This window comes from Streptomyces griseofuscus, from assembly GCF_014673495.1.
Lineage (GTDB): Bacteria > Actinomycetota > Actinomycetes > Streptomycetales > Streptomycetaceae > Streptomyces > Streptomyces murinus.
Window position 1 is genome coordinate 3,141,685 of sequence record NZ_CP051006.1, and the last position, 113,078, is coordinate 3,254,762.

Below are 113,078 nucleotides of genomic sequence, written 5' to 3' on the forward strand. Positions count from 1 at the left end.
GGCTTCGGACAGGCGTAGTGGCGCGCGTGCAGCCTGCGGCGCAGCCGGGCATGGTGGCGCGGGTCGGCCGCCAGCAGTTCGGCACTGGCGCGGGCCACCGCTCGGGCCCGTGCGCCGAACGCCTCGCGCACACGGCGCAGGGTGCGGCGCGGATTGGTGCGCAGCACGGTCAACGACAGCAGCAGCACCCAGTCCGTCGCGACACCGACCGCCGACAGCAGGGCGGGCAGCATGTACGGCTTCGCGCCGAGGAACGCGGCGAAGAAGTAGCCCAGCCGTAGAAGAAGAAGGCCATGCCGAAGCGGCGCACGAAGACCGCCATGAACATCACGGCGACGAAGCCGCACAGCATCAGATCCGTACGGCCGGCCACCGCGACGCCCGCGAGCATCCCGATGCCGACGGCCGGCGGGAAGAAGACGGCGGTGCGCACCTTCGTCCAGACACCGGTGCCGGACAGGGCCATGCGCAGCCGGTTCAGCCCGGGGTCCGAACCGACCACCCTGTCCCGCTATTCCGCGCAGCGCGGCCACTTCTCGGTCCACCCGTGTCCACTCCCCCCAGTGATCCATGCGCAACTTCGAGCTGCTGCACCGGCGTACCGTTGTCCACGACCGTCTCGACCGGGCGCAGTATCTGCTGCTGCGCCCCTTCAGCGACGGCGGCCCGATGACCATCACCACCCTTGCCTGCACCCTCGGCCTCGACCCCGCCACCGCGGGCCGGCAGGTCTCCGCGCTCACCGCCGCCAGCCTGGTCGAGAGCACCGCCGACCTCGCCGACCGGCGCCGCCGGGTGGTCACGCCGCCCGCGGACGGGCTGCGCGAGATGCGGGTCGTACGGGACCGGCGCACCGAGAGCCACGCCGAACTGCTGGGCGACTGGGGCCCGGAGGAGCTGCGGGCGCTGGGCACCATGCTGGACCGGTACAACCGGGCGGTCACCTCGCGCTACCTCCTCACGCCCCCGCAGAGGCAGCCACAAATGCCTCCACAGGGACGGCGACCCGCGCAAGAACGGCGGATCCCACCGAGACCCCGGCCGCCCCGAGTCACCGACGGCGTCCCTCACCGCAGCCCTCACGGCGGCTCCCTCACGGCCGGAGCCCCGTCACGATCCGGTTGATCACCGCCGCCGTCTCCAGTTCCTCCAGCGAGAACTCCCCCAGCGCCTCGCCGAGCCACCGCTTCCCCGTGGCCTCGGCGCGTGCGACCGCCTCCCGGCCCTCCCCGGTGGCCCGCGCCCGGCGCGCCCGCTGGTCCCCCGGCTCCCGGGTGGTGGCGACCAGGCCGCCGTCCTCCAGCCGGCGCACCTCGCGGGTGACATGCGGGGCGTTCACCATCAGGGCCTCGGCGAGCTCGCCCACCCGCAGGGGTTCCGGCGACGCCGCAAGCACCCTCAGCACCGCGAGGGACGCCCGGTCCACCGAGACCCCGGCCTCCCGGCGCAGCCTGCTGTGCGCGCGGTTGCCGGTCATGGTGTACGCGAGCGCCGAGAGCGCGGTGTAGAGGCCGTCCAGGGCCGCCCGCCCCTCGGGCTCCATGGGGTCCACCCGTCGGTCCATCCACCGATCATGTCGTACGGTCCCAGCCCCCGGCGGAGGCCGCGGCCGGCAGCTCGTAGGCGTGTGGGGGCTGTCCTGCCAGAGCCGGATGGCCACCTCCGGCTTCACGGTGAGCACGCCGAGCACCTTCTCCTCGGCCGTACCCGCCTCCGCACCGGAGGGAATTCTGTGAATTCCGCTGATTCCGCTCAGTGCAGCCGGGGCACGATCAGGTAGATGCCGTAGCCCACCACCACGGCGCAGGCCAGGAAGCACAGTCCCGCCTGGGCGCGGGCCAGGGTGGTGGCGGGGCCCGTGCGGCGGTCGGCGGCGCGGGAGAGGCCGAGTACACCGAGGGTGAAGACGACGACCACGGCGACGGTGACGCCGAGGCTGACCGCGGCGACCCGGGCGAGGGCGGACCAGTCGATGTGCATGGCGGACTCCCGGGATTCAGACGGCCGAGCCGATGCCGGTGGGGGTCTGGGAGCGGAGGGTGACCTCGTGGTCGTCGTTGACGTTGTCGGCGTGCACCGGGTTGCGGCGGGAGATGACGACGACCCCTAGGGCGAGCGCCAGCGCCACCAGGGCGACGACGACCGTGCCGATGTTGCCGCCGTGCTTGACCACGCTCGCCGCGAGGCCGCCGACCAGCGCGGCGAACGGCAGGGTGATCAGCCAGGCCAGCGCCATCCGCCCGGCCACACCCCAGCGGACCTCCGCGAGCCGGCGGCCGAGGCCCGCGCCGAGGATGCTGCCGGAGGCGACCTGGGTCGTGGACAGGGCGAAGCCGAGGTGGGCGGAGGTGAGGATCACCGCGGTGGAGGCCGTCTCGGCGGCGAAGCCCTGCGGCGACTGGATCTCCGTCAGGCCCTTGCCCATGGTGCGGATGATCCGCCAGCCGCCCAGGTAGGTGCCGAGGCCGATCGCGAGACCGGCGGAGCCGATCACCCAGACCGGCGGTCCGGCGTCATGGCCGAGCGCGCCCGCGGAGATGAGGGTCAGCGTGATCACGCCCATGGTCTTCTGCGCGTCGTTGGTGCCGTGCGCGAGGGAGACCAGGGAGGCGGAGGCGATCTGGCCGATCCGGAAGCCCTTGGTCACCCGGTCCTCGCGGGCGCGCGCGGAGAGCAGATAGGCGAGGTAGGTGGCGGCGCAGGCGGCCACCCCGGCCACCACCGGGGAGACGACGGCGGGCAGCAGCACCTTGCCGACCACCTGCTCGAAGTGCACGCCCTTGGACCCCGCGCCGACCCAGACCGCGCCTATCAGCCCGCCGAACAGGGCGTGCGAGGAACTGGAGGGCAGCCCGGCGAGCCAGGTCGCCAGGTTCCACAGGATCGCCCCGACCAGCCCGGCGAAGATCATCGCGGGGGTGACCAGGGCGTCGTCCACGATGCCCCCGGAGATCGTCCGGGCCACCTCGGTGGACAGGAACGCGCCCGCGATATTGAGAACACCGCTGATCAGGACCGCGATTCTGGGCCGGAGCGCGCCGGTGGCGATGGAGGTGGCCATCGCGTTCGCGGTGTCATGGAACCCGTTCGTGAAGTCGAAGGCCAGCGCCGTCACGATGACGACCGCCACGAGCAACGTGATGTGGTCCATGACTCCAGCCAACCAAGACCCGGCCAATTCCGCGCGAACTGGGAGCGAAAGCCCAGGAATGCCCGGGAGGAGACGGGGTGGGCAAGGCGGCCCGTGATGATCCCGGGTCCGGTGTCGGTGGGCTGTGCCAAGCTGGTGGGCGTGAGTCTGGAGGATCTGCGGCGGCTGCGGCGGGTACGGGACCGGATGGACCGGGAGTACGCCGAGCCGCTCGACATGAGCGAGCTGGCGCGCGATGCCCTGATGTCCCCGGGCCATTTCCAGCGCAGCTTCCGCAAGGCGTTCGGGGAGACGCCGTACAGCTATCTCATGACCCGCCGTATCGAGCGGGCCAAGGCGCTGCTGCGCCAGGGCGACCTCACGGTCACCGAGGTGTGCCTGGCCGTGGGGTGTACGTCACTGGGGTCCTTCAGCTCCCGTTTCACCGAGCTGGTCGGCCGGACCCCGAGCGCCTATCGTGCCGCCTCGCACGAGCCGGCCGCGGTGATCCCCTCCTGCGTGGCCCGCACCTTCACCCGGCCCCGCCGCCGCCCCTACTGATCTTCCGGGGCCGTTCCCGCAGCCGCGCGCGCCGGCCTCCCGAGCGGCTTAGCGTGAACGCATGAACGTACGACTCGCACAGTGCTTCATCGCCGTGGACGACCATGACAAGGCCCTCGCCTTCTACCGCGACATCCTCGGGCTGGAGGTCCGCAACGACGTGGGCTTCGAGGGGATGCGATGGGTGACCGTCGGCTCGCCGCACCAGCCGGACGTGGAGATCGTGCTGGAGCCGCCGGGCGCCAATCCGGACGCCTCCCCCGCAGACCGGCAGGCGATGGCCGAGCTGCTCGCCAAGGGCATGCTGCGCGGGGTCATCCTGGCCACCGACGACTGCGACGCGCTGTGGGAGCGGCTGCGCGAGTCCGGCGCCGACGTCCTCCAGGAGCCGACCGACCAGCCGTGGGGCGTCCGCGACTGCGCCTTCCGCGACCCGGCGGGCAATCTGCTGCGCTGCTTCCAGCGCCCGGCGGCCTGAACTCCCCTGCCGCACGCGGTACTTCACCCCCAGGGCTCCACGTCCACCACGGCGCTCACCGGCAACGGGCCGTAGAGGTGCGGGAATTCCTCACCCCCAGGCTTCACCGGCTCGTACCTCAGCGGCGCGTCGAGCAACGCCGGATCCACCACCAGGACCACCAGTTCGTCCGGGCCGCCGTACCCGCCGTACAGGAACGCGGCGACGGACGGGAGCTGCTCGCGGGTGGAGAAGTGGATGAAGCCCACCTGATCGAGGGTGCGGCCCCGGGTCGACACCTCGTAGGTGCCGCGCTCGCGGGCCGCCTCCCACAGGGAGCGCTCGGTGATGTGGACGATGCGGGACGGTTTCGGCATGGCTTCACGGTAGACGGCGGGCCCCGTGGACTGTGGGGATCCACGGGACCCGGCCGACCGGAGCCCCCGGGGCACCGTGCGGGGTCAGGAGCCGCACGGGCCCGGGGACTCCGGGTCCTTGGGGCCGCCGGACGGACCGGCGGCGCGGACCGCGGCGCTCAGCTGCTGCGCCGGGTCACGAACTCGGCGAGGGCGAGCAGCCCGCCCGCCGCCTCGGGGTCCTGGATCGCCCGGGCCAGTTCCTGCATCGCGCGGGCCATCCGGTCGGCCGCCTCCGTCTGCGCCCAGTCCCGGCCGCCGGCCCGCTCCACGGCCAGCGCGGTCCGCGCTATGCCCTCGCTGTCCCCGGTGATGTACGGCTTTCCGTACAGCGCGGCGAGTTCGGCCGCCGCCGGGGTGCCGGAGACGAGTGCCGCCACCACCGGCAGGGACTTCTTGCGGGCCGCGAGATCGGCACCGGCCGGCTTGCCGGTCCGCAGCGGCTCACCCCATATGCCGATGACGTCGTCGATCAGCTGGAAGGCGAGCCCCGCCTGACGGCCGAAGCCGTCCAGCGCGGCCACTTCCTCGGGCCCCGCGCCCGCGTACAGCGCGCCGAGGGCGCAGGCGCAGCCCAGCAGCGCCCCGGTCTTCGCCTCGGCCATGACGAGCACCTCGTCCAGCGTGACCTCCTCCGGGGCGCGGTGCTCCAGGTCGGTGTCCGTGTGCTGGCCGGCGCACAGCTCCATCACGCAGTCCGCGAGCCGGGCGGCCGCCGGGGCCGCGGCCGGGTGCGGATCCTCGGCCAGCAGACGCAGCGCGAGCGCCTGGAGCGCGTCCCCGGCGAGGATCGCGTCGGCGTCCCCGAACACCGTCCAGGCCGTGGGCCGGTGCCTGCGGGTGGGGTCCCGGTCCATCACATCGTCGTGCAGCAGGGTGAAGTTGTGGACCAGCTCCACCGCCGCCGCGGCCGGTACGGCGGCCGCCCGGGCCGCCGGGCCGCCGAGCGCGGCGGCCGCGGCGAGCACCAGGGCCGGACGGATCGCCTTGCCGGCGTGGCCCGCGGCCGGGCTGCCGTCCACATGCTCCCAGCCGAAGTGGTAGCGGGCGATCCGGCGCATGGAAGCGGGCAGCGACTCGACGGCGGCGCGCATCGCCGGGTCGACCAGGGCCCGGCTCCGCTCCAGCAGCTCCGGCGCCTCCTGCCCGTCGTGCGGGGCGGGGCCCGGGTCGCCGGTCCCCCGCCGCCCCTCCGGTGTGCCGGGGTACGGCACACCGGAGGGGCGTTGTTCGGTCTCCGTCATGGACTCGGCCATGTCTCCCCCTCGCCAGGTCCGCGGGCATCGGCGGATCCTGCCCGGCCGGACGCGTACCCCGAGGGTGTACCCGTCCGGGCGTTCGGGGACACGGCCGCGACGTGCGGAAACGTCACCTCCACCGGCCGATTTCGACGTTCTCCAGCACACCGAGCGCGTCGGGCACCAGGACGGCGGCCGAGTAGTAGGCCGTGACCAGGTACTTGATGATCGCCTGCTCGTTGATCCCCATGAAGCGGACGGACAGGCTCGGCTCGATCTCGTCCGGGAGACCGGACTGCCGCAGACCGATGACGCCCTGTTCGTCCTCGCCGGTGCGCATCGCGATGATCGAGGTGGTGCGCGCCTCGCTGATCGGGATCTTGCCGCAGGGGAAGAGGGGCACCCCGCGCCAGGTGGGGATGCGGTTGCCGCCCATGTCGATGGTCTCCGGCACCAGACCCCGCTTGTTCAGCTCGCGGCCGAACGCGGCGATCGCGCGCGGGTGGGCGAGGAACAGCTTGGTCCCGCGGCGGCGGCTGAGCAGTTCGTCCATGTCGTCCGGGCTCGGGGCGCCGTCGTGCGGCTGGATCCGCTGGTCGTACTCGCAGTTGCTGAGCAGACCGAACTCCGGGTTGTTGATCAGCTCGTGCTCCTGGCGCTCCTTCAGCGCCTCGACCGTGAGCCGCAGCTGCTGCTCGGTCTGGTTCATCGGCTGGTTGTAGAGGTCGGCCACCCGGGAGTGGACGCGCAGCACGGTCTGGGCGATGCTCAGTTCGTACTCGCGGGGCCGGGCCTCGTAGTCGACGAAGGTGTGCGGGATGTCGGCCTCGCCGGAGTGGCCCGCGGCCAGGTCGACGGCCTTCTCGCCGTACTTGTTGGTGCGCTGCTCCGGGATCGAGCGCAGCTGGGCCAGATGGTCGCGCAGGGACTGGGAGCGCTCGGCGATCTGCTCGAAGTCCTGGCGGCTGAGGATCAGCACGGTGCTGGCGGTGTCCGCGCGGACCGTGTACTCCCAGATGGCGTCCGGGTCGACCAGCGCCTGGTCGCCGAAGTAGGAGCCGTCGGCGAGGACGCCGAGGACCGAGTCGTCGCCGTAGGGGCCGGTGCCGATCTTCTCGACGCGGCCGTGGGCGAGCAGATGCACCCCGTCATTGCGGTTGCCGAAGTCGGCGATCACCTCGCCGGGGGCGAAGTCACGCTGGCGGCAGCGCCGGGCCAGCTCGGCCAGCACCTCTTCGTCCTCGTACGACCGCAGGGCCGGGAGTTCGCCGAGTTCGGCCGGGATGACCTCGACCTGGCCTCCGGTCTTGACGAAGGTGATCCGGCCGTCGCCGACGGCGTACGTCAGCCGGCGGTTCACCCGGTATGTGCCGCCCTGGACATCCACCCAGGGGAGCATGCGCAGCAGCCAGCGGGAGCTGATCTCCTGCATCTGCGGAACGGACTTGGTGGTGGTGGCCAGGTTCCGCGCTGCCGCGGTCCCGAGGGACTGCTGCGGCTTGCCCTGATCCGTGCGGAGCTCTTCGCCTACCGACATGTGGAAATGCCCTCCCATGTAATCCACCGGTCGCAACGGGCCGGTCTCGCATCGAGCGTCCCATCACGCACGGTTGCCACGCCATTACCCGAAAGAGGGGGAATGGATCATCGGACTAGTGGGCAGAAAGGGGGACCGTGAAAAAGGGGCCGCGCTCGGGGTGCGGATCCACGAGGTCGGCGAGGTCGGCGACAATGACACCGTGACCAGCAGCGATCCCCTCGCCCCCCGCCTTCCCTCGCCCCTTCGGGAGGTTCGGGACGAGCGGTTCGACCGGCGCGGGATCCGGCTGGTGCTCAAGCGGGACGACCTGATCCATCCGGAGCTGATCGGCAACAAGTGGCGCAAGCTCGTGCCGAACATCGCCGCGGCGGACGGGCGGCCGCTGGTCACCTTCGGCGGGGCCTACTCCAACCATCTGCGCGCCACCGCGGCCGCCGGACGGCTGCTCGGGCTCGCCACCACCGGTGTGGTGCGCGGTCAGGAGCTGGCCGACCGGCCGCTCAACCCCTCCCTCGCCCGGTGCGCGGCGGACGGGATGCGGCTGCGGTTCGTCGACAGGTCGACCTATCGGCGCAAGGCCGAGCCGGAGACGCTGGCGGCGATCCTGCGCGCGGCCGGCGCCGAGGGGGCGTACGTCGTGCCGGAGGGCGGCAGCAACGCGGCGGCGGTGCGCGGCTGTACGGCGCTCGGGGCGGAACTGCGCGGGCACGCCGATGCCGTCGCGGTGGCCTGCGGCACCGGCGGCACGCTCGCGGGGCTCGCGGCCGGACTGGCGAAGGGACAGCGCGCGCTCGGCGTGCCGGTCCTCAGGGGCGGGTTCCTGACGGCCGACGTCGAGGCGTTGCAGGAACGTGCCTTCGGTGGCCGTACCGGCGACTGGTCGCTGGACGACCGCTTCCACTTCGGCGGCTACGCGCGGACCACCCCCGAACTCGACGCGTTCGCGGAGGACTTCGAGCAGCGGCACGGGCTGCCCGTGGAGCGTCTCTATGTCGCCAAGTTGCTCTACGGGCTCGTCGTCCTCGCCGAGGAGGGCGCCTTCCCGCGCGGCACGACACTAGCGGCCGTCGTCACCGGCCGGCCGTTCCCCGAGCCTTAGCGGCCCCGAGCACCGGCGAACCACAGCCCTGGCAGGTCCGAGCCCCGGCGGCCCCGGGGGCTACGCCGCCTCCCGGTACGCGGCCGCCTCCTCCAGGTCCAGGTGCCGCAGCAGGGCGCGCAGCATCTCGTCGTCGATGTAGCGGTGGTCGCGCAGCCGTACGAAGACCTCACGCTCGGCGCTGATCATGGCGCGGGACAGCCGGCGGTAGGTGTCGTCCACGGACTCGCCGGTGACGGGGTTCGCCTGGCCGAGGCGCTCCCAGACGGCGTTGCGGCGGCGCTCCAGGACGTCGCGGAGGCGGTCGGCGAGCGGCGGCGGCAGCGCGTTGCGCTCGTCGGCGAGGAGTTCCTCCAGGCGGCGTTCGGCGGCCAGGGACGCCTGCGCCTGGGCGTTGGCCTCGGCCAGGGTCTCGGCCTGGCGGTCGCGGCCGGGGAACTTCATCAGGCGGATCAGCGGGGCGAGGGTGAGGCCCTGCACGACCAGGGTGCCGATGACCGTGGTGAAGGTCAGAAAGAGGATCAGGTTGCGCTGCGGGAAGGGTGCGCCGCCGCGGATCGTCTCCGGGATGGAGAAGGCGATGGCCAGGGAGACCACGCCGCGCATCGCCGCCCAGGAGACCACGACCGGTGCCCGCCAGGTGGGGTCCTCCTCGCGCTCCCGGACGCGCCGGGACAGCACGCGCGGCAGGAAGGTCGCCGGGAACGTCCAGACGAACCGGGCGGCCACGACGACCAGGAAGACGGCGATCGCGTACCAGGCCGCGTCGGCCCCGTGATAGGCCGCCAGGCCCTTGAGGATGGGCGGCATCTGGAGGCCGATCAGCGCGAACACGGCCGACTCCAGCACGAAGGCGACCATCTTCCACACGGCCTCCTCCTGGAGCCGGGTGGCGAAGTCGACCTCCCAGGCGCGGTGCCCGAGGTAGACGGCGACCACGACCACCGCGAGCACCCCGGAGGCGTGCAGCTGCTCGGCGACCCCGTAGGCGACGAACGGGATCAGCAGCGAGAGGGTGTTCTGGAGCAGCGCCTCGGTCAGACGGGTGCGCAGCCAGTGGATCGGCACCATGAGCACCAGGCCGACGAGCACGCCGCCGACCGCCGCGCGCAGGAACTCCTCGATGCCGCCCGCCCAGGTGGAGCCCGCGCCGACGGCGGCGGCGAGGGCCACCTTGTAGGCGGTGATCGCGGTGGCGTCGTTCAGCAGCGACTCGCCCTGGAGGATCGTGGTGATCCGGGACGGCAGCCCGACCCGGCGGGCGATCGCGGCGGCCGCGACCGCGTCCGTCGGCGCCACGACCGCGCCGAGCACCAGCGCGGCGGGCAGCGGCAGCCCCGGTACGACGAGATAGGCGGCCCAGCCGACGACGAAGGTCGCGAAGAGCACGTACCCGACGGACAGCAGCCCCACGGGGCGCATCTGGGCGCGCAGGTCCAGGTAGGAGCTCTCGGTGCCCTCCTTGTAGAGCAGCGGGGGCAGCACCAGGGGCAGCACGACATCGGGTTCGAGCGTGTAGTCGGGGATGCCGGGCACGTACGACACCACCAGGCCCGCCGCGACCAGCAGCAGCGGTGCGGGCACCGGGGTGCGCCGGGCGATCCCGGCGACCGCGGCACTGCCCGCGACCAGCAACAGCAGGGGCATCACGTCCATGCTTCTCGCCCACCCTCATTTTCCGCGCGGCCACCCGCACACCCGTCGTAATCTGGCAATCATGAAACAGTGCACGCACGCCGACGCGCTGCCGCATCCGGAACCCGCGCCGCGCTCCGCGACCTGTCCGGAGTGCCTGGCAGCCGGGACGCACCCGGTGCAGCTGCGGCTCTGCCTGACCTGTGGCCATGTCGGCTGCTGCGACTCCTCACCGGGCCGGCACGCCACCGGGCATCATGAGCAGACCGGGCATCCGGTGATGCGGACGTTCGAACCGGGCGAGGACTGGCGATGGTGCTTCGTGGACCACGTACTCGTCTGAGCGGTACCCGGGTCGGATCGTTGATCATCTTCTCGTTCGGGCACTGTGTCGTGTGACACTGCATGCGGCGGCGCACGCACGACGGTTCGGGCGTCTGACGTCTGGGTACGTCAACCCGGCGCGCGCTCTTCCGATTTGGGGCCGCACACCCCCTAGACACGGAGCGTATCCACAGCTTTACTGTGAGTGACGCCAGGGGGTCGGGGTCCCGGGGACGGAAACATTCGGCGCGCGATAGCGTCACCGCTTGAACCACCTACGCGTTAGCCCCGGGGGGCGACCCTCGGCCCCTGTAAAGCTTGTACCACCATGGAGGTGAGGGTGTCCCAGATCGCAGGCGAACCCGCGGCGAACCAGGATTTCGTGGAGGTCCGGCTGCCGGCCGCGGGTGCCTACCTGTCGGTGCTGCGGACGGCCACGGCCGGTCTGGCGGCCCGCTTGGACTTCACCCTGGACGAGATCGAGGATCTGCGCATCGCCGTGGACGAGGCCTGCGCGATCCTGTTGCAGCAGGCCGTGCCGGGCTCGGTGCTCAGCTGTGTCTTCCGGCTGGTCGACGACTCGCTGGAAGTCACCGTGTCGGCCCCGACCACGGACGGCCATGCCCCCTCGCGGGACACCTTCGCCTGGACCGTGCTGTCGGCCCTCGCGGGGAAGGTCTCGTCCGCCGTCGACGAGGACAAGACGGTGTCCATCAGCCTCTACAAACAGCGCGGCGCGGGTCCCGGGCCGGCGTGAGGGAGAACGGGGACGGTCCGGTGCGGGACGAAGAGCGCGGCACGCGTGAGCTGCCGACCGGGGACGGGGGTGCCCCCTGGTCGAGTGCGGCGGAGACCTCCGGGGAGAACCCCCGCGACGGTTCCCGGCGCATGGCGGACGGCATCGACGGCATCCCCGAGCAGGCCAGGCCACACCCGGAGGACCACTCCGCAGGGCCCGGCGGTGCGGGCGCAGGCCCCGACACCTCGCCCGAGGCGCGCGGCGGGGCCGCTCCCGCCGGCCGCGCGGGGGCGAGGGCTCGGGGAAGGGCTACGGGCGGGACGATGAGCGAGCACGAGCGATACGCGGACGACGGCGCGCTGAGCGCGGAGGCCGCACCGCACGACCCGCACGACCGCAGCGGGGCCCGTGCGATGTTCGTCGAACTGCGCGGGCTCGACACGGGCAGCACGGAGTACGCGGAGCTGCGCAATCAGCTGGTCCGCATGCATCTGCCGCTGGTGGAGCACCTGGCGCGCCGGTTCCGCAACCGCGGCGAGCCGCTGGACGACCTCACCCAGGTCGCCACGATCGGTCTGATCAAGTCCGTGGACCGGTTCGACCCGGAGCGGGGCGTGGAGTTCTCCACGTACGCCACGCCGACCGTGGTCGGCGAGATCAAGCGGCACTTCCGGGACAAGGGCTGGGCGGTCCGGGTGCCGCGCCGCCTCCAGGAGCTGCGGCTCGCGCTGACCACGGCGACGGCGGAGCTGTCCCAGCTGCACGGCCGCTCGCCGACGGTGCACGAACTGGCGGAGAAGCTCGCGATCTCCGAGGAGGAGGTCCTGGAGGGCCTGGAGTCGGCGAACGCGTACTCCACGCTGTCCCTGGACGTCCCCGACACCGACGACGAGTCCCCCGCGGTCGCCGACACGCTCGGCGCGGAGGACGAGGCGCTGGAGGGGGTGGAGTACCGGGAGTCGCTCAAGCCGCTGCTGGAGGATCTGCCGCCGCGGGAGAAGCGGATCCTGCTGCTGCGTTTCTTCGGGAACATGACGCAGTCCCAGATCGCGCAGGAGGTCGGGATCTCCCAGATGCACGTCTCCCGGCTGCTGGCGCGCACACTGGCGCAGCTGCGGGAGAAGCTGCTGGTGGAGGAGTAGAGCGCCCGCCCTACTCGGCGCGGCCCGGGCCCTTGATGTTCAGGGCCTGGGTCGTCTCGCGGTTGATGAGCAGTACGAGAGCCGTGACGGCCACGACGGCGAGGACGATCCCGACCGGGACGGCGAGGCCGCCGGACTTGAGCATGTTCAGCCCCACCGGCAGGGCCATCAGCTGGGTGATCACGGCGGGACCCCGGCTCCAGCCGCGGCGCAGCAGAAGGCCGCGGGCGGCCAGGAGCGGAAGCAGGGCGAGCACGGCGAGGGTGATACCCAGCGTCACGGCCTGCTGCCGGTCGTCGGGAGCGCCGGCGATGCCGAGCACGAGAACCCAGAGGCCGCCGACGAACAACGCGACGCCTTCCAGGCCGGCCAGCGTGGCGGCGTACGTCAGCCGACGGGGGCGGGTGCCGTCGGCTGCGGCCGTGTCCGGTACGGAGGTCTGCTCACTGCTCACCTCAGCAGGGTAGCCGTCGGCGGAAGCGGGCCGGGGGTGGACCCGGTCACCGGCCCCGCCCACGTGTGCGGGCTCACCCCCTCCCCTCTTACCCGATCCCTACCTCGGCCTGGGCCCGGTACCGCCGGGTAGGTACGCTGACGTGCATGCGTGCTCTCCTCGTGGTCAATCCGGCGGCAACCACCACCAGCGCACGCAGGCGTGATGTGCTGACCCACGCGCTCGCCAGCGAGATGAAGCTGGAGGCGGTCACCACCGAGTACCGCGGACACGCCCGGGACCTGGGCCGGCAGGCCGCGGAGAGCGACGACATCGACATGGTCGTGGCCCTCGGCGGCGACGGCACCGTCAACGAGGTGGTCAACGGGCTGCTGCACGCGGGCCCCGATCTGGACCGGCTGCCCGGCCTCGCCGTCGTGCCCGGCGGCTCCACCAACGTCTTCGCCCGCGCCCTCGGTCTGCCCAACGACCCCGTCGAGGCCACCGGCGCCCTGCTGGACGCGCTGCGCGAGAAGCGGGAGCGCGTGGTGGGCCTCGGTCTCGCCTCCGGCACCCCCGGTACCGAGGACGAGGGGGTACCGGCCCGCTGGTTCACCTTCAACGCGGGACTGGGCTTCGACGCGGGCGTCGTCGGCCGGGTCGAGCAGCAGCGCGAGATGGGCAAGAAGTCGACGCACGCGCTCTACGTACGGCAGGTGATCCGGCAGTTCCTCGGCGAGGCCAATCGCCGGCACGGCCCGATCACTCTGGAGCGGCCCGGCGAGGACCCGATCGAGGATCTTGTTGTCGCCATAGTCTCGAACACGTCCCCTTGGACGTATCTCGGCAATCGCCCCATGTACACATCGCCTAAGGCCTCGTTCGACACGGGCATCGACGTGCTCGGTCTCAGCCGCCTGTCCGCGGCCGCGGTTGCCCGGTATGGCACCCAGTTGCTCACTTCGTCCCCCGAGAGCGGACCCCATGGCAGGCATGCGTTCCCACTCCATGATCTGGACTGCTTCACCTTGCATTCGAAGGCTCCTCTGCCTCTACAGATGGACGGTGACCACCTGGGGCTGCGCAGGAGCGTGACGTTCACAGGCGTACGCCGCGCACTGCGTGTGATTGTGTGAGTGGAAGAGGCGAAAGTCCTTTCACTCGAACGTTTAGGCCAGGATCCACCCCATGGAAGTACGGCTGTGACCCAGTCGACACCGAGGAATCAAAAAAAACTTTCCGGAAGGGGTTGTATCCGCCGCTGAGGTTTGCGAGTCTCTACGTGGCGATCGGGACGGCCCCCAACACCGGCCTCCACTGATCACCGGAACCCCTCTTCATACCAAGGACCCCGCCGGGGAAGACTCGGCGTTCGGCCCTTCACTTGTCGAGGGATTCGTGAAAGCGTTCACATTCACAAGCAACTTGCACGTAATACCAAGGAGAGGTAGCAGCCATGGACTGGCGTCACAACGCCGTTTGCCGCGAGGAAGACCCCGAGCTCTTCTTCCCCATCGGCAACACCGGTCCCGCGCTGCTGCAGATCGAGGAAGCCAAGGCCGTCTGCCGTCGCTGCCCGGTGATCGAGCAGTGTCTGCAGTGGGCGCTTGAGTCCGGCCAGGACTCCGGCGTCTGGGGTGGCCTCAGCGAGGACGAGCGTCGCGCGATGAAGCGCCGTGCCGCCCGCAACCGGGCCCGTCAGGCCTCCGCCTGACACACCCACCCCAGCTGACAGCCTGAGCTTGGCGGCGCGTGCATCGAGCACGCTTCTCCCGCCCCCGAGCAGCAGCGCGCAGTATCCCCCGGTGCCGCCCAGCGAACAGCAGCGCAGCAACGAGCACGAGCCTCGGACCAATGACGGTCCGGGGCTTTTTGCTTTCCCGGAACGCGCCTCGGAGCCTGTCCCGGAGCGCGTCACGCCCGGCGCCGCCATTGGTTCATACCAACGCCCCCTCCCCCGGGGGCCGTTGACTACTTCTGCGCGCGCACCGGGATGTCCAGGATCACCCTGGTCCCCCGCTCCGGCGCCGGGACCATGTCGAACGTGCCGCCCAACTCGCCCTCCACCAGGGTCCGTACGATCTGGAGCCCCAGGTTGCCCGAGCGGTGCGGGTCGAAGCCCTCGGGCAGGCCGACCCCGTCGTCCTGGACGGTGACGAGGAGTCGGGCCTCCTTCGTGCTGCCGCCGCGCACCGCGGAGACCTCCACCGTGCCGGTCTCGCCCTCGCGGAAGCCGTGTTCCAGGGCGTTCTGGAGCACCTCGGTGAGCACCATCGACAGCGGTGTGGCCACCTCTGCGTCGAGTATCCCGAAGCGCCCGCTGCGCCGGCCGGTCACCTTGCCCGGCGAGATCTCGGCGACCATCGCCAGCACCCGGTCGGCGATGTCGTCGAACTCCACCCGCTCGTCCAGGTTCTGGGAGAGCGTCTCGTGCACGATGGCGATGGAGCCGACCCGGCGCACCGCCTCCTCCAGGGCCGCGCGCCCGCGTTCGGAGTCGATGCGCCGGGCCTGGAGCCGCAACAGGGCGGCCACCGTCTGGAGGTTGTTCTTCACCCGGTGATGGATCTCCCGGATGGTCGCGTCCTTGGTGATCAACTCGCGTTCGCGGCGCCGCAGTTCGGTGACGTCCCGGCACAGCACCAGGGCCCCGATCCGGGTGCCCTTGGGCTTGAGCGGGATGGACCGGAACTGGATCACCCCATCGGGCGACTCGATCTCGAACTCGCGCGGCGCCCAGCCGCTGGCCACCTTGGCCAGCGCCTCGTCCACCGGGCCCCGGGTGGGGGCGAGTTCGGCGGTGGTGTGCCCGAGGTGGTGTCCGACCAGGTCGGCGGCGAGGCCGAGGCGGTGGTAGGCGGACAGCGCGTTCGGGGAGGCGTACTGGACGATGCCGTCTGCGTCCAGCCGGATCAGTCCGTCGCCGACGCGCGGTGAGGCGTCCATGTCGACCTGCTGGCCGAGGAAGGGGAAGGACCCGGCCGCGATCATCTGGGCGAGGTCGGAGGCGCTCTGGAGGTAGGTCAGCTCCAGGCGGCTCGGGGTGCGCACGGTGAGGAGGTTGGTGTTGCGGGCGATCACCCCGAGGACCCGGCCCTCCCGCCGTACGGGGATGGACTCGACCCGTACGGGGACCTCTTCGCGCCACTCCGGGTCGCCCTCGCGCACGATCCGGCCCTCGTCGAGCGCCACGTCCAGCATGGGCCGCCGGCCGCGCGGGACGAGGTGGCCGACCATGTCGTCCTGGTAGGAGGTGGGGCCGGTGTTGGGGCGCATCTGGGCGACCGAGACGTACCGGGTGCCGTCCCGGGTGGGTACCCACAGGACCAGGTCGGCGAAGGAGAGGTCGGAGAGCAGCTGCCACTCCGAGACCAGCAGGTGGAGCCACTCGAGATCGGAGTCGTCGAGGCCGGTGTGCTGGCGGACCAGCTCGTTCATGGAGGGCACGCTTGCGAGCGTACCCGCGGGCCTCGGCATGGCCGAAAAACACCCGCGGGCCGCGGCGCCTGGAAGGGACCCTCAACCCTCCCGGCACCGCAGCCCGGAGCATCATCGGCCGTGGGGTGTGCGGTCCCGGTCGGCCGAAGGCCGAGGAGCCGGGGCAGTCAGGGCAGAGAGCGCCGGTTCCTCGATCCGCCTTCCTGTGCGGGGAAGACGGGGCTTGTTCGCTTCGCACTGTTCGCCCGCGGGTCGCTTACCCACCGCTTGTTCGAACAGTCTCTTCGATTGTGGACTAGACCATGGGGCATGTCCATGGCCTTACGGCAGACGCGACCCATGGCACTCGATGCCACGCAGCCTAGCCCGCCCGGGTCGACCATGGGGACAGAAGGCATCGGTAATTTCCGTGGCCCCTCCTGCCGAGGCATCGGCGCGAGAGGCCTGCTCTGTTAGATTGGTCTAAACCACATAGACGCACGAGCCCTCTCCAGAACGGCAGGCCCAGCGTGGAAGTTGTCATCGTTCCGGACGCCGCGGCGGGTGGCGAGCTGATCGCCGAGGCCATGGCGCAGCTGCTGCGACGCAAGCCCGACGCCCTGCTCGGCGTCGCCACCGGCTCCACCCCGCTGCCCGTCTACCAGGCGCTCGCGGCCCAGGTGCGGGCCGGCGCCGTGGAGACGGCACGGGCCCGGATAGCCCAGCTCGACGAATACGTGGGGCTGCCCGCCGAGCACCCCGAGTCCTATCGCTCGGTCCTGCGCCGCGAGGTGCTGGAACCGCTCGGCATCGGCATGGACTCCTTCCTCGGCCCCGACGGCACGGCCGAGGACGTCCAGGCGGCGTGCGCGGCGTACGACCGCGCGCTCGCCGCGGCCGGCGGGGTGGACCTCCAGCTGCTCGGGATCGGCACCGACGGGCACATCGGGTTCAACGAGCCCTGCTCCTCGCTCGCCTCCCGTACCCGGATCAAGACCCTCACCGAGCAGACCCGCGTGGACAACGCGCGCTTCTTCGACGGCGAGATCGAGCAGGTCCCGCACCACGTCATCACCCAGGGCATCGGCACCATCCTGGAGGCCCGGCACCTGGTGCTGCTCGCGACCGGCGAGGGCAAGGCGGACGCGGTCGCGGCGACCGTCGAGGGCCCGGTGGCGGCCGTCTGCCCGGCCTCGGCGCTCCAGCTGCATCCGCACGCCACCGTCGTCGTGGACGAGGCGGCCGCCTCGAAGCTGAAGCTGGCGGACTACTTCCGGCACACGTACGCGAACAAGCCGGAGTGGCAGGGGATCTAGGAGACGCGGACCCGGTGCCCAGGGGACCCTTGTTGGACTAGACCAGCTCGGGTCCCGACGGTATACAGAGGGGATCACGGAGCGTGCGGGTGGAGTCCTGACACAGTAAGCCGTGCCACGATGTGAGCCGTGGCCGATGGGGATGTCGGTCGCTTTCGGCATCCGGAGCCGGGAAGGCGGAGCATGAGCACCGATGTCAGCAGTGCGGAGAACGAGGCCGGCACGACCGTCCGTACCGCGCGCGTGCCGAAGTACTACCGCCTGAAGAAGCATCTGCTCGACATGACGGAGACGCAGGCGCCCGGCACACCGGTCCCGCCGGAGCGCACGCTGGCCGCGGAGTTCGACACCTCCCGCACCACCGTCCGCCAGGCCCTTCAGGAGCTGGTCGTGGAGGGCCGTCTGGAGCGCATCCAGGGCAAGGGCACCTTCGTCGCCAAGCCCAAGGTCTCCCAGGCGCTCCAGCTCACCTCCTACACCGAGGACATGCGCGCCCAGGGCCTGGAGCCGACCTCCCAGCTGCTGGACGTCGGCTACATCACCGCCGACGACCGGCTCGCCGGGCTGCTGGACATCTCCGCCGGGGGGCGGGTGCTGCGCATCGAGCGGCTGCGCATGGCCAACGGCGAGCCCATGGCCATAGAGACCACCCATCTCTCCGCCAAGCGCTTCCCCGCGCTGCGCCGTTCGCTGGTGAAGTACACGTCCCTCTACACGGCGCTCGCCGAGGTGTACGACGTCCATCTCGCCGAGGCCGAGGAGACCATCGAGACCTCGCTGGCCACCCCGCGCGAGGCCGGTCTGCTCGGTACGGACGTCGGGCTGCCGATGCTGATGCTCTCCCGGCACTCGCTGGACCGCGCGGGCCTGCCGGTCGAGTGGGTGCGGTCGGTGTACCGCGGCGACCGGTACAAGTTCGTGGCCCGGCTGAAGCGCCCGATGGACTAGCGCCTGTCCGGAGGCGTTCGTTCCTTCGCCGAATCGATACACACAGCTTGAGACGGGGTCTTCCACTGGCTGGATAGCGTCACCTAGATTGCCTGCGCATTACACAGGTGATCAGCGAGGGGACGGAGCCGCAGCATGCCAGAAACGCCCGAAGTAGGACCACCGGTGGTGACACCGCTGCGCGTGGTCATCGGCATTTGTCTCGTCGCGCCCTTCGTCGCGATGCTGTGGGTCGGCTCCTACGCGAAGACGGACCCGACGTTCATCGGCATCCCGTTCTTCTACTGGTACCAGATGGCCTGGGTGCTGATCTCCACCGCCCTCACCATGATCGCGTACAAGCTCTGGCAGCACGACCAGCGCTCCCGTCGTGACGCGCAGGGGGGTGCCGCGAAGTGAAGACCGGAGTCAACGGCGTCGCACTGGGCGTCTTCATCTTCTTCTTCCTGGCCGTCACGGTCCTCGGCTTCCTCGCCGCGCGCTGGCGCCGGGCCGAGAACGAGCACACGCTGGACGAATGGGGGCTGGGCGGCCGCTCGTTCGGCACCTGGATCACCTGGTTCCTGCTCGGCGGCGACCTGTACACGGCCTACACCTTCGTGGCCGTACCGGCGGCGATCTACGCGGCGGGCGCGTCCGGCTTCTTCGCGGTGCCGTACACGATCCTGGTCTACCCGCTGATCTTCACCTTCCTGCCGCGGCTGTGGTCGGTCTCGCACCGGCACGGCTACGTCACCACCTCCGACTTCGTGCGCGGCCGGTTCGGCTCGAAGGGGCTCTCGCTCGCGGTCGCGGTGACCGGCATCCTGGCGACGATGCCGTACATCGCGCTCCAGCTCGTCGGCATCCAGGCGGTGCTGGACGTGATGGGCGTCGGCGGCGGTGACAACACCAACGGGTTCGTGAAGGACCTGCCGCTGCTGATCGCGTTCGCGGTGCTGGCGGCGTACACGTACTCCTCGGGTCTGCGGGCGCCCGCGCTGATCGCGTTCGTCAAGGACGGCCTGATCTACCTCGTCATCCTGGTGGCGATCATCTACATCCCGATCAAGCTGGGCGGGTTCGACGACATCTTCGCCAAGGCGGCCCACGCGTTCAGCCAGGTCAACCCGGCCACCGGCAAGCCGCGCGGGGCGCTCGCGCCGGCGCCCGCCGGGCAGTGGACGTACGCCACGCTGGCGCTCGGTTCCGCACTCGCGCTGTTCATGTACCCGCACTCGATCACCGCGACGCTCTCCTCCAAGAGCCGTAACGTGATCCGGCGCAACACCACGATCCTGCCGCTGTACTCCCTGATGCTGGGCCTGTTGGCGCTGCTGGGCTTCATGGCGATCGCGGCCGGGGTGAAGGTCACCAACGGGCAGCTGGCGATCCCGCAGCTGTTCGAGGACATGTTCCCGGACTGGTTCACCGGTGTGGCGTTCGCGGCGATCGGCATCGGCGCGCTGGTGCCGGCGGCGATCATGTCGATCGCGGCGGCGAACCTGTTCACGCGCAACATCTACAAGGACTTCATCAAGCCGGACGCCACGCCGAAGCAGGAGGCGCAGGTCTCCAAGTTCGTGTCGCTGCTGGTGAAGGTCGGCGCGCTGATCTTCGTGCTGGGCATGGACAAGACGGTCGCCATCAACTTCCAGCTGCTGGGCGGCATCTGGATCCTCCAGACCTTCCCGGCCCTGGTCGGCGGTCTGTTCACCCGCTGGTTCCACCGCTGGGCGCTGCTCGCGGGCTGGGCGGTCGGCATGGTCTACGGCACCCTCGCCGCCTACGGTGTCGCCTCTCCGACCCAGAAGCACTTCGGCGGCTCCGCCGACGACATCCCGGGCATCGGCCAGATCGGCTACATCGGCATGACGGCCTTCGTCCTCAACGTCCTCGTCACGGTCGTCCTGACCGTCGTCCTGAAGGCCGTGAAGGCCCCCGAGGGCGTCGACGAGACCCGTCCCGAGGACTACACGGCGGACGCCGGCGACCCGGGCGTGGCGGTCGAACTGCCGCCGGCCACGGCGGGCAGCACGCACTAGCGCGGCGCCCGGGGGACCCGGGCGACCAGGGACGGGCCGGCGGCGCCAAGGGCGTCGGCGGCCCGTTTCGCATACCCCCCGTAGACACAACGTGACACAACATCTGGGGGTGGCATGACGGCCCGGCACTAGATGTATGCTCATGGTCGCTGTCGTCGCAGGGGAATCCGGTGCGAATCCGGAACTGTCCCGCAACGGTGTACTTGTGCGTATCCGCGCACAGGAATCAGTCCGAGGACCTGCCGGCAGCGCACCCGACCCACCGGTTCGGGTGCTCTGAGACGTCCGGGCCTCGCGGAGTGGGCCGGTGGACGCGACGCCCTGTGCGCTCGTGACTGCCCCTGCCCTCCGCCAGGCCCCGTGCCGAGCGAGGGAGAGCCCCACGTGACCATCGCGCCAGCCGAACCGGCTTCAGCCCAGGGCCAGGAGAACGACGGTCCCGGTACCGCGCTGCTGCGGACCCTGACCGAGCTGACCGGGGACCTCCCCGACGCCGATCCGGGCCGGGTCGCCGCCGCCGCGCTGCGCGGCCGCTCCGCCCACGCCGACGAGACGGAGCTGCGCGAGCTCGCGACCGAGGCCGCGGCCGGACTGATCTCCGAGGACCCCGCGTACTCCCGGCTCGCCGCCCGGCTGCTGACCATCTCCATCCGCGCCGAGGCCGCCTCGCAGGGCGTGACGTCCTTCACCGAGTCGGTCGCAGTCGGACACCGCGAGGGGCTCATCGCCGACCGGACGGCCGAGTTCGCCCGGATCCACGCCGCCCGGCTCGACAACCTGATCGACCGCGCCGCCGACGACCGCTTCGGCTACTTCGGCCTGCGCACCCTGCACAGCCGCTATCTGCTGCGCCACCCGATCACCCGTCAGGTCATCGAGACGCCCCAGCACTTCATGCTGCGGGTCGCCGCCGGCCTCGCCGAGGACGATTCGGCCCGCTCCGTGGACGAGGTCGCCGCGCTCTACCGCCTGATGAGCCGGCTCGACTACCTGCCCTCCTCCCCCACCCTGTTCAACTCCGGCACCCGGCACCCCCAGATGTCGTCCTGCTACCTCCTCGACTCCCCGCTGGACGAGCTGGACTCCATCTACGACCGCTACCACCAGGTCGCGCGGCTCTCCAAGCACGCCGGCGGCATCGGCCTGTCGTACTCCCGTGTCCGCGCCCGCGGTTCGCTGATCCGGGGCACCAATGGGCACTCCAACGGCATCGTGCCGTTCCTGAAGACGCTGGACGCCTCGGTGGCCGCGGTGAACCAGGGCGGCCGGCGCAAGGGCGCGGCCGCGGTGTACCTGGAGACCTGGCACTCCGACCTGGAGGAGTTCCTGGAGCTGCGGGACAACACCGGTGAGGACGCCCGCCGTACCCACAATCTGAACCTCGCGCACTGGGTGCCGGACGAGTTCATGCGCCGGGTCAACGCCGACGGGCAGTGGTCGCTGTTCTCCCCGGCGGACGTGCCCGAGCTGGTGGACCTGTACGGCGCGGAGTTCGACGCCGCCTACCGCGAGGCGGAGCGCAAGGGCCTCGCGAAGAAGACCATGCCGGCCCGTGAGCTGTACGGCCGCATGATGCGCACCCTCGCGCAGACCGGCCAGGGCTGGATGACGTTCAAGGACGCCGCCAACCGCACCGCCAACCAGACCGCCGAGCCGGGCCAGGTCATCCACTCCTCCAACCTCTGCACGGAGATCCTGGAGGTCACCAACGACGGCGAGACGGCGGTCTGCAACCTGGGCTCCGTCAACCTCGGTGCCTTCGTGGTCGACGGGGACATCGACTGGGCGCGCCTGGACGAGACCGTGCGCACCGCCGTCACCTTCCTCGACCGCGTCGTGGACATCAACTTCTACCCGACCGAGCAGGCGGGCCGTTCCAACGCCAAGTGGCGCCCGGTGGGCCTCGGCGCGATGGGCCTCCAGGACGTCTTCTTCCAGCTGCGGCTGCCCTTCGACTCCCCCGAGGCGAAGGCGCTGTCCACCCGGATCGCCGAGCGGATCATGCTCGCCGCGTACGAGGCCTCGGCCGACCTCGCCGAGCGCAGCGGCCCGTTGCCGGCCTGGGAGCAGACCCGTACCGCGCGCGGGGTGCTGCACCCCGACCACTACGGCGTCGAGGAGACCTGGCCCGAGCGCTGGGCGGCGCTGCGCACCCGGATCGCGGAGGTCGGCCTGCGCAACTCGCTGCTGCTGGCGATCGCGCCGACGGCCACCATCGCCTCCATCGCGGGCGTCTACGAGTGCATCGAGCCGCAGGTGTCCAACCTGTTCAAGCGCGAGACGCTGTCCGGTGAGTTCCTCCAGGTCAACTCGTACCTGGTGCGGGACCTGAAGAACCTGGGCGTGTGGGACGCGCGCACCCGGGAGGCGCTGCGCGAGGCCAATGGCTCGGTGCAGGGCTTCGCGTGGATCCCCGAGGAGGTGCGGGCGCTGTACCGCACGGCGTGGGAGATCCCGCAGCGCGGTCTGATCGACATGGCGGCGGCGCGCACCCCGTTCCTCGACCAGGCGCAGTCCCTGAACCTGTTCATGGAGACGCCGACGATCGGCAAGCTCTCCTCGATGTACGCGTACGCCTGGAAGTCCGGGCTGAAGACGACGTACTACCTGCGCTCGCGCCCGGCGACCCGCATCGCCCGTGCCGCCCAGGCGCAGAAGACCATCCCCGTCCAGCAGGTCGCCGACCCCGACGCCGTCGCCTGCTCCCTGGAAAACCCCGAGTCCTGCGAGGCCTGCCAGTAATTCCCACCCGCCACCCGACCACCACCCCTGGAGGACGGCGCTTCGCGCCGAAAGCAATGATCCGCAACCAGAATCTGCTCGACCCGGGCTTCGAACTGACCCTGCGTCCGATGCGCTACCCGGACTTCTACGAGCGCTACCGGGACGCCATCAAGAACACCTGGACCGTGGAGGAGGTCGACCTCCACTCGGACGTCGCCGACCTCGCGAAGCTCAGCCCGGCCGAGCAGCATCTGATCGGCCGCCTGGTCGCGTTCTTCGCGACGGGTGACTCGATCGTCGCCAACAACCTGGTGCTGACGCTGTACAAGCACATCAACTCCCCCGAGGCGCGGCTCTACCTGAGCCGTCAGCTGTTCGAGGAGGCGGTGCACGTCCAGTTCTATCTGACGCTGCTGGACACCTATCTGCCCGACCCGGAGGACCGCGCGGCGGCCTTCGCGGCCGTCGAGAACATCCCCTCGATCCGCGAGAAGGCCGAGTTCTGCTTCAAGTGGATCGACTCGGTGGACAAGATCGACCGGCTGGAGACGCAGTCGGAGCGCCGCCGCTTCCTGCTGAACCTGATCTGCTTCGCCGCGTGCATCGAGGGCCTGTTCTTCTACGGCGCCTTCGCGTACGTCTACTGGTTCCGCAGCCGCGGTCTGCTGCACGGCCTGGCCACCGGCACCAACTGGGTGTTCCGCGACGAGACGATGCACATGTCCTTCGCCTTCGACGTGGTCGACACCGTCCGCAAGGAGGAGCCGGAGCTGTTCGACGACCAGCTCCAGCAGGAGGTCACCGACATGCTGCGGGAGGCCGTCGAGGCCGAGCTCCAGTTCGCGCGCGACCTGTGCGGTGACGGCCTCCCGGGCATGAACACCGACTCCATGCGGCAGTACCTGGAGTGCGTGGCCGACCAGCGTCTGACCCGGCTGGGCTTCGCGCCGGTCTACGGCTCGGAGAACCCCTTCTCCTTCATGGAGCTCCAGGGTGTTCAGGAGCTGACCAACTTCTTCGAGCGCCGCCCGTCGGCGTACCAGGTGGCGGTGGAGGGCACCGTCGACCTGGACGAGGACTTCTGAGCCTCCTTCTCCCCATGGGCCTCCTGGGCCTTCCTGATCTGCCGGTCGATGCGCCGCTCGCGCAGGATGCCGAGCACGGAGGGAAGGACCAGGAGGACGAGGATCCCGAGGGTCGCGGTCATTCCGATCAGGCCTTGGATCTGGTTTCCAGTCATGCCACTACTGTCCTGCCGGACACTGCTGACCGGGAGTGGCAGGACTGCCGGGCACCCTCGAATTACTGCCAGCCCTGAGGCACACTGGGGCCATGCTCAAGAACGTGGCCGCCGTGCTGCTGAACGGAGTGCACCCCTTCGAGCTGGGCGTGGTCTGCGAGGTGTTCGGCATCGACCGCAGCGACGAGGGACTGCCGGTGTACGACTTCGCCGTGGTCTCGGCCGAGGGGCCGGACCTCGGCACCCACTGTGGGTTCACCGTGTCCACACCGCACGGCCTGGAGCGGCTGGAAGAGGCCGATCTGATCGCCGTACCGGCCGGTGAGAGCTATGCGGACCGGGACTATCCGCCCGAGCTGCTCGCGGCGCTGCGCCGGGCCGTGGAGCGGGGCGCCCGGGTGCTCAGCGTCTGCTCGGGGGTGTTCGTGCTGGCCGCCGCGGGGCTGCTGGACGGGCGCCGGTGCGCGGTGCACTGGCACCATGCCGAGCAGCTGGCCCGGCGCTATCCGCGGCTCGCCGTCGAGCAGGACGTGCTCTATGTGGACGAGGACCCGGTGATCACCTCCGCGGGCACCGCGGCCGGCATCGACGCCTGTCTGCATCTGGTCCGCAAGGAGCAGGGCCCCGAGGTCGCCAACAAGATCGCCCGCCGGATGGTGGTGCCCCCGCACCGGGACGGCGGCCAGGCCCAGTACATCGAACGGCCGCTGCCCAAGGCCCCGTGCGACACCGTCGGCGAGGTGCTGGTGTGGATGGAGGAGCACCTCGATCTGGAGGTGACCGTCGAACAGCTCGCCGCCCGCGCCCATATGGCGCCGCGTACCTTCGCCCGGCGCTTCCAGCAGGAGACGGGGACCACGCCGTACCGCTGGATCCTGCGTCAACGGGTGCTGCGGGCCCAGGAGTTGCTGGAGGGCACCGACGAGACGGTGGACGCGATCGCCGCGCGCACCGGGTTCGGTACGGCGGCCGCGCTGCGCCACCAGTTCGTACGGGCGCTCGGTACCACCCCGAACGCCTACCGGCGCGCGTTCCGGGGCCCGCAGGCCGCCTGAACACGCGCCGGTAGCGGCACGTCCCTCCCGGCGTCACCCGGGATGTCTCACCAGGGCAGCGGCCGCAGCCGCAGATTGTCCGGGCGCAGTGTGATGCCCACGCGGACGGAGTCGTCGCTGTCGTCGGCCGGTTCGAAGCGGTACTTCGCCGTGATCGCCGCGGTGATCAGGCTCAGCTGGGCCATGGAGAAGTGGTCGCTGGGACACTTGCGGTTGCCGACACTGAAGGGGCTCATGGCGTACTTCGGCACCTCCTTGGCCCGCTCCGGAAGCCAGCGGTCCGGGTCGAAGTCGAGGTGGCGGTCGTACGAGCGGGCGTCGCGCTGAATGGCGTACGGGCTGTAGATGATGTCGGCCCCGGCCGGAATGCGATACTCCCCCAGCGCGGTGTCGGTGATCGCCCGGCGCGTCAGAATCCATACGGCGGGGCGCAGCCGGATGGCCTCAAGGATCACATTGTTGGTGTGCCTGAGGGAGCGGACGTGCTCGAATCCGACGGGTCGGCCGCCGGTCACGGATTCCACCTCGGCGCGCACCTTCTCGGCATGCTCAGGGTGTTCCGCCAGCGCCTGGAGCAACCACATGATCGTGGACGCGATCGTTTCGGCGCCGGGGGTGATTATCGCGACGACCTGGTCGTGGATCTCCTGTTCCCCGATGGGCTCCCCATTGTCGTCCTTCGCTTCCAGCAATGCCGTCAGCAAATCGTCCGGCTTTTGACCAGATGCCCTCCGCTCGGCGACGATCTCGTCCACGAGCAGATGCAAATCGGCCAATGCGCGATTGAATTCGCGGTTGGCCGGAAACGGCAGCTTGTACAGGGGCCCCAGCGGCACCACCATCCTGCGGTACATACCGCGGAAGACGGTGGCGAGGTCGGTGCTCAGCCGCTCGGCGCGCTCGTCCATGAAGTCGCCGCGCAGCAGGCAGCGGGCGGCCATCCGCACCGCCACCCGGAAGGACTCCGAGGTGCAGTCGATGGGGGTGCCGGGGCGCCAGCGCTCGGTCAGCGCGTGCGCCTCCTCCTCCATGATCGGGCCGTAGTTGGGTATGGCGTCCATCCGGAACGCGGGCTGCATGGTGCGCCGCTGACGGCGGTGGAGGGGGCCGTTGGCGGTGGCCACGCCCTCCTTGCCGAGCAGGCCCTCCAGCGACTCCCACACCGGGCCGTCGATCTTGAAGTCGGGGCTGAGGGCGAGCGCGCCCGTCAGGTCCGGGGTGGTGACGGCGTACACGGTCTTGGGGCCGAGCCGGAGGCGCACGATGTCGCCGTGGGCGCGCAGCGAGGACATGAAGTCCAGCGGATCGCGCACCAGTTGGAGGCCGTGCCCGAAGACCGGGACGGCGCCGCCGGCCAGGGGTGGTTCACGCAGCTCCACCGGGTCGGCTGAGGTCTCGGGCTGCACGGACTCTACGGTCATTTCGCACCTGCCGCTTCGTTGGTGACGTACGGGGGTGTGGAGCGGTCGGCCCAACTGTCCACCATGTAACGGCCGGACTCGTGGTGGAACCAGTAGACCGAGCTGAACCAGTTGCGCATATTGCCGACGCAGGTACGGACGGCGGTGCTCAATTCCTTTCCGCGGACCGTGCCGTCGGCCAGTGCATCCGCGAACCTGAGTACTTCGCGTTCGGCTGCGATGAATTCGTCGATGCAGGTCTCGACACGCCGCCTGATATTGTCGACCGCCGCTTCGAGCGTCAGCCCCTCATAGGTGATGAGACTGATGCCGAGATTGTGTACCTCATCGCCCGCTATTTCCTTCGGGAGCGAGCAAAGATCGTTGTACCAGGCGGCGAATTCCTGACTGAGCAATGCGGCCCGGCGATAGGAGGGGTTTCGCCTTATGCCATCGGGGAGTTCGCATCCGGCACTGGGTTCGAGCAGGTCCGTCCAGATCCAGTGCGCGAAGGTGAGCCGGCGCAGGGCGAGATACTCGTCGACGCCGGGCACATATCCCTGGGTGCGATTGCGGAATTCACGGTCGTACGCCTCGATGACCGTGTGGAAATGCCGGGCGAAGCGCTGGTTCCAGGTGCTCGGCAGGAAGCCGTAGAGCCGCAGCACGCTGTCGGCGAACCCGGCGACCAACGGGTCCGGGTGGTGCAGATGGTGCCGGGGTGCGTCGAGTGCCGCGTGCAGCCGGTGGCGCAGCCGCCGCCAGTCGCCCGTGCGCGCGTGCACGATGTCGCGGTCGTGCCGGTCGTCCCAGACGAAGAACCAGGCGCTGTAGTCCGCTATGGCCTGGAGCACCTCGTCGCGGGCGTCCGTGTAGTAGCCCGCCATGAGGTCGGTGTAGCGCAGATCGTCGGCGAACTCCCGCACCTTGTCTTCCGGCATCAGCCGCTTTTCCAGCAGCCACAGCCGGGTCTTCTCCTGGAGCCGCGGCCAATACGGATGCAGCCGCCGGGGAAAGCCGGACTCGATCACCGGGAGTGCCAGTGAGGGTGGTACCACGACCGCCGTCGTCGTCTCTGTGGTGCTGCGTGGGAAAGCTTGCACAGAACAAACCCCTCTCAGCCACCGGATACGCACCCGCTCGGGTGGGGCCGGTACGTCTCGTTGCCTATCCCGCACTTCCCATTCAGCACCACAACTGACCGCCGTGGGAACGGATTTGCGCCCCTCACTACCCCATGGTGCCGAGATTCCTCCCCTGCGTGACTGATTAATGATCACCAGCGTCACAGAAACGACCATTTGTGCGTCGCACTGATGCGCGAAGAAGGGCAAGAAGAAGGGCGCCGGGCCGGGAGTGCTCCCGGCCCGGCGCCCAAGGGCCCGACAGGGCCTAGTCGTTGGCGACCACGGGGTAGCGCGGCTCGTTCTCGCCCATCTGCCGCAGCGCGTCCTTGCGGTCACGCTTGGACAGCCGGTCGATGTAGAGGTAGCCGTAGAGGTGGTCGGTCTCGTGCTGCAAACACCGTGCGAAGTATCCGGTGCCGCGGACCTTGATCGGGTTGCCCTGCTCGTCCTGGCCGGTCACCTCGGCGTAGTCGGGACGCGCCAGCTCGGCGTAGGCCCCGGGCACCGACAGGCAGCCCTCGTTGCTGTCGTCGAGCCGACGCCGCTCGGCGGGCAGGTCGACCAGCTTCGGGTTGCACACCACGCCCACGTGCCGCACGCCCTCGTCGTCCTGGCAGTCGTAGACGAAGACCTTCAGATCGACGCCGATCTGGTTGGCGGCCAGGCCCACGCCCTCTGCGGTGCGCTGGCTGGTGAACATGTCGGCGACCAGCTGCCGCAGTTCCTCGCCGAACTCGGTGACGTCCCTGCACTCCTTGTGCAGCACCGGATTGCCGACGACCGTGATCGGCCGCGAGGTGCCGCTCTCCCGCCAGGCCCTCTCGCGCTCCTCGCAGTCCTCCGTGTCCACGACATAGCCCTCGTCGTCGACGGGGAGCACGCCCGCGTGCTGCTGATCGGTGTCCTGCTGCGCCATGACCGACGTACGCCTTCCTGCAAGCCTGGAAAATTCTGCGTGTACAGCCTAAAGGGGCCGGTCACCCGCTGCTCAGCAAACCTCTTCCAGATCCCGCCAGTCCCTCGAATCCGGACTGTCGGCGACCCATCCGTCCAGCAGCCCCCGCACCAGCGAAGGCGGCGCGGCCACCCCGCACTCCCGCTCCGGCACCCACAGCTGCCCGTCCGTGCGGTGGCCCAGGGGGCCCGGGTGGCCCGGTTCGCTGTGGTCGTGGGGGTCCAGATGCTCCCCCTCGCCCTCGTCGGACGGCATCCGGGACTCGCTGCACATCCGGCACAGCAGCCGCACCGAGGACGACCAGTCCTCTGCGGCGAACCCGGCGTCCGCGGCCAGCTGCTCCAGCGCGTCCCGGTCCGCCTCGGTGGCCGCCTCCAGGAGGACCACCCAGGTGGGCACGGGCGAGGGCGCCCACAGCTCGATCTCGTCGAAGACGGGGTAACTGTGCCCGGCGGACGTGGTGCGCTCCCCGTGCGGGACACCGTCGTGCAGCACGACCTCGCCCCAGCGCCGCCCCGAGGAGGGCAGCGGGATGGACAGCACCTCCATCCGCGCGGGGTCCAGCCGGCGGCCCCAGACCACCTCGGCCTCGCCCTCCGGGGAGAGCCGTACGGCCGCGCTGCCCAGCTCCATGCCGAGCGGTTCCCCGGCGGCGGTCGCGCCGCCGGGCACCCTCAGGCCGTACGCCTGCCAGGCGCGGCGGGCCAGCGGCCAGTCCTGGAGAGCGGTCGCGGCGATGCCCACGTTCCACCAGTCGGGGGCGCCGGTCTCGCGGTCGAGGAGGGCGACGGCGCGCAGCCCGGCGGCGCGGGCCTGCTCCCAGTCGTGCCGGAACTTGTGCAGCAGCGCGAGGTTGAACCAGGACTCCGACAGCCAGGGTTCCAGGTCGGCGGCGCGGGTCAGCAGTTCGCCCGCGTCCTCGTACCGGCCGTCGCCGATGAGCGTGAACGCGCGGTCGGTGGCCTGCCGCCAGGAGGCGGAGGGCCGGTGCCGTCCCTTGCCGAAGATCCTCACGATTCCCGCCTGCCAGTTCCAGTTCCGCACAGTGGGCTGGCTTGTGCCCCCAGGCGCCCTCTCCCTCGCATCCAACCACGTGCGGTGGGAACGGCGCTCATTACCCATGGGTTACCCAGGTGCGGGCGGGATCAGACAGTGCCGTACGTCTCGCCCGAGCCGGAGCGAAGCCGGGCGGGCTCGACGGGAGGGTGCGGGCGCGGACGGCGCGCGGCCTCAGTTGTCCTGGGCCGTGGAGGTGATGTCGTGGTCGGGCGCGGGCTGTCCCGAGCGGATCAGGTCCAGTCGTCCCATGACCTTGGCGCGCAGGTCGGCGGGCACGTCGTCATGGCCGCAGCACCGCTTGACCAGCTTCTTCACGGCCTCTTCCAGGCCGTACTTCTCCAGGCACGGCGAGCACTCCTCGAAGTGGTGCCGGAACTTGTCGCGATCGACGTCCGGCATCTCGCTGTCGAGGAACTCGTACAGATGGTCCAGGACCTCACCGCAGTCCGTCTCGTGCGGCTCTCCGCAGCTCATGAGCCCGAGCCTTTCGCTTCGTCCGACTCCCCGGCGCCCGCCGGGACCAGCCCGCGCTCACGGGCGTAGTCCTCCAGCATGCCGCGCAGTTGACGGCGGCCGCGGTGCAGCCGGGACATCACCGTACCGATGGGTGTCCCCATGATGTCCGCGATCTCCTTGTAGGCAAACCCCTCCACATCCGCGAGATACACGGCGATGCGGAACTCCTCGGGGATCGCCTGGAGCGCTTCCTTCACATCCGAGTCGGGCAGATGGTCGAGCGCCTGCGACTCGGCGGAGCGCAGCCCCGTCGACATGTGCGACTCGGCTCGGGCGAGCTGCCAGTCCTCGATCTCCTCCGCGGCGGAACGCTGGGGCTCACGCTGCTTCTTGCGGTACGAGTTGATGAAGGTGTTGGTGAGGATCCGGTACAGCCACGCCTTGAGGTTGGTGCCCTCGCGGAACTGGTGGAAGGAGGCGTAGGCCTTGGCGTACGTCTCCTGCACGAGGTCCTCGGCGTCGGCCGGGTTGCGCGTCATGCGCAGGGCGGCCGAGTACATCTGGTCGAGGAACTCGAGCGCGTCCCGCTCGAAGCGCGCGCTGCGCTCCGCGGTCGACTCGGCGGACGCCTCCGCGCTCGTGCCCCGGCCCTCGGGCTCTTCCGCCTGGCCGTTGTCGGTCCCCGCGTCGGTCCCTGTGACCGGACCCACCTCCTCAAGATCCCGGGCAGGACCGAGAGTGGTCCCACTCGATTCGGAGGATAGAACACGACCCGTACCCGCCGCCCCTCGAATTGAGGCGGCCTTGGGCGCGTGGAACACCGTCCAGGCCAGCTCGGAGCTGTTCTGGGGAGACTCAAAAGGTGCCGCGCCCAGCGCGTCCTCGGAAGGGCGGTGGTGGGCGGCGGGCGGGCATACGGTCGAACCCATGCGGCGGACTTCCCTTCCCACGACGTCGGTGCCGAGGCCTCAGCACTTCTGTGCGTGACAACAGCGCTGCTGCGCGCGGCATTCCCGGGGGTCACACGAGTGACGCGGTCCACTCGACGACCCCGTCGGTGATGACCTCCAGGGCCCGTTCCTGGCCGATCCCGGCGCGTTTGGGGATCGCGAAGCCGTGGTCGCCGTAAGGCACCTCGATGATCCGGAAATCACCCTCGGGGAACTCGGCGGGCCCGCCGAAGGGATCGTTGCCGCCCTGTACGACGAGGGTGGGCACACCGGTGCCGAGCAGTTCGTCCGCGCGGGAATTCTCGGGCCTGCCCGGCGGGTGCAGCGGGAAGCTCAGGGCGAGGACGGCGCGGGCGCCCAGTTCGCGGGCGGTACGGCAGGCGACGCGGGCGCCGGCGCTGCGGCCGCCGGAGATCACCGGCAGCTCCATGCCGGCCAGCGCGGGCCAGATCCCGCGCCATCCGGTGTCCAGCGTCTTCGGGGCGGGCGCCACCTTCTTGCCCGCGACCCGCCAGGGCTGTTCGACGAGGGCCACGCTCACCCCGTGTCCGGGCAGGACCCCGGCGATCGCCTGGAGGTCGCGCGCCTCGATCCCACCGCCCGCGCCATGGCTCAGCGCGAGGACGGCCCGGGGCTCGGTGGCCCGGTGCCAGGTGATGCGGGCGGTTCCGGCGTCGGTCTCGACAATCTCGATCACGCTAGGGCCTTTCTTTCGGATCAGGTCGGCTCCGAGTGACGGTGTCTTGTCGCTGACCCCGCGACCCCGACAAGATCCGAAAGGGAGGCCCTCAGAAGAGTGTGCCCTCTTCGGGGGCTTCCAGCTCCTTCAGCAGCTCCGGGCCGTTGTTGCGGACGTTGCTGACGGCGGTGGCGACCGGGTAGGCGCGCATCAGGCCGGGTGGGGGCGGGGCGAGCAGGTCCCGCAGTTCCTCGGGGTCGGTGCGGGAGGGGTCGAGCCAGGCGTCCCAGCGGTCCGGGGTGAGCATCAGCGGCATCCGGGGGTGGATGTCGGCGAGCGAGCGCGGTCCGTCGGCGGGGGCCACGGCCAGCGGGGTCCGCTCGGCCTCCGTGGTGATCACCGAGCAGGTGACCCACCAGGCCCGGGGGTGGTCCTCGGGCAGCGTGCGGTCGCGCCAGAACTCGTACAGGCCGGCCATCGCGAACACGGAGCCGTCGGCGGGCAGCACGAAGTACGGCTGCTTGCGGGGCCGCTTCTTGCGCCCCTCGACCTCCAGCTCGCGCTCCTGCTGTCCGGTCACCCACTCGTAGTAGCCGTCGGCGGGCACGATGCAGCGGCGGGCGGCGAGGGCACGGCGAAAGGACGGCTTCTCGTGCACGGTCTCCGCGCGGGCGTTGATCATCCGGGCGCCGCCCTCGGGGCTCTTCGACCAGGACGGCACCAGTCCCCACCTGAGCGTGCGCAGCTGGCGAACCGGACGCGGAGAGTCCGCGTCTTTCAAGGGACGGTCGAGCACGACGTGGACCTCTTTGGTGGGGGCCACGTTGTAGTCCGGCTCCAGGGTCTCCTCGGCTTCCCACCTCTCGATCCCGAAGGTTCTGGCGAGGTCCTCGGGCCCACGACTGGCTGCATACCGTCCGCACATACGTGCCACACTGCCAGACTCCGCCCGCCACCAGGGAGCCACTCGGACACATGAACAACCTCGCCGCCCTCGCGCCGTCCGGCCTCTGGGACCGGCTCACCGGTATCCAGCCCGACCCCGATCTGTGGGTGGTGCTCGCCACCCTCGCCGCCGCCCTGGTGGTGGTCGTACCGCATCCGCTGTGGCGGGTGTCGCGCAACGCGATCACGATCGCGCACGAGGGCGGCCACGGACTGATCGCCCTGCTCACCGGCCGGCAGCTCACCGGTATCCGGCTGCACTCCGACACCAGCGGGCTCACGGTGAGCCGGGGCAAGCCGTACGGGCTCGGCATGATCCTCACCGCCGCCGCGGGCTACATCGCGCCCTCGCTGCTCGGTCTCGGCGGCGCGGCCCTGCTCGCCGCGGGCCGCATCACACTGCTGCTGTGGGCGGCCACGGCCCTGCTCGCGGTGATGCTGGTGATGATCCGCAACGCGTACGGCGTGCTCACCGTGGTGCTCACGGGCGGGGCGTTCCTCCTGGTGTCGTGGCTCGCGGGGCCGCAGGTGCAGGCGGCGTTCGCGTACGCGGTGGTGTGGTTCCTGCTGTTCGGGGGCGTACGACCGCCGTTCGAGTTGCAGAGCAAGCGGCGCCGGGGCGAGGCCGGCGACTCGGACGCGGACCAGCTGTCCCGGCTGACGCATGTCCCGGCGGCCCTGTGGCTGTTCCTGTTCCACGCCGTGTCCCTGTGCTCACTGATCGGCGGCGGGCGCTGGCTGCTGGAGGTCTGAGGACACCCGGCCGCCGGGGTCCACGGGCCGTTCGTCCCGGACGCAGGGGCGGTCGCCGGAAGGTTGCGGCCCCGCCCTCCTTATAAAGTGGGCCCATGGCCCCGAACACCGCCTCCTCCGCCCTCTGGCCCGCTCCGCACGCGAGCGCCGCCGTCGACGCCACCGTCCATGTGCCGGGGTCCAAGTCGGTCACCAACCGCGCCCTGGTGCTGGCCGCCCTCGCCTCCGAGCCCGGCTGGCTGCGCCGCCCGCTGCGCTCCCGGGACACCCTGCTGATGGCGGGTGCCCTGCGCGCGATGGGCGTGGAGATCGAGGAGGGTGTGGGCCCCGACGGCACCGGCGAGGCCTGGCGGGTGCTGCCGACCGGCCTGCACGGCCCGGCCACGGTGGACGTCGGCAACGCGGGCACCGTGATGCGCTTCCTGCCGCCGGTGGCCACGCTGGCCGACGGCCCCGTCCGGTTCGACGGCGACCCGCGGTCGTACGAGCGTCCGCTGCACGGTGTGATCGACGCGCTGCGCGGGCTCGGCGCGCGGATCGACGACGACGGCCGGGGCGCGCTGCCGCTGACCGTGCACGGCGGCGGGGCGCTGGACGGCGGCCCGGTGTCGATCGACGCCTCGTCCTCCTCGCAGTTCGTCTCCGCGCTGCTGCTCTCCGGCCCCCGCTTCAACCAGGGCGTCGAGGTCCGGCACACCGGCACCAGCCTGCCCTCCATGCCGCACATCCGGATGACGGTGGACATGCTGCGCGCGGTCGGCGCCCAGGTGGACACCCCGGAGTCGGGCGGCGAGCCGAACGTGTGGCGGGTGACGCCGGGCGCGCTGCTCGGCCGGGACCTGACCATCGAGCCGGATCTGTCCAACGCGCAGCCGTTCCTGGCGGCGGCCCTGGTGACCGGCGGCAAGGTGCTGATCCCGGACTGGCCGGAGCGCACCACCCAGCCGGGTGACCGGCTGCGGGAGATCTTCTCCGAGATGGGCGGCACCTGCGAACTCACCGAGTTCGGGCTGGTGTTCACCGGTTCCGGCGCGATCCACGGCATCGATGTCGACCTGAGCGACGTCGGCGAGCTGACCCCGGGCATCGCGGCCGTCGCCGCGCTCGCCGACTCCCCCTCGACGCTGCGCGGGGTGGCCCATCTGCGGCTGCACGAGACGGACCGGCTGGCCGCGCTCACCAAGGAGATCAACGAGCTCGGTGGTGACGTCACGGAGACGGCCGACGGTCTGCACATCCGCCCGCGCGCTCTGCACGGCGGCACCTTCCACACCTACGAGGACCACCGCATGGCCACCGCCGGCGCGATCATCGGCCTGGCGGTCGAGGGCGTACGCATCGAGAACATCGGGACGACGGCCAAGACCCTGCCGGACTTCCCCGAGCTGTGGACCGGGATGCTCGGGCAGTAGGGACACACGCCATGCGCCGCTACGGCAAGCACACCGACGAGGACGACATCCGCTCCCGCCCCAACCGCAAGGGCAACCGGCCGCGGACGAACATCCGGCCCAAGCACGAGGACGCGGCCGAGGGGCTGGTCCTGACCGTGGACCGGGGGCGGCTGACCTGCCTGGTGGAGGACCGGGTGGTGATGGCGATGAAGGCACGGGAGCTGGGCCGCAAGGCGGCGGTGGTCGGGGACCGGGTGATGCTGGTCGGCGATCTGACCGGCATGAAGGACACGCTCGCGCGGATCGTCCGGATCCAGGAGCGGGCCTCGGTGCTGCGGCGCACGGCGGACGACGACGATCCCTACGAGCGCGTGGTGGTCGCCAACGCCGACCAGCTGGCGATCGTCACGGCCCTCGCCGACCCGGAGCCGCGGCCCCGGCTGATCGACCGCTGTCTGGTCGCGGCGTACGACGCGGGGCTCGAACCCCTGCTGGTGCTGACCAAGTCCGACCTGGCCGCGCCGGACGAACTCCTGGAGCTGTACGGCCATCTGGACATCCCGTATGTGGTCACCAGCCGCGAGGAGCTGGAGAACGGGGACGCGGCGGACCGGGTGCGGGAGCTGCTGGACGGGCGGATCACCGCGTTCGTGGGGCACTCGGGCGTGGGCAAGACGACGCTGGTGAACGCGCTGGTGCCGCAGGAGCGGCGGCGTACGACGGGACACGTCAACGCGGTGACGGGGCGCGGCCGGCACACCACCACCTCGGCGCTGGCGCTGCCACTGGCGGGCGACGACGGCTGGGTGATCGACACTCCGGGCGTACGGTCCTTCGGCCTGGCGCACATCGATCCGTCCCGGGTCATCCACGCCTTCCCGGACCTGGAGCCCGGTACGGCGGACTGCCCGCGCGCGTGCAGCCACGACGAGCCGGACTGCGCGCTGGACGCGTGGGTGGCGGCGGGGCACGCGGATCCGGCGCGGCTGTACTCGCTGCGGCGGCTGCTGGCGACGCGGGAGCGCACGGAGGGCGACTGACCTTCGCGTTGTTTGCCCGGGCCGCGGCGCGGCAAGTGCATAATCGCACCGGACCGGAGATCCGGATCAACGGGAGGACAGCGCATGGCGTGGCTGCTGGTCATCGTGGCCGGAGTGCTGGAGACCGGCTTCGCCGTGTGCCTCAAGCTATCCCACGGCTTCACCCGGCTGTGGCCGACCATCGCCTTCGCCTCCTTCGCGCTCGGCAGCTTCGGCCTGCTGACCCTCTCGCTGCGCAAACTCGACGTCGGCCCCGCGTACGCCGTCTGGACCGGCATCGGCGCGACCGGCACGGCGATCTACGGCATGATCTTCCTGGGCGATCTGGTCTCCACCCTGAAGATCGTCTCGATCAGCTTCGTGATCGTGGGGATCATCGGCTTGCAGCTGTCGGGGTCGAGCCACTAGGGTCTGTTGCGAAAGTGGATCTTGTTCGTTGATGATCACCTTTCGTGGGACGTGGGGATCTGACGAACGGCCAGTGGGCCCGGCTTGAGCCGTTGCTGCCGCAAGGCATCAAGCCGGGTCGTCCGCAGGTGTGGACGCGGCGGCAGCTGATAGACGGCATACGGTGGCGGACCCGGACCGGTGCCCCATGGCGTGACGTGCCCGAACGCTACGGGCCGTGGGACCGGGTTTATGACCTGTTCCGGCGCTGGCAGCGGGACGGCACCTGGGCGAGGATCCTCACCCAGCTCCAGGCCGAGGCCGATGCGGAGGGCCTGGTCACCTGGGACGTGAACGTCGACTCCACCGTCTGCCGGGCTCACCAGCACGCTGCCGGCGCGGTGAAAAGGGGGATCTCCAGAAGGAACCGCCCGGCGGGATCTTCGTCGAGCCGGCCGACCACGGTCTCGGACGATCCCGCGGCGGGCTGACCAGCAAAATCCACCTCGCGGTCGAGCAGGGGCAGAAGCCCTTGTCCGTCGTGATCACGGCTGGACAGCGGGGCGATTCCCCGCAGTTCGAAGCGGTCCTGGAAGCCATCCGGGTTCCGAGGCTGGGACTCGGCAGGCCGCGCAAGAGGCCGGACCGGGTGCGGGCCGACAAGGCGTACGACTCCCGCAGCAACCGCTCCTACCTGCGCAGACGCGGCATCAAAGCCACCATCCCAGTCCCTGCGGACCGCGTCCGCAACCGCCTCAAGCGCGGCTCGCGCGGCGGGCGTCCACCGGCGTTCGACAAGGACGACTACAGGCAGCGGCACGCGGTCGAGTGCGGGATCAACCGGCTCAAACGCCACCGGGCCGTCGCCACTCGGTACGACAAACTCGCCGTCCGCTACGAAGCGACAGTGCTGGTCGCAGCCATCAACGAGTGGCTTTGACCAGCACTTTCACAACACGCCCTAGGCGGCCGACGTGACACAGGGCGGGGCCCCGGCCCGGCATCTCCGCTGATCTGCGGCGGGTGCGGCGCCAGTGCCGAGTGGACGGCTTCGCGCCGGGACGGCGGCTGGTCGCCGCCCGGCTCGGGGGCACGTGGGAGCCGTTCTTCGGGCGGCCGCTCTGGTCGCGGGCCCGCCGCGCGGGGCGCGTCCTGTGGGCCTACGACACGTGGACACTCTGGCCGAACTACATGGGCGCCACCGGGGCGACGCGGGCGATGTTCCCCCGGCGGCCGCGCTGGATGAAGTCCTCGGCACGGCGCGCGGAGGTGCCGGCCGGTCTGCGACGGCTGCGCGCGATGGACGCCCTGTCGGCTCCGGCGGAGCGGTCCGACGCGGCCCATGAGCGGGGTGGCCGGCCGCAGCCCCACGGGGCCCGGTACTTCCGAAGTTCCCCGTGCTGACGGCGGTTGGGGCCGGTCAGAGCGCCGTGCGGGGTGCGGCGATCCGGAACAGGCCGGCGATACCGCCTTCCCCCGGCGGCCGCGCTGGATGAAGTCCTCGGCACGGCGCGCGGAGGTGCCGGCCGGTCCGCGACGGCTGCGCGCGATGGACGCCCTGTCGGCTCCGGCGGACCGGTCCGACGCGGCCCATGAGCGGGGTGGCCGGCCGCGGCCCCACGGGGCCCGGTACCTCCGAAGTTCCCCGCACTGACGGCGGTTGGGGTCGGTCAGAACGCCGTGCGGGGTGCGGCGGTCCGGATCAGGCCGGCGATACCGCTCTCCCCCGGTGGCGCCGTGACGCAGGACAGGGCGAGGCGGACCACCAGTTCGCAGGAGCGGGCCAGTCCGACGGTGGCGGCGGGGGTCGTGCCGGGGCCGGACAGCGCGGCGACGGCGCGGTCGCGGACGATCCGTACGAGTTCGGGCGGCGAGGGGAGCGGCGGTTCCGGGCGGCGCTGCGCCGGTACCGGGGCGGGGGCCCGGGGCGGTGCGGGGAGCCGCTCGCTCCAGCAGCCGGTGAGCAACGCCCGTACCAGCGCGTCCTGCTGGGCCGCGGCCGCCGTCCACTCGGCGACGGCGGTGAGCCGCTCCCAGTCGCCACCGCCGCCCGCGAGGGCGCGCTCCACACCGGCGAGATAGCCGTCGGCCGCCCGCCGCACCAGCGCCCGCGCGAGGCCGTCCTTGCCGCCGAACTCGTTGTACAGGGTCTGCCGGGACACTCCCGCCGCCGCGGCCACCTCCACCATGCGCACCGCGGACCACGGCCGGCGCGCCAGCGCCGCGCCGGCGGCGTCCAGCAAGGATTCCCGGGCACCAGCCATCGTCGTCTCCCTGGAGTCAACGGCGTTCCGCCCAGATTTGACGGACTTTCGGATGATGTCAAGGGGTTGCTCGCCGGGAGCGGAAGGCCCTGTACCGCGCGCGGACGCACGGCGGTCGCTCACGCCTTCACGGGCGCCGCGCACGGCCGGTTCGACACACGTACGCCCCCGGTGGCTCCCGTACCCGCCCAGCCGATAGCGTGACGTGCATGCCGGACTACCTCGACGACCTCCGTCTCGCCCACGTCCTCGCGGACGCGGCCGACGCGGCCACCATGGACCGCTTCAAGGCCCTGGACCTGAAGGTGGAGACGAAGCCGGACATGACGCCGGTGAGCGAAGCGGACAAGGCGGCCGAGGAACTCATCCGCGGCCAGCTCAAGCGCGCCCGCCCCAAAGACGCGGTCCTCGGCGAGGAGTACGGAGTCGAGGGCACCGGCCCCCGGCGCTGGGTGATCGACCCGATCGACGGCACCAAGAACTATGTGCGCGGCGTCCCGGTGTGGGCCACGCTGATCTCGCTGATGGAGGCGGGCGAGGGCGGTTACCACCCCGTAGTGGGCCTCGTCTCCGCCCCGGCGCTCGGCCGCCGCTGGTGGGCCGCGAAGGGCCATGGCGCCTTCACCGGCCGCAATCTGACCGCCGCGGGCCGTATCCACGTCTCCGGGGTCAACACCCTCGCGGACGCCTCCTTCGCCTACTCGTCCCTGTCCGGCTGGGAGGAGCAGGACCGCCTCGACGGCTTCCTGGACCTCAGCCGCCAGGTGTGGCGCACCCGCGCGTACGGCGACTTCTGGCCCTACATGATGGTCGCCGAGGGCTCCGTGGACATCTGCGCGGAGCCGGAGCTGTCCCTGTGGGACATGGCCGCCCCCGCCATCGTCGTCACCGAGGCGGGCGGCGCCTTCACCGGGCTCGACGGCCGCCCGGGACCCCACAGCGGCAACGCGGCGGCGTCCAACGGCCTGCTGCACGACGAGTTGCTGGGGTATCTCAACCGGCGCCAGTGAGACAGGCGGGACGCTTGCGCACGCCCCCGGCGGACCACGCGCGCCCTCTTGTTGACCCGGCCTTGACCTGAGACTCTGAAGTCACCCCCACTTGTGAATTTGTGAATCCGGGGACAAGGTCCCTGGATCCCAGGAGGTGGCCCCACCCATGCTGGTCCGCGACGCCATGAGCACGGTGATCCTCACCCTCGGCCCCGCCCACACCCTCCGAGAAGCAGCAACCCTGATGTCCGCCCGGCGCATCGGTGCCGCCGTGGTCTTCGACCCGGACGCCGGCGGCATCGGCATCCTCACCGAGCGCGACATCCTCAACTCCGTCGGCCTCGGACAGAACCCCGACACCGAGCGCGCCCACGCCCACACCACCACCGACGTCGTCTTCGCGGCGCCCACCTGGACACTGGAGGACGCCGCCCGCGCCATGGCGCACGGCGGCTTCCGGCATCTGATCGTCCTCGATCGGGGCGAGGTCGCCGGGATCGTCTCGGTCCGGGACATCATCCGCTGCTGGTCCTCGGCCCGCGAGCCCGCCCCGCTGGCCCGGGCGGGCTCCTGAGCACGCGTCGGGAGCGCGAGGGGCCCCGGACATGACGAACGGGCCGGACCCCGAGCACCAGGGGTCCGGCCCGCCCGGCGGACGGGTGCCGCCGTCTCAGTCGCGCAGTGCCCGCACCGCCGACTCCAGGCGCTTGCCGAAGTCGGCGTCCGCGGCGGCGAAGTTGCCGATCGCGCGCTCCGCGATCTCCTCCCGCGAGACCTGGGAGATCGCCCCGGCGAGGTTGGCGATCAGCCGCTCCTTCTCCTGCTCCGACATCAGCCGGTACAGATTCCCGGCCTGCACGAAGTCGTCGTCCTCGGCGTGCCGCGGGGTCGGGTGGTCGCCGGTGCCGGCAGCGAATCCGTCGTACGGCTGCCACAGCGCCCGGCCGGTCCCCGCGGGTCCGCCGAAGCTGTTGGGCTCGTAGTTCTTGGCGCCGCCGTGCCGGCCGTCGTAGAGGAAGCCGTCACGGGAGTGCGTGCGGGCCTCGGTGGCGTGCGGGCGGTTGACCGGCAGATGGTCCGCGTTGATGCCGACGCGGTAGCGGTGCGCGTCGCCGTACGCGAAGAGCCGGCCCTGGAGCATCTTGTCCGGCGAGGGACCGATGCCCGGCACGAAGTGCGAGGGGCTGAAGATCGACTGCTCGACCTCGGCGAAGACGTTCTGCGGGTTGCGGTTCAGCTCCAGCCTGCCGATCTCGATGACCGGGTAGTCCGCGTGCGGCCACACCTTGGTCAGGTCGAACGGGTTGAAACGGTACGACGCCGCGTCCGCCGCCGGCATGATCTGCACGCCCACGGTCCAGCTCGGGAACTCGCCCCGCTCGATCGACTCACGCAGATCGCGCTGGTGGGAGTCGGGGTCCGTGCCCGCGAGCACCGCGGCCTCACCTGCGGTGAGGTTCTTGATGCCCTGGTCGGTCTTGAAGTGGTACTTGACCCAGAAGACCTCGCCCGCCTCGTTGTTCCACTGGAAGGTGTGCGAGCCGAAGCCGTCCATGTGCCGGTACGACGCCGGGATGCCGCGGTCGCCGAACAGCCAGGTCACCTGGTGCGTCGACTCCGGCGACAGCCCCCAGAAGTCCCAGACGTTGTCGGCCTCCTGGCTGCCCGTGTAGGGGTCGCGCTTCTGGGTGTGGATGAAGTCGGGGAACTTGATGGCGTCCCGGATGAAGAAGACCGGGGTGTTGTTGCCGACGAGGTCGTAGTTGCCCTCCTCGGTGTAGAACTTCACCGCGAAACCGCGCGGGTCGCGGACCGCGTCCGCCGCGCCCAGGTTCCCGGCCACCGTCGAGAAGCGCTGGAAGACCTCGGTCTCCTTGCCCACCTCGGAGAGGAAGGCGGCCCTGGTGTACGGCGTGACGTCGGCGGTCACCGTGAAGGTGCCGTAGGCGCCGGCGCCGCGAGCGTGCACGACCCGCTCCGGGATGCGCTCGCGGTTGAAGTGGGCCAGCTTCTCCAGCAGCAGCTGGTCCTGGACCAGCACCGGGCCGCCGACGCCCGCCGTCTCGCTGTTCTGGTTGTCGGCGACCGGAGCACCGGCCTCCGTGGTGAGCGGTCCCTGCGTCACGTACGCCTCCTGCGTCTACGCCGGCCAATCCTGTCCCTTGGCCAAAGCCGTTCCTGATCCTACATTGGACTAAGTCCAAGTCAAACAGAGTTCCAATCTCACACCTATTCCCGTCCTGGTCCCCCTTGCTGTTAGGCTGGTAGCCATGAGCGACCTTCTGGAACGGCTGCGTGGACGCGGATGGCGGATGACCGCGCAGCGACGCGTGGTGGCCGAGGTCCTCGACGGCGAGCATGTCCATATGACGGCCGACGAGGTCCACTCACGGGCCGTCGCCAAGCTGCCGGAGATCTCCCGGGCGACCGTCTACAACACGCTGGGCGAGCTGGTCACGCTCGGCGAGGTGCTGGAAGTCTCGACGGACAAGCGCGCCAAGCGGTACGACCCGAACGCGCACCGGCCGCACCACCACCTGGTCTGCGCCCGCTGTGGCGCGATCCGCGATGTGCACCCCACGGGCAACCCGCTGGCGGACCTCCCCGACACCGAGCGCTTCGGCTTCACGGTGTCGGATGTCGAGGTGACGTACCGGGGGCTGTGCCCGGAGTGTGCGGGCGCGTAACCGGAGGGCCGGAAGAGTCAGGGGGCGCGAGCCCCCTTTTCTCTTGCTCCGGCGCTTTCTCTTGCACCGGCAGTCTTCACTCTTGCTCCGGCGCGCTGACCCGGAAACGACTGAGGGCCGGAACCCATTTCTGGATTCCGGCCCTCGGCCTTCAGTAGCGGGGACAGGATTTGAACCTGCGACCTCTGGGTTATGAGCCCAGCGAGCTACCGAGCTGCTCCACCCCGCGTCGGTGAACACGACATTACGCGGGAGAAGCCGACGAAGGCAAATCCATTCGACCCCGAGTGACCAGGGCCACTGCCGGCGGGGCCGGTCACGCGGACAGCTCCTCGCGCAGCGCGTCCCGCAGCCGGCCAGCCCGCTCGGTGACCTCGGCGGGTCCGAGCTCCGCCGCGCGCGTCGCCCAGCGCTGCCCCTCGTCCAAGTCGCCGCGGCGGGCGCAGACCAGGGCGAGGCGAAGGGCCGCCCGCCCGTGGCCGTCGTTCGCCGCGCGCGTCCACCACACCACGGCCTCCGGCTCGCTGCCCTCACGGGCGAGCAGCAGCCCGAGGTTGAACGCGCCGTTGCGCGATCCCGCCTCGGCCGCCGCCCGGTACCAGCGCGCCGCCTCGACCACATCGCCGCGCGCGGAGGCGAGCATGCCGACCCGCACCTGGGCCCGGCGGTGGCCCTGCTGCGCCGCCCGCTCGTACCACTCCTCGCACTCGGCCTTCTCGTGCACGCTCTCCCCCAGCTCGTGCGCGGGCCGGGGCGGGCGGCGGGCGTCCAGCAGGGCAGCCAGCCGGTAGGCCGCCTCCGCGCTGCCGCCGCCCGCGGCGCAGCGCAGATGCCGCTCGGCCGCCCGCTCGTCGCGCTCGCGCAGCCGCGCCATGCCGACCTGGAGCGCGGCCTCGGTGTGCCCGGCCGAGGCCGCCCGCTCGTACCAGCGCAGCGCCATCGCCTCCTCGCCGCGCCCCGCGTACAGGATGCCGAGGTTGAAGGCCGCGTCCACGCTGCCCGCCTCGGCCGCCTTGGAGAACCACGGCTCCGCGCCGGAGGTGTCGCCGACCTGGAGCAGCAGGATGGCCAGCGCGTTCGCGGCCTCCCGGTGCCCGGCGTACGCGGCGCGCCGGTACCACTGCTCGGCCTGCGCGGTGCGCCCCTGCTCGGCGCAGAGCAGCCCGAGGTTGTACGCGCCGTTGTCGTCCCCCGCGTCCAGCGCCGCCCGGTACCAGCGCTCGGCGGTCTGGGTCTCGCCCCGCTCGGCGTGCAGCGCGCCGAGCGCGTTGGCCGCGTTGCCGTCGCCCTCCTGGGCGGCGCGCAGCCACCAGACGGCCGCGCTCTCGGAGTCCCCGGCGTCCCGCAGCAGGAAGCCGAGGGCGCAGGCGGCCCGCGGTTCGCCGTCCTTGGCGGAGGTCAGGTACCAGCGCCCGGCCTCCTTCAGCTCCCCGCGCTGCTCCAGGATCGCCCCGAGGTGCAGCGCGGCCCGCCGGTGCCCGCGCGCGGCGGCCTGCCGGTACCACTGCTCGGCCTCCGCGACAGCGTTGTCACCCCCGTCCTCGCCCCGGTCCTCGGCCCCCCGGTCGAGCGAGCGCGCCATCCGGTAGGCCGCCTCCCGGTGCCCGCGCTCGGCGGCGAGCCGCATCCAGTGCCCGGCCGCCGCGTCCCCGCGGTGCTCCAGCAGATCGGCGAGCGCGTAGGCGCCGAGGACATGGCCCTGCTCGGCGGACTGGCGCAGCCAGTACTCGGCGGCGGGTTCGTCCCCGCGTTCGCGGTGGTAGCGGCCGAGCGCGTGCGCGGCGGCGGCGGAACCGGCGACGGCGGCGATCCGCCACCATCCGGCGGCTTCCTCGCCGTATCCCCGCTGATGCAGCAGGACACCGAGGTTGTTGGCGGCGGCCCGGTCACCGGCCGCGGTGGCGGCCCGCAGATGGGTCTCGGCACCGTCGAGGTCGCCGCGGCGCAGCAGCATGGCACCGAGGACGCTGGCGGCCTCCTCGTCACCGCTGCGCGCGGCGAGCGCGAGGCGTACCTCGTCGTCGGCGTCGGCCATGTCGCCCACCTCGTCGCGGGCCGGCCCCTCACCGAAAGTCTGTACAAATCGCCCTGACTCGAACAGAGTTGCCTTGTCCCCCATAACGTCCATCGTCGCACCACCCGCAACCTGGGTACACCCGGTATACCCCACCCCGTGAGGTCACTTCAGCGTTTTGTCGACATGCCCACAGGACGACAAGTCAAACACACAGCGCCGAACTCCTCACGGCGGCGCGCGGCGGTGGCTCCTTCCCCAACTTGTGTTCGCACACCGTCAGTTCACCGGGATCACCGGATTCACACACCACGAAGGCCCGGATCCTTAGAGGATCCGGGCCTTCGTATTTCAGTAGCGGGGACAGGATTTGAACCTGCGACCTCTGGGTTATGAGCCCAGCGAGCTACCGAGCTGCTCCACCCCGCGCCGTTGTGAGCCAACCGTATCACGGCGCGGGGCGGTCTTGATCAGCCCTTCTGCTTCGGCTGCTTCGACTGGTCCGGCTTCTGCTGCTTCTGCGCGTCCTGGGCCCGCTCAAGGGCCGCCTTGAGATCCTTCTGCGCCTTCGCGTACGCGTCCCAGTCGGGGCCGCCGGACTGCTTCAGTGCCCGCTGCCCCGCGTCGAACGCCTTCTGCGCGTCGGCCAGGTCCTGCTGGACGCCCGGATCGCTCGCCGCGGGCGGGGCCTTGGTGCCGGTGTCCGGCGGGCCCGCCGCGGCGGAGCTGGTGCCGAAGAGCTTGTCCAGCGCCTCGCCGAGGGTGTTCTCGAACGCCGGCGGCCGGTCCCCGTAGGTGACCAGCACCTTGCGCTGCAATGGGTACTTCAGTCCCCCGCCGCGTACATAGACCGGCTCCACGTAGAGCAGTCCGCCGTCCAGCGGCACGGTCAGCAGATTGCCGTACTCGACCGCCGAGTCTCCGCCCTTGAGGTACTTGATCGCGGCGGCGACGTCCTGTTCGGAGTTGAACTGGCTCTGGACCTGCTTGGGGCCGTCGACCGTCGTACTGGTCGGCAGCTTCAGGATCCTGATCTTGCCGTAGTCGCTGCTGTCCGCCTCGGAGTCGACCGACATGAACGCGCTGAGGTTGTCCCGGCCGGTCGGCGTGAACGTCGTCGACAGCGAGAACGCCTGCTTGCTCTGGTCGGGCATCTTCATGCTCAGGTAGTACGGCGGCACCGCGTCACCCGACTTGTTGGTCGGGTCGTCGGGCACCTGCCACACCTCGCTGCCGGTGAGGAAGGTCTGCGGATCCGTCACGTGGTAGCGGGTGAGCAGCTCGCGCTGGACCTTGAACAGGTCCTGGGGATACCGGAGATGGGACAGCAGGGTCGGGGAGATCGCGCTCTTCGGCAGCACCGTGCCGGGAAACGCCTTCATCCAGGTCTTCAGCACCGGGTCCTGGGTGTCCCACTGGTACAGCTTGACCTCGCCGGTGTAGGCGTCGACGGTCGCCTTCACCGAGTTGCGGATGTAGTTGACCTGGTTCTGCGGTGCCACCACGCTGCGGTTGTCGCTGGCGGCGGTCAGCGAGTCGGCCGTGGTGTCGCCGAGGGTCGTACGGGAGGAGTACGGGTAGCCGTTCGACGTCGTGTAGCCGTCGACGATCCACTGGATGTGGCCGTCGACGACGGCCGGGTAGGCGTCGCCGTCGATGGTCAGCCAGGGGGCGACCGCCTCGACGCGCTCCTTGGGCGTGCGGTTGTACAGGATCCGCGAGCCCTTGCCGATCGCGCCGGAGTACAGGATCTGCGGCTCGTTGAACGCCATCGCGTACGCGGCCCGGTTGAGCGGGTTGTCGAGGTTCACCCCGCTCTTGCCCGCATAGCTGGTGGTCACCTCGCCGTTGTCGTCGGTGGGGTGGTCGATCTCCTTCTGGGGACCGCCGACGATCGAGTAGGTGGTGGTCTTCTCGCCGTAGTAGACCCGCTGCTGGTAGGTGCCCAGATCGCCCTTGGAGGGCAGGTCGTACTCGGTGAAGACGGGCTGGCCGTCGTCGGCTTCGGTGCCCTTGGCGGCGACCACGCCGTAGCCGTGCGTGTAACGGAAGTGGTCGTTGATCCAGTTGTGCTTCGGGATGCCCTTCAGATTCAGCTCGCGCAGACCTATGACGGTGTCCTGGAGCTTGCCGTCCTTGGTGGGATAGCGGTCGACGTCCAGGTTGGCCGGGAAGCTGTAGTAGTCCTTCATCTCCTGCGCCTGCTCGAACGTGGGCGAGACGATGTTCGGATCCATGATCCGGATGCTCGCCGCGTCGTTCGCGTCCGCGCGCAGCTTGGCGTCGTCCGAGGCGGTGGACTTGCCGTCGTACTGGGTGACCTTGGTGTCGTCGATGCCGTACGCCTCGCGGGTCGCCGCGAGGTTCTTCTGGACGTACGGGGCTTCCTTGGCCTGCTCATTGGGCTCGACCTGGAACTTCTGCACGATCGCCGGGTAGAGCCCGCCGATCAGGATCGCCGACAGGACCATCAGGCCGAAGCCGATGACGGGCAGCTGCCAGGTGCGCCGCCACAGGGTGGCGAAGAACAGCAGGGCGCAGATGACGGCGATACAGAACAGGATCGTCTTGGCCGGCAGATAGGCGTTGGCGTCGACATAGCGCAGACCGGTCCAGTCGCCGGTCGCCTTGAAGTCGCTGGACTTCACCGCCAGGCCGTACCGGTCGAGCCAGTAGGCGATCGCCTTGAGGGCGACGAACAGGCCGAGCAGCACCGAGAGATGGCTGGTCGCGGCGGCGGTGGCGCGGGCGCCGGGGCTGGTCAGGCGCAGTCCGCCGTACAGGTAGTGCGTGAAGGCGGCGGCGATCAGGCACAGGATGACGGCGGCGAAGCCGAAGGCCAGCAGGAACCGGAACCAGGGCAGGTCGAAGGCGTAGAAGGAGATGTCGAGGTGGAACTGGGGGTCCTTCTGGTGGAAGGAGACGCCGTTCACCCACATCAGCCAGGTGCGCCACTGGCCGGCCGCCGAGGCGCCCGCGATCAGCCCGACCAGGGCGCAGACGCCGACCAGCAGCCAGGTCTTGTACGGCGCGAGACCCATCCGGTAGCGGTCCAGGCTCTGCTGCTCCATGGACATGGCGCTCAGCGGGGGCCGCAGCCGGTGGGCCAGCCAGATGTTGAGGCCGACCATGAACGCCGCCAGCAGACCGAAGACGAAGAACAGCCCGATCTTCGTCCACAGTGTGGTGCTGAACACGGACGAGTAGTGCACCGACCGGTACCACAGCCAGTTCGTCCAGAAGCCGGCGAACATGCTGAATGTCATACCGAGGACGGCGAGCACGCCCAGCGTCAGGAGCAGGACCCTGACCCGCCGGGATGGTCGGCCCGCCCCCGTCCGTGGCCCCACTGGGCCCTGGCCGCGGTCCGGCATCTGGAAAGCCAAGGTGCGCCCCTCGAAATTCGCTCTCGATCCCTCGGGCCCCCGTGCTCCGCGGGCCCCGGTGGCCCCCCGTGATCGCGGGCCGACACATATGCAACTTACTCAGCCCCTGCTCGGTTCCCGATTCCGGTGGGGAACGAGGCAGGATTGTGACCATGTCCAACACTCCCATGGCAGCGAACCCGCTCACCCGGGCCGTACTCGAGATCGACGAGTACGCCTCCGGCCTCGGCTGGGACCAGCCCGCTCGCCTCTTCGCCCTCGTAGACACCGCTCGGCTGCGCAGCCAGGAACCCGCGCTCGCGGCCCAGCTGGGCCTTGAGGTCGAGTCCGAGACCGCCGGTCTCACCCCGATCGAGCAGGACGAGATCGCGTCCGGCAAGCCGCTCGACGAGTTCCTCGCCACCATCGCCTGGCCCGACGCGGTGGCCGGCTGCGCGCTCACGGTGGAGCGCCTGATGCTGCCGCCGTCCGCCGAGGCGCAGGTCCCGAAGAACCTCAGCGAGGCCAAGCTGGCCAGGTGGGTGGCCGAGCACCCCGAGCGCCAGGAGGTCCGGATGACGGTGGCGGTGCTGCGCGACGGCACCCGTGAGTCGGCGCTGCGGCTGCGCGAGAAGGACTCCCCGACCGAGGTCCTGACCGGCCCCGAGCTGGTCCCGGGCCTCGCGGACGCCCTGTCGGCGACGTTCGCCGACTGATCCTCTGGTCTTCTGGTCTTCTGGTCTTCTGGTACGACAACGGGGGCGCCACCGGCCTGGTCGCCGGGACGCCCCCGCTCCTTGTCACATGACCGGGGGCGCCCCTCGTCCGAGTGGGCGCCCCCGGTCATGTCATGTCACGCGGGACTCAGCCCTTGGCGGTGCACTTCGGCAGGGCCGCGGTGTTCCCCTCGCGGATGTCCTTGAGCGCGCCCAGCGCGTCCTTGATCGTCTTCACCTTGACCAGGGTGAGCCCGCTCGGCTTGTCCGCGGCGGCCTCGGCGCAGTTGTCGGCGGGCGTCAGGAAGTACTGGGCACCCTTGCCGCGCGCGCCGACGGTCTTCATGTCGACGCCGCCGATCGGCCCTACCGTGCCGTTGTCGTCGATGGTGCCGGTGCCGGCCACGAACTTGCCGCCGGTCAGGCTGCCCGGGGTGAGCTTGTCGTAGATGCCGAGCGCGAACATCAGACCGGCGCTGGGGCCGCCGACATCGGCGAGCTTGATGTCGATGCTGAACGGAAACGTGTGATCGGTCCCGGCGGAGATCCCGACGATGGCCCGCTTGGGCCCGCTGTCGTCGGACGCGGCCGTGGTGATCGCGACGTCCCGCGTCGTGGTGGCCGTCTTGTGGGCCTTCTCGGCGGCCGCCTGGTCCTTGGCCGGGACGACGGTGAAGACGACCTTCTGGCCCGCCTTGTGCTCGGTGACGAACCTGGCGACGTCCGAGGGCTGCTTGACCGCGTGGCCGTCGACCGCCTTGATCACATCACCGGCGTGCAGCCTGCCCTCGGCCGGGGAGTCCTTGACCACGGTGGAGACGATCACCCAGGACTTCACCGGGACGTCCAGCTGCCTGAGGGCGGCGACCTTGGCGCTCTCCTGGGACTGGCTGAACTCCTCGGCGTTCTGCTGCGAGGACTGCTCCTCCGTGGTGCCCTTCGGGTAGAGCGTGTCGTGCGGCACGACCTTGCTGTCGCGCGACAGCCAGCCGTAGACGGCCTCCACCAGGTTCATCCGGAAGTCCACGCTGGTCACCCGCACGGTGGTCATGTTCAGATGGCCGTCCGTCGGATACGTCTTGCGCCCGGAGATCTGGAGCACCGGCTCGCCCTGGTGGTTCCCGAGCGTGTTCACGGTCGGGCCGGGGGACATCTCCGCGTACGGCACGGGGATGAGCACTCCGGCGCACAGGAGCGCGATCAGCATCAGGGTGGAGGCGAGCATCGTCGCGGTGCGGCGTGGCATGCCTCGACAGTACGTGACGCACCTGTCGGCGCACTGTCAGGTACCCCCGTCAGGCGCCGTCCGCGCCCGTGCCGGACCGCTCCATCGCCTCCCGGAACCGGGCGTATCCGTCCAGCTCGGGCCCGTCGCTGCGCGCCCTGCGCGTCCGGTTGGCCCAACTGCCCCACAGCCCGCCGCCGACCGCACCCATAAGCGGAATCAGCAGCCAGACAAGCGCGCCCATGCCGACCTCCCTACGCCGTGAGCGTCCGCAACTGACTGATCAGCAGATTAACCATCCGCACTGACAACGCTCACGTGCGGGGGGCGGTTACGCAACCGGAGTCGCCGATGGGCCGGGAGTGACCGGTTCGGCGCAGTGATGCGCCCTGTTTTCGGCAGGTCCCGCCCGTTTTCGGCAGGCATCCGGCTGCTTCAGCACGCACCCGGCTGCTTCAGCAGGCCCCCACCCACTCCTCGGTGCCGTCCGAGAACGTCTGGTGCTTCCAGATCGGCACCTCGTGCTTGAGGTCGTCGATCAGCTTCCGGCACGCCTCGAAGGCCTCCGCGCGGTGCGGACAGGCCACGGCGACGACCACCGCGATGTCCCCCACGCTCAGCTCGCCGACCCGGTGCACGGCGGCCAGGGCCCGCACCGGGTGGTCCGCGACGACCTTCTCGGCGACCCGCCGCATCTCGGCCTCGGCACTGGGATGGCAGGAGTAGCCGAGCGCGTCCACGTCGGCGCCCCCGTCGTGGTTGCGCACCGTCCCCACGAACAGCGCGATGCCGCCGGCCGCCGCGTCCCCGACCGCCCGGAACACCTCGTCCACCGAGAGCGCGCTCTCCCTGACGGCGATCAGCTTGACGGGATCCTGCGCGGCCCGCTCCCCGGGGTGCTCGCTCATCTCAGCCATGCCCCCATCGTGCCGCACGCCCGGGACAGCGTGGAATACGAGGTTCACCCGGCACGGGCGCGGGCGCCTTGGATGCTCGTACGGACGCCGAGGCGCCGTGACGCTCGACCCTGCCCTGACGCTCCTACGGAGGCGGCCTACCGGCGGCGCGCCTTGCGGGCCCGGCGTACCACCGCCGCCGCGCCCAGCAGGGCCACCGTCGCACCGGCCGCGCCCGCCGCCGTGGCGTCCTTGCGGCCGAGTCGCCGGCCGACCACCGTATGCCGCCCGGCGGCCTCCTCCAGCAGCTCCGCGAGGACCTCCTCGTTGGTCCACTTCGGCCGCCATCCCGCGTCGTGCAGCCGGCTCCCGCTGACCACCCACGGGTACATCGTGTAGGCCAGGTCGCCGGCCGGGGACGGGGTGAGCCCGATCCGGTGCAGCCGTGCCGCCGCGCCCAGCGCGACCGCCGAGGGCAGCTCCATGCGCCGGATGCCGCTGAGCTCCTCGACCTCCTCCTGCTCCAGCCACCCGTCGCAGCCGACGGCCAGCTCTCCCTCGACCTTCTCCAGGACGGCGTACTCCAGGGCCCCGCACAGATCCTCGACGTGGCAGAACTGCCACGCGGGCCGCGAACCGGCCACCACAAGGAGCCGCGGCGACTCGAAGTACCTGGTCAGCGCGGTGTCCGTGCCGCCGACCAGCACGGCGGGCCGTACGACGGTGACATTCAGGCCGGGGTGTGCGCGGGGCGCGCGGCGCGCGAGGCGCTCGATCTCCAGCAGGTCCCCGACGCCGGTCGCCTCGGCCGTCGCCCGCAACTCGGCGTCCTCCGACAGCGGCAGCTCGTTGTCCGGCAGCGCGCCGTAGACCATCGCCGAGGTGCACAGCACCACCCGGTGCACGCCGGCCGCCGCCGCGGCGGTCAGCACGGTCTGCGTCCCCCGGACGTTGTAAGCGGTGCGCGCGGCCGCTTCGCTGCCGAGATCCAGGTCGAGCGCGAGGTGGACGACCACGTCGGCACCGCGCAATTTGTCCGCGATGGCCGGATCGCGGACGTCCAGGATGTGCCACTGCGCCTCTTCGCACTCCCCGCGCCGCTCGTCGATCGCGACGACCCGCCGGATCTCCTCCGACGCGGCCAGCCGCGCCGTGAGCAGGGCTCCGACGCCGGTCGCCGCGCCGGTGACCGCCACGACGGGCCCGCGCACGGCGGGTTTGCGCCCGGCGGACGTCTCTGAGTGGTTTCGCGCTGCGCGAACCTGCGGATCTGGGGAACTCACCCGGCATCTCCAGCGGTTGTCTTCTGTACGGGCGCGCAAGACGCGCACGTACGAGGTGCATCCATCCTGCCGCAGGCCTTCCGCGGGCGGAGCATCGAGGCCCGATCGGGTCCGGGTGTCTACGCTGGGTGGTGTTGTCGGGCAGCCGCGCCGCCGGAGAAGACCGGTGGCCTTACCAGCCGAGGAATCCCGTGAGTGACACCCCATTCGGTTTCGGCCTTCCGCCGGAGGAGCCGGAGGACGGCGACGAGGGCAAGAAGAAGGACCAGCAGAGCGGTGGTGGTCAGGGACCGGCCAACCCCTTCGGTTTCGGCGGTATGCCCGGAGCCGGTGGCTTTGGCGGCCCCGGCGCCGACAATCCGCTCGCTGCCATGTTCGGTTCGCTGAACCCCACCGATCTCGGTGCCGCGTTCCAGCAGCTGGGCCAGATGCTCTCCTACGAGGGCGGCCCGGTGAACTGGGACATGGCCAAGCAGATCGCGCGCCAGACGGTCGCGCAGGGCACCGCGGACGGCTCCAAGGACGCGAGTGTCGGCCCGTCCGAGCGCAAGGCCGTGGAGGAGGCCGTACGCCTGGCCGATCTGTGGCTGGACGACGCCACCTCCCTGCCGTCGGGCTCCGCCTCCGCGGTGGCCTGGTCGCGCGCGGAGTGGGTCGAGGCGACCCTGCCCGCCTGGCGGGAGCTGGTCGACCCGGTCGCCGAGCGGGTCGGCGCGGCCATGGGCGATGTGCTGCCGGAGGAGATGCAGGCCATGGCGGGCCCGCTGATCGGCATGATGCGCTCGATGGGCGGCGCCATGTTCGGCACGCAGATCGGTCAGGCCGTCGGCGTCCTCGCGGGCGAGGTCGTCGGCTCCACGGACATCGGTCTGCCGCTCGGCCCGGCCCGCAAGGCCGCGCTGCTGCCGGCCAACGTGGAGGCGTTCGGCAAGGACCTGGGCGTGCCGCAGGACGAGGTGCGGCTCTACCTGGCCCTGCGCGAGGCCGCCCACCAGCGTCTGTTCGCGCATGTGCCGTGGCTGCGCTCGCATCTGTTCGGCGCGGTCGACGGCTATGCGCGCGGCATCAAGGTCGACACCGCGAAGCTGGAGGACGTGGTCGGCCAGTTCGACCCGCAGAACCCCGAGCAGCTTCAGGACGCGCTTCAGCAGGGCATGTTCCAGCCCGAGGACACGCCCGAGCAGAAGGCCGCCCTGGCGCGCCTGGAGACCGCTCTGGCGCTCGTGGAGGGCTGGGTCGACGCGGTGGTCCACGCGGCCGCCAAGCCCCGTCTGTCGTCCGCCGACGCCCTGCGCGAGACCCTGCGCCGCCGCCGGGCCACCGGTGGCCCGGCCGAGCAGACGTTCGCCACGCTGATCGGTCTGGAGCTGCGCCCCCGCCGGCTGCGCGACGCCTCCCGGCTGTGGGCCTCGCTCACCGACGCACGCGGTGTCGACGGCCGGGACGCCCTGTGGCACCACCCGGACATGCTGCCGACCGCGACCGACCTGGACGACCCGGACGGCTTTGTGCACCGCGAGCAGATGGACTTCTCCGAGCTGGACAAGATGCTCGGCGAGGCCGCCGGCAAGCCGAACCTGAAGAAGGACGTCCAGAAGGACGCCGAGAAGGACGACAAGGCCGAGGGCGACGACACCGAGTGAGCCTGTACGACGACGCGGTCCTCGTCCTGAAGGGGTACGAGGGCCAGGACGAGCTGCGCCAGTCCTACCTGGACCACCTGGCGGCCCACCCGGACGGCATGTGGAAGGCCTGTCACGCGGGCCATGTCACGGCGAGCGCCCTGGTGATCGATCCCGAGCGCGGCCGGGTGCTGCTCACGCTCCACCGCAAGCTGCGGATGTGGCTCCAGATGGGCGGCCACTGCGAGCCCGGCGACGCCACCGTGGCAGCGGCCGCGCTGCGTGAGGCGACCGAGGAGTCGGGCATGGCCGGGCTCACGCTGCTGCCCGGCGGTCCGGTGCGCCTGGACCGGCATCCGATCCCCGCGCCGTGCCACTGGCACTACGACGTCCAGTACGCGGCGCTGGCCCCCTCCGGCGCCGTGGCGGCGATCAGCGACGAGTCCCTGGACCTGCGCTGGTTCCCCTACGACGAGGTCGCGAGCGTGGCCGACGAGTCGGTCGTACGACTCCTGGACGCGACCCGCGCGAGGCTGTGAAGCGGTGAGGGGCGGCGGCCCCGGAAGCGGTAAGGGGCGATCGCCAGACGGTCGCCCCTTACTTCTGCCCTACGGCTGCACTTCTGCCCTACGGCCGCGTTTTCCCGGCGGTCAGCTCCAGACGTTGCCCTGGTTGCCGCCGCGCGCCCCGTGCTGGCCCATGCCGAACTGGGCGGCGACGCCGTGGCCGATCACCGCGTTCTGCGGCGGCAGCAGCTCGCTGGGCTGGACCAGCGCGAACCCGGAGCCCATGAAGCTCAGCTCCCAGCCCTCACCGGTGCTGCCGCGCCTGCGCCACACCCCGGAGGAATGCGTCTGGGCCTGCATCTGCACGCGCAGCCCGGTCGACCAGGCCACGATCGCGTCGGCGTCGCAGTTGACGTACCGGTCCGGGGTGACCCGCATCAGCAGCGGCGACCCGGAGGTCATCAGGGCGACCCGGCCGCGTCCGGTGATGTTCAGCTGGTACTTCCCGGAGCCGGAGATGCCGTAGAGGCTGTCGACGGCGATGACCTCGTGGTGCAGCGAGGAGTCCATGGCGAGCACGTAGGAGCTGTCGACGGTCAGCCCGTCCTGCTCCACGTCCATGATGTGCACATGCTGGGAGAGGTTGGCCAGATAGACCGTGCCCTGCCCGTGGCAGCGCATCAGGTCCAGGCCCTCGCCGGTGTGGGCACGCGCGCGCCGCTGGTTGTTGCTGTTGTACTCGGCGTCGAACTCGACCAGGCCCTGGTAGGCGACCATGCTGCCCTTGCGGGCGAGGATGTCGTCGTGGCCCTCCATGGTGACGCGCAGCAGCTGCGAGTTCTGGAGGCTCCAGCGTTCCTGTGTCTGGTTGTCGTTGTACGCGAAAATCGGGCTCTGCATGGCGTGTTGACTCCCCCTCAGCCCCGGACCCGCAGGCGGTCGGTGCTGTCCTCGCTGGGCTGGACGACGACGATGCCCTCTCCGGAGAAGGCCATCTGGTAGGCCTCGCCGCTGCCCCGGCCGATCAGCGACTGCGCCTTGAAGCTGCGCTTGCCCTTGACCTTCAGGTTCGGAGACCAGGCGACGAGCGCGTCCGGGTCGACGTACGTCTCGTCCTCGCCGCCGCCGCAGTCCACGACGATCGGCGTGCCCCGGGAGGTCAGCGCGACCCAGCCCTGCCCCGAGATCCGCGTGTTCCACAGGCCCTGCCCGGCGAACTTCGCGAGCCCCTTCACCCGCTCCACGCCCCAGCTCAGGTGCGCGTCGAAGGCGAGGAGGTTGGTGGCGTTGACGGAGATGCCGTCGCCGTTGAGGTTGATCACGACGACGTTCGCGCCGTAGTCGGCGAGATAGAGCAGCCCGTCCCCGGAGCACTTCATCAGCGGGGCGCCCTCGCCGGTGATCCAGTCCCGGGCGATCTGGCGGACCGCCGGCGGGTTGGGCTCGTACTGCACGAAGCCCTCGTAGGCGACCATCGAGCCCACGCGCGCGAAGAGGTCGTTGCCGGTCTGCATGGCGACCTTGAGCATGTGGTGCCCGTGGTTCTCCATGCGGGCGGTGACGGGTGCGGGAGCGAAGCCCGCGAGCGGCTGGTTCATGACGGGCTCCCTCAGACCTCGTACGGCTGGACGACGATGAAGTTGCCGGGCGCGCCCCGGAACTGGAGGTTGACGCTCTCTCCGGTGTCGCCGGGGTAGGCGTTGCGGCGCATGCGGACCTGGCTGGAGACGATCACCTGGGCCGCCGCCGACCAGGCCACCACCGCGTTGCAGTCGGCGAAGGTGGTCGGGGTGACCGGCAGCACCACGGGCGTGCCGTGCGTCTTGACGACGATGGTGCCGGTGCCCTGGAACTGCATCGTGAACAGCGCGCCGCCGGGGATGCCGTGGCCCTCGATGCGGCGGACCTCGTACTGGAGGGTCTCGTCGAAGGCGAGCACGTTCTCGGCGGACACACAGATCGCGTCGCCCTGGAGCTCGATCGGGTGCAGGTAGGTGGCGTTCTCGGCGAGGAACACCTGGCCCTGGCCGGTGCAGCGCATCAGCTGCATCTCCTGGCCGGTGGCGTTGCCGACGATACGACCGGCGAAACCGGCGCCCTTGTAACTGAAATCGACCTTGCCCTGGTAGAGCACCATGCTGCCCTGCTTGGCCAGCACCGGCTGCCCGCCGATGCCGAGGTCGACGCGCATGAGCTTCTTGTTCTGCTGCGTCCAGCGCTGCCCGGTGGGCGTCTCCTTGAACTTCTGGAGCGCTGCGCCCACACCGGCACCGCCCTGCGGGGCGCCCTGAGGCACTCCGTAGGAGGCGGTCTGCTGACCGGGGATCTGGCCGTAGCCCGGCGGCATGGGCGCGCCGGGCTGGGCGCCGTAGCCGGGAGGCATCGGGGCGGCCGGCTGACCGCCGTACGGCGGCTGCGGAGGCTGGCCACCGTACGCGGGCTGCTGCGGCGGCTGGCCGTAGGGCGCGGGGGCCGGGGCGGGCGGCGGAACGGTGCCCGTCGGTCCGGGGGGCGGGGCCAGGGGTGCGATGACCGTCGGCGCGCCGTGCACGTCTGGTGCGGCCGGTGCCGGGGGCGGGGTCTGGCCGGGGGGTGTGAAGCCCTGCGGTGGCGTGCTGCCGGGGGCGGGGAAGCCCTGTGGGGGCGTGTCGGCGGCCGGTGGAGCGTAGCCCTGGGCGGCGGGTGCCGGGGGCGGGGCCGGCACGGGGGCCGGCGGGGCGGCGGTCTCGGTGGGCGGGGCGAACGCGGGCGGGGCGAAGCCGGGAGCGGCGCCGGGCTGCGGCTGCGGCTCCGGGGCGGCGGGCGCCTCCTCCTCCAGCACCTCGCCGCCGAAGTTCTTCAGCAGCGCCTCCAGGCCGCCGTCGAAGCCCTGTCCGACCGCGGCGAACCGCCAGGCGTCCTTGAAGTAGATGTCGCCGAGCATGACGGCCCGCTCGGTGGAGAACTCCGCGCCGGTGAAGGAGTACCGGGCGACCTCCTCGCCGCCCGCGACGATACGCAGGTAGCCGGGGCCGACCTGCGACATCTGCCCGGCGCCGTCGAGGGTTGCCGTGAAGGACAGCTTGCGGATCCCTTCCGGGATCCGGTCGAGCGTGACCCGGAACGACTCCGTGTCGCCCGCCTGGGCCCCGAGCAGCTGGATGGACTCCTCAGGCGACTTCGGCTGGTTGAAGAAGACGAAATACCGGTCGTCCGAGAGCCGTTCCTCGGCGTCCAGGCCAAAACAGCTGATGTCGAAGGTCAGTCCGGAGCCGGCGATCTGCACGCCTACGTACAGATCGGTGCCCGCCGTGAGGTCACTGATCCTGGCCTTGTGCCCGCGTTGGAATTCCCTGGCCATGCGATACGACCGTCCCCCATCCCGAAATGTGTGCGTCGCGCCAGGCTAACGGCTGTGGCCGACAACCACTCCGGTCGGTCCCCGTCGGTACAGACCCGGTACAGAACCGATTCCGGCCACACACACGCGGGCGGCGCGGGACGGGGTCACTCGCCCCGCGTGTCGGGCAGGTGCGGCAGCCGGGCGGCGGCGACCACGCCCTCCAGATAGCCGCGGGCCCGCTCGGTGCGCGGGTACGCCTCCAGCAACCGCCAGAAGTCGGGGCCGTGCCCGGGCACCAGAAGGTGCGCCAGCTCATGGCAGAGCACGTAGTCGATGACGTACTCGGGCATGCCCTGGAGCCGGTGGGAGAGCCGGATGCTGCCCTCGGCCGGGGTGCACGAGCCCCAGCGGGTGTTCTGGTTGGTGACCCAGCGCACGGAGGCCGGGCGGGCGCTGCCGTCGAAGAACTGCGCCGACAGCCGCTCGGCGCGCTCGGCCAGCTCGGCGTCGCCGAGCACCCGCCGACTCTCCTGGGCGGCGAGTTTGTCGAGCATGACGGTCACCCAGCGTTGCTCCTCCGCCTTCGACATCCGGGCGGGGATCAGTACGACAGTGCGATCGCCCTCGCGGTAGGCGGAGACCGTCCGGCGGCGCCGGGCACTCCTGCGGACCTCGATCGCGCTCGTCGCGCTGCGCTCTGTCTTTCCGGCGCGGTGCTGAAGTGGGTCGGCGGACACGCCCCGACGTTACCCGCTGGGCAGGGGCAAAGTCCCGGCTCCCGGACGGTTCGACGCGCCTGCCGGTTCATATGAAGATCACCCATCGCCTGTGGATAACTTTCCACGCCCCGCGGGCCGAGGGGGCATGCTGGCAGACGTCGGCGGAACACGACCATTCCACCGATGTCTTGAGAATCAGTAGATACGCGGATTCGGGGGATCTGTCATGCATCCGGTGATGAAGCCCGCGCTGCGGCGCGGCTGGCGTGATCTGGGCACGGTGCAGTTCGGGATGACTCCCGCGCACGCGCTGACGCTGGGTCCGACGGACACCGCCACGAGCGGCTTCCTTGACCTGCTCAACGGCACCCGGGGACTGCCGCTGCTGCGCGCGGAGGGCCGCCGGCTGAAGCTGCCGGACGGCCGGGTGGACACGCTGGTGGACCGGCTGGCCCGCGCGGGCCTGGTGGACGACGCGCGTGGCGGCGGGCCGGCCGCAGCCGCGCTGCGCGGGCGTCCGGAGGTGTTGCGGCGGCTGCGCCCCGACCTGGCCTCGCTCTCCCTGACCACGCCCGAGCCGGGCGGCGCGCTGGCCCGGCTCGCCGCCCGCCGCGCGCTGCGGGTCCGGGTGCTCGGCGCGGGCCGGGTGGGTGCCGTGGTGGCGGCGGTGCTGTCGGGCGCGGGGGTCGGGGAGGTGGAGGTGCGCGAGGAGGGGCGGGTGCGGCCCTGGGACGTGGCGCCGGGCGGGCTGCCGCCCGAGTCGGTCGGTGAGCGCCGGGACACGGCGGCAGCGGCGGCCGTCCGCCGGGCCGCCCCGGACCGCCCGCCGCGCCATGCTCACTCCCCCGGGTCCGGCGCCGGGGAGCCGGGGCTCTCCCTGGTGATCCTCGCGCCCCGGGACGAGGTGGCCGTGCACGCCCCGGATCCACGCGCCGCGCAGTCGCTGCTGGCCTCGGGCACCCCGCATCTGTACGCGGGTGTGGTGGAGGGCACAGGAGTCGTGGGCCCGCTGGTGCTGCCGGGCGAGACGGCCTGCGCGGGCTGTCTGCACGAGTCGCGCACGGACCGCGATCCGGCCTGGCCCCGGCTGCTCGCGCAATGGCGCTCCGGCGCCGGATCCCGCCCGGTGGGGGCCTGTGACCTGGCCCTTTCCACGACGGTCGCCGGACTGGCCGCGGCCCACGCCCTGGCCCATCTGGACGGCGCGTCGCCATCCACCGCGGGCGCCCGCTGGGAGGTGTCCCTACCCGGTCTGAACTGGCATTCCCGCCCGGTCGTGCCGCACCCGGGCTGCCGCTGCGGCGCGGCCGAAAGGCCAGGTGAGAAACCGGAGGGGGAGCACTCCTCAACCCCGGGGCGGTCACGCGCGACAATGGCGGTGCAACGGCCGTCGACGGAGCGGGCACGCGAAGCGGGCGCGGCACGGCCGACAGGGACTTGGAGGGCGCATGTCTGATCTTCCCCGGAAGGCGGTCACCCGGACCGCCAAGCTCGCCGCGCTCCCGCTCGGCTTCGCCGGCCGGGCGACCTGGGGGCTGGGCAAGCGGATCGTGGGCGAGTCCGCGGAGATCGTCGGCCGGGAGCTGCAACAACGCACGGCGGAGCAGCTCTTCAAGGTCCTGGGCGAGCTGAAGGGCGGGGCCATGAAGTTCGGGCAGGCCCTGTCCGTCTTCGAGTCCGCGCTGCCCGAGGAGGTCGCCGGGCCCTATCGGGTGGCCCTGACCAAGCTCCAGGAGGCGGCACCGCCGATGCCGACCCGTACCGTGCACGCGGTGCTGACGGAGCGGCTCGGGCCGGACTGGCGGGAGCTCTTCGAGGAGTTCGAGGACAAGCCCGCCGCGGCGGCCTCGATCGGCCAGGTGCACCGGGCGGTGTGGCACGACGGCCGCGAGGTGGCGGTCAAGGTGCAGTACCCGGGCGCCGGTGAGGCCCTGCTGTCCGACCTGATCCAACTGGGCCGGTTCGCCCGGCTGTTGGGGCCGCTGATCCCGGGTGTGGACATAAAGCCACTGATCACGGAGCTGCGGGACCGGGTCTCCGAGGAGCTGGACTACGGGCTGGAGGCCGCGGCCCAGACGGCGCACGCGCAGGAGTTCGCGAGTGATCCGGATGTGGTGGTCCCGGCGGTGGTGCACCAGTGCGAACAGGTGCTGGTGACGGAGTGGATCGACGGCATCCCGCTGTCGGAGATCATCGCCGACGGCACACCGGAGCAGCGGGACCGGGCCGGGCAGCTGCTCGCCCGCTTCCTGTTCTCGGGCCCGGCCCGCACCGGGCTGCTGCACGCCGACCCGCACCCGGGCAACTTCCGGCTGCTGCCGGGCGGTCCGCAGGGCGAGGACGACTGGCGGCTCGGGGTCCTGGACTTCGGCACCGTCGACCGGCTCCCCGGCGGACTGCCGACACCGATCGGGATCTCCCTGCGGATGACGCTGGACGGCGACGCGGAGACGGTCTACGAGCTGCTCTGCGAGGAGGGGTTCGTCAAGGAATCCATAGAGCTGGATCCCGACGCGGTCCTCGACTATCTGCTGCCGATCATCGAGCCGGCCCGTGTCGACGCGTTCACCTTCACCCGCTCCTGGATGCGCAGCCAGGCCGCGCGCATCGCCGACCCCCGTTCCCCCGCCTACCAGCTCGGCAAGCAGCTCAACCTCCCCCCTGCCTACCTCCTGATCCACCGCGTCACCCTCAGCACCATCGGCGTCCTGTGCCAGCTGGGCGCCACCGTCCGCCTCCGCGAGGAACTGGAGTCCTGGCTCCCGGGCTTCTTCCTCCCGGACGAGCCGGAGGAGTCGGCGGATCCGGCGGAGACGGACGACGCGGCGGAGGCGGAGGAGCTTCTGGAGGAGGAACTCACCGAGGAGTCCGCCGCGGAGGCATGAGCCGGGGCATCCGGAAAAAGCCCGGGCCTCGGCACCGGGCCGCGTGCTCCAATGGGGAATGACATCGTTCTGGACCGGCGAACGGGTACGGCTGCGCGGCATCGAGCCCGACGACTGGACAGCGTTCATGCGCCTCGCCGCGGACGAGGAGCGCCTGGGCAGCCTGCTCCAGCCGCCGCGTTCGGCCGAGGGCCACCGGGCCTGGGCGAGGGAGCAGGCCGTCCTTCGGGCCGAGGACGACCGCTTCCAGCTGGTGGTCGAGGCGGCCGACAGCGGGCAGGTCGTCGGAGCCGTCGGCTCGTACCGGACCGATCCGCGCGCGGGATGGTTCGAGTACGGCGTCACGATCGGCGCCGATCAGCGGCGCAGGGGGTACGCGGCGGAGGCGACGACGCTGTTGCTGCGCCACATGTTCGAAGAGCGGCGCTACCACAAGTGCCAGGCCCGCGTCTTCGCCCATAACGGGGCCTCGCTCGCGCTACAGCGCCGGCTCGGCTTCGTCGAGGAAGGGCGCCTTCGTGATCATGTGTTCCACGGCGGCCGGCATCACGACATCGTGCTGATGGGGGTGCTGGCCGAGGAGTTCGCCCGGGGCCGGGGACCGGGCGGCGGGTGAGGCGCGGCGGGCCCCCGGCGGATCACCACCAGTTCGAGTCCAGACGACCCTCGATGGCACGGAGGTTGTCACGGGAGCAGGCGGCACAGAAGTAGCGGGCGGCGCCGTCCTCCACGGAGCAGGTCCAGGTGGCGGGGTGGGGGGCGGGGGCGGGGACACCGCAGCGGGCGCACACGAGGGGGACCGGGCGCTCCGCGGAGCCGCCCTGATCGCTTCCTGGGGGAAGACTCGTCACCCGGTGACGATAACTCCGTGCCCGGCGAGCGGCACGCAGAACGCACCGCGGGGGCCGGTCCGTTCGGCCGGACCGGCCCCCGCGGGGAGTCACCACATCGTTCGGGTGCCCCGCACGGGGAAGCACCTTTTCGTCGTATGCGGGATTTACTGCATGACGGCCATGGCGAGCGCACGGCGGGCACGCATCGAAGCGCGTTCGGCGCGGCGCTGCATGCGCTGGGCGACGGCCAGGCGGGTGGCCTGGCGTTGCTGGTGGGCGTCATGGAGGCGGTCGTGCATATGAGCACGAGCCAGGGCTTCTTGCATGAGTTGCATCTCACGGGTCCTGTTCTGGCGGGCTTCGGTCGCGCCGGAGGTGGTGGAGTCTGGGATCGCGGAGCCTGCGGGCTCGCTGGTGGACGGCTTCATCGGGGCCTGCTTCTTGGGGTCGTGCGTGAGGGGACGGTCGATTGTTCCTGCGGTGTTCATGCCGTGACCGGGTTCTTCCGCGGGCGGCCACGCGGCCGCTTCCGGGCGACGACGACACCCTGGACGAACAGCTCGCCACCCCAGACGCCCCAGGGCTCACGCCGCTCCTTCGCCCCGGCGAGGCAGGCCTCCATCAGGGGGCAGGTGCGGCAGAGGGACTTGGCGTACTCCACGTCCGCGGGCGACTCGGCGAAGAAGACCTCCGGGTCGTAGGAGCGGCACGGGACGGGCACGCCGAGGTTCTCGATGGCGTCGTCGAGCGCGGTGAGCGCGGTGAGCGGGATCAAGGTGGAGTCCTCCGTGAGGCCGGGCGGGGGGATCGTTTGCGAAGGCGGTACGGACGGGGCGTGCGCTTCGAGTTGCACGGGTGGTTTTCCTCGTCTGGTCGTCCGGCCGGTTGACCGGGTGTCGGCTGGTACCGGGTTCTTTTCTTGTCCCGAGGCCCCTTCGCGTCGTCCTTCCCGTTCGGGAAAAACTGAAGGGCCGCGGATCCCGGATGGGGTTCCGCGGCCCTGAAGGCGCCGGCCTGATCGAATCAGGCTGGATAACTCCAGGGTTCTGGCCCACGGAAGGCCCACATCTGGTGGTGCTGCGTCGTCTGCTTCCGGAATCCGGCACCAGTCGCCGTAAAGGCATAGGCGTGTGCCTGTGCTTCTACTGCTCCCAGTGCCTTGGTCGGTCGCTCATTGCGCTCATCGCGGACGGGAAGGCCCGCGACGGGCAGGGAGGACGCCGGGTGCGCGGCACGGATGCCGGACAGACCGGTGCCCCGGTCAAAGGCGCCGAGCAGGCACAGGGAGACGGCCGAGCGATCGGTCAGTTTGGCCGTGCTGATGTTGCTGACGTTGATGCTGATCACTGGACTCGCCTCCTCTCGGCGTCTCTGGGACCGGTGAACCGATCCGTTTCGTATGTGCAAGTACATCACGGAGGGCGGGCCTTGGAGAAGGCCGCTGCTTCCGTGCCTAGAACCTATGGGGATTCCCGGCGCGTGCGCAAACTATTTTTGCGACGAGTTCGTATCAGTCCACCGCGATCTCACCATCAAGCTCCTGACCTGCGCAGATGGCCAGGACTTCGGCTCCATAGCTGCGCAGCTTGCGACTGAGGACGCCGGGGATGCGGGAGAGCTCGGCGGGGCTGTCCGGGCGGTTCTCGGCGATGGCCATCAGGGTGCGGTCGGTGAAGACGCAGAAGTCCGGCTGCCCGCTGTTCGCGGCCTGGACGGCGCGCCATGCGCGCAGCCGCTCGTAGAGCCCCTCGTCCATGTCGGAGGGGCAGTCCTCGCAGCGCATCAGCTTCATCTCGCCGGCGTCGGTGAGGGTGCGGCCGCAGACCCGGCAGCGGGCCGGGGTGCGCTGGGCGCGCCGGGGCACCGCGGTGGCGTCCACGCCCCGGATGCCGCGCTCGACGCCCCCGACGGACCCGGCGCTGCGGCCGACGGTGGGGGTGGTGCCGGGGCGCAGTCCGTCGAGGAAGCGGCTGGGCCTGCGGTTGTGGCGGCCGCCGGGTGAGCGGGACAGGGACCAGGAGACATGGAGGCGTTCACGGGCGCGGGTGACCCCGACGTACAGGAGGCGGCGTTCCTCCTCGATCTGTTCGTCGGTCCTGGCGTAGGTGATGGGCAGCATGCCCTCGGCGACGCCCACCAGGAAGACGGCGTCCCATTCCAGGCCCTTGGCCGCGTGCAGGGAGGCGAGGGTGACGCCCTGGACGGTTGGGGCGTGCTGGGCGGCCGCCCGCTCGTCCAGTTCGGCGACGAAGTCGGCGAGGGTGGCGCCGGGGCGGGCGGCGGCGAGGTCCTGGGCGAGGTTGACCAGGGCGGTGAGGGACTCCCAGCGCTCTCTGACGGCGCCGGAGCCGGCCGGCGGCTGGATGGTCCAGCCGCCCTCCCCCGACAGCACGGCGCGCACCTGGGAGGGCAGGTCCACGACGTCGTCCAGGCGGGAGTCATTGCCCCCGAAGCGGGCGGCGCCGCGCAGGGCGAGGCCGGCCTTGCGCACCTCGGGCCGGTCGAAGAAGCGCTCGGCGCCGCGCAGCTGGTAGGGAACACCGGCGTCGGCGAGCGCCTGCTCATAGGTCTCGGACTGGGAGTTGGTGCGGAACAGGACGGCGATCTCGGCGGCCGGGACGCCGGCGTCGATCAGCTCGCGGATGCGGCGGGCGGCGCCTTCGGCCTCGGCGGGCTCGTCGGTGTACTCGGTGTAGCCGGGTTCGGGTCCCGAGGGGCGCTGGGAGACGAGTTCCAGCCGGTGGTCGGCGGCGCGGCCGTGGGCCTGGGCGAGCAGTCCGTTGGCGAGGCGGACGACCTGGGGGGTGGAGCGGTAGTCGCGGACCAGCTTGACGACGGTGGCGCCGGGGTGGCGGGCGCGGAAGTCGAGCAGATGGTCGGGCGTTGCTCCGGTGAACGAGTAGATGGTCTGGCTGGCGTCGCCGACCACGCACAGGTCGTCGCGGTCGCCGAGCCACAGGTCCAGCAGGCGCTGCTGGAGGGGGCTGACGTCCTGGTACTCGTCCACCACGAAGTGCTGGTACTGGGCGCGGACCTGTTCGGCGATGTCCTGGCGGTCCTGGAGGACGGCGACGGTGAGCAGCAGGACGTCCTCGAAGTCGATCACCGCGCGGTCGCGTTTGAGGTCCTCGTAGGCCGCGTACAGATGTGCGATCTCGGTGGGGTCGCGAGGGGCCTCGCGGCCGGCCTTCGCGGCAGCGTACGGATAATCGGCGGGGATGGTCTGGGTGACCTTGCACCATTCGATCTCGCCGGTGACATCGCGCAGCTCGCCGCGGTCGAGCCGGGTGCCGAGTCCGGCGGCCGCGTCGGCGACGAGCTGGATCTTGCGGTCGACCAGCCGGGGCAGGCTGCCACCGACGGCTTTCGGCCAGAAGTACTGGAGCTGGCGCAGTGCCGCGGAGTGGAAGGTGCGGGCCTGGACGCCCTGGGCGCCGAGCTGGCGCAGCCGGCCGCGCATCTCGCCCGCGGCGCGGTTGGTGAAGGTGACGGCGAGCACGCTGGCGGGCTGGAGGATGCCGGAGCGCACCCCGTAGGCGATGCGGTGGGTGATCGCCCGGGTCTTGCCGGTGCCCGCGCCGGCCAGCACGCACACCGGTCCGCGCAGGGTGGTGGCCACCTCGCGCTGCTCGGGGTCGAGCCCTTCGAGCACCGCGTCGGCCGAGTCAGGGACGGCCGGTACCTGCGGGAAGAGGGGGGAGTGCGTTGCTGCTGTCACACAGCCATGCTGCCAGGTCGCCCGGAGCGGCCGCGGCGGTTGTCCACAGGCGGGACCTCATTGTCGTACTAATGCCCTGGTGGGAGCGGTGCGCCCCCGGTGGGAATGGCGGGGCACTCCCTCGCGTTCTCCCTCCGGACGACCTTTCCGAGCTGCCTGAGGAGCGCGAGAGATGCAGGGCACTGTGACGATGTACAGCACGACTTGGTGCGGCTACTGCCGTCGGCTGAAGAGCCAGATGGAGCGGGAGGGCATCGCCTACACCGAGATCAACATCGAGCAGGACCCCGAGTCCGCGGCCTTCGTGGAGAAGGCGAATGGCGGAAACCAGACGGTCCCGACCGTGCTCTTCGCGGACGGCACCACGATGACGAACCCTTCGCTGGCCCAGGTCAAGCAGAAGCTCGCGGCCTGACGCGGTCGGCGTCGACGGAGAAGGGCGGCCCCCGACGCGGGGCCGCCCTTCTCCATGTCTCGGACGACGCCGCGCCTCAGACGAAGCTGCGCGTCGGCAGTGGCTTGCCGTACCACATCTCGATCAGGCGGGCGGCGATGGAGATGCCGAAGGGAGGCAGGACCGTGCCGGTCTCGAAGGCGTCGTGCAGTTCCTGGCGGGAGAACCAGCGGGCCTCGGAGATCTCGTCACCGTCGACGTCGATCTCGGTGGTGGTGGCGCGCGCCATGAAGCCGAGCATCAGGCTGGACGGGAAGGGCCAGGGCTGGCTCGCCACGTACTCGACGTCGCCGACGGTGACGCCGACCTCCTCGGCGACCTCACGGCGCACCGCGTGCTCGATGGTCTCGCCGGGCTCCACGAAGCCGGCCAGCGTGGAGAAGCGGCCCTCGGGCCAGTGCACCTGGCGGCCGAGCAGGATCCGGTCCTCCGCGTCGGTCACGGCCATGATCACGGCCGGGTCGGTGCGCGGGTAGTGCTCGGCGCCGCACGCCTGGCAGCGGCGGATGTGGCCGGCCGCGGCGATCACGGTCCGCTCGCCGCAGCGGGAGCAGAAGCGGTGGGTGCGCTGCCAGTTCTCCAGGCCGACCGCGTGCACCATGAGCGCGGTGTCGCGCGGGGACAGCAGCAGGCCCGCCTCGCGCAGGCCCGCCGGGCGCGCGGACTGGTCGATGCGGCCGGGCAGCGCGTCCTTCTGGAGCGCGAAGTAGGCGACGCCGTCCTCGTCGATGCCGAGGAAGTAGCGGTGCGCCTCGGTGAGCGGGGCCTCGAAGGAGGGGGTCATGACGACTTCGGTGCGGCCGTCGGCCGTCTCGTCGATGAGCACCTGGCCGCCGGAGACCACGAAACAGCGGGTCGAGGGGTGGCTCCACGCCGCCGCGAGCCAGGCCTCGTCCAGCCGGTGGTGGGCGGCGCGGTCGATGCCGCAGGGGGCGGTCAGCGAGATGGGTCGGTCGGCTGTGTCGTCGGTCCAGGTGGTCACGGGTGCTTCCAACTCCCCCAGTACGGCGGTTCGGTTCGGCGATCGGTTCGGGCGGACGTACGGCAGGCGTACGGGACGCACCGGGTCGGGCGCGGGCGGGGCGGTGTCTCCAGTGTGCCTCGCGCCCGGGGCGCTCTTCCCCACGGTGCCGCTGGTCAGGGCGTGGGCCGCCAGTTCTCGGCCAGGTCGGCCCACAGGTAGGCGCTGGTCTCGACGCCCTTGAGGAGGAGGTCCAGTTCCACCTTCTCGTCGGGCGCGTGCCAGCCGTCGGAGGGGACGGAGATCCCGAGGAAGAGGACGGGGGCGCCCAGGACCTCCTGGAGGTCGGCGGCGGGTCCGGAGCCGCCCTCACGGGTGAAGCGGACCGGGCCCTCGAATGCGCGGCCCATCGCGCGGGCCACGGCCTGGAGCGCCGGATGGTCGAGCGGGGTCAGGCAGGGGCGGGTGGCCGAGCCGAAGTCGATCTCGCAGCGGATCCCGGCGGGCACCTGGTCGGCGGCCCAGGCGCGGACCGCCTTCTCGATGTGGTCGGGGTCCTGCCCTGCGACCAGCCGGAAGGACAGCTTCACCAGGGCGGCGGACGGGATGATCGTCTTGCTGCCGGGGCCCTGGTAGCCGCCGCCGATGCCGTTGACCTCGGCGGTCGGACGGGCCCAGATGCGCTCCAGGGTGGTGTGTCCGGCCTCGCCCAGGGTCGCCCGGGACTTGGCGGTGCGCAGCCAGCGCTCCTCGTCGAAGGGCAGCTCTGCGAAGAGCGCGCGCTCGCGGTCGGTCAGCTCCACGACACCGTCGTAGAAGCCGGGGACGGCCACCCGCCCCCGCTCGTCGTGCAGGGCGGCGACCAGGCGGGCGACGGCGGTGGCCGGGTTGGGCACGGCGCCGCCGAAGGAGCCGGAGTGGATGTCCTGGTCGGGTCCGTACAGCCGGATCTCGCACTCGGCGAGGCCGCGCATGCCGGTGCACACCGTCGGGGTGTCCTCGGCCCACATGCCGGTGTCGGAGACGATCACGGCGTCGGCCGCCAGGCGCCCGGCCCGCTCCTCCACCAGGGCCCGGAAGTGCGGGGAGCCGGACTCCTCCTCGCCCTCGATCAGCAGCTTGAGGTTGACCGCGGGGGCGGTGCGGCCGGTGGCGGCGAGGTGGGCGCGGACGCCCAGGGTGTGGAAGAAGACCTGGCCCTTGTCGTCGGCGGCGCCGCGCGCGTAGAGGCGGTTTCCGCGGACGACGGGCTCGAAGGGCTCGCTGTTCCAGCCGTCCTCGCGGGCGGCGGGCTGCACGTCATGGTGGCCGTAGACCAGCACGGTCGGCGCGTCCGGGTCGCCGGAGGGCCACTCGGCGAACACGGCGGGGGCGCCCTCGGTGGGCCAGACCTCCACGGTCGCGAAACCGGTCTCCGTCAGCTTCGCGGCGAGCCAGTCGGCGCTGCGCCGCACGTCGGGCGCGTGGTCGGGCTGTGCCGACACGGAGGGGATGCGCAGCCATGCGGTGAGGTCGTCGAGGAAGGCGGCGCGGTGCTGGTCGATGTACGTGCGGACGGCGCTGTCCGGGGTCAGGCTCATGCTCACGAGCCTATCGGCCCCCGACCGCATCCTCGGCGGGCGGTTCGTCACACTCGGGGGGCGCGCTGGATCACGTCGCCCTCGCCGTCGGCGGTCCGGCCCCGTCCGTGAGCAGCCGTTCCAGCGCGGCCCGGCCGGGCAGGTCACGGGGGCGTACGGCCTCCCCGGTGCGCACGTAGAGGAACGTGGCGGTGACCGCGTGGAGCGGGACGCCCTGCTGTTCGGCCCAGGCCAGCCGGTACACGGCGAGCTGGAGCGGGTCGGCGGTGTGCTCCCGGCCGGTCTTCCAGTCCACGATCTCGTACGTCGCCGACGCGCCCTCGCCCTCCCGGTAGACGGCGTCGATCCGGCCGCGCACGACCCGGCCGGCGAGGACGACCTGGACCGGCTCCTCGACGCGGTAGGGCGTGCGCCGGGCGTACTCGGTGCGTTCGAAGGCTTCCTTGAGGGCCTCCAGGTCCTCTTCGTCGGCGATCTCGGCGTCGGCGCCGGGCAGCTCGTCGGGCTCCAGCAGGGGCAGCGCCAGCTCCTCGTAGCGCGACTCCACCCAGGCGTGGAAGCGGGTGCCCCGGCGCGCGGCCCGCTGCGGGGGGCGCGGCATGGGGCGCGCGAGTTCCTGCGCGAGCCCGTCCGGGTCCTCGGCCAGCCGCAGCAGCTGGGTGGCGGTGAGCGTGGCGGGCAGGGGTACGTCCGTGACGGCGCGGCGGGCCAGCAGCAGTTCCCCGGCGAGCGCGTCCAGATCGCGGTCCCAGGAGGCGATCAGGCGCGACTCCTCGGGGGTGAGGTCGGAGCGGGGGCCCGGCTCGGCGGGGGCGGGTGCCTGGTGGGGGATGACGGGGGCGCCGGTGTGCGGATCGTCGCCGTAGGGCTCGTGGCGCGGCCCGGCGCCGCTCGGGTCCTCGTACGGCGGCCCGTCGTCGACCTCGTCGTACGGCGATTCCTCGTACGGCCCGTCGTACGGCGGCTCCTCGTACGGCTCTTCGTACGGCGGTTCCTCCGGCGGTGTCGGCCAGTCCGGGTCCTCGTGGGTGGCCGGGTCGGCGGGGGCCGGGCCGGTGGCGGGCAGGGTGTCGAGGTGGGCGAGGACGGTCTCGGCGGCGGCGCGGCGGCGGGCGAGGGCGTCGGCGTCGAGGGGCAGCGGCCAGGCCAGGTCGGCGTCGGGCTCCCGCAGGGCCGGGTTCTCCTCGTCGTCGGCGGGCTCCTCGGCCCAGACCTCGATCTCGCCGTGCCCGGCGGCGCAGTGCGCGTACAGCTCCTGGAGGAAGTCGGAGGGGCCGCGCTTCTTCTTCTGGCTGGGGCCCCACCAGTGGCCGGAGCCGAGCAGGAGGGAGCGGGGGCGGGTGAAGGTGACATAGCCGAGGCGGAGTTCCTCGGTGTGCTGGTGCTCCTTCATGGCCTCGTGGAACGCCTTCATGCCGCGCGCGTCCCAGCCGTCCACGTCGGGCAGGGTGGCGGCGTCGCCGCGCAGGGCGTGCGGCAGCACCTTGGCCTGCGCGGTCCACTTGTCGCGGCCCTGGGCGCTGGGGAAGGTGCCGGTGACCAGTCCGGGCACGGCCACGACGTCCCACTCCAGGCCCTTGGACTTGTGCGCGGTGAGCACCTTGACGGTGTTCTCGCCGCCGGGCAGGGCGTTGTCGAGGCCCTTCTCGTACTGGACGGCGGTGCGCAGGAAGCCCAGGAAGGCGAGCAGGGTGGCCTCGCCGTCGCCCGCGGCGAAGGCGGCGGCGACATCGAGGAAGTTGGCGAGGGTCTCGCGGCGGCGGGCGGCCAGGGCGCCCGGGGACGCCGACAGCTCCACCTCCAGGCCGGTGACGGCGAGGACGCGGTGCAGGACGTCCATCAGCGGGTCGGACAGCGCGCGGCGCAGATCGCGCAGTTCGGTGGCGAGGCGGGCGAAGCGCACCCGGGCGTCCGGGGAGAAGGGCAGCCCGTCCTCGTCCCCGCCGTGGGCGTCCAGGAAGGTGTCCAGGGCGTCGGCGAGCGATATCACCTCGGCCGGGTCGGTGCCCTCCACGGCGGCGGCGAGCCGGCGGTCCGGGTCACCGGTGTCAGCGGCGCCCGCGTGGGCGACCAGCAGGCGGGCGCGGCGGCCGAGGAGGGCGAGATCGCGGGGGCCGATGCGCCAGCGGGGGCCGGTCAGCAGCCGTACCAGGCTCGCGTTGGCGCCGGGGCCCTGGAGGACCTCGCAGACGGCGACCAGGTCGGCGACCTCGGGCAGGTGCAGCAGCCCGGACAGGCCGACCACCTCGACGGGGACCTCCCGGGCGACCAGCGCGCCCTGGATCGCGGCGAAGTCGGCGGCCGTACGGCACAGGACGGCGATCTCACCGGGTGCGGTGCCGGTGCGCACGAGGTGGGCGACGGAGTCGGCGAGCCAGTCCAGCTCCTCGGCGTGGGTGGGCAGCAGGGCGCAGCGGACCAGGCCGTCGCGCTCGGCGCCGGGGGCCGGGCGCAGGGCCTCGACGCCCTCGTGCAGGGCGCGCAGGGGGGCGGCGAGTCCGTTGGCGAGGTCGAGGAGGCGGCCGCCGCTGCGGCGGTTCTCGCTGAGCGCCTGGCGGGTGGCAGGGCTGCCGTCGGCATGGCGGAAGTGGTCGGGGAAGTCGTCCAGGTTGGCGACGGAGGCGCCGCGCCAGCCGTAGATGGCCTGGCAGGGGTCGCCCACGGCGGTCACCGGGTGGCCGCTGCCGGATCCGAACAGGCCCGCGAGCAGGACGCGTTGGGCGACGGAGGTGTCCTGGTACTCGTCCAGGAGGACCACCCGGAACTCCTCGCGCAGCAGACGGCCCACCTCGGGCAGGGTCGCGAGGCGGGCGGACAGGGCGATCTGGTCGCCGAAGTCGAGCAGGTCGCGTTCGCGTTTGGCGGTGCGGTAGCGCTGGACCAGTGCGGCGAGTTCGCGGCGGGCGGTGGCGGTCTCGGGGACCTTGCGCAGTTCGGCGTTGCTGAGCTTGGCGTCCTGGAGGGTGGTCAGCAAATCGGCGTCCCAGGCCCGCAGTTCGCCGGGTTCCACCAGGTGTTCGGAGAGTTCGGAGTCCAGGGCGAGCAGATCGCTGACCAGGTCGGCGAAGGAGCGGGTGAGCGCCGGGTAGGGGCCGGGGGCCTCGCGCAGCACGCGGGCGGCGAGCTGGTAGCGGGTGGCGTCGGCGAGGAGGCGGGAGGCGGGCTCCAGGCCGATGCGCAGGCCGTGGTCGGTGAGGAGGCGGCCGGCGAAGGAGTGGTACGTGGAGATGACCGGCTCGCCCGGGGGGTTGTCCGGGTCGATCGTGTCGGGGTCGGTGACGCCCGCCTTGACGAGTGCCTTGCGGACACGCTCGGCCAGTTCGCCCGCGGCCTTGTTGGTGAAGGTCAGCCCGAGGACCTGCTCGGGGGCGACCTGTCCGGTGCCGGCCAGCCAGACCACGCGGGCCGCCATCACCGTCGTCTTGCCCGAACCGGCACCGGCCACGATCACCTGCGGGGCGGGCGGCGCGGTGATGCAGGCCGTCTGCTCCGGGGTGAAGGGGATGCCGAGGAGCTCCTTGAGCTGCTCGGGATCGGTGAGATGGGCGGGCATGTCCAAAAAGGTAGCGGCAGCCACTGACAATCCCGTGCGCGCCGATCACGGGGCCGGAAGCAGGCGCAGGTCAGGGACGGGAGTGCGGTGCTCGGGGTGCGGTACGTCACTCCACCACGTGCCGCCCCTCGGGGCGTGCGCTGCACGAGGCGCGGAAGGCGCAGTGGGCGCAGTGCTGGCCGGCGGTCGGCCCGAACCGCTCGTCCAGGACCTTTCCCGCGGCGGTGGCCAGCAGTTCGCCGACCCACTCCCCGGTGAGCGGCTCCTGGGTCTGCACCTTGGGCAGGGTCTCGCCGCCGTCGCGCTTGGCGGCGCCCTGCCGCAGGTGCACCAGTTCGGCGCCGCCGGGCTCGGGGTGCTCCCCGTCGAAGGCGGTGTCGACGGCGCCCTCGCGCACGGCGAGCTGGTAGACGGCGAGCTGGGGGTGAAGCTCCACCTCGCGCGCGGTGGGCGCCTGTTTGCCGGTCTTGAAGTCGACCACGTAGGCGCGGCCCTCGGCGTCCGTCTCGACCCGGTCCATCTGGCCGCGGATACGGACCTGGTACTCGCCCGCCTCCAGGGTGACGTCGAAGTCCTGCTCGCTGGCGACGGAGGTGCGAGTGGAACGGTTTATCACGTGCCAGTTGAGAAAGCGTTCGAGTGCGGCGCGGGCGTTGTCCTTCTCCTGGCGCGACTTCCAGGGCGCGTCGAAGGCGAGCGCGTTCCACACCGAGTCCAGGCGCTCCATGAGGACGTCCAGGTCGGCCGGGGTGCGCCCGGAGGCGACCTCGTCGGCGAGGACATGGACGACATTGCCGAAGCCCTGGGCGGTGGTGGCGGGCGCGTCGGCCTTCACCTCGCGGCCCAGGAACCACTGGAGGGCGCAGGTGTTGGCGAGTTGGTCGAGGGCGCTGCCGGACAGCACGACGGGCTGGTCCCGGTGGCGCAGCGGCACCTTGCTCTCGGTCGGCTCGAACATGCCCCACCAGCGTGAGGGATGGGCGGCCGGTACGAGGGGACGGTCATCCTCGTCGGTGAGCGCGGCGAGCCGGGCCAGACGGCGGGCGGCGGCCTCGCGCAGGGCGGCGGAGGCGGCCGGGTCGACGGTGGTGGCGCGCAGCTCGGCCACCAGCGCGGCGACGGCCAGCGGGCGCCGGGGGCGGCCGGTGACGTCCTTCGGCTCGACGCCCAGTTCGGTCAGGAACCGGGAGGGCTGGTCGCCGTCCTCGGCGGGTGCCTTCACGGCGGTGACGACGAGGCGGTCGCGCGCGCGGGTGGCGGCGGCGTAGAAGAGCCGGCGCTCCTCGGCGAGCAGGGCGCCCGGGGTGAGCGGTTCGGCGAGTCCGTCGCGGCCGATGCGGTCGGCCTCCAGGAGTGAGCCGCGGCGTCTGAGGTCCGGCCACAGGCCCTCCTGGACACCGGCGACGACGACCAGGCGCCACTCCAGGCCCTTGGCGCGGTGCGCGGTCATCAGACGGACGGCGTCGGGCCGTACCGCACGGCGGGTCAGTGTGTCGGCGGCGATGTCCTCGGCCTCGATCTCGGCCAGGAAGTTCAGGGCGCCGCGGCCGCCGGTGCGCTCCTCGGCGCGCGCGGCGGTGGCGAACAGGGCGCAGACGGCGTCCAGGTCCCGGTCGGCGTTACGGCCCGCCGCACCGCCGCGCCGGGCGGCCCGCTCCAGACGGCCGGGCCAGGGTGTGCCGTTCCACAGGTCCCACAGTGCCTCCTCGGCGGTGCCGCCGTTCGCGAGGCGCTCGCGGGCCGTGCGCAGTAGCGCGCCGAGTCGCTGGGCGCCGCGGGCGTACGCCGGGTCGTGCACCGCCAGCCGCTCCGGCTCGGCGAGCGCCCGCGTGAGCAGTTCGTCGGAGGGCGGCGGCACCATGTTCCCGCCGGCCCGCTCCTCCTCCCGCAACGCCCGCCCGAGCCGCCGCAGATCGGCCGCGTCCATACCGGCGAGCGGCGAGGCGAGCAGGGTGAGCGCCGTCTCGGTGTCGAGCCAGCGGGGCTGCGCTGCGGGGTCGGCGGAATCCGACGCGGACGGCTCCGCGGGGTCGGCAGAGTCCGGCGCGGGCGGCTCCGCGAGGTCCGGAGAGCCAGGCGCGGGCTCTTCCAGGTCCCGGTCCTCCGGGACCTGCTCCACCGAGTCCCATTCCCCCGGCTCCCGGTCCCCCGGGACCCGCTCCACCGCATCCCGCTCCCCCGGCTCCCGCTCCCCGCCGCCCCGAGCCGCTTCGCCCGGCTCGCCCCTCCCCGGCGCCTCCGCCCTCGCCACCGCGCGCAGTGCCGTCAGCAGGGGGGCCACCGCGGGCTCGTGGCGCAGGGGGAGGTCGTCGCCGTCGATGTCCAGGGGGACGCCCGCCGCGGTCAGGGCGCGGCGCAGGGTCGGCAGGGAGCGGGCGCCGGCGCGGACCAGGACGGCCATCTCGCGCCAGGGGAGGCCGTCCTCCAGGTGGGCGCGGCGCAGGATGTCCGCGATGTTGTCCAGCTCGGTGCCGGGGGTCGGATACGTGTAGACCTCGGCCCGGCCGCCGTCCCGGGCCGCGGCCGGCTCCCGGTGGGCGCGCACCTTGTCGGCGGGCAGTCGGGGCAGCGGCATCCGCTGGGTGATCAGCCGGGTCGCGGCCAGCAGGCGCGCGCCGGAGCGGCGGTTGGTGCGCAGCACCTGGACGGGCGCCGGTCCGCCGTCGCGGCGTGGGAAGGCCTCCGGGAAGCCGAGGATGCCGTTCACATCGGCGCCCCGGAAGGTGTAGATCGACTGGTCGGGGTCGCCGAGCGCGACCAGGGTGCGGCCGCCGCCGGCCAGCGCGTGCAGGAGTCGTACCTGGGCGGGGTCGGTGTCCTGGTACTCGTCCACGTACACCGCGTCGTACCGCGCGGCGAGGTCCGCGGCGACCTCGGGGCGGCGGGCGAGCAGGACCGCGCGGTGCACCAGCTCGGCGTAGTCGATCACACCCTGGAGGTCGAGCACGTCGAGGTACTCGGCGAGGAACGCGGCGGCCGCGCGCCAGTCGGGACGCCCGATGCGGCGGGCGAACGCGTCCAGGGCGTCCGGGGCGAGCCCCAGCTCACGGCTGCGGGCGAGCACGGCGCGTACCTCGTCGGCGAAGCCGCGCGTGGTCAGGCAGGCGCGCAGCTCGTCCGGCCAGCGCACATGGGTCAGCCCCAGCCGCTCCAGCTCGGGCTGCCCGGCCAGCAGCTCGCGGACGGTGACGTCCTGCTCGGGGCCGGAGAGCAGCCGCAGCGGCTCGACGAACAGCCCGCTGTCCTGGTGGGCGCGGACCAGGGCGTAGCTGTACGAGTGGAAGGTGGTCGCCCGGGGCGCGCGGGCCGCGCCGATGCGCAGGGCCATCCGGTCGCGCAGGTCGACGGCGGCCCGGCGGCTGAACGTGAGCACCAGGATGCGCTCGGGGTCGGCGCCCCGGGCGATCCGCGCGGCCACCGACTCGACCAGGGTGGTCGTCTTGCCGGTGCCGGGTCCCGCGAGCACGAGCAGGGGCCCGGTGCGGTGGTCAACCACGGCGCGCTGGGCGGCGTCCAGAACAGGAGGAGCCGTCCGGTCCGGCGGGGTACGGACCAGGCGGTAAGCGCCACGGCTCCCCCGCCGCGCCTCGGGGTGCGGCGGGTGTCCGGTGGAGAAGGAGGAGCTCACGTGGTTGGCCGGTCCTGGTGGTCGTACTGCTGGTCGTGCGGGCGAGCGGACGGTCGCGCGCGCGGGGCGGTGAGCTCCGGGTGAGGTGCGCACAGGCCGCCGGCGCGATACCGCCGACTCTCGAACGTACGGCATACCGCGGACGTCCCGGGTATCACCCGTACGGAGTACAGGTTGCCGCCGACCGCCTCCGATGGCGGAAGCTGTCAGGTGTGACCCGCGTCCGCACCGCCGTCCCACCGGGCCCGCCGCATGTCGAGCCGCGGCAGGTGACCCTCGGCACTTGTGCTCGCCTCGCGCAGCGGTGTGCCCTCGGCGCGGTAGTGCCCGAGCGCGCGCAGTTCGTGGCCCGGCAGCAGCACCCCGTCGGAGCGTACGACGCGCCACCACGGCACGGCGCCGCCGTACAGGGACATCACCCGGCCGACCTGGCGCGGGCCGCCCTCCTCCAGCCACTCGGCGACATCGCCGTACGTCATGACCCGTCCCGGCGGGATCAGCTCGGCGACCTCAAGGACCCGCTCGGCGTACTCGGGCAGGTCGTCCGGGTGCGTCTCGCGGGGTTCCGCTCCGGGGCTCCGCTCGCTCATTCGTCCCATCCTGCCGCACCCCACCGACATCGTGGAGCCCGGTGGAGCGAACGTTCCTCTCGCCCCCGGGCGGCGCTTCCGGCAGACTGTGCGACCGCGCATCCGCACCCTGGCGCCCGTGTGTGTCGGTGGGACATGCCACCATCGTGCGGGCGGTGACCGGTGATACGAGACCAAGAAGAGATCATGAAACAGCAGGGAGTGCACCCCGAGGGCGGGTCGGGCACCCCTGACGCCGGCGCACGCCCGGACACCGGCCGTAAGGGCGAGGGCGGCCAGGACGCCCGCCGAGATCCGCACCCCGCGGACACGGAACGCACCGAGGCGGAACGCACCGAGGGGGCGCACATCCCGCAGAACCCGCCGACCGACCGGAGCGGCTCCGGAGGCGACGCAGACGACGGCGATCCGCGCACGGATCGGGGTGCCGACCACCCGGACCCGGACCATCCGGACCCGGAGCACCCGGACCCGGATCACCCGGACCCGGTGGAGGGCGACGAACCGCTGCTCCCGGCCCGGGTGCACCGGCCCTCCGATCTGATGCGGCTCCTGGTCGGCCTGCTCGCCATCGTGGTGCTGCTGGCCGTCGCCGCGTTCGCGCACGGCACCACCTCGGGCCTCGAACAGGACATCAACAAGGGCACCGGGCAGGCCCCCGATCTGCTGATCAGATTCGCGGGGCTGGCGTCCAGCATCGCGATCCTGCTGGTCCCGGTCGCCTTCGCGATCGAACGGCTGATCAAACGGGACGGGCTGCGCATCGCCGACGGCGTCCTGGCCGCGGTCCTCGCGCACGGGGTGACGCTCGCCACCGACCTATGGGTCGCGCGGGCCGCGCCGGGCTCGATCCAGGACGCGCTGACCCAGCCGTCACCGGTCGACGTACACGCCCTCACCGATCCGGTGCACGGCTACCTGGCGCCCGTCATCGCCTATATGACGGCCGTCGGCATGTCCCGCAGACCCCGCTGGCGCTCCGTGCTGTGGATCGTGCTGCTGCTGGACGCGTTCTCCATGCTGGTCACCGGCTACACGACCGCCTTCTCCATCGTCCTGACGGTGCTGATCGGCTGGTCGGTGGCCTACGGCACGCTGTACGCGGTCGGCTCGCCCAATGTCCGGCCCACCGGCCAGACCCTGCTGGCGGGCCTGCGGCACGTCGGCTTCCGCCCGGTCGGCGCGGCCCGCGAGGAGGTCGTGGAGAGCGAGAACGGCGACCGGGGCCGGCGCTACTTCGTCACCCTGGAGGACGGGCCGCCGCTGGACGTCACGGTCGTGGACCGGGAACAGCAGGCCCAGGGCTTCTTCTACCGGGCGTGGCGCAATCTCACCCTGCGCGGCTTCGCCACCCGCTCCAGCCTCCAGTCGCTGCGCCAGGCGCTGGAGCAGGAGGCGCTGCTGGCCTACGCGGCGATCGCGGCGGGCGCCAACGCGCCGAAGCTGATCGCCACCTCCGAGCTGGGCCCGGACGCGGTGATGCTGGTCTACGAGCACACCGGCGGGCGCACCCTGGACGCGCTGGCGGACGAGGAGATCACCGACGATCTGCTGCGCAGCGCCTGGTCGCAGGTGCGCGCCCTCCAGTCGCGGCGCATCGCGCACCGCAGGCTGGCCGGGGACGCGATCCTGGTGGGCCGGTCCGGCGAGGTGATCCTTGCCGAGCTGCGCGGCGGCGAGATCGCGGCCGGTGAGCTGCTGCTGCGCATGGACGTGGCCCAGCTGCTGACCACGCTGGGCCTGCGGGTCGGCGCGGAGCGCGCGGTGGCCTCGGCGGTCGAGGTGCTCGGGCCCGACGCGGTGGCCGACTGCCTGCCGATGCTCCAGCCGATCGCGCTCACCCGTTCCACCCGCAACACCCTGCGCCGGCTGGGCCGCGAGCGTGCCCAGCGGGAGCGGGAGGCGGTCCTGGAGGCGTCCCACCAGGCCAAGCTGGCCCGGCTGCGGGAGGCCGCGGAGGCGAACGGGACGACCCTCGCCGAGGGTGCCGACGCCGATGAGCAGCTCGACAGACTCAATGAACTCGACAAGTCGGACAAGTCGAACAAGAAGGTCGTACGAGCGGAGCAGCGGGCCGAGCGGCGAGCGATCGACGAGGCCATAGAGGAGGCCCGCGAGGAGGACCTGCTCACCCAGATCCGGCACCAGGTGCTGCGGATCAGGCCGCAGGCCCCGGTGCAGCCGGCCCGGCTGGAGCGGGTGCGGCCGCGCACGCTGATCAGCTTCATCGCCGGCGCGATCGGCGCGTACTTCCTGCTGACGCAGCTCACCCATATCCAGTTCGGCACGCTGTTCTCGCAGGCCCAGTGGGGCTGGGTGATCGCGGCGGCGCTGTTCTCGGCGCTGAGCTATGTGGCGGCGGCGATGGCGCTGCTGGGCTTCGTGCCGGAGCGGGTGCCGTTCCCGCGGACAGTGGCGGCGCAGGTCGCCGGTTCCTTCGTGAAGATCGTGGCGCCGGCGGCGGTCGGCGGGGTGGCGCTGAACACGCGCTTCCTCCAGCGCGCGGGCGTGCGCCCGGGGCTCGCGGTGGCGAGCGTCGGCGCCTCGCAGCTGTTCGGGCTGGGCTGCCACATCCTGATGCTGCTGTCCTTCGGCTATCTGACCGGCACCGAGAAGACGCCCTCGCTGTCGCCGTCCCGGACCGTGATCGCGGGTCTGCTGACCGTCGCGGTGCTGGTGCTGGTGGTGACCTCGGTGCCGTTCCTGCGGAAGTTCGTGGTCACCCGGGTCAGGTCGCTGTTCGCCGGGGTCGTGCCGCGCATGCTCGATGTGCTCCAGCGGCCCCAGAAGCTGGTCACCGGCATCGGCGGCATGCTCCTGCTGACCGCGTGCAACGTGATGTGCCTCGACGCCGCCGTACGCGCCTTCGGCCACGGCATGACCACGCTGAGCATCGCCAGCGTCGCGGTCGTCTTCCTCGCCGGCAACGCGCTCGGCTCGGCCGCGCCGACCCCCGGTGGCGTCGGCGCGATCGAGGCGAGCCTCACCCTCGGCCTGATCGCCTTCGGCCTGCCCAAGGAGGTCGCGGCGCCCGCCGTACTGCTGTTCCGGCTGATGACGCTGTGGCTTCCGGTGCTGCCCGGGTGGCTGGCGTTCAATCACCTGACCCGTAAGGGAGCCCTGTAGGCCCCGGGCCGACCCTTCGGGGGAACCCCGCGGGGGCCTTGTCGGGGCTCACGGGGCGGCCCAATGAACGTCGTACCTCGTACGGACCGTGCCCCGCGCGGCCCGGCGCGGGGGCCCGCAGGATGGGGTCATGGCCTCTCCCTCCCGGCTGCGAGCCGCCGCTCTTCCCTGGCCGCGTACCACCGCCCTGACGACGGCCGCCGTGCTGCTGGCCGCCCTGCTGGCCGGTTGCGGTGACGACGATGTCAGCACCGGCGCCACCGCGTCCCTCGCGTCCCTGACGACGCAGACGCTGGACTGGACGGCCTGCCCGGCCCCGGACGAGGCGGAGGGCGGCGGGACCCCGCCGTCCCCGCTGCCGAACGGCGCCACCTGGGAATGCGCCACCATGCGGGCGCCCCTGGACTGGAGCAAGCCGCAGGGATCCACCATCGGCATCTCCCTGATCCGGGCCAAGGCCAGCGGGCCCGCGAGCGAGCGGATCGGCTCGCTCATCTTCAACTTCGGCGGCCCCGGCGGCAGCGGCGTCACCGCGCTGCCCGCGTTCGTCCAGGACTACGCGACCCTGCGCACCCGCTACGACCTGGTCAGCTTCGATCCGCGCGGGGTGGGCCGCAGCGCGCCGGTGACCTGCAAGACCGACGCCCAGCTGGACACGTTCTTCCAGCAGGACGCGACCCCGGACGACGCCGCCGAACGCGCCCAACTCGTCCAGCGCACCCGGAACTTCAACGCCGGCTGCGAGTCCAGGTCCGGTGAGGTGCTGCCGCATGTGCGCACCACCGACGCGGCCCGTGACATCGATCTGATGCGGCGGGTGCTCGGCGACAGCAAGCTGCACTACTTCGGCATCTCGTACGGCACCCAACTCGGCAGCGTCTACGCCCACTTGTTCCCCACCCATGTCGGACGGGCGGTGTTCGACGGGGTGGTGGACCCCACGCAGAACCCCGAGCAGAGCGCGCTCGGCCAGGCGAAGGGCTTCCAGCTGGCGCTCGGCAACTTCGCCGAGGACTGCGTCTCCAAGCCGGAGGGCTGTCCGCTCGGGGACACCCGGCAGGAAGTCGAGAACCGCATCGCCAAACTCCTGGCCGACCTGGACAAGAAGCCCATCCCGGGGATCGCCCCGCGCCTGCTCACCCAGACCGCGGCGACCAGCGGCATCGCCCAGTCCCTGTACTCCAAGGACTTCTGGGAGTACCTCACCGAGGGCCTTGAACAGGCGTACGACGGTGACGGCAAGGTGCTGATGGTGCTGTCCGACGCGATGAACGGCCGGGACGAGAACGGCCATTACAGCAACATCACTTCGGCGAACGTGGCCATCAACTGCGCCGACGAGAAGCCCCGCTACACCGTCGCCGACGTCCAGCGCGCGCTTCCCGCGTTCCGTGCCGCCTCGCCGCTGTTCGGGGACTTCCTCGCCTGGGGCATGGTCGGCTGCACCGACTGGGCCGTGCCGGGCGCCAGTTACCACCCCGATGTCAGCGCACCTGGTTCGGCGCCCATCCTGGTCGTCGGCAACACGGGCGACCCGGCCACCCCCTACGAGGGCGCGCGCCGGATGGCGGAGGCCCTCGGCACGGGCGTCGGCGTCCAGCTGACCTTCAAGGGCCAGGGGCACGGCGCGTACGACAGCAAGGACCCGTGTGTACAGAGCAAGGTGAACGCGTACCTGCTCAACGGGACGATCCCGAAGGCGGGTTCGGTCTGCGGCTGAGCCGCGCGCGAGCCGGCCCGGACGGGGAACCCGTCCGGGCCGGACGCCGGACCCGGCCTCGCCGGATCACACCGTGCCGAGCGCGGTACGCAGCACGGCGACGGCCTGGGCGATGGCGGCCCCGGCGGCATGGGTCTCGCGCAGCGCGTCGAGCATCACGAAGTCGTGGATGATGCCCTGGTACCGCACGGCGGTCACCGGCACCCCGGCGGCCCGGAGCCGAGCGGCGTACGCCTCGCCCTCGTCCCGCAGCACATCGGCCTCACCGGTGATGACCAGCGCCGGGGGCAGCCCGGTGAGCTGCTCCAGGGTGGCGCGCAGCGGCGACGCGGTGATCTCGGCGCGCTGCTTCTCGTCGGTCGTGTACTGGTCCCAGAACCACCGCATGGCGTCGCGGCGCAGGAAGTAGCCCTCGGCGAACCGGTGATACGACGGGGTGTCGAAGGACGCGTCGGTGACCGGGTAGAACAGCACCTGCTGGACCAGCGGGACATCGCCGCGCTCCTTGGCCATCAGGGTGAGCGCGGCCGACATGTTGCCGCCGACGGAGTCACCGGCGACCGCGATCCGGGCGGCGTCCAGGCCGTGTGCCGCGCCCTCGCGGACAACCCATTGGGCGACGGCGTAGTTCTGCTCGATCGCGACCGGGTAGCGGGCCTCGGGCGAGAGGTCGTACTCGGGGAAGACGACGGCCGCGCGGGCGCCGACGGCCAGCTCGCGGACCAGGCGGTCATGGGTGTGGGCGTTGCCGAACACCCAGCCGGCGCCATGGATGTAGACGATCACCGGGAGGGTGCCGGTAGCTCCGGCCGGGCGGACGATCCGGGCGCGGACGGAACCGGTGGGGCCGCCCTGCACAGTCACCCACTCCTCGTCGACGGCCGGCTTCTCGATCGCCCCGGACTGCACCTCGTCGACGGCCTTGCGGCCCTCGACCGGACCGAGGTCGAAGAGGTACGGCGGGTTCGCGGTGGCCTCGGCGAAGGCGGCGGCGGCCGGCTCCAGCACCGTGCGGGCGGCGGTCTCGGACGTCTCGGACATGAGGAACTCCTCGGTGTCGTGCCGGTGGTCGATCGACCGTCCGGCGGGTACGACAGAAAGGTACCGCTCGACTTAGTTGTGCGCAACTAAGTTGTGCACGATCTAATCGCGGCCGCCAAGCCGCTGCTAAAATCGGACTTTTCACGCACTCGCATCAAAGAGGGAGGGTCGCAGTCATGGACCAGGCCGCGCATCCCGAGCCGGAAGCCCCCGCACCGGGCTCACTCCTGCTCCAGGACCAGCTGTGCTTCGCCCTGTACGCGGCCTCGCGCGCGGTCACCGCGTGCTACCGGCCGCTGCTGGACGAGCTGGGCCTGACCTATCCGCAGTACCTGGTGATGCTGGCCCTCTGGGAGCAAGACGGACTTTCCGTGCGCGAGCTGGGCGGCGCGCTCCAGCTGGAGTCCAGCACGCTCTCCCCGCTCCTCAAGCGCCTGGAGGCGGCCGGTCTCGTCCGGCGCGAGCGCCGCCCCGACGACGAGCGCTCCGTCACCGTCCGGCTCACCGGATCCGGCACCGCCCTGCGCGAGCGGGCCCGCGCGGTCCCCCCGGTCATCGGCGACGCCATGGGCCTCACCCCCGAACAGGACGCCACGGCCAAGCAACTGCTCCGGCTGCTCACGACGAACGTGGCCACCGAACAACCGGCCGACGCCGGCCGACACGGATGAAGCCCGCGGCCCTGAACAACTCGGTTCAGGGCCGCGGGCTTCTCGACGCGGGAGGGCGCCGGTCAGTAGACCGGCTTGTGCGGCTCGATCTGGTTGACCCAGCCGATGACACCGCCGCCTACATGGACGGCGTCGGAGAAGCCCGCGGACTTCAGGACCGCGAGGACTTCCGCACTGCGGACACCCGTCTTGCAGTGCAAGACGATCCGCTTGTCCTGGGGCAGCGACTCCAGGGCGGTGCCCATGAGGAACTCGTTCTTCGGGATCAGCGTGGCGCCCGGGATCGAGACGATCTCGTACTCGTTCGGCTCGCGGACGTCGATGATCTCGATGCTCTCGCCGTCGTCGATCCACTCCTTGAGCTGCTTGGGAGTGATCGTCGAACCGGCGGCCGCCTCCTGGGCCTCCTCGGAGACGACGCCACAGAAGGCCTCGTAATCGATGAGCTCGGTGACGGTCGGGTTATCGCCGCAGACCGCGCAGTTCGGGTCCTTGCGGATCTTGACCTGGCGGTACTGCATCTCCAGGGCGTCGTAGATCATCAGACGGCCGACCAGCGGGTCGCCGATGCCCGCGAGGAGCTTGATGGCCTCGTTGACCTGGATGGACCCGATCGACGCGCACAGCACGCCGAGCACGCCGCCCTCGGCGCAGGAGGGAACCATGCCCGGGGGCGGGGGCTCCGGGTAGAGGCAGCGGTAGCAGGGGCCGTGCTCTGACCAGAAGACCGAGGCCTGGCCGTCGAAGCGGTAGATCGAACCCCAGATGTACGGCTTGTTCAGCAGCACACAGGCGTCGTTGACCAGGTATCGGGTGGCGAAGTTGTCCGTGCCGTCCACGATCAGGTCGTACTGGCTGAAGATGTCCATCACGTTCTCGGCTTCGAGCCGTTCCTCGTGAAGGACCACGTTCACATAAGGGTTGATGCCCTTGACGGTGTCGCGCGCGGACTCGGCCTTGGAGCGGCCGATGTCGGACTGGCTGTGGATGATCTGGCGCTGGAGGTTCGACTCGTCGACCTCGTCGAACTCCACGATGCCGAGCGTGCCGACGCCCGCCGCGGCCAGGTACATCAGCGCGGGTGAGCCCAGGCCGCCGGCGCCCACGCACAGCACCTTGGCGTTCTTCAGCCGCTTCTGCCCGTCCATGCCCACATCGGGGATGATCAGGTGGCGGGAGTACCTGCGGACCTCGTCTACGGTGAGCTCGGAAGCCGGCTCGACCAGGGGTGGCAGCGACACGGGGACTCCGTTGGTCGGTCAATCACTACGTTTGTTCTTGTGGTAACACTGCCACGCCCTTCTTCATTCCGAGACACCTGTTCCGAGGCGCGAGACGATTTCGTCCCAGTAGCCGGGCATCGCCTCCCAGGGGTCCCCGGAACCGCGGCCTCCGGTCCGGTCCGTGAAGTAGATCGTGGCCGCGCCCTGCCAGCGCGCGATGCGCAGCGCCTCCTCCAGATGCCCGCGCGGCACACCGTGCACGAAGTGGCAGAACCGCTCGGGCGGATGGTCGGCCGTCCACTCCGCGACCTGCGACCAGCGGTAGTCGGACCAGGAGCCCGAGAAGGTCACCAGCTGGTCGGCGTGCTCCGCGTAGCCCGGGTGCGGGTGGGTGCCGTGGCCCAGGACGAGATGGGCGGTGTCGGTGATCGCCCGCAGGTCCGCGAGGACCCGGCGGACCCCGTCGAGTTCGCCGCGGCCGATGGGGCAGCGGTCGAGGAGGAAGCCGTCGACCCGGTACCAGTCGAGGTAGCGGTGGGCGCCGCGGAGCAGGTCGGCGCGGGCGCGGACGCCCTGTGCGAGGTCGAGGCGGCCGAGGACCCGCACCCCGGCGTGGTGCAGCGGGTCAGCCGCCGCCAGGCAGTGCGGGTCGGGCCTTGCGCCGGGGCCGCCGGCCACATCGAGCGCCACCCAGTCCAGCGGGGTGCCGGGGCGGGCGAGGGTGGCCCACTGGGCGGGGGCGACGAGGGGGTGGGCGAAGCCGGGGACGCCGAGGGCGGTGCGTACGGCGATGCCGTTGGCGCTCCCGCTCGCTCCGGCGGCGCCCCCGATGCCGGTCGTTCCGGTCGCGCCCCTGACAGGGTCGCTCGCTCCGGCGGCGCCCCCGATGGTGCCGGATGCGCCGGTGGTGCTGGTCAGATGCGGCACGCCGCCTCCATCCAGATGTCGGCCAGGGACTCTTCGAGGTTGATGCGCGGCCGCCAGCCGAGCCGGTCGCGCGCGGTGCGTACATCGGCCTGCTGCCAGCTGCCGCAGCCGTCCGGGTAGGGGAAGGCGGCCGGGGACGTGTGCTCCGTCTCGGGCCGGGGGTGGCCGATGCCGCCGCGCAACGCGCCGGGCGGGGCGTCGAGTTCGTGCAGCGCGCCGCCGTATCCGGCCACGCGGGCGAGGGTCCCGGCGGCGTCCCGCAGCCGTACGGCACGGCCCGAACCGATGTTGATCACGCCCTGTGCGGCGGAGAGCGAGGCGGCGTGCACGGCGCGGGCGACATCGCGTACGTCCACGAAGTCGCGCTGCACACCGAGTCCGGCGAGCTTCAGCTCTCCGTCGCCCGACTGCATCGCGCGGCGCATCGCCTCGGCGAGCCGGCCGAGCGGGGAGCCGGCCGGGGTGCCGGGTCCGCAGGGCGAGAAGACGCGCAGCACCACGGCGTCCAGGCCGGAGCCGAGGACGAGTTCGGTGGCGGCGAGCTTGCTGACGCCGTAGGGGCCGCCGGGGCGCGGTACGGCGTCCTCGGCCGTGGACGAGCCGGGCTGGCTGGGCCCGTACTCCGCGCCGCAGCCGATCTGCACCAGCCGCGCGCCGCAGCCGCTGCGCCGCAGCGCCTCGCACACGGTGGCCACGGCGACGGTGTTGTGCCGGGTCAGCTCCCGGGCGCCGCCGCGGGTGGCACCGGCGCAGTTGATGACGACCCCGGGGTGCACCGCCCCCAGGAACCGGGTGAGCGCGCCGGGGCTGCCGGTTGCGAGGTCGAACCGGACGTCCGCGTCGTCGCCCCGGCCGAGCGCGGTGAGCTGTACGGCGGGGTCGGCGAGCAGCCGCTCGGCGACGAACCGGCCGAGGTAACCATTGGCGCCGATCAGCAGGACCCTCATCGGACGGCTCCCTGGGCGAGGGCTGCGGGGGCTCCCTGGTGGGAGGTGGACATCTGGAGGTCTCCTTCAACGGGGTGGTGCTGTTGGTTCAGGGGGCGGCGCGAGCCGACGCTCACTCGGGTGCTCCGGTGGGCGCGTGGGCGGAGGCCCGGGTGAGGGTGCGGCCGGCGTGCAGCAGCAGGGCCAGGGCGGCGGTGCCGCAGGCGAGAGCCGGTACGGCGGGCTCGCCCAGGGTGTCCGTGAGGGTCCGGACGGGCAGCGCGAGCAGATGGCAGTGGGGCAGCCGCCCGGCGAGCGGCAGCGCGAGGGCCACCGCCTCGGTGACCGCGGCGGCGCCGAGGACCAGGGCGGGGGCGCGCCGGTGCCGGTGCGCGATGAGCAGGCGGGCGAGCAGGAGCAGGGCGCCGAGGGTGAGCGCCTGCGGGAGGGCCGCGGGTTCGCCGAGGACCCTTCCGCACACCAGGAGGAGCGCGGCGAGCGCGCCGAGGAACAGGGCGAAGGTGCCGAGCAGCAGGGGGCGCGCGGCGGCCGTGAAGTCTTCGAGTCCCCGGCTGCCGGCGAGTCTGCGCCGGGCGCCCGCGGCGAGGAGGTGCGCGCACCAGGCCGCCGGCGCGAGGGCCAGGGTGAGGGCCAGCGCGGGCGCGGTGGCGGTGGGCCATTCGCCGCCGGGTGCGCCGTCGGGCAGCGTGTCGGGGCCGCCGGTGAGCACGTCGTGCAGCAGGCCGTCGCCGAACAGCGCGTATCCGAGCAGCCAGAGGGTCCATGCGAGGAGGGAGCCCTGCCAGGGGCGGGGACGGCGGGGTCCGGTGCGTACGGCCAGGGGGCCGGTGCGCAGCGCCGCGCGGGTCGCGAGGGCTATGACGACGATCCCGGCCGCGGCGACGAGCAGCCGCGGCTGGCCGTGGGTGGCCCGCGTCCCGGCCGCGGTGGCCGCAGCGGCGATCCCGGGCAGCAGGCTCGACAGCGCCCACGCCGCCCTGATCCGGGGCACGGGCAGGGCCGGCTTCGGCTCCGCACGGGACTCCCCGGTCCGTGGCACACGCGCGTACAGCTCCTCGGCCAGCGAGAAGACGTCCCGGTGCCGAAACCGCGCCGCCGTCCGATCGGTGATCCCCTGCGCCTCCAGCCCGGCCGCGATCTCCAGGGCGTCGACGGCCTGCTCACACAGGTCACGGTGCCGGTGGAGCAACGCCTTGACGGGGTCACCGGAGGGACGGCGGGGGGCGGCTCTGCGATCGGGGACGGGCATCGGGGCCGGTGGCCGACTCGCGGGCGCGGGCGCCTCGTTGACAGGGGGCACGGATGTACGAGGCCCACTGGCACGCGACTTGGAGAGAACCACCCCGGAACCGGAGGGCCCGGGCACGGAGCGGGAGCCGATCGAGACGTCCGGCCAGCTCAAGGGGGCCTCACCCGCGCGCGGGGAGGCGTTGACAGAACTCGACAGGTTGGCAGGTGAGTTGGCGGGGAGCACTCCGGCACCAGGAACGGAGGACATGCCCTCCGAGGCGTCCGGTCGGCTCCCGGACGCCGCGCCCGAACTCGGCTCAGCAGCAGGCGAATGCACGGGCGCCGAGGCCACCGAAGTGTGCGGCCAACTCGCGACGGCGACGCCCGCGCACAGACCCCCATCCGGGGAGTCTGCGGCCGAACCCGGCTCGTCAGCGAGGACGTTGACGGAGAGCGCCCCAGGGTCGGGCACGGCAGGCAAGCCCTCCGAGGCACCCGGCCAACTCACGGAAGCCTCGCCGCCATGCGGCCCCTCGACGGAGACGGCCCGACTCGCCCCGCCCCCAGCACCAACCCCGGTCGAGGTCCACTCTCCCGCCTCCGGCCCGGAACCCGCCCCTGTCGAAGTCCACTCACCCGGCCCCGAACCCGTCCTGGTCGAGGCCCACTCTCCTGGGCCCGGTCCCGACCCGGTCGACGGCCTCTCCCCCGGTCCCGAAGCCGGCCCCGTCCCCGTCCCCCACGGCACCCCGCCACTCGGCATTCTCGGTGTGTCGCTCATCGGGCGGGCTCCGTGGTCGGGAGGGCCCAGGTGGGGGTGGCGGGCCAGTGGGCGGGGACGTGGGATTCGGCGGGGGCGGCGAAGGGCAGCGGTGCGCCGGACGCGTCGAGGAGGTCGCGGCGGACCGGGCAGTGCGAGACGATCTCCAGGTAAATGCCGTGAAACGCCGCGACGTTCTGCTCCACGGTGAACAGCTCCAGCGCCCGGGCACGCGCGGCCGCACCGAGCCGCGCACGGCGCTCGGGGTCGCGCAGCAGCGCCACACACGCATCGGCGAGCGCCCGCGGATTGCGCGGGGGCACGACCAGTCCCGTACCGCCGATCACCTCGACCACCGCGCCCGCGTCCGTCGACACGGTCGCCCGGCCGCAGAACATGGCCTCGATGAGCCCGGTCGGGAACCCCTCCACCACGCTGGAGAGCACGACGACGGCACCGGAGGCGTACACCTCGGGCAGCGTGGGGGCGTCCGGGCTGCCGATCTCGTCGAAGGAGACCGGGTTGCAGCCGACCGCGTGCGCCCCCTCCGCCTCGTCCGGAAAGAGCTGGGCCGCGAGCGCCCGGCAGTGCCCGAGGTACGCCGTGCCCTCGGGTCCGTCCGGCGAACCGACGATGCGCAGCCGGGCCCCGGGCTCCTGTCTGCGTACCTGCGCGAAGGCGTGCAGCAGGGAGACGAGGTCCTTGGCGGGCTCGACGCGCCCGACCCAGACCAAGGTGTCCGGGTCCGCGCGGTCCGGTGCCTCGCCGGCCTCGGTGAAGCCGTCGGCCGCCATGCCCGGGTACACCGTGCGGATCCTGGCCCGGTCCGCCCCGCACCGCTCCTGCCAGCGGCGGGCGTGCGCGTTGCCCGGGGTGAGGATCTCGGCGCGCCGGTAGATCTCGGTGGCGAGCCGCCCGTGGAACGCGGCGAGCAGGGCCCGTACCGCGGGCGCCGCCCCGGGCCCTTGGCCCAGGTAGTGGGCGCGCAGATGGACGCCGTACTCGGTGACCAGCAGCGGCACCCCGCGGAAGTGCCGGGCGAGCAGCCCGGGGAGGGCGGCGGGGCCGCCGGACGTGGCGTGGCAGAGATCGGCCGCGCCGAGCGCGTCCTCGCCGTACCAGTCGAGGGAGAGGGGGCGCAGGGCGCGTTCGAGGTGACCGGTGACGGTGAGCAGATCGGCCACGCGCGCCTCGCGCGCCATGCGCGGCGCACCGGGCGCGCGGCAGGCGCGCTCCAGGGTGCGGACGCCGAGGTCCGAGCGGAGCGCCGCGCCGAGTCCGCCCTCCTCGCGGGCGAGTTCGGCGAGCCCGTACAGGGCGTTGGCGAAACGGTCCGCCACGGCGCCGGAGGCGCTGCCGTCCGCCGCCGCGCACACCGCGCCGGCCAGTTCGCCGTAGTGCTCGGTGAAGCGCCGGCGCGCGCGCCGTCCGTACCCGACCGCCCCGCCGTCGCCCTCGGCCGTCCACAGCGGTGCCGTACGGACCCGGGTCACCTGGGGCGGCAGCGGGAGCAGGCCCTGTTCCTCCTGGTGCCTGCTGCGGCTGAGCGCGTAGAGGTCGAACTCGTGCTGCCCGAGCCCGCGCACCAGCCGGTCGCACCAGAGGCCGGCGTCACCGCTCGCATACGGATAGCCGCCTTCTGTCAGCAGTCCCGTGCGCACGCGTGCACCCCCGATCTTCCTTCTGGTCGGCCGCCGTTGGTCCCGGCGGCTCACAGCGGGACGAACGTAAGCGGACAAGAGGGTGGCGCGACGGACGGTTGTCCGTCGCGCCACCAAAAGGGGTGAACACGCGTAACTTTCTCGTGCGGGCCGCGTTCTGTCGCGCTAGGCGTTCACGCGGGTACGGGGCGTCACGCCGGGCGCACTGTCCCGCGCCCGGTCAGACGGCCGCCGGCGCGCGGCGTGCGGCCCGGCGCCGGGCCGCCAGCTCCGGGTCGAGGGCGGGTACGGCGGCCAGCAACTGCCGGGTGTACTCCTCGCGCGGGCTGTCGTAGACCTCGTCGGCGGGGCCGTACTCGACCAGCCGGCCCCGGCGCATCACCGCGAGCCGGTCGCTGACCTGGCGGACGACGGCCAGGTCGTGCGCGATGAAGACCAGCGCGAGACCCAGTTCCCGCTGCAACTCGCCGAGCAGGGCGACCACTTGGGCCTGGGTGGTGACATCGAGCGCGGAGACGGGCTCGTCGCAGACGATGACGCGCGGGTCGGCGGCCAGCGCGCGGGCGATGCCGATGCGCTGGCGCTGGCCCCCGCTGAACTCGTGCGGGTAGCGGTCGTAGTGCGCCCCTTCGAGCCCCACGCGCTCCAGCAGTTCCGTCACCCGCCCCCTGATCCGCTCCTCGGCCCCCGCGCCCTTCTCGCCACGGGCGCGCAGCGGGTCGGCGATGGACTCGCCCACGCTGCGGCGGGGGTTGAGGGAGGAGACGGGGTCCTGGAAGACCATCTGGACGGCCGGGTTCACCCCGGTGTGCGGCTCGCCCGCGTAGCGGATCCGGCCCGCGGTGGGGTCCAGGAGGCCGACCAGCATCCGGCCGAGGGTGGTCTTGCCGCTGCCGCTCTCGCCGACGACGCCGAGGGTCTCGCCCCTGCGCACGGTCAGCGAGACATCGTCCACGGCCGCGAACGCCCGCTTGCCGCGCCCGAATTCGCGCCGCAGTCCGGTGGCTTCCAGGACCACCTCGCCGGTGGCCGGGGAGCCGGTGCTGCGGGCGTCCACGCGCGGGACGGCGTCGAGGAGTTCGCGGGTGTACGACTCCCGGGGCGCCGCGAGGACCGTCCCGACCGGACCGTGCTCGACGGCCCGGCCGTGCCGCATGACCAGCACCTCCTCGACGCTCTCCGCGGCCACGCCCACGTCATGGGTGACCAGCAGCAGGCCCATGCCGGTCTCCGTACGCAGGCTGTGCAGCAGGTCGAGGATCTGGGCCTGCACGGTGACGTCGAGCGCGGTGGTGGGCTCGTCGGCGATCAGCAGCTCGGGTTCGCAGGCCAGCGCCATGGCGATGAGCGCGCGCTGGCGCATGCCGCCGCTGAACTCGTGCGGGCGTGAGCGGGCGCGCCGGGCGGCGTCCGGGATGCCCACCCGGTCCAGGACCTCGACGGCACGCGCGCGGGCGGCACGGCGTCCGGCGCGGGTGTGCACCCGGTACACCTCGGCGATCTGGTCGCCGACGGCGTAGTAGGGGTCGAGCGAGGACAGCGGGTCCTGGAAGACCATGGCGGCCTTGGCGCCGCGCAGCCGCCGCAGCTCCTGCTCGGTGGCCGCCCGGACATCGGTGCCGGCGACGCGTACGGTGCCGCCGACCCGGGCGCCGGTGCCGCGGTGCAGGCCCAGCAGGGCGCCCGCGACCGTGGACTTGCCGGAGCCGGACTCGCCGACCAGGGCCAGCGCGCCGCCCTCGGCCAGGCTGAAGGAGAGCCGGTCGACGGCCCGCAGCGCGCCGAACTCGACGCTCAGGTCGGTTACTTCCACCAGGCTCATGCGAGCACCACCCGTCGGTCGGCCACCGCGTACAGCACGTCCGCGACGGCGTTGGCGAGCACCACGAAGAACGCGATGACGAGGACCATGCCGACGACCACCGGCAGGTCGACGACCTTCACCGCGTGCACCAGTTCCTGGCCGATGCCGGGCAGCCCGAACAGGGTCTCGGTGAGGACGGCGCCGCCGACGGCGGAGCCGACGTTGTTGGCGTTGAGCGCGATGACCGGGGCGAACGCGCCGCGCAGCGCGTGCCGTCCGACGATGGCCCGCTCGCCGACGCCGTACGCCCTGAAGGTCCTCACATGGTCCTCGGCGAGGGTCTCCAGCATCGCGGCGCGGGTCAGCCGGGCGAAGGTCGCCGCCTCGATCAGGGCCAGCGACAGCCAGGGCAGCAGCAGGTTCCAGGCCCACTGCTCGGGGTCGTCGGTGAAGGCGACGTACTCCGGGAAGGGCAGCAGCTGGAGTTCGCCGCAGACGACGATCATCAGCACCAGGCCGATGACGAACACCGGCGTGGCGGTGCCCGCGAGGGTGATCGCGGTGAGCACCCGCTCCGAGAGGCGGCCGCGCCGCCAGGCGGAGAGGACGCCGGTGCCGACGCCGAGGGCGAGCCACAGGACCATGCCGCCGAGGACCAGCGAGAGGCTGACCGGCAGCTTGCCCAGGATGATGTCCAGGACCTGCTGTCCGGTCTGGTACGACTGCCCGAGGCAGGGCGCCGCGCAGTGCTCCAGGGAGGTGCCGGTGGAGAAGTCCTGGCCGGCGAAGAGGCCCTGGAGGAAGTGCCAGTAGCGCACGTAGAGGGGGTCGCCGAGGTGCAGTTGTTCGGCGACCTGGTGCACCTGGGCGGGCGAGCAGCGCGGGCCGCAGGTGATCTGGGCGACGTTGCCGGGGGTGACGTAGAAGACGACGTAGACGATGACCGAGATGGCGAGCAGGGTGATGACCGTGCCCACGGCCCGGCGCAGCAGGAATCCGCCGAAGCCGCTCATGCGGTCGCCTCCTTCTTGGTCGCGTCCGCGTCCGTCGCCGTGGCCCCGGCCGCGGCTGTGGCTGTGGCTGCGTCCTTGTCCTTGCGGCCGGTGCCGATCCGCAGCCGGGAGGCGGCGCGCGGGTCGAGGGCGGTGCGCACGCCGTCGCCGAACACGGTGAGGGCGAGGACGGTGACGAACAGGGCGCCGGCCGGCAGCAGCAGGTACTGCGGGGCGGCCTGGTACCAGACGTCGGCGGCGGTGAGCATCTGTCCCCAGGAGGGCGTGGGCGGCTTGACGCCGACGCCGAGGAAGGACAGGGCCGCCTCCACCGAGATGTTCATGGGCACGAGGAGCGCCGCGTAGGTGATGACGGGCGCGGCGAGTCCGGGCAGCAGCTCCCGGCGGGCGATCCGCCAGGTCTTCCAGCCGCTGAGCCGGGCCGCCGAGACGTAGTCGAGGCCCTTCATGGACAGGGTCTGGGCGCGCACGATCTTCGCGATGCTGCCCCAGGCGATCAGGCCGATGACGAGGGTGACCAGGACGGGTCGCGGGAAGCTCGCCGGGACGACCGCCAGCAGCGCCAACGACATGATCATCAGCGGCATGGCGACGATGATGTCCGTGATCCGGCTCAACAGTTGATCAACCCATTGATTGCCGAGCGCGGCCGCCACGCCGACGGCCACGCCGATGGCGACCTGGATGACGGTGGCGGCCAGGGCGACGCCGAGCGAGACCCGGGCGCCGTAGACCAGGCGCGCGAACAGGTCGCGGCCGGTCTGGGGTTCGACGCCCAGCCAGTGTTCAGCGCCGATGCCGCCGAGGGAGCCGACCGGCACCCCGCCGCGCGCGGAGTCGATCAGGGACGGGTGGTAGGTGAAGGGGTCCTGGCCCTCCAGTGCGGTGAGCAGCGGCGCGGCGAGCGCGACCAGGACGAGCAGCGCGACGACGGCCGCGGCGACCAGGGCGGCGCGCTGCGCCCGCAGCCGCCGCCAGAACCGGCGGGCCCCCGGGGCCGCCGGGACGGAGGCGTCCGTCCCGGCGGCCGGGGTGGCGAGGGGTGACTCGGTCACGGCGTCACTTCACCGCGACCTGGGAGATGTCCAGCACGCCGGTCCAGTCGCTGATGACGACATTGCGGATGTCCTGGCCGACCAGGCGCTTGTAGACGGGGTGGAACAGCGGCACCACGAGGGCCTTGCCGCCGATCTTCCGGTCCAGGGCGCCCCAGCGTTTGGCGGCCGCGTCGAGGTCGGTCAACTTGTTGATCGAGTCAATCTCGTCATTGACCGACTTGTCGTTCAGCCGGCTCGCGTTGAAGTTCGCGCCGTCCTTGACGATCTGCCGGCCGTCGAAGATCGGGGCGAGGAAGGGACCGCCGGAGGGCCAGTCGGCACCCCAGCCGGCGAGGAAGAAGCCGGGCTCGGTCTTCACGCTGTGGACGGTGTCCCGGTAGTCGTTGTCCTCCAGACCCTGGAGCTTGACCGTGATCCCGGCCTTCTTCAGGGCGTCCTGGAGGGCGGTGGCGATCTCCGGGCTGGTCGCGAAGTCCTTGGCGTTGGAGTGCGTCAGGGTGACGGTGAGCCCGTTCGGGTAACCGGCCTGCGCCAGCAGCTCCTTGGCCTTCGCCGGGTTGCCGGACGCACCCGCCGGGAACGGGTCGTACGGCGTGTACCCGAAGGACTTCTGGTTCGGCAGGAAGGTCGTGGCGGGCTCGGCGAGCGCGCTGCCGCCGGCCGCGTTGACCACCGAGGAGCGGTCGACGGCGTAGGCGATGGCCTCGCGCACCTTGGGGTTGTCGAACGGCTTCACGGTCGGGTTGAACGCGATGTAGTTCGTGTAGCCGAAGTGGCCGGTGCCCACGCGCGCGGCCAGCTCCTTGTCGCCGGTCACCTTGGCGAGCTCGGCCGGGCCGAGGTTGGTGTCCGTGGTGACGGCGGCGGCGTCCGCGCCCTGGGAGGCGGACAGCCGCTGGTCGATCACCGAGGAGTCGAGGCCGGAGCGCACATCGATGGTGTCCGGGTACGCCTTGCGCTGGTCGTCGGTGGCCGCCGACCAGTTCGGGTTGCGCTTGAGCAGCACATGCTCGCCGTCGTTCTCGTTCTTGACGACCTGGTAGGGGCCGGACGAGACCGGGTGCTCCTCGTACTTGGTGCCGGTGTCCTTGGCCTTGGGCACCGGCGCGAACTGCGTCTGGGTGGCCAGGAACGGGAACTCGCCCTCGGGCTTGTTCAGATGGAAGACGATGGTCCGCTCGTCCGGCGTCTCGATCGCCGACAGGCCCTTCTTGTCCTTGTACGGCCCCTGGTAGTTTGCCGCGCCGGTCAGCCAGTCGCGCAGGTAGGGGGCGCCGCCGGAGAGCTCGGGGGCGAAGGAGCGCTCGATGCCGTACTTGATGTCGGCCGAGGTGATCGGGGTGCCGTCCTCGTACTTCAGGCCCTTCTTCAGGGTGTACGTCCACACGGTCGCGTCCTTGTTGGGACGCCCGGTGTCGGTGGCGAGGTCCGGCACCACCTTGGCGCCGGCCGCGCCGTTCGCCCGGTTGCGCGTGGTCAGCGTGCGGAAGACCAGCGAGGGGACGTTTCCGCCGCCGGAGGTGTACAGCCGCGCGGGGTCGAAATCGGTCTGCGGCTCGGAGTTCAGGACCGTGAGCGTGCCGCCCTTGTGGGGCGTCGAGTCGCCACCGGAGCCCTTCGCACCGCTGTCCTTCGGACCGCAGGCGGCTGCGCCCGCGGCCACGACCAGGCTGACGGATGCCGCTGCCACGCGGCGCGCTATGACGGACGGTTGACGCATCGGAATGACGACCTCTCGGGGGCTGTTTCGAGGTTTTCTCGAAGAGTGAGACAAAGAGACGAGGAGTGAGACGTCCCTGGACAGACGTCGGCCCCGGCGTCGGGTCGTCGAAAAATCCGCGACCGGGGTCACGGACGGAGAAGGAAAGAAAGGTCGCGACGCGAACGCCAGGGGGCGGCGTCAGCGACAGTGGATGTCGGCCACGCAGAGCGCGGTCACGCCGATCAGCGCCAGCTCGATGGCGGCGCTGAAGGAGACGGCATGACTAGACCACATGCGCAGAAATATGAACGAACTTGCGGCTCATGTCAATGTGACATAAGCGCAGGTTGTCAACTCCTGGGATAGGGCCAGGCGTTGGGCAGACAGTGGATCCCGTCATGGTCGAGGAACTTGGTCTGCTGCTGCATGACCGGCGCCAGTTCGCCGCTCTTCTCGCAGGTGACGTGGTTGTGGCCGAGCCGATGACCGACTTCATGGTTGATCAACATTTGCCGGTACATATGGATCTTGTCGCCATATGTCTTGCTTCCTTGAGCCCACCGGTACGCATTGATCATCACGCGCTGGGTGGCGGCCGAGTCGCAGGAGACGTTGTCCTCGGTGGTGTCCAGGCCGGATTTCGCGCACCAGGTGGCGGTGGTGCCGGGGCTGGCCAGGGTGATCACGAAGTCGGGTTTGCCGGAGGAGATCCGCTCGAAGGTACGGGTGCCGCCGTGCCCCCAACTGCGGTCGTCGTTCAGCGTCTTCTGCACCGCCTCGGCGAACAGCGCGCCGTCCAGCCCGAGCCCCTGCTCGATGTCGACCCGGTAGCGGTACTTCTGGCCGGTGCCCGGCGCCTTGTCGAAGCCGGGGACGGTGTCGAACTTCCCGGACGCCTTGAGGGTGGCGCCCAGCGGATATGTGCGGTCCATCTTCTGCTCGTACGTCAACGGCACCGCGCTCGCCCTCGCGGAGGGCCCGGGGTGCGCGTCGGCGCCCTGGTCCGGCGCGGAGTGCCCCGTCCGCGCGTCGTTGTCGCGCCCCTCGGTCACCTGTCCGGCGACGACCACCGCGAGCACGGTGGTGACGGCCGCCGCGGCGATACCGGTGAAGGCCCGCCCCTTGTTGCTGCCGCGCTGCGCGGGCAGTTCCACCTTGTCCGCACCGTCGGCGGGCATCTTCTCGGCCGTCGGCTCCGGCTCCGGCTTCGCCTTGGGCCCCGGCCCCGGTTCCTCGGCCGACCGCTCAGTCGTACGGACGTCTCCGACCTTCCCGCCGCCGTCGAAAGCGTCCAGATAGTCCTGCCGAGGCCCACGCCCGGCGCGCCCGCCAGGACCACCCGGCCCGCCCGGTCCACCCGGCCGCGTGGGTCCCGCCTGCCGCTGCCGGGGCAGTACGACCCCGTGCACACCGGTGCCGGACCCGGTCCGCGCCGGGAACTCCCCCCAGCCGCCCCCGGGTTCGCGCTGCTCGGGATGCCCGCCACGAGCGGCACCCGCGCCGGCGCCACGCGGCACACCGTGCCCGGGCGTGCCGTCGGGGAGCCTCGGGACACCACCGGCGGGCGTGCCGTCGGGCAGCCGCGGAACACCACGGGCCGGTGTGCCCTCGGGCCCGCGTGCGGCACCGCGCCCCGCCGCCCCCTCGGGCCCGCGCGGCGCGCCACGCCCCGCCGCTCCCTCCGGGGATCTCGGGCCACCGTGGCCTGGCGTTCCCTCCGGGGATCTCGGCACACCGTGACCCGGCGTTCCGTCCGGCGGTCCCGGCACCCCGCGGCGCGGCGCCGCCCGCTCACTCATCGCCGCTATCTCCGGACCCTCGTCCTTCGCGACCGGCTTGGCCGGCCCCCGGCGGCTGTGGCGTCCCACGGTGTCCTTCAGCTCCCCGCTTCCGTACCGTCGGCGGCTCCCCGGCCGCCCGTCTCCGTGCTGTCGTCGTCTCTACTGCCGTCACTTCTACTGCCGTCGTCTCTACTGCCGGCAGCCGCGCCACCGCCCCCGGCCTGTGCCATCAGCTCCCGGAAGGCCCGCGCCACCACGCCCGGGTACTCCATCATCGCCACGTGCCCGGCGTCCGGCAGGGACAGCAGCCGGGAGTCGCGGAAGGAGCGGGCGGCCTTGCGGGCCATGCGGTAGCCGACGAGCTGGTCCCGGCCGCCGTAGATCAGCAGGGTCGGCGCGAGCACCCGCTCGGCCTGCCGCCACAGCCCGTGCTGCCCGCCGAGCGTGTACGCGTTGACGATGCCGCGCGCGGAGCGGGCCATCGCGTCCCAGAAGTACGGCAGCTGCAACCGCCGCTCCAGCTCCTCCACGGCCTGCCGGAACGCCTCCGGGGTCACCCGGCCCGGATCGCCGTAACAGAGCCCCATGACCCCGCGCACCCGCTGCTCGGCCGTCCACTCCTTGCTCATCCGGGTGAACAGGGCGGCGATGCCGGGCACGCCGAGCAGTCCGGTCGGCACCGCGGTGCGCTGGATCCGCAGCTCCGGCAGCGCGGGCGAGATCAGTGTGAGGGTGAGCACCAGATCGGGGCGTACGGCGGCCACCCGGGTGGTGACCGCGCCGCCGAGCGAGTTGCCGAAGAGGTGGACGGGACCGTGCCCGGAGGCGTCCAGGTAGCGGATGACGGCCCGCGCGTGCCCGGTGACGGAGTAGTCGCCGTCGTCCGGGGGCGGGGAGTCGCCGAAGCCCGGCAGGTCGATCGCCTCGCCGGCCACGACGCCGTCCAGCTCGGCCATCAGGTCCGACCAGTTCTGCGAGGAGCCGCCGAGCCCGTGCACATACAGGGCGCGCGGCAGGTCCTCGCGCACGGGCGGCCGGTAGCGCACCGACAGGGTGACCCCCGGCAGGCCCACCGTCCGCAGCCGCTCCCCGTCGCCGACCCGGACGGGCGCCACCCTGGGGAGGACACTGGCGGCCGGCGCGGAGGGCGACTCGGTGGAAGACATGCGGGCAATGTTACGAGGTGATCACACCGGGGTTCGTGTGTTCGCCGTCACAGAATGAGCCGTTCCGTGCATGAGCCGTTCCGCGGGGGACAACCGGGGCGCGGACGGACGCGCACGGCATGGCGTCCGAATCGGCCGTCTCCTAGGCTCGTAGCAGAGGGCACCCGCGTGTGGCCCCTGCCGTGCCCAGGGACGTCGTAGGAAGGGAGCCCATCATGGCCCAGGATCCGACCGAGCCCGACACCATCGAGGAACTGGACGAGGAGACGGCCCCCGAGCTGGGCGTCGAGGAACCGGAAGTGGACGCCGTCGAGCAGCAGGCCGATGTCCGGCCCGAGCGCGACGACACTTTGACGGCGGAGAAGAAGGACCGGGCGAACGAGGCCGATCTGCTCGAACAGACGCGCGTGGTCTCGCTCGACGAGGACGACTACCGCTGATCGACCGCGTGACTCGGCTTTCGCCGTCGTCCGGTACATGAAATTCTGCGCTCGCACCGCGCGCACCACGGTTACCGAAAAGTACGATGGCCGCGCGGTCGACACCGCATGTGGACGACATTGGGAGGCGGCGTGACAGCCATCGAGCAGACAGAGGCAGCACGCCCGCGCGGCACCCGGCTGCCGCGCCGAGCCCGACGGAACCAGTTGCTGGGCGCCGCCCAGGAGGTCTTCGTCGCACAGGGCTACCACGCCGCGGCGATGGACGACATCGCCGAGCGGGCCGGCGTCAGCAAGCCGGTGCTCTACCAGCACTTCCCGGGCAAGCTCGACCTCTACCTCGCGCTGCTGGACCAGCACTGCGAGGCGCTGATCCGGTCGGTGCGCGGCGCGCTGGCGTCGACGACCGACAACAAGCAGCGGGTGCGGGCGACCATGGACGCCTACTTCGCCTATGTGGAGGACGACGGCGGCGCCTTCCGGCTGGTCTTCGAGTCGGACCTGACGAACGAGCCCGCCGTGCGCGAGCGCGTCGACAAGGTGACCACCGAGTGCGCCGAGGCGATCTGCGAGGTGATCGCGGAGGACACCGGGCTCTCGCGCGCGGAGTCCATGCTGCTCGCCTCCGGTCTCGGCGGGCTCGCCCAGGTGGTGGCCCGTTCCTGGCTGCACAGCGATCGCAGTGTGCCGCGCGACAACGCGGTGCAGCTCCTCGCCTCGCTCGCCTGGCGCGGCATCGCGGGCTTCCCGCTGCACGGCAACGAGCACCACTGAGTCGCGCCACGGGGTTCATTCCCGGACGGTGTTCGCTGTTGGCGTTCCCGGTCGGCCGCGTGCACGTCCCCTCACCGGGCTAATGTGTGCAGGTACGGCGCGGAAGATCGCGCACTTAACTGACCGTCGGAGGGACAAAGCCGTGGAGGTCAAGATCGGCGTGCAGCACGCGCCCCGCGAGATCGCTCTGGAGAGCGGTCAGAGCGTCGAGGAGGTCGAGCGCCTGGTGTCCGACGCACTCGCCGGGAAGACGCAGCTGCTGACCCTTGAGGACGAGAAGGGCCGCAAGGTCATGGTGCCGACGGACAAGTTGGCGTACGTGGAGCTCGGCGCGCCGACCGTGCGCAAGGTGGGCTTCGGCGCGCTGTAGTCAAGGCCATGGCAAGGGCCCGGCGGCATTCGGCCGCCGGGCCCTTGTGCTGAGCGGATGGCGCCGAGCGGATTCGCACACAGTAACGCCACAACTCCCCCATAGCGGAGGATTGCAATCCGCAGGTCACGGGTAGTACGGGCTACGACCGTTCAAGGCAGACCGGCCGTGGGAGGGACCCCGTCATGATCCTGGAAGCACTCGGCACCGCCGTGCTCGGTCTCCTGCTCGCCTGGGCGGCGACCGTCCGCCTCGCCCACCGCCTCCCGAACCGCCCCCTGGTCTATTCGACCGGCACCGCGGGCGCCCTTCTGGGCGACTTCGTCACCAACAGCGCCCTGGGCTCGGGCTCCGTCGTGGTCCCCGTCCTGGGCGCGGCGATCATCTCGGCGGCATCCCTGTCCCTGCTTCTACGCCCGTCACGCGCGCGCCGCTCCCTGACGGCGTAAGCGGAAGCGCCCCGATGGGGCGCGGGGCTCTGTTCGATATGCGGCTCCGCCGCGTGGGCGCGACAAGCCACAGCGCACCACCACCCGCACCGCCCCCCACGGAGCGCACCGCTTCTCAGGCCGCGAGGCCCAGCGCGGCCATCCGCTTGGTGTGCGCCTCCGTGATCCGCGTGAACATCCGCCCCACCTCGGCCAGATCGAACCCGTCGGCCACCCCGCCGACCAGCATCGTGGACAGCGCGTCCCGGTCCGCCACCACCCGCTGCGACTGCGACAGCGCCTCACCCATCAGCCGCCGCGCCCACAGCGCGAGCCGCCCGCCGACCCGCGGATCGGCGTCGATCGCGGCCCGCACCTTCTCCACCGCGAACTCCGCGTGCCCGGTGTCGTCGAGCACCGCGAGCACCAGTTCCCGGGTGTCGATGTCGAGCCGCGCCGCCACCTCCCGGTAGAAGTCGCTCGCGATCGAGTCGCCGACGTACGCCTTGACCAGGCCCTCCAGCCAGTCCGAGGGCGCCGTCTGCCGGTGGAAGCCGTCCAGTGCGGCGACGAACGGGTCCATCGCGCCCGTCGGGTCCTCGCCGATCTCCGTCAGCCGGTTCCGCAGCCGCTCGAAGTGGTGGAACTCGGCCGACGCCATCTTCGCCAGCTCGGCCTTGTCCCCGAGGGTCGGCGCCAGCTTCGCGTCCTCCGCGAGCCGCTCGAACGCCGCGAGCTCTCCATAGGCGAGCGCCCCGAGCAGATCCACGACGGCGGCGCGGTAGTGCGGCTCGGCGGCGGCCTGCGCCCAGTCCTGCGCGGCGACACCGGTCGGTACGGGGGCGGCGGACGCGTTCTCAGGCTTGTCAGAGCTAGTCATGAGGCGCACAATAGCCCGCTTGGCGCCCCCCTCAAGCCCCCGGTCGATCACTGTGACCACCACTACGTGACCAATTCGGCCATCGCATGTGCGTGGATCCGGGGTATGGTGGTATTGCGCCTGGGAGTGCGTCGACGGTGTTCGACGTGTTCCGACAGGTTGCACGCATGAGGATGCCCGGTCGGTGGCCCGATCGGCTCCGACCCGACAGACCTCCGTGGCCGTACGGCTCAATACGTACGACGACCGGAGGGACACCCTCAGCGGTACGAGCGCTAGAGCGTCGGCCGAGGTCCCCTGTCTACGGCTTGCCTTGACAGGTACGCCTGTACGGCAGCCGACGTCCCCGACAGGTCAGTCATGGCCCCCCGCGCTCGCCTCGCACCGCGCCACACAGAAGAGGCAGCACCCTGACTACGACGTTTCGAGACCTTGGGATCCTCCCCGAGACCGCCGAGGCCCTGGAGGCCGTCGGCATCGTCAACCCCTTCCCCATCCAGGAGATGACGCTTCCCGTCGCCCTTTCCGGCACGGACGTCATCGGCCAGGCCAAGACCGGCACCGGCAAGACGCTGGGCTTCGGCCTCCCCCTCCTGGAGCGCGTGACCGTTCCCGCCGATGTCGAGGCCGGACGCGCCACCACCGACGCCCTCACGGACGCCCCGCAGGCGCTGGTCGTCGTCCCCACCCGCGAGCTGTGCACCCAGGTCACCAACGACCTCCAGACGGCCGGCAAGGTCCGTAATGTGCGCGTGCTGGCGATCTACGGCGGCCGGGCCTACGAGCCCCAGGTCGAGGCCCTGAAGAAGGGCGTCGACGTCGTCGTCGGCACCCCGGGCCGGCTGCTCGACCTCGCGGGCCAGAAGAAGCTCGACCTGAAGCACATCAAGTCCCTCGTCCTCGACGAGGCCGACGAGATGCTCGACCTGGGCTTCCTGCCCGACGTCGAGAAGATCATCGGCATGCTCCCGGCCAGGCGCCAGACCATGCTGTTCTCGGCGACCATGCCGGGCGCGGTCATCGGTCTCGCCCGCCGCTACATGTCCCGGCCCACGCACATCCGCGCCACCGCGCCGGACGACGAGGGCGCGACGGTCGCGAACATCAAGCAGTTCATCTACCGCGGCCACTCCATGGACAAGCCGGAGATGATCGCGCGCATCCTCCAGGCCGAGGGCCGCGGGCTCGCGATGATCTTCTGCCGCACCAAGCGCACGGCCGCCGACATCGCCGAGCAGCTCCAGCGCCGCGGTTTCGCCTCCGGCGCGGTCCACGGCGACCTCGGACAGGGCGCCCGCGAGCAGGCGCTGCGCGCGTTCCGCAACGGCAAGGTCGACGTCCTGGTCTGCACCGATGTCGCCGCGCGCGGTATCGACGTCGAGGGCGTCACCCACGTCATCAACTACCAGTCCCCCGAGGACGAGAAGACGTACCTGCACCGCGTCGGCCGCACCGGCCGCGCGGGCGCCAAGGGTACGGCGATCACGTTCGTGGACTGGGACGACATCCCGCGCTGGCAGCTGATCAACAAGGCGCTGGAGCTGGACTTCAACGACCCGGTGGAGACGTACTCCACGTCCCCGCACCTTTTCTCCGACCTCGGCATCCCCGCGGGCACCAAGGGCGTCCTGCCCCGCTCGGAGCGGACCCGTGCCGGTCTGGACGCGGAGGTGCTGGAGGACCTGGGCGAGACCGGCGGACGCGGCTCCCGTGGCCGCGACCGTGATCGTGGCCGCGACCGTGACCGCGACCGTGGTCGTGGTGGCCGCCAGGACCGCCAGGACCGTACCGAGTCCCCCGCCGCCGAGCAGGAGCGTCCGGCGCGCACCCCGCGCCGTCGCCGTCGCACCCGGGGCGGCGCCCCGATGGACGCGGCCGCGCAGGCACCGGCCACCGAGTCCACGTCCGTGGAGGAGTCGGCGACCCGCACTCCGCGCCGCCGTCGTCGCACCCGGAACGGCGCCCAGGCGCCGGCCGCGGTGACGCCGGTCGTCGAGGTGAGCACCGAGGCGCCGCAGGAGGCGCCCGTGGCCGCCCCGGCCCCCGCCACGGCGGAGGTCGCGGAGGTCGTGGAGAAGCCGCGTCGCCGTCGTACCCGCAAGGCCGCGGAGCCCGTGGCGGCGGAGCCGGTCGAGAGCGCCGTCGTGGAGACCCCGGCGCCGGCCCCGGCCGTCGTCGCGGAGCCCGAGGCGGAGGCCAAGCCGCGCCGCCGTACCCGCAAGGCGGCCGAGCCGGTCGCCGAGGCCGTGGTGGAGACGGTGGAGGAGGCCAAGCCGCGCCGCCGTACCCGCAAGGCCGCCGAGGCTCCCGCTGTCACCGCGGAGGCCGAGGCTGTCGAGGCGGAGCCCAAGGCGCGCCGCACCCGTAAGGCGGCCGTCGCGAAGACGGACGCGGTGGAGACGGACGCGGTCGAGGCCGAGCCCAAGCCGCGGCGCACCCGCAAGACCGCCGCCGCCAAGCCGGAGACCGACGCCCCCGAGGCCGAGGCCAAGCCCCGCCGCACCCGCAAGACGGCTGCCGCAGCCGAGACCGCGACGGACACCGCCGAGGCCCCCGAGGCCAAGCCGCGCCGCACGCGCAAGACCGCCGCCGCCGTCGAGGCGACCGAGGGCACCGAGGCCGCGCCGCGTCGCCGTACGCGCAAGGCCGCGGAGCCGGTCGCCGAGGCCGAGGCTGTCGAGGCGGAGCCCAAGGCGCGCCGCACCCGTAAGGCGGCCGTCGCGAAGACGGACGCGGTGGAGACGGACGCGGTCGAGGCCGAGCCCAAGCCGCGGCGCACCCGCAAGACCGCCGCCGCCAAGCCGGAGACCGAGGCCCCCGAGGCCGAGGCCAAGCCCCGCCGCACCCGCAAGACGGCTGCCGCAGCCGAGACCGCGACGGACACCGCCGAGGCCCCCGAGGCCAAGCCGCGCCGCACGCGCAAGACCGCCGCCGCCGTTGAAACGGCCGACGGGGTCGAGCCGGCCGCTCCGAAGGCGCGGCGGACCCGCAAGGCCGTCGCCGAGACGGCCACCGCGGAGATCCCGGCGCAGGCCACCGGCGAGCCGGAGGCCAAGCCGCGCCGCCGCACCCGCAAGGCGACGGCCTCCGTGGAGGCACCGGAAGCCTGATCCGGCGCCGCCGCGGTCTCTGACGGCCCGGTCCACCTCGGTGGGCCGGGCCGTCGGCATTCCCCCGGCACCCTGCGGCTAACCTCTCCCCCATGAGCAGGCCCGATACCTTCGTACCGCCCCCCGGCGCCCATGCGTACGCGCTGGACACCGCGCGCGGGGAGTTCGCCGTCGTCGACGCTCCGGTGGCCGAGGGGGTCGAGGCGAAGGGGGTCGTCCTGCTGCTGCCCGGGTTCACCGGCAGCAAGGAGGACTTCAACCCGCTGCATGTGCCGCTGGCCGAGCGCGGGTATCGGACCGTGGCCGTGGACGGGCGCGGGCAGTTCGAGTCGGACGGCCCCGAGTACGACGAATCCGCCTACGCGCAGGGCGAGTTGGCGGCGGATGTGCTGGCGCAGGCCGCGGCGCTCGGCGAGCCGGTGCATCTGCTGGGCCACTCCTTCGGCGGCCAGGTCGCCCGCGCCGCCGTCCTGCTGGACCACGCGCCCTTCCGGTCCCTGACCCTGATGGCATCGGGACCGGCGCGGATCTCGGAGTCCCAGCAGGAGCGGGTACGGCTGCTGCGGGACGCGCTGGCCGTGCTGACCATGGCGCAAGTGTGGGACGCGATGCGGGAGATGGACGCGCCCGAGCAGACCGGCACGCCGCAGCCGGGTGACGCCCCGGACGTCCAGGAGGACATGCGGCGCCGCTGGATGGGCACGAAGCCCGCCCAACTCCTCGCCGCCGGGCGCCAGTTGTGCGCGGAGCCGGACCGGGTCGCGGAACTGGCCGCCCTGGCGCTGCCGTGCCATGTCGTGTCGGGCGCGTACGACGACACCTGGCCGGTGCCGCTGCTGGACGACATGGCGATACGGCTCGGCGCGCACCGCACGATCATCGACGGCACCGAGCACTCCCCCAACACCGAGCGCCCGCTGGAGACCGCCACCGCCCTCGCCGACTTCTGGGACGGCTCCGGCGGCGATCGCTAGTACTGCGCCTGCAAGTGGTCCCAGAACCCGTCCCTGAGGGCCCGGCGCAGATCGGCCTGGCCGCGCAGGGAGTACTGGAGCAGGCCCTCGGCCTCGACCAGCAGGTCCTGGTCGACGGAGCCGGGCAGATAGGGGTGGCCCGGCAGCAGCTCGACCAGGGCGTCGCGGCCCCGGGAGGCCAGCCACTTGGCGGCGATCTGGGCGCCGACGAAGCGGACGTCCTCACGGGTGGGCCGGGCCCCGGCGCCGGCCTCGTAGGCGGCGGCCGTGCGCCGGGAGACGTACGGCTTGAAGAACTCCAGGTCCAGGGTGCGCTGGCTGTCGACCTCCCACAGCAGCGGCTCGGCCTGGTTGCGGCCCTCGGGTGCCTCGATGCCCCACAGATGGACGCGGGCGCCGTAGCCCTGGGCGGCCTCGACCGCGGAGACCAGATCCTCGTCGCCGCCGAGCAGGGCCGCGTCGCTGATGGCGCGGTGCCGGGCCAGTGACTCCAGATCCGTGCGGATGAGGGAGTCGACGCCCTTCTGCTGGTTGTTGGCGTTGAGGTTGCCGAGGCGGACCTTGACGTCGGGGAGTTCGGCGATGGACTGCTGCTCGGCGGTGTGGATGCGGCGCCGGGCGCCGTCGTACCAGTAGACGCGCAGCAGCCGGCTGTCCGCGAAGACGGTGCGGGCGCGGTCGATCAGCGCGTCGATCAGGCCCTCGGCGTCGACGTCGAAGGCCCGGCGGTCCTCCGTCCCGGCGACCAGGCGGCCGGCGGCCGCGTACAGATACCCGGCGTCCACGAAGATCGCGTGGGTCGAGGGTGTCTTCGCCACCTCGGCGAGCATGCGTTCGAGCAGCTCATTCGTACGGTCGATGCGGGTGGCGAGATGCGCCAGGTCGTCGTTCATCGCCCCCCATTCTCCTCGCCGTCACAGTGTGAACACAACTGCTCCCGGTCAGTCCCAGGCGATCTCATACGGTCACCGACGACCACCTACCGGTCAGTAGTTAGGCGTTCGAAAAATTTCTTTAGCGTAGGGAATGTTTGTAACACGAGGCACGTTGACTCAGTACGACGCCGGATACACATCCGGCGCGCCAAGTAGTTCTCCGCAGGAGGATGACCAGACGAAGGGAGAAGCCTGTGCGCTTCGAAATCATGCGTCTCGACGAGGTCGACGGCACCACCGTGGACAGCACCGTCGTGGACGCCGCCTCCGTCAACCGGATCGTTCAGCAGGCCGCCGCAGTGGGGCAGCGCCTGTGGATCCGCCCGGCCGAAACCCCGGCCTCGTAACGGGGTTCCCGCTCAAGCCTTCCGGGGGAACCGAGCCGTATACGACGGCGCGGTCCCCCCGGATCACCTGAGCGTCAGCTTCCGTGGATCACCTGGGTGATCCCGTTGATGATCTGCTGCACCGCGATCGCGGAGAGCATCATGCCCGCGAGCCGCGTCACCAGGACCACACCGCCGTCCTTGATGACCCGGATGATCAGCAGCGAGTAGCGCATCACCAGCCACAGCACCACATGGATCGCGAGGATCGCGACCCACACGGATATCTGCGTGCTCACGCTGCCGGCCTTCTGCACGGCCAGGATGACGGACACGATCGCGCCGGGCCCCGCGAGCAGCGGCATGCCGAGCGGCACCAGCGCCACATTGACGTCCTTGGTCGCCTTCGGCTCGTCGTTCTTGCCGGTGAGCAGGTCGAGCGCGATCAGCAGGAGCAGCAGACCGCCCGCGATCATCAGGGCGGGCACGGACACATGCAGATAGTCGAGGATCTGGTGCCCGAGGACGCCGAAGACGGCGATGACCCCGAACGCGACGCAGACGGCCTGGAACGCCATCCGCTTCTGCACCTTCGCCGGCCGTCCCGCGGTCAGGGCGAGGAAGATCGGGGTGATCCCAGGGGGATCCATGATGACAAAAAGGGTCAGGAACAGAGAGCCGAAGACGGCGATGTCGAACATGCGGAAGTACTGGCCTTGCTGAAGAAGAAGAACTGAGGGTGTGAGCGCGCGTCGGCCGCGGAGGCGGCCTCAGGCTCCGCCGGCCCCCGGGACCGGGAACGCGCCGGTCGCCCGGCGGGTGATCTCCCCGTACACCTCGGGGTCGGTGGTGTAGTCGCCGAGCGCGACGGTCTTGCGGCTGCCGTGGTAGTCCGAGGAGCCCGTGACCAGCAGGCCGAGCTCCTTCGCCAGGCCGCGCAGCCGGTCCTTGGCCGCGGCGTCGTGGTCCATGTGGTCGACCTCGATGCCGTCCAGGCCGGCCGCGGCCATCTCGGCGATCGCGGACTCGGGGACGGTGCGGCCCCGCTTGGCGGCGGCCGGGTGCGCGAACACGCAGACCCCGCCCGCGGCCTTGACCAGCCGGATCGCCTCGAAGGGGTCGGTCTCGTGCTTCGGCGCGTAGGCGCGGCCGCCGTCGGCGAGCCACTCCTCGGTGAACGCGTCGCTCACCGTCTTCACCACACCCAGCTCGACCAGCGCGGACGCCACATGCGGGCGCCCCACGGAGCCGCCGGCGGCGATCCGCTCGACCTGCTCCCAGGTGACCGGCACACCCAGCGCGTTCAGCTTGGCGACCATGCCCTTGGCCCGCGGCACCCGGTCGTCCCTGACCAGCTCGCGCTCGGCGAGCAGGGCGGGCTCCTCGGGGTCGAAGAGATAGGCCAGCATGTGCATCGAGATGCCGTCGATACGACAGGACAGCTCGGCGCCGGGGACCAGGGTGAGCCCGGCGGGCAGCGCGGCGACGGCCTCGGCGTGGCCGCGGGTGGTGTCGTGGTCGGTCAGCGCGATGACGTCCAGGCCGGCCGCGGCGGCATGACGCACCAGCTCGGCAGGCCTGTCCGTGCCGTCGGACGCCGTGGAGTGACAGTGCAGATCGATGCGCACGGTGACTCCAGACGGGCCCAGGACGGAAGAGGACACCTCAGGATAACCGGCCGGGACACCCGCTTTGTCACGACCGATCCCGGGGTACGCCCCCTACGCCTCCTAGGGGCGCAGCAGCCGGGGTGACAACGCCCCGCAGGGCGCCAGGTCCAGTTCGGCGCCCGCGTCGCGCAGATCGGTCAGGACCAGTTCGTCGTACATCAGCAGGCCCGCCTGCTCGGGCCACAGCACCGCCCACAGCCACATGCCGAGCGCTTCCCCGGCGAAGACGGCGCGGTCGTCCGGGGTGCGGTAGACGTGCCAGAGGGGGGTGGGGCGGCCGGCGGCGAGCACCTTGACCTGGGGTGGCTTCTCGACGTTCATGTAAGCCCCCGGGTCCGGGCCGTCGATGCCCGCGTAGCGCGCGCCGAGGCCGACGCCCATCTCCTCCGCGACCAGGATCAGCTCCCCGGGGCCGCCGAGCGGGCCGGGCCCCGAGCAGGCGACGGCGGTCGCGCGGCCGCCGCTGCGGTCGTCGCCCGCGTAGGCCACGCCCGTGAAGAGCCAGCCGACCGGCAGCGGCCATGGCATCCACAGCGGGACACGCGTGCGCTTCGCCACCGCGCCGAGGGCCTCGACGCTGGGCGGGATCACGGGCTGTAGCGGAAACACCGCCCCGTGGGCATCGCACTGCCACGTGTCGGCGAAGAGACCGGGAGCCCTGACCCGGCCACCACAGCGCGGGCAACTGGGTTCGCCCCTCATAGAGCTCCACGGTCCTACCCCGGCCCGTCCACGTCAAGGACGATCACCCGTCCGGGCGCCCCGACCAGGCCAAGTAGGTGCATCTTGCATTAATTAGCAGAGCTAACTTAGTATGTGTATAAGCCAACTATCTGGCCGGTCATCGGTCGGCCAACTACGCGCTATCCAGCAGAACGGGAGAAGCACATGGATCCCCTAGACGCGGGAGCCGGCAGCATCCTGCGACAGCCCAAGGCGGTCTGGGCCACGGCCGGCGCCTCCGTCGTCGCCTTCATGGGCATCGGCCTGGTCGACCCGATCCTGCCGTCGATCGCACAGGGCCTGCGTGCCACGCCCAGTCAGGTGTCCCTGCTCTTCACCTCGTACTTCCTGATCACCGCGGTCGCGATGCTGCTGACCGGCTTCGTCTCCAGCCGGATCGGCGGCAAGAAGACGCTGCTGCTCGGCCTCGCCTTCGTGATCGTCTTCGCCGGTCTCGCCGGCACCTCGGACACGGTCGGCCAGCTGGTCGGCTTCCGGGCGGGCTGGGGCCTCGGCAACGCGCTGTTCGTGTCCACCGCGCTCGCGGTCATCGTCGGCGCGGCGGCCGGCGGCAGCGCGGCGGCGATCCTGCTCTACGAGTCCGCGCTCGGCCTCGGCATGGCCTGCGGCCCGCTGCTCGGCGCGGTCCTGGGCAACATCAGCTGGCGCTACCCCTTCTTCGGCACGGCCACGCTGATGGCGATCGGCTTCCTGTGCATCACGGTGTTCCTGAAGGAGCAGCCGAAGCCGGCCCGCAAGACCTCGATCCTCGACCCGCTCAAGGCGCTCGGCCACGGCGGTCTGGCCTCGGCGGCGGTCTCGGCGTTCTTCTACAACTACACGTTCTTCACCGTGCTGGCCTTCACGCCGTTCGTGCTGGACATGACCCCGTACCGCTCCGGCGCGGTGTTCTTCGCCTGGGGTGTGCTGCTCGCGGTGTTCTCGGTGGTCGTCGCCCCGCGCATGCAGGAGCGGTTCGGCTCGCTGAAGGTGCTCGGCGGCTCGCTGGTGCTGCTCGCGGCCGACGTCCTGGTGCTCGGCTACGGCAGCCACACCGCCGCGATCGTCTGCACCATCCTGTCCGGCGCCTTCATCGGGGTGAACAACACCGTCTACACCGAGCTGGCGCTCGGTGTCTCGGACGCCCCGCGCCCGGTGGCGAGCGCGGGCTACAACTTCGTCCGCTGGTTCGCGGCGGCGGCCGCGCCCTACTTCGCGCCGAAGATCGAGGAGTGGACCGACATCCACATCCCGTTCGTGGTGGCGGCGGTCACCGCGCTGCTGGGCGCCGTGGTGGTGGCCGTACGGCGCCGCTCCCTCGTCCACGAGGCCGAGGAGCTGGCACCGCGGCACGCCACCGAGGACGGGGTCACGGTCTTCGCCAACTGACCCCGCGCCCGGTGAGCTTGCTCACTCCAGCGGTACGGACCTGCGGACGGGATCCCGCAGGTCCGTGCCGTGCGTCAGCCAGCGTTCCTGGAGGGCCTGGGCGCCCTGCACCCGCTTCCAGGCGGCCTCGTTCGGGGTCATCGGCAGCAGCGGCAGGAACCGTACGGGGTCCAGCGGATCGTCCAGCTCCAGATCCTCGACCAGTCCGCCGCCCTCGCCCACCAGGACCGAGGTGAAGGGGGCGCCGGGCCACAGCGGATCGCCCACGTCCAGGGAGGCGCCCGGGGCCACGATCAGCCCCTCGACCTGCGGGGAGGCGGCGAGCACGGCGAGCGGGCGGAGCACCTTGTCAGTGTCGGCGACGCCCGCGCGCACGGACAGGACCAGTTCGGCGCGGGGGCCCTTGACGGGGTCGGCGACCAGCGCGGTGGGGTCGCTCATGGGGTGCGCGGACATGCCGAGGGTCGCGTAGCGGACGACGTCCCCCTCGGTGAAGCGGAGCACCTCGATGCGGTCCGTGCCGAGGAAGGTGACGGCCGCGCGCGCGTCCGGAGTGCCCAGGGCGGTGGTCAACCGTGCCTCGACCAGAGGAAGAACATCAACCATGCGGTGAGCATAGAACTCGTCAGCAGCGGGCAAAGCGGCACCTTGACAGCAAGGGCGGCTGGTACTCTGAGCCGGCGGTTCGGGGCGGCGTGCCAAGCACGCTGTCAAGCCCGGAACCCTGGGAACTCCCTTACGAGGGACCGGCCGGAGGAGGTGGGGCTGTCATGGATCGAAGTCGACCTGGTAGTACCACTCGCTCTTCCGCCCGCTGAATGTAGTCACTGGCTGTCGTAGCCACTGACCGGTTTTCGTTCTGGCAGGCTGCCGCCTTCCCGTGCGCGTCACTGTTCGGAAGAGCACTTCGTCTCGCTTTGCCTGATCTGCATCAGTTCTGCATCAGCAGCGAAATCGCCACCGCGACGGTGCGGTGCTCCCCGCTTTGTGGACGAGCCAAACACCTTCCCCGCCCCCGGTCGGGGAAATTCCTGGAGGACGTCCCCATTCCGGGTAGTTCCACCCGTCTTCGGCGGTCTTTCGTTGCCTGTCGCGAAGGAGCCTGCCCATGTCGATGATCCGCGACCTGCGCGCCGTGGTCCGTCCCTCCCGCGTCTCGCCGCGCAAGGCCACGAGCGCGCCCTCCGCGTCGTACGACACCACGCGTGACCCCGCCACCCCGTCGGCCGTGGTCGACTGCGCCGTCTACCGCGACGGCCGGCGCCTCGCCAGCGCGAAGCCGCTCACCCCGCAGGAGGCCATGCGCCAGGTGCGGCGCGACGGCGGCTTCGTGTGGATCGGGCTGCATGAGCCGACGGAGGCCGAATTCGCCGGTATCGCGGGCGAGTTCGGGCTGCACCCACTCGCCGTCGAGGACGCGGTGCAGGCGCATCAGCGGCCGAAGCTGGAGCGGTACGACGACTCGCTCTTCACCGTCTTCAAGACGATCCACTACATCGAGCACGACCAGCTGACCGCGACCAGCGAGGTCGTGGAGACCGGCGAGGTGATGTGCTTCACCGGCCGGGACTTCTTCATCACCGTGCGGCACGGCGGCCAGGGCTCGCTGCGGGCGCTGCGGCACCGGCTCCAGGACGACCCCGAGCTGCTGGCCAAGGGCCCCTCGGCGGTGCTGCACGCGATCGCCGACCATGTGGTGGACGGGTACATCGCGGTGGCCGACGCGGTGCAGGACGACATCGACGAGGTGGAGACCGAGGTCTTCTCGCCCGGGCGGGGCGGTGTCTCGCGCGGTGTGGACTCCGCGCGGATCTACCAACTCAAGCGCGAGGTCATGGAGTTCAAGCGGGCGGTGGCCCCGCTGCTGCGGCCGATGCAGCTGCTCAGCGAGCGGCCGATGCGGCTGATCGACCCGGACATCCAGAAGTACTTCCGGGACGTCGCCGACCATGTCGCCCGCGTCCATGAGCAGGTCGTCGGCTTCGACGAACTGCTCAACTCCATCCTCCAGGCCAACCTCGCGCAGGCGTCGGTCGCGCAGAACGAGGACATGCGCAAGATCACCGCGTGGGCCGCGATCATCGCCGTGCCGACGATGGTGTGCGGGGTGTACGGCATGAACTTCAAGTACATGCCCGAGCTGCACTGGAAGTACGGCTACCCGGTGATCATGGGCATCACGGTCGTGCTCTGTCTGGGCATCCACCGGACGCTCAAGCGCAACGGATGGCTGTGAGCGGCGTGGATAGGGTGGACGCATGACAAGCGAGCTGCTCACGCGGGCCCTCATCGAGGAGGCCGCGAAGAAGTCCGGCCTGCTGTGGGTGCGGGGCGCGCAGGCGTCCGCCGCGCATGCCGTGTGGCATGTGTGGCACGAGGGCGCGGTGTGCCTGGTGGGCGACGGGCCCGGGGAGCAGCCGCTGACGGGGCTGGCCGACGGGGGCACCGCCGAGGTGACCGTGCGCAGCAAGGACAAGGGGGGCCGGCTGGTCTCCTTCACGGCCGCGGTGAGCGAGCAGGCACCCGGCACCCCGCAGTGGGAGGCGGCGGTCGCCGAACTCAGGGGCAAGCGGCTGAACGCCCCCGACGCCGAGGTGATGACGGACCGCTGGGCGCGTGAGTGCCGGGTGCTGCGCCTGGTGCCGACGGGTGCGGTGGCCACGCTGCCCGAGGGCGATCTGGCGCGGAGACCGGTGCCGACCCCGGTGACCACGCGCCGACCGGTGCCGGCGGCCCTGCCGAAGCTGCTCGCGAAGCGCCGTAAGGGGCGGTAAGGACCCTGAGGGGCGGTAACCCTCGTACCCCTGGCGCGCCTGCCCCGCTACGACGTCGG

The 113,078-nt window shown here is 71.7% G+C and carries 106 protein-coding genes, 2 tRNA genes and 1 riboswitch (2 of these 109 only partly in view); of the genes, 45 read left to right on the forward strand and 63 right to left on the reverse strand.

Annotated elements, in window-relative coordinates; genetic code table 11:
- Positions 1-233, reverse strand: the 5' portion of a protein-coding gene (locus tag HEP81_RS13720; RefSeq protein ID WP_037660224.1) for a hypothetical protein. Its footprint begins 7 nt before the window's first position; the window shows 233 of its 240 coding nt (coding positions 1-233); the start codon lies at positions 231-233; its stop codon lies off the left edge, out of view.
- Between the two features lie 337 nt (positions 234-570).
- Between HEP81_RS13720 and HEP81_RS13725 the strand changes: the two genes are divergently transcribed.
- Entirely contained in the window at positions 571-1,125 is a 555-nt protein-coding gene (locus HEP81_RS13725) for a MarR family winged helix-turn-helix transcriptional regulator (protein ID WP_051850452.1), read from the forward strand.
- Here the strand turns inward: HEP81_RS13725 and HEP81_RS13730 are convergent.
- From HEP81_RS13730 to HEP81_RS13740, 3 genes are all read right to left on the reverse strand, one after another.
- Positions 1,094-1,564, reverse strand: coding sequence for a MarR family transcriptional regulator (locus tag HEP81_RS13730; RefSeq protein ID WP_051850451.1), 471 nt, complete (start codon positions 1,562-1,564; stop codon positions 1,094-1,096). The two genes, HEP81_RS13725 and HEP81_RS13730, sit on opposite strands and share 32 nt — an antisense overlap.
- Positions 1,565-1,752: 188 nt before the next feature.
- Positions 1,753-1,980: a hypothetical protein gene (locus tag HEP81_RS13735; RefSeq protein ID WP_037660222.1), complete on the reverse strand. Its 228-nt coding sequence runs from the start codon at positions 1,978-1,980 to the stop codon at positions 1,753-1,755.
- Positions 1,981-1,996: 16 nt separating this feature from the next.
- Positions 1,997-3,151 carry an inorganic phosphate transporter gene (locus HEP81_RS13740; protein WP_037660219.1) on the reverse strand — a complete coding sequence of 385 codons (1,155 nt, stop codon included), beginning with the start codon at positions 3,149-3,151 and terminating at the stop codon, positions 1,997-1,999.
- A gap of 141 nt (positions 3,152-3,292) precedes the next feature.
- Between HEP81_RS13740 and HEP81_RS13745 the strand changes: the two genes are divergently transcribed.
- Together HEP81_RS13745 and HEP81_RS13750 are read left to right on the forward strand one after the other, a co-directional pair.
- Complete coding sequence (locus tag HEP81_RS13745; RefSeq protein ID WP_037660290.1) at positions 3,293-3,691, forward strand: helix-turn-helix transcriptional regulator; 399 nt, start codon at positions 3,293-3,295, stop codon at positions 3,689-3,691.
- Between the two features lie 61 nt (positions 3,692-3,752).
- Positions 3,753-4,169, forward strand: coding sequence for a VOC family protein (locus HEP81_RS13750; RefSeq protein ID WP_037660218.1), 417 nt, complete (start codon positions 3,753-3,755; stop codon positions 4,167-4,169).
- Between the two features lie 23 nt (positions 4,170-4,192).
- On the opposite strand, the gene HEP81_RS13755 is transcribed toward HEP81_RS13750, so the two are convergent.
- From HEP81_RS13755 to HEP81_RS13765, 3 genes are all read right to left on the reverse strand, one after another.
- Complete coding sequence (locus HEP81_RS13755) at positions 4,193-4,525, reverse strand: DUF952 domain-containing protein (protein ID WP_037660216.1); 333 nt, start codon at positions 4,523-4,525, stop codon at positions 4,193-4,195.
- Positions 4,526-4,683: 158 nt separating this feature from the next.
- On the reverse strand, positions 4,684-5,820 hold the full coding sequence (locus HEP81_RS13760; RefSeq protein ID WP_037660214.1) for a family 2 encapsulin nanocompartment cargo protein polyprenyl transferase: 1,137 nt from the start codon (positions 5,818-5,820) through the stop codon (positions 4,684-4,686).
- A 112-nt stretch (positions 5,821-5,932) separates the two neighbouring features.
- Positions 5,933-7,339: a family 2B encapsulin nanocompartment shell protein gene (locus HEP81_RS13765; RefSeq protein ID WP_037660213.1), complete on the reverse strand. Its 1,407-nt coding sequence runs from the start codon at positions 7,337-7,339 to the stop codon at positions 5,933-5,935.
- 202 nt (positions 7,340-7,541) lie between these two features.
- On the opposite strand from HEP81_RS13765, the gene HEP81_RS13770 reads away from it, so the two are divergent.
- Positions 7,542-8,441, forward strand: coding sequence for a 1-aminocyclopropane-1-carboxylate deaminase/D-cysteine desulfhydrase (locus HEP81_RS13770; protein ID WP_037660288.1), 900 nt, complete (start codon positions 7,542-7,544; stop codon positions 8,439-8,441).
- Between the two features lie 60 nt (positions 8,442-8,501).
- On the opposite strand, the gene HEP81_RS13775 is transcribed toward HEP81_RS13770, so the two are convergent.
- A complete protein-coding gene (locus HEP81_RS13775; protein ID WP_037660212.1) occupies positions 8,502-10,097 on the reverse strand; it encodes a Na+/H+ antiporter in 1,596 nt (531 codons plus the stop codon).
- Between the two features lie 61 nt (positions 10,098-10,158).
- On the opposite strand from HEP81_RS13775, the gene HEP81_RS13780 reads away from it, so the two are divergent.
- From HEP81_RS13780 to HEP81_RS13790, 3 genes are all read left to right on the forward strand, one after another.
- Entirely contained in the window at positions 10,159-10,419 is a 261-nt protein-coding gene (locus HEP81_RS13780) for a UBP-type zinc finger domain-containing protein (RefSeq protein WP_037660210.1), read from the forward strand.
- A 321-nt stretch (positions 10,420-10,740) separates the two neighbouring features.
- On the forward strand, positions 10,741-11,157 hold the full coding sequence (locus HEP81_RS13785; protein WP_009190566.1) for an ATP-binding protein: 417 nt from the start codon (positions 10,741-10,743) through the stop codon (positions 11,155-11,157).
- Between the two features lie 20 nt (positions 11,158-11,177).
- Positions 11,178-12,281, forward strand: a complete 1,104-nt coding sequence (locus HEP81_RS13790; protein ID WP_172427630.1) for an RNA polymerase sigma factor SigF — start codon at positions 11,178-11,180, stop codon at positions 12,279-12,281.
- A 10-nt stretch (positions 12,282-12,291) separates the two neighbouring features.
- On the opposite strand, the gene HEP81_RS13795 is transcribed toward HEP81_RS13790, so the two are convergent.
- A complete protein-coding gene (locus tag HEP81_RS13795; RefSeq protein ID WP_037660285.1) occupies positions 12,292-12,735 on the reverse strand; it encodes a hypothetical protein in 444 nt (147 codons plus the stop codon).
- 146 nt (positions 12,736-12,881) lie between these two features.
- On the opposite strand from HEP81_RS13795, the gene HEP81_RS13800 reads away from it, so the two are divergent.
- Both HEP81_RS13800 and HEP81_RS13805 read left to right on the forward strand, forming a co-directional pair.
- Positions 12,882-13,850, forward strand: a complete 969-nt coding sequence (locus HEP81_RS13800) for a diacylglycerol/lipid kinase family protein (RefSeq protein WP_037660209.1) — start codon at positions 12,882-12,884, stop codon at positions 13,848-13,850.
- A gap of 320 nt (positions 13,851-14,170) precedes the next feature.
- The gene (locus HEP81_RS13805) at positions 14,171-14,428 is read left to right on the forward strand and encodes a WhiB family transcriptional regulator (RefSeq protein WP_003992873.1); all 258 of its coding nucleotides are present in this window, start codon (positions 14,171-14,173) and stop codon (positions 14,426-14,428) included.
- A gap of 257 nt (positions 14,429-14,685) precedes the next feature.
- Here HEP81_RS13805 and HEP81_RS13810 read toward each other — a convergent pair whose 3' ends face one another.
- A complete protein-coding gene (locus HEP81_RS13810) occupies positions 14,686-16,152 on the reverse strand; it encodes a sensor histidine kinase (protein WP_037660207.1) in 1,467 nt (488 codons plus the stop codon).
- 509 nt (positions 16,153-16,661) lie between these two features.
- Here HEP81_RS13810 and nagB point away from each other — a divergent pair.
- The 6 genes from nagB to HEP81_RS13840 all read left to right on the forward strand — a co-directional run bounded on the left by nagB (position 16,662) and on the right by HEP81_RS13840 (position 24,228).
- On the forward strand, positions 16,662-17,447 hold the full coding sequence (gene nagB / locus HEP81_RS13815; RefSeq protein WP_037660205.1) for a glucosamine-6-phosphate deaminase: 786 nt from the start codon (positions 16,662-16,664) through the stop codon (positions 17,445-17,447).
- Positions 17,448-17,630: 183 nt separating this feature from the next.
- Positions 17,631-18,395, forward strand: a complete 765-nt coding sequence (locus tag HEP81_RS13820; protein WP_037660203.1) for a GntR family transcriptional regulator — start codon at positions 17,631-17,633, stop codon at positions 18,393-18,395.
- Between the two features lie 135 nt (positions 18,396-18,530).
- Positions 18,531-18,794, forward strand: coding sequence for a DUF3311 domain-containing protein (locus HEP81_RS13825; protein WP_106980009.1), 264 nt, complete (start codon positions 18,531-18,533; stop codon positions 18,792-18,794).
- A complete protein-coding gene (gene mctP, locus HEP81_RS13830) occupies positions 18,791-20,419 on the forward strand; it encodes a monocarboxylate uptake permease MctP (protein WP_037660201.1) in 1,629 nt (542 codons plus the stop codon). Before HEP81_RS13825 ends, mctP begins: the two co-directional genes overlap by 4 nt.
- Before the next feature lie 126 nt (positions 20,420-20,545).
- Positions 20,546-20,680: riboswitch (cobalamin riboswitch) on the forward strand.
- Between the two features lie 123 nt (positions 20,681-20,803).
- The gene (locus HEP81_RS13835; RefSeq protein WP_037660199.1) at positions 20,804-23,161 is read left to right on the forward strand and encodes a ribonucleoside-diphosphate reductase subunit alpha; all 2,358 of its coding nucleotides are present in this window, start codon (positions 20,804-20,806) and stop codon (positions 23,159-23,161) included.
- A gap of 56 nt (positions 23,162-23,217) precedes the next feature.
- A complete protein-coding gene (locus HEP81_RS13840) occupies positions 23,218-24,228 on the forward strand; it encodes a ribonucleotide-diphosphate reductase subunit beta (RefSeq protein ID WP_037660197.1) in 1,011 nt (336 codons plus the stop codon).
- On the opposite strand, the gene HEP81_RS13845 is transcribed toward HEP81_RS13840, so the two are convergent.
- The gene (locus tag HEP81_RS13845; RefSeq protein WP_078967568.1) at positions 24,141-24,383 is read right to left on the reverse strand and encodes a hypothetical protein; all 243 of its coding nucleotides are present in this window, start codon (positions 24,381-24,383) and stop codon (positions 24,141-24,143) included. The two genes, HEP81_RS13840 and HEP81_RS13845, sit on opposite strands and share 88 nt — an antisense overlap.
- 92 nt (positions 24,384-24,475) lie before the next feature.
- On the opposite strand from HEP81_RS13845, the gene HEP81_RS13850 reads away from it, so the two are divergent.
- Entirely contained in the window at positions 24,476-25,438 is a 963-nt protein-coding gene (locus HEP81_RS13850; protein WP_037660193.1) for a GlxA family transcriptional regulator, read from the forward strand.
- Positions 25,439-25,485: 47 nt separating this feature from the next.
- Here the strand turns inward: HEP81_RS13850 and HEP81_RS13855 are convergent, their stop codons facing one another.
- The 8 genes from HEP81_RS13855 to HEP81_RS13890 all read right to left on the reverse strand — a co-directional run bounded on the left by HEP81_RS13855 (position 25,486) and on the right by HEP81_RS13890 (position 32,989).
- Positions 25,486-26,859: a bifunctional albaflavenone monooxygenase/terpene synthase gene (locus HEP81_RS13855; RefSeq protein WP_037660192.1), complete on the reverse strand. Its 1,374-nt coding sequence runs from the start codon at positions 26,857-26,859 to the stop codon at positions 25,486-25,488.
- Positions 26,856-27,941 (reverse strand): epi-isozizaene synthase, encoded by a 1,086-nt coding sequence (gene cyc1 / locus HEP81_RS13860; RefSeq protein ID WP_106980008.1) that lies wholly within the window; start codon positions 27,939-27,941, stop codon positions 26,856-26,858. Before cyc1 ends, HEP81_RS13855 begins: the two co-directional genes overlap by 4 nt.
- A 289-nt stretch (positions 27,942-28,230) precedes the next feature.
- A complete protein-coding gene (gene def / locus HEP81_RS13865; protein WP_037660190.1) occupies positions 28,231-28,881 on the reverse strand; it encodes a peptide deformylase in 651 nt (216 codons plus the stop codon).
- Positions 28,882-28,953: 72 nt separating this feature from the next.
- Positions 28,954-29,934, reverse strand: coding sequence for a tetratricopeptide repeat domain-containing protein (locus HEP81_RS13870; RefSeq protein ID WP_037660283.1), 981 nt, complete (start codon positions 29,932-29,934; stop codon positions 28,954-28,956).
- 216 nt (positions 29,935-30,150) lie between these two features.
- Entirely contained in the window at positions 30,151-30,453 is a 303-nt protein-coding gene (gene rsrA, locus HEP81_RS13875; protein WP_037660188.1) for a mycothiol system anti-sigma-R factor, read from the reverse strand.
- Entirely contained in the window at positions 30,450-31,145 is a 696-nt protein-coding gene (gene sigR, locus HEP81_RS13880) for an RNA polymerase sigma factor SigR (RefSeq protein ID WP_037660184.1), read from the reverse strand. Before sigR ends, rsrA begins: the two co-directional genes overlap by 4 nt.
- A gap of 310 nt (positions 31,146-31,455) precedes the next feature.
- On the reverse strand, positions 31,456-32,082 hold the full coding sequence (locus HEP81_RS13885; protein ID WP_037660182.1) for an alpha/beta hydrolase family protein: 627 nt from the start codon (positions 32,080-32,082) through the stop codon (positions 31,456-31,458).
- A 91-nt stretch (positions 32,083-32,173) separates the two neighbouring features.
- Positions 32,174-32,989, reverse strand: coding sequence for an SOS response-associated peptidase (locus tag HEP81_RS13890; RefSeq protein WP_037660178.1), 816 nt, complete (start codon positions 32,987-32,989; stop codon positions 32,174-32,176).
- 50 nt (positions 32,990-33,039) lie between these two features.
- Between HEP81_RS13890 and HEP81_RS13895 the strand changes: the two genes are divergently transcribed.
- From HEP81_RS13895 to HEP81_RS13920, 6 genes are all read left to right on the forward strand, one after another.
- On the forward strand, positions 33,040-33,762 hold the full coding sequence (locus HEP81_RS13895) for a M50 family metallopeptidase (protein WP_037660176.1): 723 nt from the start codon (positions 33,040-33,042) through the stop codon (positions 33,760-33,762).
- Between the two features lie 95 nt (positions 33,763-33,857).
- Entirely contained in the window at positions 33,858-35,174 is a 1,317-nt protein-coding gene (gene aroA, locus HEP81_RS13900; protein ID WP_037660175.1) for a 3-phosphoshikimate 1-carboxyvinyltransferase, read from the forward strand.
- 11 nt (positions 35,175-35,185) lie between these two features.
- Positions 35,186-36,196, forward strand: coding sequence for a ribosome small subunit-dependent GTPase A (rsgA, locus tag HEP81_RS13905; protein ID WP_037660174.1), 1,011 nt, complete (start codon positions 35,186-35,188; stop codon positions 36,194-36,196).
- An 84-nt stretch (positions 36,197-36,280) separates the two neighbouring features.
- The gene (locus HEP81_RS13910) at positions 36,281-36,604 is read left to right on the forward strand and encodes a DMT family transporter (protein WP_037660172.1); all 324 of its coding nucleotides are present in this window, start codon (positions 36,281-36,283) and stop codon (positions 36,602-36,604) included.
- A 44-nt stretch (positions 36,605-36,648) separates the two neighbouring features.
- A protein-coding gene (locus HEP81_RS13915) for an IS5 family transposase (RefSeq protein WP_106980134.1) occupies positions 36,649-37,523 on the forward strand; the annotation gives its coding sequence in 2 pieces (ribosomal slippage) (positions 36,649-36,984 and positions 36,987-37,523; 873 coding nt in all).
- Positions 37,524-37,606: 83 nt separating this feature from the next.
- Positions 37,607-37,987: a hypothetical protein gene (locus HEP81_RS13920; protein ID WP_243279415.1), complete on the forward strand. Its 381-nt coding sequence runs from the start codon at positions 37,607-37,609 to the stop codon at positions 37,985-37,987.
- A gap of 266 nt (positions 37,988-38,253) precedes the next feature.
- Here the strand turns inward: HEP81_RS13920 and HEP81_RS13925 are convergent, their stop codons facing one another.
- Entirely contained in the window at positions 38,254-38,847 is a 594-nt protein-coding gene (locus HEP81_RS13925; protein ID WP_037660129.1) for a TetR/AcrR family transcriptional regulator, read from the reverse strand.
- Between the two features lie 209 nt (positions 38,848-39,056).
- Here HEP81_RS13925 and hisN point away from each other — a divergent pair, with 209 nt between their 5' ends.
- On the forward strand, positions 39,057-39,857 hold the full coding sequence (gene hisN, locus HEP81_RS13930) for a histidinol-phosphatase (RefSeq protein WP_037660128.1): 801 nt from the start codon (positions 39,057-39,059) through the stop codon (positions 39,855-39,857).
- Positions 39,858-40,005: 148 nt separating this feature from the next.
- A complete protein-coding gene (locus HEP81_RS13935) occupies positions 40,006-40,413 on the forward strand; it encodes a CBS domain-containing protein (protein WP_037660126.1) in 408 nt (135 codons plus the stop codon).
- A 96-nt stretch (positions 40,414-40,509) separates the two neighbouring features.
- Here HEP81_RS13935 and HEP81_RS13940 read toward each other — a convergent pair whose 3' ends face one another.
- Positions 40,510-41,964 carry a catalase gene (locus tag HEP81_RS13940; RefSeq protein WP_037660125.1) on the reverse strand — a complete coding sequence of 485 codons (1,455 nt, stop codon included), beginning with the start codon at positions 41,962-41,964 and terminating at the stop codon, positions 40,510-40,512.
- A 145-nt stretch (positions 41,965-42,109) separates the two neighbouring features.
- Between HEP81_RS13940 and HEP81_RS13945 the strand changes: the two genes are divergently transcribed.
- Complete coding sequence (locus tag HEP81_RS13945; RefSeq protein ID WP_037660123.1) at positions 42,110-42,526, forward strand: Fur family transcriptional regulator; 417 nt, start codon at positions 42,110-42,112, stop codon at positions 42,524-42,526.
- Between the two features lie 155 nt (positions 42,527-42,681).
- On the opposite strand, the gene HEP81_RS13950 is transcribed toward HEP81_RS13945, so the two are convergent.
- The 4 genes from HEP81_RS13950 to HEP81_RS13965 form a co-directional block, all read right to left on the reverse strand.
- Positions 42,682-42,755, reverse strand: a tRNA-Met gene (locus tag HEP81_RS13950).
- Between the two features lie 87 nt (positions 42,756-42,842).
- The gene (locus HEP81_RS13955) at positions 42,843-44,654 is read right to left on the reverse strand and encodes a tetratricopeptide repeat protein (protein WP_051850446.1); all 1,812 of its coding nucleotides are present in this window, start codon (positions 44,652-44,654) and stop codon (positions 42,843-42,845) included.
- A 241-nt stretch (positions 44,655-44,895) separates the two neighbouring features.
- Positions 44,896-44,969 (reverse strand) — tRNA-Met (locus tag HEP81_RS13960).
- A gap of 41 nt (positions 44,970-45,010) precedes the next feature.
- Positions 45,011-47,914 carry a UPF0182 family membrane protein gene (locus HEP81_RS13965; RefSeq protein WP_078967566.1) on the reverse strand — a complete coding sequence of 968 codons (2,904 nt, stop codon included), beginning with the start codon at positions 47,912-47,914 and terminating at the stop codon, positions 45,011-45,013.
- 164 nt (positions 47,915-48,078) lie between these two features.
- Here HEP81_RS13965 and HEP81_RS13970 point away from each other — a divergent pair, with 164 nt between their 5' ends.
- The gene (locus tag HEP81_RS13970; protein ID WP_037660122.1) at positions 48,079-48,621 is read left to right on the forward strand and encodes a PPA1309 family protein; all 543 of its coding nucleotides are present in this window, start codon (positions 48,079-48,081) and stop codon (positions 48,619-48,621) included.
- Between the two features lie 148 nt (positions 48,622-48,769).
- On the opposite strand, the gene HEP81_RS13975 is transcribed toward HEP81_RS13970, so the two are convergent.
- From HEP81_RS13975 to HEP81_RS13990, 4 genes are all read right to left on the reverse strand, one after another.
- Positions 48,770-49,867, reverse strand: a complete 1,098-nt coding sequence (locus HEP81_RS13975) for a YlbL family protein (protein WP_182789048.1) — start codon at positions 49,865-49,867, stop codon at positions 48,770-48,772.
- Positions 49,868-49,916: 49 nt separating this feature from the next.
- The gene (locus tag HEP81_RS13980) at positions 49,917-50,090 is read right to left on the reverse strand and encodes a hypothetical protein (protein ID WP_167408655.1); all 174 of its coding nucleotides are present in this window, start codon (positions 50,088-50,090) and stop codon (positions 49,917-49,919) included.
- 211 nt (positions 50,091-50,301) lie between these two features.
- Positions 50,302-50,763, reverse strand: a complete 462-nt coding sequence (locus HEP81_RS13985; protein WP_037660120.1) for a molybdenum cofactor biosynthesis protein MoaE — start codon at positions 50,761-50,763, stop codon at positions 50,302-50,304.
- Between the two features lie 137 nt (positions 50,764-50,900).
- The gene (locus HEP81_RS13990; protein WP_037660117.1) at positions 50,901-52,025 is read right to left on the reverse strand and encodes an SDR family oxidoreductase; all 1,125 of its coding nucleotides are present in this window, start codon (positions 52,023-52,025) and stop codon (positions 50,901-50,903) included.
- Between the two features lie 191 nt (positions 52,026-52,216).
- On the opposite strand from HEP81_RS13990, the gene HEP81_RS13995 reads away from it, so the two are divergent.
- Entirely contained in the window at positions 52,217-53,668 is a 1,452-nt protein-coding gene (locus HEP81_RS13995) for a zinc-dependent metalloprotease (protein WP_037660116.1), read from the forward strand.
- A complete protein-coding gene (locus HEP81_RS14000; protein ID WP_037660114.1) occupies positions 53,665-54,186 on the forward strand; it encodes an NUDIX hydrolase in 522 nt (173 codons plus the stop codon). The genes HEP81_RS13995 and HEP81_RS14000 overlap by 4 nt, the downstream gene beginning before the upstream one ends.
- A gap of 111 nt (positions 54,187-54,297) precedes the next feature.
- Here the strand turns inward: HEP81_RS14000 and HEP81_RS14005 are convergent, their stop codons facing one another.
- From HEP81_RS14005 to HEP81_RS14020, 4 genes are all read right to left on the reverse strand, one after another.
- A complete protein-coding gene (locus tag HEP81_RS14005) occupies positions 54,298-55,053 on the reverse strand; it encodes an AIM24 family protein (RefSeq protein WP_037660113.1) in 756 nt (251 codons plus the stop codon).
- Positions 55,054-55,070: 17 nt separating this feature from the next.
- Positions 55,071-55,751, reverse strand: coding sequence for an AIM24 family protein (locus HEP81_RS14010; protein ID WP_037660109.1), 681 nt, complete (start codon positions 55,749-55,751; stop codon positions 55,071-55,073).
- Positions 55,752-55,762: 11 nt separating this feature from the next.
- Entirely contained in the window at positions 55,763-57,493 is a 1,731-nt protein-coding gene (locus HEP81_RS14015) for a TerD family protein (RefSeq protein ID WP_037660107.1), read from the reverse strand.
- A gap of 146 nt (positions 57,494-57,639) precedes the next feature.
- Positions 57,640-58,212 carry a M48 metallopeptidase family protein gene (locus tag HEP81_RS14020; protein WP_037660105.1) on the reverse strand — a complete coding sequence of 191 codons (573 nt, stop codon included), beginning with the start codon at positions 58,210-58,212 and terminating at the stop codon, positions 57,640-57,642.
- A 208-nt stretch (positions 58,213-58,420) separates the two neighbouring features.
- Here HEP81_RS14020 and HEP81_RS14025 point away from each other — a divergent pair, with 208 nt between their 5' ends.
- The 3 genes from HEP81_RS14025 to HEP81_RS14035 are packed head-to-tail and all read left to right on the forward strand — an operon-like array spanning position 58,421 to position 61,695.
- Positions 58,421-59,650 carry a TOMM precursor leader peptide-binding protein gene (locus HEP81_RS14025; RefSeq protein ID WP_037660103.1) on the forward strand — a complete coding sequence of 410 codons (1,230 nt, stop codon included), beginning with the start codon at positions 58,421-58,423 and terminating at the stop codon, positions 59,648-59,650.
- Positions 59,643-61,079 carry an ABC1 kinase family protein gene (locus HEP81_RS14030; RefSeq protein ID WP_037660099.1) on the forward strand — a complete coding sequence of 479 codons (1,437 nt, stop codon included), beginning with the start codon at positions 59,643-59,645 and terminating at the stop codon, positions 61,077-61,079. The genes HEP81_RS14025 and HEP81_RS14030 overlap by 8 nt, the downstream gene beginning before the upstream one ends.
- A gap of 58 nt (positions 61,080-61,137) precedes the next feature.
- The gene (locus HEP81_RS14035) at positions 61,138-61,695 is read left to right on the forward strand and encodes a GNAT family N-acetyltransferase (RefSeq protein WP_037660097.1); all 558 of its coding nucleotides are present in this window, start codon (positions 61,138-61,140) and stop codon (positions 61,693-61,695) included.
- Positions 61,696-61,717: 22 nt separating this feature from the next.
- Here HEP81_RS14035 and HEP81_RS14040 read toward each other — a convergent pair whose 3' ends face one another.
- The 5 genes from HEP81_RS14040 to HEP81_RS14060 form a co-directional block, all read right to left on the reverse strand.
- Entirely contained in the window at positions 61,718-61,930 is a 213-nt protein-coding gene (locus tag HEP81_RS14040) for a hypothetical protein (protein ID WP_136104522.1), read from the reverse strand.
- 146 nt (positions 61,931-62,076) lie between these two features.
- On the reverse strand, positions 62,077-62,400 hold the full coding sequence (locus HEP81_RS14045; RefSeq protein WP_037660095.1) for a hypothetical protein: 324 nt from the start codon (positions 62,398-62,400) through the stop codon (positions 62,077-62,079).
- Positions 62,397-62,765, reverse strand: coding sequence for a WhiB family transcriptional regulator (locus HEP81_RS14050; RefSeq protein ID WP_037660091.1), 369 nt, complete (start codon positions 62,763-62,765; stop codon positions 62,397-62,399). The genes HEP81_RS14045 and HEP81_RS14050 overlap by 4 nt, the downstream gene beginning before the upstream one ends.
- A 170-nt stretch (positions 62,766-62,935) precedes the next feature.
- On the reverse strand, positions 62,936-63,259 hold the full coding sequence (locus tag HEP81_RS14055; RefSeq protein WP_078967565.1) for a hypothetical protein: 324 nt from the start codon (positions 63,257-63,259) through the stop codon (positions 62,936-62,938).
- A 163-nt stretch (positions 63,260-63,422) separates the two neighbouring features.
- A complete protein-coding gene (locus HEP81_RS14060) occupies positions 63,423-65,630 on the reverse strand; it encodes an ATP-dependent DNA helicase UvrD2 (protein ID WP_190275994.1) in 2,208 nt (735 codons plus the stop codon).
- Positions 65,631-65,802: 172 nt separating this feature from the next.
- On the opposite strand from HEP81_RS14060, the gene HEP81_RS14065 reads away from it, so the two are divergent.
- Positions 65,803-66,045 (forward strand): mycoredoxin, encoded by a 243-nt coding sequence (locus tag HEP81_RS14065; RefSeq protein WP_037660088.1) that lies wholly within the window; start codon positions 65,803-65,805, stop codon positions 66,043-66,045.
- Between the two features lie 76 nt (positions 66,046-66,121).
- Here HEP81_RS14065 and nudC read toward each other — a convergent pair whose 3' ends face one another.
- The 5 genes from nudC to HEP81_RS14090 all read right to left on the reverse strand — a co-directional run bounded on the left by nudC (position 66,122) and on the right by HEP81_RS14090 (position 76,396).
- Entirely contained in the window at positions 66,122-67,066 is a 945-nt protein-coding gene (gene nudC, locus HEP81_RS14070; RefSeq protein WP_037660084.1) for an NAD(+) diphosphatase, read from the reverse strand.
- Between the two features lie 155 nt (positions 67,067-67,221).
- Entirely contained in the window at positions 67,222-68,625 is a 1,404-nt protein-coding gene (locus HEP81_RS14075; protein WP_037660081.1) for a dipeptidase, read from the reverse strand.
- A 70-nt stretch (positions 68,626-68,695) separates the two neighbouring features.
- On the reverse strand, positions 68,696-72,178 hold the full coding sequence (locus tag HEP81_RS14080; RefSeq protein WP_037660079.1) for an ATP-dependent DNA helicase: 3,483 nt from the start codon (positions 72,176-72,178) through the stop codon (positions 68,696-68,698).
- Positions 72,179-72,284: 106 nt separating this feature from the next.
- Positions 72,285-75,806 carry an ATP-dependent helicase gene (locus tag HEP81_RS14085; protein ID WP_078967564.1) on the reverse strand — a complete coding sequence of 1,174 codons (3,522 nt, stop codon included), beginning with the start codon at positions 75,804-75,806 and terminating at the stop codon, positions 72,285-72,287.
- Between the two features lie 206 nt (positions 75,807-76,012).
- The gene (locus tag HEP81_RS14090) at positions 76,013-76,396 is read right to left on the reverse strand and encodes an MGMT family protein (RefSeq protein WP_037660076.1); all 384 of its coding nucleotides are present in this window, start codon (positions 76,394-76,396) and stop codon (positions 76,013-76,015) included.
- A 186-nt stretch (positions 76,397-76,582) separates the two neighbouring features.
- Between HEP81_RS14090 and HEP81_RS14095 the strand changes: the two genes are divergently transcribed.
- Together HEP81_RS14095 and HEP81_RS14100 are read left to right on the forward strand one after the other, a co-directional pair.
- Complete coding sequence (locus HEP81_RS14095) at positions 76,583-79,522, forward strand: lysylphosphatidylglycerol synthase domain-containing protein (protein WP_037660074.1); 2,940 nt, start codon at positions 76,583-76,585, stop codon at positions 79,520-79,522.
- A 130-nt stretch (positions 79,523-79,652) separates the two neighbouring features.
- Positions 79,653-81,242: an alpha/beta hydrolase gene (locus HEP81_RS14100; protein WP_037660072.1), complete on the forward strand. Its 1,590-nt coding sequence runs from the start codon at positions 79,653-79,655 to the stop codon at positions 81,240-81,242.
- A 66-nt stretch (positions 81,243-81,308) separates the two neighbouring features.
- Here HEP81_RS14100 and HEP81_RS14105 read toward each other — a convergent pair whose 3' ends face one another.
- On the reverse strand, positions 81,309-82,283 hold the full coding sequence (locus HEP81_RS14105) for an alpha/beta hydrolase (protein WP_037660070.1): 975 nt from the start codon (positions 82,281-82,283) through the stop codon (positions 81,309-81,311).
- 176 nt (positions 82,284-82,459) lie between these two features.
- Between HEP81_RS14105 and HEP81_RS14110 the strand changes: the two genes are divergently transcribed.
- Positions 82,460-82,954 carry a MarR family winged helix-turn-helix transcriptional regulator gene (locus tag HEP81_RS14110; protein ID WP_051850445.1) on the forward strand — a complete coding sequence of 165 codons (495 nt, stop codon included), beginning with the start codon at positions 82,460-82,462 and terminating at the stop codon, positions 82,952-82,954.
- 62 nt (positions 82,955-83,016) lie between these two features.
- Here HEP81_RS14110 and moeZ read toward each other — a convergent pair whose 3' ends face one another.
- From moeZ to HEP81_RS14165, 12 genes are all read right to left on the reverse strand, one after another.
- Positions 83,017-84,195, reverse strand: coding sequence for an adenylyltransferase/sulfurtransferase MoeZ (gene moeZ, locus HEP81_RS14115; protein WP_037660067.1), 1,179 nt, complete (start codon positions 84,193-84,195; stop codon positions 83,017-83,019).
- A 63-nt stretch (positions 84,196-84,258) separates the two neighbouring features.
- Positions 84,259-85,008, reverse strand: a complete 750-nt coding sequence (locus HEP81_RS14120; RefSeq protein ID WP_037660154.1) for a spherulation-specific family 4 protein — start codon at positions 85,006-85,008, stop codon at positions 84,259-84,261.
- Positions 85,009-85,091: 83 nt separating this feature from the next.
- Positions 85,092-86,051 (reverse strand): NAD-dependent epimerase/dehydratase family protein, encoded by a 960-nt coding sequence (locus tag HEP81_RS14125; protein ID WP_037660064.1) that lies wholly within the window; start codon positions 86,049-86,051, stop codon positions 85,092-85,094.
- A 112-nt stretch (positions 86,052-86,163) separates the two neighbouring features.
- Entirely contained in the window at positions 86,164-87,300 is a 1,137-nt protein-coding gene (locus HEP81_RS14130) for a hypothetical protein (RefSeq protein ID WP_051850444.1), read from the reverse strand.
- Positions 87,301-88,058: 758 nt separating this feature from the next.
- On the reverse strand, positions 88,059-89,702 hold the full coding sequence (locus HEP81_RS14135) for a DUF3492 domain-containing protein (protein ID WP_051850443.1): 1,644 nt from the start codon (positions 89,700-89,702) through the stop codon (positions 88,059-88,061).
- Positions 89,703-89,922: 220 nt separating this feature from the next.
- Entirely contained in the window at positions 89,923-91,524 is a 1,602-nt protein-coding gene (locus HEP81_RS14140; RefSeq protein ID WP_037660062.1) for a dipeptide ABC transporter ATP-binding protein, read from the reverse strand.
- Positions 91,521-92,519, reverse strand: coding sequence for an ABC transporter permease (locus tag HEP81_RS14145; RefSeq protein ID WP_037660061.1), 999 nt, complete (start codon positions 92,517-92,519; stop codon positions 91,521-91,523). The genes HEP81_RS14140 and HEP81_RS14145 overlap by 4 nt, the downstream gene beginning before the upstream one ends.
- Positions 92,516-93,574: an ABC transporter permease gene (locus tag HEP81_RS14150; RefSeq protein WP_037660055.1), complete on the reverse strand. Its 1,059-nt coding sequence runs from the start codon at positions 93,572-93,574 to the stop codon at positions 92,516-92,518. The genes HEP81_RS14145 and HEP81_RS14150 overlap by 4 nt, the downstream gene beginning before the upstream one ends.
- Before the next feature lie 4 nt (positions 93,575-93,578).
- Positions 93,579-95,297: an ABC transporter substrate-binding protein gene (locus tag HEP81_RS14155; protein WP_037660053.1), complete on the reverse strand. Its 1,719-nt coding sequence runs from the start codon at positions 95,295-95,297 to the stop codon at positions 93,579-93,581.
- Between the two features lie 180 nt (positions 95,298-95,477).
- Entirely contained in the window at positions 95,478-95,573 is a 96-nt protein-coding gene (locus HEP81_RS42335; protein ID WP_310738795.1) for an Ms4533A family Cys-rich leader peptide, read from the reverse strand.
- Between the two features lie 56 nt (positions 95,574-95,629).
- Entirely contained in the window at positions 95,630-97,147 is a 1,518-nt protein-coding gene (locus HEP81_RS14160; RefSeq protein WP_078967563.1) for a DUF3152 domain-containing protein, read from the reverse strand.
- Between the two features lie 8 nt (positions 97,148-97,155).
- Positions 97,156-98,226, reverse strand: a complete 1,071-nt coding sequence (locus HEP81_RS14165) for an alpha/beta fold hydrolase (RefSeq protein ID WP_051850442.1) — start codon at positions 98,224-98,226, stop codon at positions 97,156-97,158.
- 215 nt (positions 98,227-98,441) lie between these two features.
- Here HEP81_RS14165 and HEP81_RS14170 point away from each other — a divergent pair, with 215 nt between their 5' ends.
- The 4 genes from HEP81_RS14170 to HEP81_RS14185 all read left to right on the forward strand — a co-directional run bounded on the left by HEP81_RS14170 (position 98,442) and on the right by HEP81_RS14185 (position 100,259).
- Positions 98,442-98,666 (forward strand): hypothetical protein, encoded by a 225-nt coding sequence (locus tag HEP81_RS14170; RefSeq protein ID WP_037660050.1) that lies wholly within the window; start codon positions 98,442-98,444, stop codon positions 98,664-98,666.
- Between the two features lie 132 nt (positions 98,667-98,798).
- Entirely contained in the window at positions 98,799-99,440 is a 642-nt protein-coding gene (locus tag HEP81_RS14175; RefSeq protein WP_037660049.1) for a TetR/AcrR family transcriptional regulator, read from the forward strand.
- 142 nt (positions 99,441-99,582) lie between these two features.
- Positions 99,583-99,810, forward strand: coding sequence for a DUF3107 domain-containing protein (locus tag HEP81_RS14180; RefSeq protein ID WP_037660048.1), 228 nt, complete (start codon positions 99,583-99,585; stop codon positions 99,808-99,810).
- Positions 99,811-99,995: 185 nt separating this feature from the next.
- A complete protein-coding gene (locus HEP81_RS14185) occupies positions 99,996-100,259 on the forward strand; it encodes a hypothetical protein (protein ID WP_037660046.1) in 264 nt (87 codons plus the stop codon).
- Positions 100,260-100,374: 115 nt separating this feature from the next.
- Here the strand turns inward: HEP81_RS14185 and HEP81_RS14190 are convergent, their stop codons facing one another.
- Positions 100,375-101,118: a ferritin-like fold-containing protein gene (locus tag HEP81_RS14190; protein ID WP_172624620.1), complete on the reverse strand. Its 744-nt coding sequence runs from the start codon at positions 101,116-101,118 to the stop codon at positions 100,375-100,377.
- Positions 101,119-101,621: 503 nt separating this feature from the next.
- On the opposite strand from HEP81_RS14190, the gene HEP81_RS14195 reads away from it, so the two are divergent.
- Together HEP81_RS14195 and HEP81_RS14200 are read left to right on the forward strand one after the other, a co-directional pair.
- Positions 101,622-104,228 carry a DEAD/DEAH box helicase gene (locus HEP81_RS14195; protein WP_190275995.1) on the forward strand — a complete coding sequence of 869 codons (2,607 nt, stop codon included), beginning with the start codon at positions 101,622-101,624 and terminating at the stop codon, positions 104,226-104,228.
- A 92-nt stretch (positions 104,229-104,320) separates the two neighbouring features.
- The gene (locus HEP81_RS14200; RefSeq protein WP_078967562.1) at positions 104,321-105,202 is read left to right on the forward strand and encodes an alpha/beta fold hydrolase; all 882 of its coding nucleotides are present in this window, start codon (positions 104,321-104,323) and stop codon (positions 105,200-105,202) included.
- Here HEP81_RS14200 and HEP81_RS14205 read toward each other — a convergent pair.
- Positions 105,199-106,095, reverse strand: coding sequence for an NYN domain-containing protein (locus HEP81_RS14205; RefSeq protein WP_037660039.1), 897 nt, complete (start codon positions 106,093-106,095; stop codon positions 105,199-105,201). The genes HEP81_RS14200 and HEP81_RS14205 overlap by 4 nt on opposite strands.
- Positions 106,096-106,331: 236 nt before the next feature.
- Here HEP81_RS14205 and HEP81_RS14210 point away from each other — a divergent pair, with 236 nt between their 5' ends.
- Positions 106,332-106,484 (forward strand): hypothetical protein, encoded by a 153-nt coding sequence (locus tag HEP81_RS14210; protein ID WP_086805833.1) that lies wholly within the window; start codon positions 106,332-106,334, stop codon positions 106,482-106,484.
- Between the two features lie 74 nt (positions 106,485-106,558).
- Here the strand turns inward: HEP81_RS14210 and HEP81_RS14215 are convergent, their stop codons facing one another.
- From HEP81_RS14215 to HEP81_RS14225, 3 genes are all read right to left on the reverse strand, one after another.
- Positions 106,559-107,164, reverse strand: a complete 606-nt coding sequence (locus HEP81_RS14215) for a MarC family protein (RefSeq protein WP_037660037.1) — start codon at positions 107,162-107,164, stop codon at positions 106,559-106,561.
- 69 nt (positions 107,165-107,233) lie between these two features.
- Positions 107,234-108,091 carry a PHP domain-containing protein gene (locus HEP81_RS14220; RefSeq protein WP_037660034.1) on the reverse strand — a complete coding sequence of 286 codons (858 nt, stop codon included), beginning with the start codon at positions 108,089-108,091 and terminating at the stop codon, positions 107,234-107,236.
- Positions 108,092-108,193: 102 nt separating this feature from the next.
- Positions 108,194-108,835, reverse strand: a complete 642-nt coding sequence (locus HEP81_RS14225) for a DUF6758 family protein (RefSeq protein ID WP_037660031.1) — start codon at positions 108,833-108,835, stop codon at positions 108,194-108,196.
- 186 nt (positions 108,836-109,021) lie between these two features.
- Between HEP81_RS14225 and HEP81_RS14230 the strand changes: the two genes are divergently transcribed.
- Complete coding sequence (locus tag HEP81_RS14230; RefSeq protein ID WP_037660027.1) at positions 109,022-110,245, forward strand: MFS transporter; 1,224 nt, start codon at positions 109,022-109,024, stop codon at positions 110,243-110,245.
- A 21-nt stretch (positions 110,246-110,266) separates the two neighbouring features.
- Here the strand turns inward: HEP81_RS14230 and HEP81_RS14235 are convergent, their stop codons facing one another.
- Complete coding sequence (locus HEP81_RS14235) at positions 110,267-110,851, reverse strand: suppressor of fused domain protein (RefSeq protein WP_037660024.1); 585 nt, start codon at positions 110,849-110,851, stop codon at positions 110,267-110,269.
- A 502-nt stretch (positions 110,852-111,353) separates the two neighbouring features.
- Here HEP81_RS14235 and HEP81_RS14240 point away from each other — a divergent pair.
- Together HEP81_RS14240 and HEP81_RS14245 are read left to right on the forward strand one after the other, a co-directional pair.
- Positions 111,354-112,481, forward strand: coding sequence for a magnesium and cobalt transport protein CorA (locus tag HEP81_RS14240; RefSeq protein ID WP_037660021.1), 1,128 nt, complete (start codon positions 111,354-111,356; stop codon positions 112,479-112,481).
- A 22-nt stretch (positions 112,482-112,503) separates the two neighbouring features.
- Positions 112,504-113,019, forward strand: a complete 516-nt coding sequence (locus tag HEP81_RS14245; protein ID WP_037660018.1) for a hypothetical protein — start codon at positions 112,504-112,506, stop codon at positions 113,017-113,019.
- Between the two features lie 47 nt (positions 113,020-113,066).
- Here the strand turns inward: HEP81_RS14245 and HEP81_RS14250 are convergent, their stop codons facing one another.
- Positions 113,067-113,078, reverse strand: the 3' end of a protein-coding gene (locus HEP81_RS14250; protein ID WP_182789021.1) for a hypothetical protein. 732 nt of this gene lie beyond the right edge of the window; 12 of the gene's 744 nt are visible here — the last part of the coding sequence; the start codon falls outside the window, past its right edge; the stop codon is at positions 113,067-113,069.

Bases quoted from the DNA above. Each gene is read 5' to 3' on its own strand.
- HEP81_RS14240 (WP_037660021.1), top strand. From the start codon at position 111,354: ATGTCGATGATCCGCGACCTGCGCGCCGTGGTCCGTCCCTCCCGCGTC.
- HEP81_RS13910 (WP_037660172.1), top strand. From the start codon at position 36,281: ATGGCGTGGCTGCTGGTCATCGTGGCCGGAGTGCTGGAGACCGGCTTC.
- HEP81_RS13935 (WP_037660126.1), top strand. From the start codon at position 40,006: ATGCTGGTCCGCGACGCCATGAGCACGGTGATCCTCACCCTCGGCCCC.
- HEP81_RS14075 (WP_037660081.1), bottom strand. From the start codon at position 68,625: ATGAGCCTGACCCCGGACAGCGCCGTCCGCACGTACATCGACCAGCAC.
- HEP81_RS14110 (WP_051850445.1), top strand. From the start codon at position 82,460: ATGGACCAGGCCGCGCATCCCGAGCCGGAAGCCCCCGCACCGGGCTCA.
- HEP81_RS13850 (WP_037660193.1), top strand. From the start codon at position 24,476: ATGCTCAAGAACGTGGCCGCCGTGCTGCTGAACGGAGTGCACCCCTTC.
- HEP81_RS14155 (WP_037660053.1), bottom strand. From the start codon at position 95,297: ATGCGTCAACCGTCCGTCATAGCGCGCCGCGTGGCAGCGGCATCCGTC.
- HEP81_RS13840 (WP_037660197.1), top strand. From the start codon at position 23,218: ATGATCCGCAACCAGAATCTGCTCGACCCGGGCTTCGAACTGACCCTG.
- HEP81_RS13780 (WP_037660210.1), top strand. From the start codon at position 10,159: ATGAAACAGTGCACGCACGCCGACGCGCTGCCGCATCCGGAACCCGCG.
- HEP81_RS13820 (WP_037660203.1), top strand. From the start codon at position 17,631: ATGAGCACCGATGTCAGCAGTGCGGAGAACGAGGCCGGCACGACCGTC.
- HEP81_RS13725 (WP_051850452.1), top strand. From the start codon at position 571: ATGCGCAACTTCGAGCTGCTGCACCGGCGTACCGTTGTCCACGACCGT.
- def (WP_037660190.1), bottom strand. From the start codon at position 28,881: ATGGCGCAGCAGGACACCGATCAGCAGCACGCGGGCGTGCTCCCCGTC.
- HEP81_RS13730 (WP_051850451.1), bottom strand. From the start codon at position 1,564: ATGGACCGACGGGTGGACCCCATGGAGCCCGAGGGGCGGGCGGCCCTG.
- HEP81_RS13965 (WP_078967566.1), bottom strand. From the start codon at position 47,914: ATGCCGGACCGCGGCCAGGGCCCAGTGGGGCCACGGACGGGGGCGGGC.
- HEP81_RS14015 (WP_037660107.1), bottom strand. From the start codon at position 57,493: ATGGCCAGGGAATTCCAACGCGGGCACAAGGCCAGGATCAGTGACCTC.
- HEP81_RS14125 (WP_037660064.1), bottom strand. From the start codon at position 86,051: ATGAGGGTCCTGCTGATCGGCGCCAATGGTTACCTCGGCCGGTTCGTC.
- HEP81_RS14195 (WP_190275995.1), top strand. From the start codon at position 101,622: ATGACGCTTCCCGTCGCCCTTTCCGGCACGGACGTCATCGGCCAGGCC.
- HEP81_RS14235 (WP_037660024.1), bottom strand. From the start codon at position 110,851: ATGGTTGATGTTCTTCCTCTGGTCGAGGCACGGTTGACCACCGCCCTG.
- HEP81_RS14145 (WP_037660061.1), bottom strand. From the start codon at position 92,519: ATGAGCGGCTTCGGCGGATTCCTGCTGCGCCGGGCCGTGGGCACGGTC.
- HEP81_RS14200 (WP_078967562.1), top strand. From the start codon at position 104,321: ATGAGCAGGCCCGATACCTTCGTACCGCCCCCCGGCGCCCATGCGTAC.
- HEP81_RS13975 (WP_182789048.1), bottom strand. From the start codon at position 49,867: ATGCCACGCCGCACCGCGACGATGCTCGCCTCCACCCTGATGCTGATC.
- HEP81_RS14170 (WP_037660050.1), top strand. From the start codon at position 98,442: ATGGCCCAGGATCCGACCGAGCCCGACACCATCGAGGAACTGGACGAG.
- HEP81_RS13855 (WP_037660192.1), bottom strand. From the start codon at position 26,859: ATGACCGTAGAGTCCGTGCAGCCCGAGACCTCAGCCGACCCGGTGGAG.
- HEP81_RS13985 (WP_037660120.1), bottom strand. From the start codon at position 50,763: ATGGCTGAGATGAGCGAGCACCCCGGGGAGCGGGCCGCGCAGGATCCC.
- HEP81_RS14215 (WP_037660037.1), bottom strand. From the start codon at position 107,164: ATGTTCGACATCGCCGTCTTCGGCTCTCTGTTCCTGACCCTTTTTGTC.
- HEP81_RS13765 (WP_037660213.1), bottom strand. From the start codon at position 7,339: ATGTCGGTAGGCGAAGAGCTCCGCACGGATCAGGGCAAGCCGCAGCAG.
- HEP81_RS14245 (WP_037660018.1), top strand. From the start codon at position 112,504: ATGACAAGCGAGCTGCTCACGCGGGCCCTCATCGAGGAGGCCGCGAAG.
- HEP81_RS13775 (WP_037660212.1), bottom strand. From the start codon at position 10,097: ATGGACGTGATGCCCCTGCTGTTGCTGGTCGCGGGCAGTGCCGCGGTC.
- HEP81_RS14225 (WP_037660031.1), bottom strand. From the start codon at position 108,835: ATGAGGGGCGAACCCAGTTGCCCGCGCTGTGGTGGCCGGGTCAGGGCT.
- HEP81_RS14045 (WP_037660095.1), bottom strand. From the start codon at position 62,400: ATGAACACCGCAGGAACAATCGACCGTCCCCTCACGCACGACCCCAAG.
- HEP81_RS14105 (WP_037660070.1), bottom strand. From the start codon at position 82,283: ATGTCCGAGACGTCCGAGACCGCCGCCCGCACGGTGCTGGAGCCGGCC.
- HEP81_RS14035 (WP_037660097.1), top strand. From the start codon at position 61,138: ATGACATCGTTCTGGACCGGCGAACGGGTACGGCTGCGCGGCATCGAG.
- HEP81_RS13800 (WP_037660209.1), top strand. From the start codon at position 12,882: ATGCGTGCTCTCCTCGTGGTCAATCCGGCGGCAACCACCACCAGCGCA.
- HEP81_RS42335 (WP_310738795.1), bottom strand. From the start codon at position 95,573: ATGTGGTCTAGTCATGCCGTCTCCTTCAGCGCCGCCATCGAGCTGGCG.
- HEP81_RS14230 (WP_037660027.1), top strand. From the start codon at position 109,022: ATGGATCCCCTAGACGCGGGAGCCGGCAGCATCCTGCGACAGCCCAAG.
- HEP81_RS13925 (WP_037660129.1), bottom strand. From the start codon at position 38,847: ATGGCTGGTGCCCGGGAATCCTTGCTGGACGCCGCCGGCGCGGCGCTG.
- HEP81_RS14140 (WP_037660062.1), bottom strand. From the start codon at position 91,524: ATGAGCCTGGTGGAAGTAACCGACCTGAGCGTCGAGTTCGGCGCGCTG.
- HEP81_RS14005 (WP_037660113.1), bottom strand. From the start codon at position 55,053: ATGCAGAGCCCGATTTTCGCGTACAACGACAACCAGACACAGGAACGC.
- HEP81_RS13970 (WP_037660122.1), top strand. From the start codon at position 48,079: ATGTCCAACACTCCCATGGCAGCGAACCCGCTCACCCGGGCCGTACTC.
- HEP81_RS13735 (WP_037660222.1), bottom strand. From the start codon at position 1,980: ATGCACATCGACTGGTCCGCCCTCGCCCGGGTCGCCGCGGTCAGCCTC.
- HEP81_RS13895 (WP_037660176.1), top strand. From the start codon at position 33,040: ATGAACAACCTCGCCGCCCTCGCGCCGTCCGGCCTCTGGGACCGGCTC.
- HEP81_RS13755 (WP_037660216.1), bottom strand. From the start codon at position 4,525: ATGCCGAAACCGTCCCGCATCGTCCACATCACCGAGCGCTCCCTGTGG.
- HEP81_RS13980 (WP_167408655.1), bottom strand. From the start codon at position 50,090: ATGGGCGCGCTTGTCTGGCTGCTGATTCCGCTTATGGGTGCGGTCGGC.
- rsgA (WP_037660174.1), top strand. From the start codon at position 35,186: ATGCGCCGCTACGGCAAGCACACCGACGAGGACGACATCCGCTCCCGC.
- HEP81_RS14090 (WP_037660076.1), bottom strand. From the start codon at position 76,396: ATGAGCGAGCGGAGCCCCGGAGCGGAACCCCGCGAGACGCACCCGGAC.
- hisN (WP_037660128.1), top strand. From the start codon at position 39,057: ATGCCGGACTACCTCGACGACCTCCGTCTCGCCCACGTCCTCGCGGAC.
- HEP81_RS13750 (WP_037660218.1), top strand. From the start codon at position 3,753: ATGAACGTACGACTCGCACAGTGCTTCATCGCCGTGGACGACCATGAC.
- HEP81_RS13890 (WP_037660178.1), bottom strand. From the start codon at position 32,989: ATGTGCGGACGGTATGCAGCCAGTCGTGGGCCCGAGGACCTCGCCAGA.
- HEP81_RS14205 (WP_037660039.1), bottom strand. From the start codon at position 106,095: ATGAACGACGACCTGGCGCATCTCGCCACCCGCATCGACCGTACGAAT.
- HEP81_RS14095 (WP_037660074.1), top strand. From the start codon at position 76,583: ATGAAACAGCAGGGAGTGCACCCCGAGGGCGGGTCGGGCACCCCTGAC.
- HEP81_RS14190 (WP_172624620.1), bottom strand. From the start codon at position 101,118: ATGACTAGCTCTGACAAGCCTGAGAACGCGTCCGCCGCCCCCGTACCG.
- HEP81_RS13740 (WP_037660219.1), bottom strand. From the start codon at position 3,151: ATGGACCACATCACGTTGCTCGTGGCGGTCGTCATCGTGACGGCGCTG.
- HEP81_RS13955 (WP_051850446.1), bottom strand. From the start codon at position 44,654: ATGGACGTTATGGGGGACAAGGCAACTCTGTTCGAGTCAGGGCGATTT.
- HEP81_RS14130 (WP_051850444.1), bottom strand. From the start codon at position 87,300: ATGCCCGTCCCCGATCGCAGAGCCGCCCCCCGCCGTCCCTCCGGTGAC.
- HEP81_RS14185 (WP_037660046.1), top strand. From the start codon at position 99,996: ATGATCCTGGAAGCACTCGGCACCGCCGTGCTCGGTCTCCTGCTCGCC.
- HEP81_RS13810 (WP_037660207.1), bottom strand. From the start codon at position 16,152: ATGAACGAGCTGGTCCGCCAGCACACCGGCCTCGACGACTCCGATCTC.
- HEP81_RS14010 (WP_037660109.1), bottom strand. From the start codon at position 55,751: ATGAACCAGCCGCTCGCGGGCTTCGCTCCCGCACCCGTCACCGCCCGC.
- HEP81_RS14100 (WP_037660072.1), top strand. From the start codon at position 79,653: ATGGCCTCTCCCTCCCGGCTGCGAGCCGCCGCTCTTCCCTGGCCGCGT.
- HEP81_RS14025 (WP_037660103.1), top strand. From the start codon at position 58,421: ATGCATCCGGTGATGAAGCCCGCGCTGCGGCGCGGCTGGCGTGATCTG.
- HEP81_RS13760 (WP_037660214.1), bottom strand. From the start codon at position 5,820: ATGGCCGAGTCCATGACGGAGACCGAACAACGCCCCTCCGGTGTGCCG.
- HEP81_RS13845 (WP_078967568.1), bottom strand. From the start codon at position 24,383: ATGACTGGAAACCAGATCCAAGGCCTGATCGGAATGACCGCGACCCTC.
- HEP81_RS14165 (WP_051850442.1), bottom strand. From the start codon at position 98,226: ATGTCTTCCACCGAGTCGCCCTCCGCGCCGGCCGCCAGTGTCCTCCCC.
- HEP81_RS14065 (WP_037660088.1), top strand. From the start codon at position 65,803: ATGCAGGGCACTGTGACGATGTACAGCACGACTTGGTGCGGCTACTGC.
- HEP81_RS14080 (WP_037660079.1), bottom strand. From the start codon at position 72,178: ATGCCCGCCCATCTCACCGATCCCGAGCAGCTCAAGGAGCTCCTCGGC.
- HEP81_RS13945 (WP_037660123.1), top strand. From the start codon at position 42,110: ATGAGCGACCTTCTGGAACGGCTGCGTGGACGCGGATGGCGGATGACC.
- rsrA (WP_037660188.1), bottom strand. From the start codon at position 30,453: ATGAGCTGCGGAGAGCCGCACGAGACGGACTGCGGTGAGGTCCTGGAC.
- aroA (WP_037660175.1), top strand. From the start codon at position 33,858: ATGGCCCCGAACACCGCCTCCTCCGCCCTCTGGCCCGCTCCGCACGCG.
- HEP81_RS14030 (WP_037660099.1), top strand. From the start codon at position 59,643: ATGTCTGATCTTCCCCGGAAGGCGGTCACCCGGACCGCCAAGCTCGCC.
- HEP81_RS13825 (WP_106980009.1), top strand. From the start codon at position 18,531: ATGCCAGAAACGCCCGAAGTAGGACCACCGGTGGTGACACCGCTGCGC.
- HEP81_RS13805 (WP_003992873.1), top strand. From the start codon at position 14,171: ATGGACTGGCGTCACAACGCCGTTTGCCGCGAGGAAGACCCCGAGCTC.